General features: G+C 59.1%; 102 protein-coding genes, 2 tRNA genes and 2 riboswitches (2 of these 106 only partly in view). Of the genes, 49 read left to right on the top strand and 55 right to left on the bottom strand.

From position 1 onward, the window contains the following. Both mutY and J4721_RS09945 read left to right on the top strand, forming a co-directional pair. Positions 1 to 1,053: the 3' portion of an A/G-specific adenine glycosylase gene (gene mutY, locus J4721_RS09950; RefSeq protein ID WP_211002533.1), read on the top strand. Its footprint begins 21 nt before the window's first position; 1,053 of the gene's 1,074 nt are visible here — the last part of the coding sequence; the start codon falls outside the window, past its left edge; its stop codon occupies positions 1,051 to 1,053. A gap of 71 nt (positions 1,054 to 1,124) precedes the next feature. Beyond that, positions 1,125 to 2,288: an alkane 1-monooxygenase gene (locus tag J4721_RS09945; RefSeq protein ID WP_211002636.1), complete on the top strand. Its 1,164-nt coding sequence runs from the start codon at positions 1,125 to 1,127 to the stop codon at positions 2,286 to 2,288. Here J4721_RS09945 and J4721_RS09940 read toward each other — a convergent pair. From J4721_RS09940 to J4721_RS09925, 4 genes are all read right to left on the bottom strand, one after another. Further along, a complete protein-coding gene (locus tag J4721_RS09940) occupies positions 2,249 to 3,661 on the bottom strand; it encodes an adenylate/guanylate cyclase domain-containing protein (RefSeq protein WP_211002534.1) in 1,413 nt (470 codons plus the stop codon). The two genes, J4721_RS09945 and J4721_RS09940, sit on opposite strands and share 40 nt — an antisense overlap. Before the next feature lie 179 nt (positions 3,662 to 3,840). Next, positions 3,841 to 4,944 carry a site-specific DNA-methyltransferase gene (locus J4721_RS09935; RefSeq protein ID WP_211002535.1) on the bottom strand — a complete coding sequence of 368 codons (1,104 nt, stop codon included), beginning with the start codon at positions 4,942 to 4,944 and terminating at the stop codon, positions 3,841 to 3,843. Between the two features lie 110 nt (positions 4,945 to 5,054). Next, on the bottom strand, positions 5,055 to 5,672 hold the full coding sequence (locus J4721_RS09930; RefSeq protein ID WP_014876250.1) for a ribonuclease HII: 618 nt from the start codon (positions 5,670 to 5,672) through the stop codon (positions 5,055 to 5,057). 108 nt (positions 5,673 to 5,780) lie between these two features. Further along, positions 5,781 to 6,278 carry a hypothetical protein gene (locus J4721_RS09925; protein ID WP_014876251.1) on the bottom strand — a complete coding sequence of 166 codons (498 nt, stop codon included), beginning with the start codon at positions 6,276 to 6,278 and terminating at the stop codon, positions 5,781 to 5,783. 167 nt (positions 6,279 to 6,445) lie between these two features. Here J4721_RS09925 and J4721_RS09920 point away from each other — a divergent pair, with 167 nt between their 5' ends. The 3 genes from J4721_RS09920 (at position 6,446) to J4721_RS09910 (ending at position 9,179) form a co-directional block, all read left to right on the top strand. Next, on the top strand, positions 6,446 to 6,751 hold the full coding sequence (locus J4721_RS09920; protein ID WP_102884379.1) for a hypothetical protein: 306 nt from the start codon (positions 6,446 to 6,448) through the stop codon (positions 6,749 to 6,751). Further along, the gene (locus J4721_RS09915; RefSeq protein WP_014876253.1) at positions 6,723 to 7,424 is read left to right on the top strand and encodes a hypothetical protein; all 702 of its coding nucleotides are present in this window, start codon (positions 6,723 to 6,725) and stop codon (positions 7,422 to 7,424) included. Before J4721_RS09920 ends, J4721_RS09915 begins: the two co-directional genes overlap by 29 nt. Before the next feature lie 138 nt (positions 7,425 to 7,562). Then, positions 7,563 to 9,179, top strand: coding sequence for a DUF427 domain-containing protein (locus tag J4721_RS09910; protein WP_211002536.1), 1,617 nt, complete (start codon positions 7,563 to 7,565; stop codon positions 9,177 to 9,179). Here J4721_RS09910 and J4721_RS09905 read toward each other — a convergent pair. The 8 genes from J4721_RS09905 to urtA all read right to left on the bottom strand — a co-directional run bounded on the left by J4721_RS09905 (position 9,169) and on the right by urtA (position 20,854). Next, the gene (locus J4721_RS09905) at positions 9,169 to 10,203 is read right to left on the bottom strand and encodes an ACP S-malonyltransferase (RefSeq protein ID WP_211002537.1); all 1,035 of its coding nucleotides are present in this window, start codon (positions 10,201 to 10,203) and stop codon (positions 9,169 to 9,171) included. The genes J4721_RS09910 and J4721_RS09905 overlap by 11 nt on opposite strands. Continuing rightward, positions 10,200 to 12,389 (bottom strand): thiamine pyrophosphate-dependent enzyme, encoded by a 2,190-nt coding sequence (locus J4721_RS09900; protein ID WP_211002538.1) that lies wholly within the window; start codon positions 12,387 to 12,389, stop codon positions 10,200 to 10,202. The genes J4721_RS09905 and J4721_RS09900 overlap by 4 nt, the downstream gene beginning before the upstream one ends. 177 nt (positions 12,390 to 12,566) lie before the next feature. Next, positions 12,567 to 14,381, bottom strand: a complete 1,815-nt coding sequence (locus tag J4721_RS09895) for a BCCT family transporter (RefSeq protein WP_014876257.1) — start codon at positions 14,379 to 14,381, stop codon at positions 12,567 to 12,569. Positions 14,382 to 14,899: 518 nt separating this feature from the next. After that, entirely contained in the window at positions 14,900 to 15,595 is a 696-nt protein-coding gene (gene urtE / locus J4721_RS09890) for an urea ABC transporter ATP-binding subunit UrtE (protein WP_014876258.1), read from the bottom strand. 3 nt (positions 15,596 to 15,598) lie between these two features. Next, a complete protein-coding gene (urtD, locus tag J4721_RS09885; RefSeq protein ID WP_014876259.1) occupies positions 15,599 to 16,339 on the bottom strand; it encodes an urea ABC transporter ATP-binding protein UrtD in 741 nt (246 codons plus the stop codon). Beyond that, positions 16,336 to 17,538: an urea ABC transporter permease subunit UrtC gene (locus J4721_RS09880; RefSeq protein WP_102875125.1), complete on the bottom strand. Its 1,203-nt coding sequence runs from the start codon at positions 17,536 to 17,538 to the stop codon at positions 16,336 to 16,338. Before J4721_RS09880 ends, urtD begins: the two co-directional genes overlap by 4 nt. A gap of 3 nt (positions 17,539 to 17,541) precedes the next feature. Further along, entirely contained in the window at positions 17,542 to 19,542 is a 2,001-nt protein-coding gene (gene urtB, locus J4721_RS09875) for an urea ABC transporter permease subunit UrtB (RefSeq protein ID WP_247656030.1), read from the bottom strand. Between the two features lie 70 nt (positions 19,543 to 19,612). Continuing rightward, on the bottom strand, positions 19,613 to 20,854 hold the full coding sequence (gene urtA, locus J4721_RS09870) for an urea ABC transporter substrate-binding protein (RefSeq protein WP_102870874.1): 1,242 nt from the start codon (positions 20,852 to 20,854) through the stop codon (positions 19,613 to 19,615). Between the two features lie 213 nt (positions 20,855 to 21,067). Here urtA and J4721_RS09865 point away from each other — a divergent pair, with 213 nt between their 5' ends. The 9 genes from J4721_RS09865 to J4721_RS09825 all read left to right on the top strand — a co-directional run bounded on the left by J4721_RS09865 (position 21,068) and on the right by J4721_RS09825 (position 32,323). Continuing rightward, positions 21,068 to 22,180, top strand: coding sequence for an urease accessory protein UreD (locus tag J4721_RS09865; protein WP_371816067.1), 1,113 nt, complete (start codon positions 21,068 to 21,070; stop codon positions 22,178 to 22,180). Between the two features lies 1 nt (position 22,181). Continuing rightward, positions 22,182 to 22,484 (top strand): urease subunit gamma, encoded by a 303-nt coding sequence (locus J4721_RS09860; protein WP_102875127.1) that lies wholly within the window; start codon positions 22,182 to 22,184, stop codon positions 22,482 to 22,484. 188 nt (positions 22,485 to 22,672) lie between these two features. After that, on the top strand, positions 22,673 to 22,978 hold the full coding sequence (locus J4721_RS09855) for an urease subunit beta (RefSeq protein WP_102870686.1): 306 nt from the start codon (positions 22,673 to 22,675) through the stop codon (positions 22,976 to 22,978). Beyond that, positions 22,978 to 24,717 (top strand): urease subunit alpha, encoded by a 1,740-nt coding sequence (ureC, locus tag J4721_RS09850; RefSeq protein WP_211002540.1) that lies wholly within the window; start codon positions 22,978 to 22,980, stop codon positions 24,715 to 24,717. The genes J4721_RS09855 and ureC overlap by 1 nt, the downstream gene beginning before the upstream one ends. A gap of 12 nt (positions 24,718 to 24,729) precedes the next feature. After that, entirely contained in the window at positions 24,730 to 25,212 is a 483-nt protein-coding gene (locus J4721_RS09845) for an urease accessory protein UreE (protein ID WP_102875130.1), read from the top strand. After that, positions 25,202 to 25,864 carry an urease accessory protein UreF gene (locus tag J4721_RS09840; protein WP_102875131.1) on the top strand — a complete coding sequence of 221 codons (663 nt, stop codon included), beginning with the start codon at positions 25,202 to 25,204 and terminating at the stop codon, positions 25,862 to 25,864. Before J4721_RS09845 ends, J4721_RS09840 begins: the two co-directional genes overlap by 11 nt. Next, on the top strand, positions 25,861 to 26,475 hold the full coding sequence (gene ureG, locus J4721_RS09835) for an urease accessory protein UreG (protein WP_027248405.1): 615 nt from the start codon (positions 25,861 to 25,863) through the stop codon (positions 26,473 to 26,475). Before J4721_RS09840 ends, ureG begins: the two co-directional genes overlap by 4 nt. A 456-nt stretch (positions 26,476 to 26,931) precedes the next feature. Beyond that, complete coding sequence (locus J4721_RS09830) at positions 26,932 to 31,743, top strand: hypothetical protein (RefSeq protein WP_211002541.1); 4,812 nt, start codon at positions 26,932 to 26,934, stop codon at positions 31,741 to 31,743. Between the two features lie 40 nt (positions 31,744 to 31,783). Then, positions 31,784 to 32,323 carry a toxin-activating lysine-acyltransferase gene (locus J4721_RS09825; RefSeq protein ID WP_076617977.1) on the top strand — a complete coding sequence of 180 codons (540 nt, stop codon included), beginning with the start codon at positions 31,784 to 31,786 and terminating at the stop codon, positions 32,321 to 32,323. A gap of 148 nt (positions 32,324 to 32,471) precedes the next feature. On the opposite strand, the gene J4721_RS09820 is transcribed toward J4721_RS09825, so the two are convergent. Then, positions 32,472 to 33,107 carry an SGNH/GDSL hydrolase family protein gene (locus J4721_RS09820; RefSeq protein ID WP_371816066.1) on the bottom strand — a complete coding sequence of 212 codons (636 nt, stop codon included), beginning with the start codon at positions 33,105 to 33,107 and terminating at the stop codon, positions 32,472 to 32,474. A gap of 289 nt (positions 33,108 to 33,396) precedes the next feature. On the opposite strand from J4721_RS09820, the gene J4721_RS09815 reads away from it, so the two are divergent. Then, positions 33,397 to 33,591 carry a hypothetical protein gene (locus tag J4721_RS09815; protein ID WP_211002542.1) on the top strand — a complete coding sequence of 65 codons (195 nt, stop codon included), beginning with the start codon at positions 33,397 to 33,399 and terminating at the stop codon, positions 33,589 to 33,591. A 592-nt stretch (positions 33,592 to 34,183) separates the two neighbouring features. On the opposite strand, the gene J4721_RS09810 is transcribed toward J4721_RS09815, so the two are convergent. Then, a tRNA-Arg gene (locus J4721_RS09810) sits at positions 34,184 to 34,260 on the bottom strand. 145 nt (positions 34,261 to 34,405) lie between these two features. Between J4721_RS09810 and J4721_RS09805 the strand changes: the two genes are divergently transcribed. Beyond that, entirely contained in the window at positions 34,406 to 35,431 is a 1,026-nt protein-coding gene (locus J4721_RS09805; protein ID WP_014876273.1) for a LacI family DNA-binding transcriptional regulator, read from the top strand. Next, the gene (locus tag J4721_RS09800; RefSeq protein WP_211002543.1) at positions 35,431 to 36,657 is read left to right on the top strand and encodes a winged helix-turn-helix domain-containing protein; all 1,227 of its coding nucleotides are present in this window, start codon (positions 35,431 to 35,433) and stop codon (positions 36,655 to 36,657) included. Before J4721_RS09805 ends, J4721_RS09800 begins: the two co-directional genes overlap by 1 nt. 30 nt (positions 36,658 to 36,687) lie before the next feature. On the opposite strand, the gene J4721_RS09795 is transcribed toward J4721_RS09800, so the two are convergent. From J4721_RS09795 to J4721_RS09770, 6 genes are all read right to left on the bottom strand, one after another. After that, the gene (locus J4721_RS09795) at positions 36,688 to 37,128 is read right to left on the bottom strand and encodes a thioesterase family protein (RefSeq protein ID WP_102855639.1); all 441 of its coding nucleotides are present in this window, start codon (positions 37,126 to 37,128) and stop codon (positions 36,688 to 36,690) included. Positions 37,129 to 37,225: 97 nt separating this feature from the next. After that, positions 37,226 to 38,731 carry a TRAP transporter large permease gene (locus J4721_RS09790; protein WP_211002544.1) on the bottom strand — a complete coding sequence of 502 codons (1,506 nt, stop codon included), beginning with the start codon at positions 38,729 to 38,731 and terminating at the stop codon, positions 37,226 to 37,228. After that, on the bottom strand, positions 38,728 to 39,312 hold the full coding sequence (locus tag J4721_RS09785; protein ID WP_014876277.1) for a TRAP transporter small permease: 585 nt from the start codon (positions 39,310 to 39,312) through the stop codon (positions 38,728 to 38,730). Before J4721_RS09785 ends, J4721_RS09790 begins: the two co-directional genes overlap by 4 nt. 69 nt (positions 39,313 to 39,381) lie before the next feature. Further along, positions 39,382 to 40,428, bottom strand: a complete 1,047-nt coding sequence (locus tag J4721_RS09780; RefSeq protein ID WP_014881445.1) for a TRAP transporter substrate-binding protein — start codon at positions 40,426 to 40,428, stop codon at positions 39,382 to 39,384. A gap of 349 nt (positions 40,429 to 40,777) precedes the next feature. Continuing rightward, complete coding sequence (locus J4721_RS09775) at positions 40,778 to 41,467, bottom strand: fumarylacetoacetate hydrolase family protein (protein ID WP_102915722.1); 690 nt, start codon at positions 41,465 to 41,467, stop codon at positions 40,778 to 40,780. A gap of 274 nt (positions 41,468 to 41,741) precedes the next feature. After that, positions 41,742 to 41,817, bottom strand: a tRNA-Lys gene (locus J4721_RS09770). Positions 41,818 to 42,028: 211 nt separating this feature from the next. Between J4721_RS09770 and dapF the strand changes: the two genes are divergently transcribed. Genes dapF through J4721_RS09755 form a run of 3 tightly spaced genes read left to right on the top strand, consistent with a single transcriptional unit; the run spans position 42,029 to position 44,701 of the window. Beyond that, positions 42,029 to 42,874: a diaminopimelate epimerase gene (gene dapF, locus J4721_RS09765; protein ID WP_211002545.1), complete on the top strand. Its 846-nt coding sequence runs from the start codon at positions 42,029 to 42,031 to the stop codon at positions 42,872 to 42,874. Next, positions 42,871 to 44,136, top strand: coding sequence for a tRNA (N(6)-L-threonylcarbamoyladenosine(37)-C(2))-methylthiotransferase MtaB (gene mtaB / locus J4721_RS09760; RefSeq protein ID WP_211002546.1), 1,266 nt, complete (start codon positions 42,871 to 42,873; stop codon positions 44,134 to 44,136). The genes dapF and mtaB overlap by 4 nt, the downstream gene beginning before the upstream one ends. Positions 44,137 to 44,179: 43 nt before the next feature. Then, the gene (locus J4721_RS09755; RefSeq protein WP_211002547.1) at positions 44,180 to 44,701 is read left to right on the top strand and encodes a chloramphenicol phosphotransferase CPT family protein; all 522 of its coding nucleotides are present in this window, start codon (positions 44,180 to 44,182) and stop codon (positions 44,699 to 44,701) included. 159 nt (positions 44,702 to 44,860) lie between these two features. Here the strand turns inward: J4721_RS09755 and J4721_RS09750 are convergent, their stop codons facing one another. From J4721_RS09750 to J4721_RS09735, 4 genes are all read right to left on the bottom strand, one after another. Then, positions 44,861 to 45,652 carry a cytochrome c1 gene (locus J4721_RS09750; protein WP_014876283.1) on the bottom strand — a complete coding sequence of 264 codons (792 nt, stop codon included), beginning with the start codon at positions 45,650 to 45,652 and terminating at the stop codon, positions 44,861 to 44,863. Between the two features lie 18 nt (positions 45,653 to 45,670). After that, the gene (gene petB / locus J4721_RS09745; RefSeq protein WP_211002548.1) at positions 45,671 to 47,005 is read right to left on the bottom strand and encodes a cytochrome b; all 1,335 of its coding nucleotides are present in this window, start codon (positions 47,003 to 47,005) and stop codon (positions 45,671 to 45,673) included. 11 nt (positions 47,006 to 47,016) lie between these two features. Next, complete coding sequence (gene petA, locus J4721_RS09740) at positions 47,017 to 47,577, bottom strand: ubiquinol-cytochrome c reductase iron-sulfur subunit (RefSeq protein WP_014876285.1); 561 nt, start codon at positions 47,575 to 47,577, stop codon at positions 47,017 to 47,019. 224 nt (positions 47,578 to 47,801) lie between these two features. Next, positions 47,802 to 48,404 (bottom strand): glutathione S-transferase, encoded by a 603-nt coding sequence (locus J4721_RS09735; protein ID WP_211002549.1) that lies wholly within the window; start codon positions 48,402 to 48,404, stop codon positions 47,802 to 47,804. Positions 48,405 to 48,539: 135 nt separating this feature from the next. Continuing rightward, positions 48,540 to 48,746: riboswitch (FMN riboswitch) on the top strand. Positions 48,747 to 48,825: 79 nt separating this feature from the next. On the opposite strand from J4721_RS09735, the gene J4721_RS09730 reads away from it, so the two are divergent. After that, positions 48,826 to 49,263, top strand: a complete 438-nt coding sequence (locus tag J4721_RS09730; protein ID WP_014881452.1) for a 6,7-dimethyl-8-ribityllumazine synthase — start codon at positions 48,826 to 48,828, stop codon at positions 49,261 to 49,263. An 18-nt stretch (positions 49,264 to 49,281) separates the two neighbouring features. On the opposite strand, the gene J4721_RS09725 is transcribed toward J4721_RS09730, so the two are convergent. Genes J4721_RS09725 through thiB form a run of 3 tightly spaced genes read right to left on the bottom strand, consistent with a single transcriptional unit; the run spans position 49,282 to position 52,470 of the window. Beyond that, positions 49,282 to 49,974 carry an ATP-binding cassette domain-containing protein gene (locus tag J4721_RS09725; RefSeq protein WP_211002550.1) on the bottom strand — a complete coding sequence of 231 codons (693 nt, stop codon included), beginning with the start codon at positions 49,972 to 49,974 and terminating at the stop codon, positions 49,282 to 49,284. Continuing rightward, positions 49,961 to 51,517 (bottom strand): thiamine/thiamine pyrophosphate ABC transporter permease ThiP, encoded by a 1,557-nt coding sequence (locus tag J4721_RS09720; protein ID WP_211002551.1) that lies wholly within the window; start codon positions 51,515 to 51,517, stop codon positions 49,961 to 49,963. The genes J4721_RS09725 and J4721_RS09720 overlap by 14 nt, the downstream gene beginning before the upstream one ends. Beyond that, positions 51,493 to 52,470, bottom strand: coding sequence for a thiamine ABC transporter substrate binding subunit (gene thiB / locus J4721_RS09715; protein WP_102875829.1), 978 nt, complete (start codon positions 52,468 to 52,470; stop codon positions 51,493 to 51,495). Before thiB ends, J4721_RS09720 begins: the two co-directional genes overlap by 25 nt. Before the next feature lie 31 nt (positions 52,471 to 52,501). Next, positions 52,502 to 52,594, bottom strand: a riboswitch (TPP riboswitch). Between the two features lie 280 nt (positions 52,595 to 52,874). Here thiB and aroC point away from each other — a divergent pair. Further along, positions 52,875 to 53,981 carry a chorismate synthase gene (gene aroC / locus J4721_RS09710; protein WP_102884199.1) on the top strand — a complete coding sequence of 369 codons (1,107 nt, stop codon included), beginning with the start codon at positions 52,875 to 52,877 and terminating at the stop codon, positions 53,979 to 53,981. Between the two features lie 59 nt (positions 53,982 to 54,040). Here aroC and J4721_RS09705 read toward each other — a convergent pair whose 3' ends face one another. After that, complete coding sequence (locus J4721_RS09705; protein ID WP_211002552.1) at positions 54,041 to 55,543, bottom strand: malonyl-CoA synthase; 1,503 nt, start codon at positions 55,541 to 55,543, stop codon at positions 54,041 to 54,043. 116 nt (positions 55,544 to 55,659) lie between these two features. On the opposite strand from J4721_RS09705, the gene J4721_RS09700 reads away from it, so the two are divergent. Continuing rightward, positions 55,660 to 56,595: a DMT family transporter gene (locus J4721_RS09700; protein ID WP_102884381.1), complete on the top strand. Its 936-nt coding sequence runs from the start codon at positions 55,660 to 55,662 to the stop codon at positions 56,593 to 56,595. A 20-nt stretch (positions 56,596 to 56,615) separates the two neighbouring features. Here the strand turns inward: J4721_RS09700 and J4721_RS09695 are convergent, their stop codons facing one another. Continuing rightward, on the bottom strand, positions 56,616 to 57,062 hold the full coding sequence (locus tag J4721_RS09695) for a MarR family winged helix-turn-helix transcriptional regulator (protein WP_102859479.1): 447 nt from the start codon (positions 57,060 to 57,062) through the stop codon (positions 56,616 to 56,618). 119 nt (positions 57,063 to 57,181) lie between these two features. Between J4721_RS09695 and J4721_RS09690 the strand changes: the two genes are divergently transcribed. Further along, complete coding sequence (locus J4721_RS09690) at positions 57,182 to 57,610, top strand: organic hydroperoxide resistance protein (protein WP_014876295.1); 429 nt, start codon at positions 57,182 to 57,184, stop codon at positions 57,608 to 57,610. 114 nt (positions 57,611 to 57,724) lie between these two features. Here the strand turns inward: J4721_RS09690 and J4721_RS09685 are convergent, their stop codons facing one another. Further along, positions 57,725 to 58,591 (bottom strand): branched-chain amino acid aminotransferase, encoded by an 867-nt coding sequence (locus J4721_RS09685; protein ID WP_211002553.1) that lies wholly within the window; start codon positions 58,589 to 58,591, stop codon positions 57,725 to 57,727. Positions 58,592 to 58,749: 158 nt separating this feature from the next. Between J4721_RS09685 and J4721_RS09680 the strand changes: the two genes are divergently transcribed. The 6 genes from J4721_RS09680 (at position 58,750) to dxs (ending at position 64,099) form a co-directional block, all read left to right on the top strand. Next, positions 58,750 to 59,262: a MarR family winged helix-turn-helix transcriptional regulator gene (locus J4721_RS09680; protein WP_014876297.1), complete on the top strand. Its 513-nt coding sequence runs from the start codon at positions 58,750 to 58,752 to the stop codon at positions 59,260 to 59,262. Beyond that, positions 59,259 to 59,960, top strand: coding sequence for a response regulator (locus tag J4721_RS09675; protein ID WP_211002554.1), 702 nt, complete (start codon positions 59,259 to 59,261; stop codon positions 59,958 to 59,960). Before J4721_RS09680 ends, J4721_RS09675 begins: the two co-directional genes overlap by 4 nt. 79 nt (positions 59,961 to 60,039) lie before the next feature. Further along, positions 60,040 to 60,966, top strand: a complete 927-nt coding sequence (locus J4721_RS09670; RefSeq protein ID WP_211002555.1) for a histone deacetylase family protein — start codon at positions 60,040 to 60,042, stop codon at positions 60,964 to 60,966. Then, positions 60,963 to 61,220, top strand: coding sequence for an exodeoxyribonuclease VII small subunit (locus J4721_RS09665; protein ID WP_014876300.1), 258 nt, complete (start codon positions 60,963 to 60,965; stop codon positions 61,218 to 61,220). The genes J4721_RS09670 and J4721_RS09665 overlap by 4 nt, the downstream gene beginning before the upstream one ends. A 3-nt stretch (positions 61,221 to 61,223) precedes the next feature. Next, positions 61,224 to 62,123 (top strand): polyprenyl synthetase family protein, encoded by a 900-nt coding sequence (locus J4721_RS09660; RefSeq protein ID WP_102855652.1) that lies wholly within the window; start codon positions 61,224 to 61,226, stop codon positions 62,121 to 62,123. Positions 62,124 to 62,170: 47 nt separating this feature from the next. Further along, positions 62,171 to 64,099, top strand: a complete 1,929-nt coding sequence (dxs, locus tag J4721_RS09655) for a 1-deoxy-D-xylulose-5-phosphate synthase (protein WP_211002556.1) — start codon at positions 62,171 to 62,173, stop codon at positions 64,097 to 64,099. Here the strand turns inward: dxs and J4721_RS09650 are convergent, their stop codons facing one another. After that, entirely contained in the window at positions 64,100 to 64,720 is a 621-nt protein-coding gene (locus tag J4721_RS09650) for an NYN domain-containing protein (protein WP_211002557.1), read from the bottom strand. It abuts the gene before it with no gap. Between the two features lie 176 nt (positions 64,721 to 64,896). Continuing rightward, positions 64,897 to 65,784 (bottom strand): SDR family oxidoreductase, encoded by an 888-nt coding sequence (locus J4721_RS09645; RefSeq protein ID WP_211002558.1) that lies wholly within the window; start codon positions 65,782 to 65,784, stop codon positions 64,897 to 64,899. A 73-nt stretch (positions 65,785 to 65,857) separates the two neighbouring features. Between J4721_RS09645 and J4721_RS09640 the strand changes: the two genes are divergently transcribed. Further along, the gene (locus J4721_RS09640; protein WP_076618033.1) at positions 65,858 to 66,493 is read left to right on the top strand and encodes a class I SAM-dependent methyltransferase; all 636 of its coding nucleotides are present in this window, start codon (positions 65,858 to 65,860) and stop codon (positions 66,491 to 66,493) included. Between the two features lie 194 nt (positions 66,494 to 66,687). Here the strand turns inward: J4721_RS09640 and J4721_RS09635 are convergent, their stop codons facing one another. From J4721_RS09635 to J4721_RS09625, 3 genes are all read right to left on the bottom strand, one after another. Then, entirely contained in the window at positions 66,688 to 67,473 is a 786-nt protein-coding gene (locus J4721_RS09635; RefSeq protein WP_211002559.1) for a carnitinyl-CoA dehydratase, read from the bottom strand. Beyond that, positions 67,466 to 69,532, bottom strand: a complete 2,067-nt coding sequence (locus J4721_RS09630) for an acetate--CoA ligase family protein (protein ID WP_211002560.1) — start codon at positions 69,530 to 69,532, stop codon at positions 67,466 to 67,468. Before J4721_RS09630 ends, J4721_RS09635 begins: the two co-directional genes overlap by 8 nt. A gap of 284 nt (positions 69,533 to 69,816) precedes the next feature. Beyond that, positions 69,817 to 70,980 carry an acyl-CoA dehydrogenase family protein gene (locus tag J4721_RS09625; RefSeq protein WP_211002561.1) on the bottom strand — a complete coding sequence of 388 codons (1,164 nt, stop codon included), beginning with the start codon at positions 70,978 to 70,980 and terminating at the stop codon, positions 69,817 to 69,819. An 88-nt stretch (positions 70,981 to 71,068) separates the two neighbouring features. Between J4721_RS09625 and J4721_RS09620 the strand changes: the two genes are divergently transcribed. From J4721_RS09620 to msrA, 7 genes are all read left to right on the top strand, one after another. Beyond that, positions 71,069 to 72,013: a GlxA family transcriptional regulator gene (locus tag J4721_RS09620; protein ID WP_211002562.1), complete on the top strand. Its 945-nt coding sequence runs from the start codon at positions 71,069 to 71,071 to the stop codon at positions 72,011 to 72,013. A 108-nt stretch (positions 72,014 to 72,121) separates the two neighbouring features. Beyond that, positions 72,122 to 73,942, top strand: coding sequence for an adenine deaminase (ade, locus tag J4721_RS09615; RefSeq protein WP_211002563.1), 1,821 nt, complete (start codon positions 72,122 to 72,124; stop codon positions 73,940 to 73,942). Positions 73,943 to 74,012: 70 nt separating this feature from the next. Then, positions 74,013 to 75,494, top strand: coding sequence for an AMP nucleosidase (locus J4721_RS09610; RefSeq protein WP_211002564.1), 1,482 nt, complete (start codon positions 74,013 to 74,015; stop codon positions 75,492 to 75,494). 141 nt (positions 75,495 to 75,635) lie between these two features. After that, positions 75,636 to 75,923 carry an HU family DNA-binding protein gene (locus tag J4721_RS09605; protein WP_014876311.1) on the top strand — a complete coding sequence of 96 codons (288 nt, stop codon included), beginning with the start codon at positions 75,636 to 75,638 and terminating at the stop codon, positions 75,921 to 75,923. Between the two features lie 209 nt (positions 75,924 to 76,132). Beyond that, positions 76,133 to 77,017, top strand: a complete 885-nt coding sequence (locus tag J4721_RS09600) for a DMT family transporter (RefSeq protein WP_014881471.1) — start codon at positions 76,133 to 76,135, stop codon at positions 77,015 to 77,017. Positions 77,018 to 77,129: 112 nt separating this feature from the next. Continuing rightward, a complete protein-coding gene (gene msrB, locus J4721_RS09595; protein WP_014876313.1) occupies positions 77,130 to 77,579 on the top strand; it encodes a peptide-methionine (R)-S-oxide reductase MsrB in 450 nt (149 codons plus the stop codon). Next, entirely contained in the window at positions 77,576 to 78,097 is a 522-nt protein-coding gene (gene msrA / locus J4721_RS09590) for a peptide-methionine (S)-S-oxide reductase MsrA (RefSeq protein ID WP_211002565.1), read from the top strand. The genes msrB and msrA overlap by 4 nt, the downstream gene beginning before the upstream one ends. Before the next feature lie 93 nt (positions 78,098 to 78,190). Here msrA and J4721_RS09585 read toward each other — a convergent pair whose 3' ends face one another. The 5 genes from J4721_RS09585 to J4721_RS09565 all read right to left on the bottom strand — a co-directional run bounded on the left by J4721_RS09585 (position 78,191) and on the right by J4721_RS09565 (position 84,398). Continuing rightward, complete coding sequence (locus J4721_RS09585) at positions 78,191 to 80,197, bottom strand: hydantoinase/oxoprolinase N-terminal domain-containing protein (protein ID WP_211002566.1); 2,007 nt, start codon at positions 80,195 to 80,197, stop codon at positions 78,191 to 78,193. Between the two features lie 78 nt (positions 80,198 to 80,275). Next, positions 80,276 to 81,328, bottom strand: a complete 1,053-nt coding sequence (gene queG / locus J4721_RS09580; RefSeq protein ID WP_211002567.1) for a tRNA epoxyqueuosine(34) reductase QueG — start codon at positions 81,326 to 81,328, stop codon at positions 80,276 to 80,278. Positions 81,329 to 81,479: 151 nt separating this feature from the next. Continuing rightward, positions 81,480 to 82,508 carry an L-threonine 3-dehydrogenase gene (gene tdh / locus J4721_RS09575; protein ID WP_211002638.1) on the bottom strand — a complete coding sequence of 343 codons (1,029 nt, stop codon included), beginning with the start codon at positions 82,506 to 82,508 and terminating at the stop codon, positions 81,480 to 81,482. 14 nt (positions 82,509 to 82,522) lie between these two features. Next, positions 82,523 to 83,710, bottom strand: a complete 1,188-nt coding sequence (locus tag J4721_RS09570) for a glycine C-acetyltransferase (protein WP_211002568.1) — start codon at positions 83,708 to 83,710, stop codon at positions 82,523 to 82,525. Between the two features lie 121 nt (positions 83,711 to 83,831). Further along, positions 83,832 to 84,398, bottom strand: coding sequence for a helix-turn-helix domain-containing protein (locus tag J4721_RS09565; protein WP_102855666.1), 567 nt, complete (start codon positions 84,396 to 84,398; stop codon positions 83,832 to 83,834). Positions 84,399 to 84,534: 136 nt separating this feature from the next. Here J4721_RS09565 and J4721_RS09560 point away from each other — a divergent pair, with 136 nt between their 5' ends. After that, positions 84,535 to 85,710 carry an acetyl-CoA C-acyltransferase family protein gene (locus J4721_RS09560; protein WP_211002569.1) on the top strand — a complete coding sequence of 392 codons (1,176 nt, stop codon included), beginning with the start codon at positions 84,535 to 84,537 and terminating at the stop codon, positions 85,708 to 85,710. Between the two features lie 67 nt (positions 85,711 to 85,777). On the opposite strand, the gene J4721_RS09555 is transcribed toward J4721_RS09560, so the two are convergent. The 6 genes from J4721_RS09555 to J4721_RS09530 form a co-directional block, all read right to left on the bottom strand. After that, the gene (locus tag J4721_RS09555) at positions 85,778 to 86,953 is read right to left on the bottom strand and encodes an ABC transporter permease (protein ID WP_014876321.1); all 1,176 of its coding nucleotides are present in this window, start codon (positions 86,951 to 86,953) and stop codon (positions 85,778 to 85,780) included. A gap of 5 nt (positions 86,954 to 86,958) precedes the next feature. Further along, positions 86,959 to 88,230, bottom strand: coding sequence for an ABC transporter permease (locus tag J4721_RS09550; RefSeq protein WP_211002570.1), 1,272 nt, complete (start codon positions 88,228 to 88,230; stop codon positions 86,959 to 86,961). Between the two features lie 100 nt (positions 88,231 to 88,330). After that, complete coding sequence (locus tag J4721_RS09545) at positions 88,331 to 89,437, bottom strand: extracellular solute-binding protein (RefSeq protein WP_027248365.1); 1,107 nt, start codon at positions 89,435 to 89,437, stop codon at positions 88,331 to 88,333. An 89-nt stretch (positions 89,438 to 89,526) separates the two neighbouring features. Next, positions 89,527 to 90,627, bottom strand: a complete 1,101-nt coding sequence (locus tag J4721_RS09540) for an ABC transporter ATP-binding protein (protein WP_014881480.1) — start codon at positions 90,625 to 90,627, stop codon at positions 89,527 to 89,529. A 354-nt stretch (positions 90,628 to 90,981) separates the two neighbouring features. After that, positions 90,982 to 92,376 carry an aspartate aminotransferase family protein gene (locus J4721_RS09535; RefSeq protein ID WP_102855667.1) on the bottom strand — a complete coding sequence of 465 codons (1,395 nt, stop codon included), beginning with the start codon at positions 92,374 to 92,376 and terminating at the stop codon, positions 90,982 to 90,984. 65 nt (positions 92,377 to 92,441) lie between these two features. Beyond that, positions 92,442 to 93,128, bottom strand: a complete 687-nt coding sequence (locus tag J4721_RS09530; RefSeq protein ID WP_198040717.1) for a GntR family transcriptional regulator — start codon at positions 93,126 to 93,128, stop codon at positions 92,442 to 92,444. A gap of 141 nt (positions 93,129 to 93,269) precedes the next feature. Here J4721_RS09530 and J4721_RS09525 point away from each other — a divergent pair, with 141 nt between their 5' ends. The 4 genes from J4721_RS09525 to J4721_RS09510 all read left to right on the top strand — a co-directional run bounded on the left by J4721_RS09525 (position 93,270) and on the right by J4721_RS09510 (position 97,290). After that, a complete protein-coding gene (locus J4721_RS09525) occupies positions 93,270 to 94,355 on the top strand; it encodes a polyamine ABC transporter substrate-binding protein (protein WP_211002571.1) in 1,086 nt (361 codons plus the stop codon). Between the two features lie 114 nt (positions 94,356 to 94,469). Further along, positions 94,470 to 95,597 (top strand): ABC transporter ATP-binding protein, encoded by a 1,128-nt coding sequence (locus tag J4721_RS09520; RefSeq protein ID WP_014881483.1) that lies wholly within the window; start codon positions 94,470 to 94,472, stop codon positions 95,595 to 95,597. After that, positions 95,597 to 96,478: an ABC transporter permease subunit gene (locus tag J4721_RS09515; protein WP_027248362.1), complete on the top strand. Its 882-nt coding sequence runs from the start codon at positions 95,597 to 95,599 to the stop codon at positions 96,476 to 96,478. Before J4721_RS09520 ends, J4721_RS09515 begins: the two co-directional genes overlap by 1 nt. Continuing rightward, positions 96,475 to 97,290 (top strand): ABC transporter permease, encoded by an 816-nt coding sequence (locus J4721_RS09510; RefSeq protein WP_014876330.1) that lies wholly within the window; start codon positions 96,475 to 96,477, stop codon positions 97,288 to 97,290. The genes J4721_RS09515 and J4721_RS09510 overlap by 4 nt, the downstream gene beginning before the upstream one ends. 3 nt (positions 97,291 to 97,293) lie before the next feature. Here the strand turns inward: J4721_RS09510 and J4721_RS09505 are convergent, their stop codons facing one another. From J4721_RS09505 to cysQ, 5 genes are all read right to left on the bottom strand, one after another. Continuing rightward, entirely contained in the window at positions 97,294 to 98,355 is a 1,062-nt protein-coding gene (locus J4721_RS09505) for a glycosyltransferase family 2 protein (RefSeq protein WP_211002572.1), read from the bottom strand. Between the two features lies 1 nt (position 98,356). Continuing rightward, positions 98,357 to 99,340 (bottom strand): UDP-glucose 4-epimerase GalE, encoded by a 984-nt coding sequence (gene galE, locus J4721_RS09500; protein ID WP_014876332.1) that lies wholly within the window; start codon positions 99,338 to 99,340, stop codon positions 98,357 to 98,359. Between the two features lie 97 nt (positions 99,341 to 99,437). Then, a complete protein-coding gene (gene galU, locus J4721_RS09495) occupies positions 99,438 to 100,331 on the bottom strand; it encodes a UTP--glucose-1-phosphate uridylyltransferase GalU (RefSeq protein WP_014876333.1) in 894 nt (297 codons plus the stop codon). 186 nt (positions 100,332 to 100,517) lie between these two features. Next, positions 100,518 to 101,318 (bottom strand): 3-deoxy-manno-octulosonate cytidylyltransferase, encoded by an 801-nt coding sequence (locus J4721_RS09490; RefSeq protein ID WP_211002573.1) that lies wholly within the window; start codon positions 101,316 to 101,318, stop codon positions 100,518 to 100,520. Continuing rightward, positions 101,318 to 102,115: a 3'(2'),5'-bisphosphate nucleotidase CysQ gene (gene cysQ / locus J4721_RS09485; RefSeq protein ID WP_211002574.1), complete on the bottom strand. Its 798-nt coding sequence runs from the start codon at positions 102,113 to 102,115 to the stop codon at positions 101,318 to 101,320. The genes J4721_RS09490 and cysQ overlap by 1 nt, the downstream gene beginning before the upstream one ends. A gap of 135 nt (positions 102,116 to 102,250) precedes the next feature. Between cysQ and J4721_RS09480 the strand changes: the two genes are divergently transcribed. Continuing rightward, positions 102,251 to 103,072 (top strand): ABC transporter permease, encoded by an 822-nt coding sequence (locus tag J4721_RS09480; RefSeq protein WP_014876336.1) that lies wholly within the window; start codon positions 102,251 to 102,253, stop codon positions 103,070 to 103,072. Positions 103,073 to 103,092: 20 nt separating this feature from the next. Here J4721_RS09480 and J4721_RS09475 read toward each other — a convergent pair whose 3' ends face one another. After that, positions 103,093 to 103,695: an alpha-ketoglutarate-dependent dioxygenase AlkB gene (locus J4721_RS09475; RefSeq protein ID WP_044040854.1), complete on the bottom strand. Its 603-nt coding sequence runs from the start codon at positions 103,693 to 103,695 to the stop codon at positions 103,093 to 103,095. A gap of 213 nt (positions 103,696 to 103,908) precedes the next feature. On the opposite strand from J4721_RS09475, the gene dnaK reads away from it, so the two are divergent. From dnaK to radC, 3 genes are all read left to right on the top strand, one after another. Then, positions 103,909 to 105,828, top strand: a complete 1,920-nt coding sequence (dnaK, locus tag J4721_RS09470) for a molecular chaperone DnaK (protein ID WP_014876338.1) — start codon at positions 103,909 to 103,911, stop codon at positions 105,826 to 105,828. A 76-nt stretch (positions 105,829 to 105,904) separates the two neighbouring features. Next, a complete protein-coding gene (gene dnaJ, locus J4721_RS09465) occupies positions 105,905 to 107,068 on the top strand; it encodes a molecular chaperone DnaJ (RefSeq protein ID WP_014876339.1) in 1,164 nt (387 codons plus the stop codon). Between the two features lie 136 nt (positions 107,069 to 107,204). Beyond that, entirely contained in the window at positions 107,205 to 107,969 is a 765-nt protein-coding gene (radC, locus tag J4721_RS09460; protein ID WP_211002575.1) for a DNA repair protein RadC, read from the top strand. 4 nt (positions 107,970 to 107,973) lie between these two features. Here radC and J4721_RS09455 read toward each other — a convergent pair whose 3' ends face one another. The 3 genes from J4721_RS09455 to secA all read right to left on the bottom strand — a co-directional run bounded on the left by J4721_RS09455 (position 107,974) and on the right by secA (position 113,325). Beyond that, positions 107,974 to 109,530, bottom strand: coding sequence for a substrate-binding domain-containing protein (locus J4721_RS09455; RefSeq protein WP_211002576.1), 1,557 nt, complete (start codon positions 109,528 to 109,530; stop codon positions 107,974 to 107,976). 24 nt (positions 109,531 to 109,554) lie between these two features. Further along, positions 109,555 to 110,478 (bottom strand): hypothetical protein, encoded by a 924-nt coding sequence (locus J4721_RS09450; RefSeq protein WP_102875178.1) that lies wholly within the window; start codon positions 110,476 to 110,478, stop codon positions 109,555 to 109,557. Between the two features lie 147 nt (positions 110,479 to 110,625). After that, the gene (gene secA / locus J4721_RS09445; RefSeq protein WP_014881494.1) at positions 110,626 to 113,325 is read right to left on the bottom strand and encodes a preprotein translocase subunit SecA; all 2,700 of its coding nucleotides are present in this window, start codon (positions 113,323 to 113,325) and stop codon (positions 110,626 to 110,628) included. Between the two features lie 177 nt (positions 113,326 to 113,502). On the opposite strand from secA, the gene J4721_RS09440 reads away from it, so the two are divergent. Next, positions 113,503 to 114,354, top strand: a complete 852-nt coding sequence (locus tag J4721_RS09440; protein WP_102849903.1) for a peptidylprolyl isomerase — start codon at positions 113,503 to 113,505, stop codon at positions 114,352 to 114,354. Positions 114,355 to 114,356: 2 nt separating this feature from the next. Further along, a protein-coding gene (gene argJ, locus J4721_RS09435; RefSeq protein WP_211002577.1) for a bifunctional glutamate N-acetyltransferase/amino-acid acetyltransferase ArgJ crosses the window boundary here: on the top strand, positions 114,357 to 115,343 show its 5' portion. It continues 243 nt past the right edge of the window; the window shows 987 of its 1,230 coding nt (coding positions 1-987); the start codon lies at positions 114,357 to 114,359; the stop codon falls past the right edge of the window.

Genomic DNA, 115,343 nt, shown 5'->3' with positions numbered 1-115,343 from the left:
AGCCAACCGCAAAGCAGCATATTGCTGGAATGGTACGACCAGCACGCCCGCAGCCTGCCATGGCGGATCAGCCCGGCGGACCGCGCAGCTGGCGTCTGGCCGGATCCCTATCGCATCTGGTTAAGTGAGGTGATGCTGCAACAAACAACCGTGGCCGCTGTGAAGGATTATTTTCATCGGTTCACCAGCCGCTGGCCAACCGTTGCAGATCTGGCTGCCGCGCCGGATGCGGATGTGATGGCCGAATGGGCTGGGCTTGGATACTACGCGCGGGCACGCAATCTGCTTAAATGTGCCCGAGTGGTCGCGCAGGACTATGGCGGCATCTTTCCCAACACCTACGACGGGCTGATCGCCCTACCGGGCATCGGCCCTTATACAGCGGCGGCGATCTCTGCCATTGCCTTTGACCGGCAGGCAACCGTCTTGGACGGCAATGTCGAGCGGGTGATGGCGCGGCTCTACGATATCCATGTTCCCCTGCCGACCTCCAAACCGCAGCTCAAGGAGAAAGCAGCCGCCCTCACCCCGGCAGAGCGACCCGGCGATCATGCTCAGGCCGTGATGGACCTGGGCGCCACCATCTGCACGCCGCGCAATCCGGCTTGCGGCATCTGCCCATGGCGGACGCCCTGCGCAGCCCGCGCGGCGGGGACTGCAACAGAGCTGCCCAAGAAAACCCCGAAGAAACCCAAGCCCACTCGGATCGGCATTGTCTATCTGGCCCGCAGCGCTGCGGGTGACTGGCTGCTGGAACAACGCCCGGACAAGGGGCTCTTGGGCGGCATGTTGGGCTGGCCCGGCAGCGACTGGACGGACAGCCCCGATAGTCCGGCCCCCGCACCGCCGTTTGAGGCCGACTGGCAGCTTCTCAATGCCGAGGTGCGTCATACCTTCACGCATTTTCATCTTATCCTGCGCGTCATGCTGGCAGGTTTGCCTGCAGATTTCGCAGCTGAGGAAAATCAGCGCGTAATCGCGCGACATGATTTCAAACCAACGGATCTGCCAACGGTCATGCGCAAGGCCTTTGATTTATGGAAGGAGCGCTGATCCCTTCTCTTTTTTCGGGACCACAGGCATAGTCGGCAAAATGTCTCAGACGTCAGTGGATTTGCGCCATGATGACCACCCCCGAAACACTGCGCAGCTGGCAGGCCGCTCTGCCGTTCTGGCTGTCTTTCCTGCTGGTTCCCTTGGTAGTGCTGGCAGCAGTTTATGGCGGTTGGGCCATTTTGCTGCCACCCTTGGCCACATGGTATCTCTTTGCCGCGCTTGACGGGGTGTTCGGTCTCAACCTGGAGAACGCCGACCCTCTCACACCGGAGGATGACCTGCGCTGGTACTCCGCCCTAACCATGGCCTGGGTCCCTGTGCAGGCTCTGCTGCTCGTAGCCGCGCTCATCTATGTCCCGGCGGCGGAACATCTGTCAGGTCTTGAAAAATTTGGCGTGTTCTTCGGCGTCGGCGTCCTAAGCGGCACTGTCGGGATCAACTATAGCCACGAGTTGATGCACCAGAAGAACAAGCTGGAACGATGGCTTGCGGATATCCTCCTGGCTATGGTGCTGTACTCTCATTTCAGATCTGAGCACCTCCTTGTTCATCATCGCCATGTCGGCACCCCCCGCGACCCGGTGACGGCACGCTACAACGAAGGGTTCCACCGGTTCTATCCGAGAGTGCTACGACAATGCTGGCACTCCGCCTTTCATGCCGAGAGGGCCCAGCTGGCGCGCCGCGATCTACCCTGGACTGATCGGCGCAATCCGTTCTTTCGCTACTGGATGCTACAAGGCCTCATGCTGCTGGTTGCGTTTCTGCTGGGCGGGTTCACAGGGCTGTTGCTGTTTCTGGTGCAAGCAGGTGTTGCGATCTGGCAGCTGGAGCTGGTGAACTATGTCGAACACTACGGGCTGACCCGCAAATATCTGGGCAATGGCAAATTCGAACACGTGATGCCACGCCACTCCTGGAATGCCGCACATAAGGCATCGAACTGGTTGCTGATCAACCTGCAGCGCCATTCCGACCATCACTACAAGCCTGACCGACGGTTTCCACTGCTACAGAACCATACCACAGCCGACGCACCACAGCTGCCCTTTGGCTACCCGGTAATGACGATTGCGGCGATGATCCCGCCGCTGTGGCGTCGAATAATGAACCCGCGGGTGCGGCGTTGGCGACAGATGTACTACCCTGAGATCACCGATTGGAGCGCCTACAACAAGGCCCTTCCGACGGATCAGCGCCCAGAACCGGACCCCGCCAGAGCATCCGCCTGACGAGGCAGCACCCAGAGTGTCATCGGCAGCGTCAGCCCGCGCAACTCGCATCCGCGATGCTCGACAAAACCGGTTTGTAAATCTAGCTGGCCACCCTCGTTCTGCACGCGCTTCCGCAGCGCCTCACTGATCACAATCAGAGCATCCAGCTCGCGGGTCCGTTCCTCAAGCCGCGCTGCGATATTCACCGCATTGCCGATCACCGCATATTCCAATCGGTTGGCACCTATGTTCCCCAACACCGTCTCACCAAAGTGGACCCCGATACCAACGTGGATTTCAGCCTCACCATACCGGCGGCGCTCTGCGTTCCAATCGGCCAGTGACGCCAGCATGGCCCGCGCACAAGCCAGCGCATTTGTCGCATCGTGTGGACCGGCCAAGGGCGTGCCAAATGTCGCCATCAAACCGTCGCCCAGATATTTGTCCAGCGTGCCTTGATGGCGAAAGACTTCCAGCTCCATGCGGCCGTGAAAATCCCTCAAGAGATCAATCACCTGATAGGCGTCACGCTCAGCCGCGAGGCGGGTAAACCCGATGATATCAATAAACAGGATCGCCACATCCTGGCGCCGGGTTTGCTTCAACGGTTCATCATTCTGCGACAGCTGCTGCACCACATTGGGCGAAAAATACCGGGAAAGATTCGCGCGCTCCCGCTCAAGACCGGCATTGTTCTGAATCAGCTGGTAAAACCGTCGCGAAGACACCCCCAATGTGACAGCGACCAGAAAGAACACGATCGCTTCCTGAAGCCGCTGGTGCAGAGCAAAGTCGTTTGGATCAACGAGAGAAACCAGAGACTGGTTCCCTTCAACCGCCTCCAAGAGCGCCGCACTCAACCCCGCCTGGGGCGACGCGAACCACCAAGCGGTGAAGGCCGCTGACAGCCAGATCAGCACCGTCCAGCTGCCGATTGCAATCACCGTGCGCCAGGAGTACGCCAGCGTTCCGGCCGCCAGAATGATGAAGAAGTAGATGAAATTGCCGTAGCGATACTGGATCGCCAGTGGCAGATCCTCACTGCTGAACGGGTTCGGTATGACCATGCCAGCCGTCATGATGGCCAGATCGGCAAAGATCAGGAGCATCTCTAACCGCGATTGCCCGACCCGACCCACTCGGCGGATGAGCCAGCCGTTCAGGCACAGCAACGCCAGAATGAAATGGTAGTACAGAACATCCCATTCGGGATTGACGTAGACCAGAAACGCCGCCGTGACCGCCATCGCAACCCAACGCGCCCGCACCGCCAGCTCCAGCCCATTGCGCTTGTGTTCGGTCAGCGCGTCCAGCGCATAAGGGCTCTCTTGCGTGAAAATCGCTTCATCGCTGTCCAATGCTGGAGCGGGGGCGGAGGCAGTTACAGCCATGACGTTTGTCCATCTATCGGCGCCGGTCTTACGCCAAATTAGCGGTAGCTGCCGCCGGATGCACCCCATGAAGCGCCATGCCAAAACGAAAAGACCCCGCCGGGTTGGCGGGGCAAGGTAGGCGCCGTCGGCAAAGCGACAGCGCCTGCGGTTTCACACAGGTTGTGAAAAAGGTGGGATCAGTTTTGCAACTCTGCCCGAATCTGTTGCCGCAACACATCGATGGGCACAGTTTTTCCATCGCGTTTGAAGCACCAATAGGTCCAGCCGTTACAGGACGGTGCATTCTCCAGATGTGCACCGACCTGATGAATCGATCCCTTGATATTGTCGCCAATCAGCGTGCCATCAGCGCGCACCTTGGCTTTGTGACGACGATTCATCGAATAAAGCTCATCGCCCGGACGCAGCATGCCGCGCTCAACCAACTGCCCGAAAGGCACGCGCGGCTCGGCGCGTTTGCTGGCGGAAACCTGCAGCGCTTCACGGTCGAATTTGCGTACGGATTTAATACGTTTCTCCGCGACCTCACGATAGGCGGCCTCACGCTCGATCCCGATGAACTCACGGCCAAGCATCTTGGCAACAGCACCTGTCGTGCCCGTACCGAAGAAGGGATCCAGTACCACATCACCGGGATTGGTCGAACCCACCAGGATACGGTGCAGCAGCGCTTCGGGCTTTTGCGTCGGATGCGCCTTATTGCCGACGTCATCCTTTAACCGCTCATGGCCTGTGCAGATCGGCATCACCCAATCGGACCGCATCTGCAAACCTTCATTCAACGCCTTCAGCGCCTCATAGTTGAAGGTATATTTCGCCCCTTCCGACTTTGACGCCCAGATCATCGTCTCATGCGCGTTGGTGTAACGCTTGCCGCGGAAATTCGGCATCGGGTTCGACTTGCGCCAGATCACATCATTAAGGATCCAGAACCCTTCGTCCTGCACGGCTGTGCCGACCCTGAAGATGTTGTGGTAGGATCCGATCACCCAGATGGAGCCGTTAGGCTTCAGTATGCGGCGGGCCTGTTTCAGCCAGTCGCGGGTGAATTTGTCGTAGACGCCAAAGCTGGAAAATTGGTCCCAGTGATCGTCAACGGCATCCACCTTACTGTTGTCAGGGCGGTGCAATTGCCCCTTCAGCTGAAGGTTGTACGGGGGATCTGCAAAAATCAGATCAACCGAATTTGACGGCAGACCGGACATCACTTCGATGCAGTCACCGTCAAGGATCGCGTTTAGCGGGAGCGCCTCGGCGCCCCGTGTCAGTGTTTTGTTCATTTGCTCTGCCTCGATAACCACGGCGCATTTTTGCGCTCATTTTGGTTGTCCACAGGATGAGTCATCGTGGATTCGAGGTCAATTTGTTTTTTAGAACAACGCGATGTGGTTCACTCTTGATACAACATCTTGTGTACTGGCTTGAATGAACGCCGATGATGTGGGGTCACCCCTAGGCTGACCAACGCCTCGCGATGCTGTTTGGAGGGATAGCCTGCGTTTTTCTCCCAGCCATAGCCGGGAAACTGTTGCGCCAAATCCACCATGATCCGGTCGCGCGCCTGTTTCGCCACTATGGAAGCCGCCGCGATGGAGACTGATTTGGCGTCACCCTTGATCACGAACTCCGCAGGCTGCAGCAGCCCTTTGGGGATCAGATTGCCGTCGATCAGCAGGTAGTCCGGTGCCGGGTCCAGCGCCGCAACCGCGCGCTCCATCGCCAGATGCGACGCACGTAAAATGTTCAAAGAATCAATCTCTTCAACAGAGGCATGGGCAATCGCCACCTCAGCCTGCGCAAAGATAGACGCCTCCACCGCCTCGCGCCGTTTGGCGCTCAGTTTCTTGGAGTCGTTCAGCCCCTCGGGGATATTTTCAGGGTCCAGGATCACCGCCGCAGCCGTCACCGGACCTGCCAGCGGGCCGCGCCCCACCTCATCCACGCCTGCAATGCGTATCTGGCCACGCCCATGGGCGGCCGCCTCTAATGTATAATCGGGATAGTCCATCCCTTGGTCTGACCGGGTTTTACGCTGAGTTTCAAGCCCGGCCACCCGACAAGCATAAAAAAGAGGGGGCCGAAGCCCCCTAAGTCTGCTCGAACCTGTGATCCCGCTTCAGCGACGGGTGATGCGATAGCCCCGGTTCTTCAGGCAATCGGGACGGTAACCAACGCGGTTGCGTTTGCCGTTCCAGAAAGTCACCTGGCAGGCACGGGGCAGCTTGTGTTCAAAACCGTACTGCTTGCGCAGGCATCCCCGCCCCATCAGGGTCCGGCTCTGGCTGTAGCGCGGGAAATACCGCACGCATTGCGCCGGAAGGTCATAACGCGCCACCCGCGGCGGCAGTGGCTTGGGACGATGAGGGCGGTTGGGGCGACCGTGGGTCGGGCGGTGCGGACGGGTCACCTGCGGATGATCGTCATCGCGGTTGTTTTTCACAATGGCCCCGATAATGCCAAGAACGGCCAGACCCGCCAGGACCTTGGCCACATCTTCATCCGCCCGTGCCGGCGCTGCTGAGAAGCCCGTCACTGCTACGGCAGCGGCAACAATCAGTGTGATGAACTTGCGATGCGGTTTGATATCAGCGCTGGAGCGGGTGCTGCGAAACATGGGATGTCCTTCCTTGAGATCTGAAAACATGAGGTCAGATGACCGATGCGTTCAGCTTGGGGTCAGTCCCCTCGGACAGGCAATAACGCGGCCCTGTTATCGAATATCAGCGCGCGCAATCACCTGCGGTTATTGAATATCCCGCGACAAATGCGCAGGGTGAGGGCATGAAACAGATCGTTATCTCCACGGCCCTGATTGCCGGTCTTGCAGCAGGTATACTCAGCGATGCACGTCCGGCCACAGCCGCCGAATGCTACGCCGACTACAAGGCAAAACAGGACGCGCCGCTGCGGCTGCACTACGGTGTCATCCAGATCGGCGGTGCCTGTAGCAAACCCGCAGCCAGGGCGGAAATCTCCGGAAGGTTATCGGCGGCAGGCTGGACCTTGCTGAATGTTCTGTCCATTTTTGGTCCCGACGGGCTGGAACAAAGGAAAGCGGATGCCGGACCCTATTTTCTCCGTTTCTGAGGTGCGCGCGGCAGGCAGCCGCGTCATCGCATTGGGGATTGCTGCCATTGTTGCCCTCCTGGTCATTGCAGGCACCGTGCTCCTGCTGACGCTGCCGGATGCCAATGCGTTCAACGCCAGGGTGGAGCGGGTCTTTGTCGAAAATGACCTCACCACTCAGGCCGAGATCAAGCTGCTGGAGATCCTCGCCCAATCCGGCACCGCCTTTGCCGATACGCTGACCAGCTATCGGATGGTGATTTTTGTCCTACTGGTTTTTGCCACCATGATGATGGTCGCCGCACTGGTGGTTCTGGCTATGCTGGTCATGCTGAACCGGCGCATGGTGCAGATCGAACGCGCAGGCATTCAGGTGACGGAACTGCTGATCAGCCGCGAGGAAAACACCGTCTATCTCAACACCATGGGCTTCAAACTGACCGCAGCCGCGATGGAGACCCTCGCGGTTCTGGCTGAAGCACGTCTGGATGACGATGTGCTCTCCGGTGCTGAGATTGAGGCGATGATCTCCGGCCGCCCTTCCGTCGATTGCGAAGAGGCCGCGGGCGCCACCCGGATCAAGCGCCTGCGCGATACATTGGGCAATCAGATGGTGAGTGAGCTTCTGGTCAAGAATATCGCTAAACGTGGCTATGTTCTGTCGATCAGTAAGGATGTGATCCGCATGGTCTGAACGACTGCACATGGCGCCGATGCAGTCGGTGACCAATTGGCAGCCAGTGTGGAAACAACCCTGAGGTCAAGCCGATCAATTCCCCGTGCCGCTCTGGCATTTCTATCATCAGTCACCACATAATAGAGGGCAGGTCGCATGGCCCCCATGCTGGCCAATCAGCAGGAAACGACGCTTATGAACATGCGCGCCAATACCGCCCAACCCGCCTATGGCATCCTGATAGAGGAGCTGCGCGGGCCGGTTACCGCTCGCCTTGGTGGGAAGATCATCGCGCAAAGCCGCCGCGCAAAGGTGATGTATGAAACCCGCCAGCCTGCCGCGATCTATTTCCCCCGGGATGATATCCACTCCTGCCTGTCTGCAGCCAACGGTCATCAGACCTTCTGCCCCTTCAAGGGCACAGCCGGTTATCAAGATCTCCAACTTGGTAAAGACTGCATCGGCAACGCCGCTTGGTCCTACGACGATGCCCTGCCCGAGGCATCCGGAATTGCAGGTCATGTCAGCTTCATGCCGGATGCCAAAGTTGAGATTGACCTGGGCAGCAATCAGCTGGACGTTCCCGAATATGGTAGCATTTCCGGCCCCCTGATCGACTGGCTACTGCGTGAGGCGGCCTATCTGCCCACACCGGAGGAGTTTACACAGCGCCTTTCCGCAAAACTGGTGGAGCAAGGCGTTCATCTATCCCGCCTTTCGGTGATGGCCTGGTCTTTGCATCCAATGATCGCAGGCAAGAACTTCATCTGGAGCCGCGCATCAGGCAAGGTGACCACCTATGCGCCAAGCTATGAGATCCACGACCACCCGGCCTTCCAGAACAGCCCCCTGCGCCACGTTTCCAACGGGCTGGGCGGTATTCGTCAACGTCTGGATCTGGAACAGCCCAGCGACGCGTTTCCTATCCTGAACGATCTACGGGAGGAGGGCGCGACGGACTATGTGGCTATGCCGCTTCCCTTTTCTGATGGGCGCATCAACGTGCTGACAGTCGCCAGCCACCACCCCAAAGGTTTCACAACTGAGAACCTGGGGCTGATATTCGAATGCTCTGCAGTGATCGCGCGCTACTACGAAGTGTTCATGCAACGCGAAAATGCCCAGTCATTGCTGGAGACCTATGTCGGCAAACGCACCGGCGCGCGGGTTCTGGGCGGAGAAATCCGGCGCGGCGATGGCGACGATATTGATGCGGCCATCATGTTCTGCGACCTACGCGGTTCCACCCGTCTGGAAGAGGAACTGGGCCGCACCGCCTATATAGAACTGCTCAACAATTTCTTTGAAACCGCATCCACCATCGTACACGATCACGAAGGTGAGGTGCTGAAATTCATCGGAGACGCTGTTTTGGCCGTGTTCCCAGCTGGCGAAAGCCCGACAGAGGCCCGCGCTCAGGCGCTGCAGTCTGCGCGCGCTATTGTCGCTGCGCTGGACGCTATGGGCGATGATCCCGGCCAGAGGCGCAGCGAATGTTCCATTGGTCTTGCCTATGGTGGCGTCACCTATGGCAACGTCGGATCGCGTGAGCGGCTGGACTTCACCGTCATCGGACAAGCCGCGAATATCGCGGCACGGCTCGGCGACTATGGCAAATCCTGTGGCCATACCATTGTGGTCAGCCGCGACCTGTTAGAAGCACCGGAACAGGCCACCCCGCTGGGATCTGTGTCACTGCACAACGTCTCACGCCCGGTAGAAGCCTTCGCCGTCTCCATGGCCATCGACCCAGACCAGCGTTCTAGCGACTGACCAGCGCCCGCTGCACCGGATCGCCCATGGCGACAACCAGTGGCACCTGTTCCTGTCGGGCCTTGAACGCCGCCTTATTAGATAGCCCTTGCCAGTTGATCTGTACCAGAGACTGCGCCACCGCTCCGCCCAGTGTTGTACCCGGTCCCGCAACGATAAACAGATCCGGCGCAAACTCCTGCGCTGCCACCTGCACGGCGCGCGTAAAATCATAGGGTTCGACTACCTGCGTGTTCAGAGTGTAGCCCCAAAGCCTTTCCACCGTATCCGCACCCGGCCACCAAATCTGTCCGCGCCCGTCGACCAGCGGCTTCGTGGCGGGACCAAACAACGATTGTGACAACCGTGCCCGACCGGCGGCAGCTACCGGAGCCTGCAGCTCCGTGTGGAATGCCGCATGATTGGCCAGACGCATGGGAAAGCGGTCTTGACCCGGGGGCACGGCCCGTTCGAACGCGTCAAGCCCCTCGGCATTCCCAGCCAGAACCAACATACCGCCCAGATCGATTGACAGCGACAGCTGGTGACCGGGACGGTTGGCGATGTCACTGACCAGCTGCAACAGCTCCACCTTGCGGCGACGATCCAGCTGCCAATCTTCACTCTGACAGGGATAGACCAGCTGTCCGCCAATCAGGTGCTGCTGCATCAGCTGGCCCATGGTGTTCACCACCTCAAACCCCGCCTGCGGGCTGAGCACGCCCGCCGCCGCCAGCGCGATATACCACCCCATAGAGTTACCGGTGACCGCGACAACGTCGATGTCCTCCGCAAGGGATTGCGCATCTGCGATGGCGCTGGCGTAGATCAGCGGTGAGGCCACGTCACCGCGCGTGTATTTCGACACCGAATAGCGCCCAGCCGCATCCAGCGCTGAAACGCGTTCCTGTCCCACTGTCTCTCGCAAAGCATCAAACGCACTAATTAGAGCCTGTTTCTCACTGTGATAGCGAGACAGGTAGCCCAGTTCCGTCTTGTTATAGGTGCCTCGTCCGGGGCAGATCAAAACAGCGGTCCGGGTCATGCCGTAACTCCCGTCAGGCGAAGGGCAGCAGCGACAATACTCTCCTTCGAGGGTAGGGTCGCCGCATAGGCGGGCCCCGTCGGGATGAAACAGTCCTCTGCCACGACACGCGCCATCGGGCAGCCCTCCGCCTCATAGAAGAGCGCCATCAGTGCCTCGGACTGGCTGCCAGTGGTGCGGCATTCATCCACGATCAGGATCTTGTCGCAGGCCGCCGCCGCTGCCAGCAGGGCCTCCTTTGGCAGGGGCGCAAGCCAGCGCAGATCGACAACACGGGCAGCCACCCCCTTGGCTGCGAGATCCGCCTGTGCCTGCGTCGCCAGATAGCGACCATTGCCATAAGTGACGATGGCCAGATCGGTCCCATCCCCATGCACACCGACCTCTCCCAGTGCGATCCGCTGATCCGGTGCCGGGTAGTGACGCATCCAGCCGCCGTCCTTCGGCTCATGCAGATCCCGCATCGGATAAAGCGCGATAGGTTCAACGAAGACCACAACCCGCTGCTCCTTCCGCGCAAGCCGCACTGCCTCGCGCAACATCATGGCGGCCTCTGCCCCATCTGAGGGGCAGGCAATCACAATGCCCGGAATATCGCGCAGAACCGCGAGTGAGTTGTCATTGTGGAAATGGCCGCCAAAACCTTTCTGATACCCAAGCCCTGCAATACGCAGCACCATCGGATTGCTGAACTGGCCGGTGGAGAAAAACGGCAATGTCGCGGCCTCTCCCCGGATCTGATCTTCCGCATTGTGCAGATACGCCAAGAACTGGATCTCTGGGATCGGCACGAATCCGTTGTGCCCCATGCCGATAGCAAGACCAAGGATCGACTGCTCATCCAGCAGCGTATCGATCACCCGATCTTGGCCAAACCGTTGCTGCAGTTTTTGGGTGACACCATAGACACCTCCCTTGCGGCCCACATCCTCGCCCATGGCGACCAGCTCACCATGCTCCAGCATCAGGTCTGTGAGCGCCCAGTTGATCAAGCGGCTCATCGGTTGCGGATCTGCCTGAGCGCGCAGGTCACTGCCCAGCACCTCTGCCCGGGCCTCAGCACTTGGTCCGTTCGTCGATCGGCACGCCCGGGCTGGCGGAACCAGGCTCGCGTTCACCTCATCCGCCGTTTTCAGATGGGGACGGGTGACAGCCTCCGTTCGGATCCGCTCCACCCGTGCACAAGTCTCAGTATAAATTTCCAACGCGGCCTCGCAGGACAACGCGCCAACTTCTGACAACAGGCGCACCGAATGCAGCAGCGGATCATTGGCCTCATCCGCTTCTACCTCAGCCTTGCTCAGATAGGTTGTCGGCACATCGGCCCCTGCGTGACCATAGAGCCGGACAGTACGCAGATGCAGGAAAGCAGGCTTACGCCGCAGTCGCACATATTCTGCCGCCGCCTGCGCGGTTGCGTAGGCATCATGCATATTCAGCCCATCGGCCTGAAAATAGCGCATGCCCGGACGATGGGACATCGACGCCTCAATCCAGCCCTTCGGTGTCTTGACCGAAATGCCGATCCCGTTGTCCTCGCAGACGAACAGAAGCGGCAGGGGTGTCGACTGCACAGACGTCCAGCACGCCGTATTGATAGCCCCCTGCGCTGTGGAATGATTGGCAGAGGCGTCACCAAAGGAACACATCACCAGCCCGTCCTCGGCCAGAACCCGATGTTCCGGATCATGACGCCGCGCCGCACCGATGGAGTAGGCCGCGCCGACCGCTTTTGGCAGGTGGCTGGCGATGGTGGAGGTCTGCGGCGGGATCATCAACGCCTTGGACCCCAGCACCTTATGCCGCCCGCCTGATATGGGATCTTCAGCGGAGCAAGCAAAGGACAGCAGCATATCCCAGGCAATACTCTGCCCCGGCACTTGGCCTGCACGGGCAATCTGAAACGCCGCATCGCGATAATGCAAAAAGGCCATGTCATCGGGCCGCAGCGCCCGCGCCACTGCCGCCATGCCCTCATGACCGGACGACCCGATGGTATAGAACCCCTGCCCCGCCTTCTGCATCGCCCGACTTGTGCGATCCAGTGCCCGGCTCAGTACTTGCGCACGAAAGATCGCCACCGCTTCACTGGGCGTCAAGCCGCCGTCGGGCGAGGCTCCCGGTGGCAGAGAACCTCTCCGCACTCGCTCAAGGAAATTTTGATGTACGATCTCGGCGCGATCCATGGCCTTACCTCTGACAGTTCAATGGCTTTATCACCCAAATACGCCAATCTTACCAATGAGATTACCGCCACCACCTATGAGCATCACTCATAGGTTTCTGACCTTATCACCATCCTATAACGACAAAGGCCGCGCCGGGGCGCGACCTTTGCTCTCAATTCAGAAACTGAACCGTGGTTAGTCTGCTTTGGCCCGCAGACTGTCGCGGTACAGCGCTTTCGCCAGCGAGATCATCATGAAGACCATGACGATGGTGAACGGCAGCGCCCCGATAATCATCGCGTTCTGCAAAGCCCCAAAAGGATTGGAAGCCGTCCCGCTGTTGCCTGCGATGATCAGCGCGCCGATCACAGAGGTCAGGATCAGACCCCAGATGATGCGGTGCTTGATGCCGGTTTCCTGCTCACCGCCGGACATAATGGTGTTCATCACCAAAATACCTGAGTCCGCCGACGTGACCAGAAAGGTCATGATCAGCACAACACACATCACGGTGATGGCGGACAGGAAACCACCCGAAATCATCTGCTCTAGCGTTGCAAACAGTTTGGCCGTGTTGGTGGCCCCGATGATTGATCCCGCAGCGCCGCCATTCAACTCCAGATCAATCGCGGTGCCGCCCAGAATGGTCATCCACAGGAAGCAAACGATGGCAGGCGCGATCACACAGCCCAGAATGAACTCACGCACTGTGCGGCCCTTGGAAATGCGGGCCAGAAACAGACCAACAAAAGGCGAGAAAGCAATCCACCAAGCCCAGTAGAATGTCGTCCAACCGGCCTGCCAGCCAAACTGGCGACCGGGTTCACCAGCAGCGTAGACAGCGTTTGCATCCAGCGCTGCTGCTGAGGCCGGCAACCCTTCAGTGAAGCCGCCCAACGATCCCCACGGCGATGTTGCCGAACCGTAAACCGTGCTCAGATCTTCCGCAGGCAAAGCCTGCGCCGCATCAGGCAGCGCCGCAGCAAAGGCCTCTGCTGATTGCGGGCCATAAGCGCCAAACGACATCTGGGTAAAGTGAAGGATATAGTCCACCAACCCGCTGCCAAATTTGGTCATCGCAAAGAAGAACGAGCCGAAGAACACAAAGGTCAGCAGCAGAATGACCGAAAGCACGAGGTTAAGGTTAGAGAGGTATTTGATCCCACGACCCACGCCTGATACCGCCGACAGGATCGACAGACCCATGATCACAAACAAAGCCGACAACAGGCCCACCGTGCTGGGCTTCGGGGCTTCGGTATCGCCGTTCATCAGCCATTCCATGCCCGAGACCGCATAGACGCCGTCGACAAACTGGCTAACGCCAAAACCGATGGTGACCGAAACGCCCAGGATCGTGGCAACCACGCCCAGCACATCAACCAGATGACCGACAAACCCGTTTGCAGCCTTACCCAGCAACGGCGTCAGCGCCGAGCGGATGGTCAGCGGCATATCGCGCGTGTAGGCGTAATAGGCAAGCGACAGACCGGTCAGCACATAGATCGCCCAGGCATGGAACCCATAATGCAGGAAGGTATAGCGATAGGCCGATTGCACCGCTTCTTCGCTGTTGGCCGCCACGGCACCTGACAGAACAACCGGGTTTGACCCCCAAAGGCCCAGCGGCTCAGCCGTTGCGAAAACCATCAGACCAACGCCCAGACCAGCGCCGAACATCATCGAGAACCAAGAAAAATTGGAGAACTCAGGCGCGGCATCCGCAGGACCCAGTTTTTTGCTTCCTGTGGCAGGCAGGATTGCCAGCACAAACAGGAAAAAGGCAAACGCCCCCACTGAAACGATGTAAAAGGCGTTGAATCCATTCAACAGTTCGCTGTTAACCCAAGACAGAATGCCGCTGGCCTTGCTTGGCCAGACCAAGGCCCATAGGACCAGCGTCGTCATGATGATCTTACTGATCAATGCGATAGGAAGGCTGTGGCCTTCGTAGAACCCGGATGGAGCCGTTTCGATCTCCAACTCGGTAAATGGTGGCTTGATTGACATGATCGTTCCCTGATGAGTGTAGCACGTCTTTTTTTTCGATCCCGTCTCACCCTGACGCTCAGATGGCGGGCTGGTCTCCGCCTGCACAGAGGAACTGCGCAGGTTTCAATTAAATGATGATGGACTGCAGGCAACTTCGGAAAATGCGCGCGCCCCCTTGGCTGCGATGCATCCCATCGGTGTTGCCAGAACGGCAGTTCCGGTTGATCTCCCTTTCCTCTGCCGTCCCCGGCGCGGCGTCACCATGCATTTGGCCAATACTAGCCAAATACGGCGCGCCAGGCACTTCGAATAAAATGTAGTGAATTTCAGATTATCTAAATCCACCGCGACACGCGGTGAATGATCAGCCAGTCAAAGGCGTGATGAATGCGGTTTTCGACCATGACAGCAGTCGAAAGCGACAGATTGGCGTTTCAGGGCGAGGGATCATACCAATATATGCATCACAGCCTACCAACCCCGGTTTGCCGCAGCACGCTAGGCAGTTCCGCCGCAACAATAACGCGTCGCGAAAATCAGACGGATACACCCGCCAACAGATCAGCGCGGCTGACGTCGTCGCGACCACCAGCTAATGTGACACAGCCCTGACGAAGAACCACAAACCGATCTGCAAGTTCGTAGGCAAAATCAAAATACTGCTCTACCAGCACAATCGCCATCTCACCTTCGGACCGCAGATGCCGGATCACCTCACCGATTTGCTGGATAATATTCGGCTGGATGCCTTCTGTTGGCTCATCAAGCAATAGCAGTTTTGGTCGCGTAATCAGCGCTCTGGCGATGGCAAGCTGCTGTTGTTGACCGCCCGACAGATCTCCGCCGCGTCGATGCCGCATATCATGAAGCACGGGGAACAGATCATAGATCCGATCCGGGACATGGCGCTCGGCTTGTGGCAAGCACCCAAACCCGGTTTCGAGATTTTCCAGAACTGTCAGAAGCGGGAAAATCTCCCGCCCTTGCGGCACATAGGCAATCCCATTCTTGGCCAACTGATGTGCCGAGGCGGTGCCCAAAGATCGGCCATCCAACTCAATGACACCCCCGGACCGGGCATGGCGACCTGCAATAGCCTTCATCAGGCTGGTTTTACCAACACCATTTGTTCCCATAACACAGGTCACCTCCCCGCGTAGCACCTCCATCGAGATCCCATGCAGAACCTGAGAATGACCGTAGTGCAGAGTTACATCGTCGAGTTTCAACATCTCTCAGCGCCCCAGATAAACATCAATGACAGCTCGGTCCGCAGTCACATGGTCCAACGATCCCTCAGCGAGAACCGCGCCCTCGTGCAGCACGGTGACCCGGCAATTCAGTCTCCGGACAAAATCCATATCGTGCTCCACGACCACCACCGCGCGCGTTTTAGCCGCCGCAACCAAGATTGCTGTGGTTTGTTCCCGTTCTTCCAGCGTCATGCCCGCTGCAGGCTCATCCACCAACAACAAGCGCGGTTCTTGTGCCAGCAACATGCCGATCTCCAGCCACTGCTTCTGACCGTGGCTCAGCTCTCCGGCCCGGCGCTGCAATGCATTGCTCAATCCAACCTCGCCTGCCAGTTCTTCGATCCGGGCAAGGTGCTGCCGGAATGGGCGATACCGCAATACGGCAAGTGGGCGGCGATCCGCTTTTAGCGCAAGCAGCAGATTTTCCTGAACCGTCTGCTCTTCAAATACAGTTGGTTTCTGAAATTTTCGACCAATGCCTTCACGGGCTATACGCGCTTCTGAACGGGCAAATACTGAACGTCGGCTCCCATCCCAGGTGATGCTACCGCTGTCAGGCGCTGTTTTTCCTGTGACGATATCCATAAACGTCGTTTTGCCCGCGCCGTTAGGACCAATGATCGCGCGAAGCTCGGCCCTACCGATCCGAAACGACAAGTTATTGATTGCACGAAAACCATCAAAGCTGACAGAAACACCCGATACTTCCAAGAGAGGATTCATGATTTTGTCTTCCCTGTGCTGGATGGCAGATCAGCAGTGCGGCGCTGCTGAGCCAGATCGACCAAGCCGCCAATCCCCTTCGGTGCAAATAGGGTAACCAGAACAAACCCCAGCCCCAGAACAACCTGCCACCAGTCGACCCAGCGAATAGTGAACAGCCCGAGGTCAACATCCGGCGCCTGCCCGCCTGTGAACCAGCTGGACAACAGCGATACGAAAACCGCACCAATCACCGCGCCGTAGAGCCGCCCCCGCCCCCCGATCGCCACCCAGACCGCCAGATAGATAGAGGCAATCGGCGCCATTTCAGCCGGGTTGATGATCCCTGCCTGCGGATAATAGAGCGCACCAGCGATGCCCGCGACGCAGGCCGTCCCGGTAAACATCACAAGTTTGTATCCCTCAACGGAATATCCAAGAAATCTCACCCGGGTTTCATTGTCGCGAATGGCACGCAGAACGGAGCCAAATTTCCCACTGACCGCCCAGGCAGCGATTACATAGCCCAGCCCCAGCGCCAGAGCCGAACCCCAGAAGAACCATATCGAGATCAACGACTGCGGCACATCGGCTAAGCCTGGCAAATTCTGCAACCCGCTCAACCCGTTGTTGCCGCGCAAACCGCTGTCATTCTGAAACAGATAAAGCGCCAGCGCCAAGGTCATCGCTTGGGTGAGAATCGACAGGTATACACCGGTCACCCGGCTCCGAAAGGCGAGCCAGCCGAAGGTCAGCGCCAGCACACCGGGGACAGCAACAATCAGGAAGAGTTGCAGAAGCAAACTGTCGGCAAAGGCCCAGACCAGCGGGAAACTGTCGCCGCCGACTACGCCAAAAATCTGATGCGCAACCGCATCTCGTATTTCAGTATCAGTTGGTGGCAGCACCGCGTCAGACAACGACGCCAACACCGTGTCCCGGGTCCGCTCGTACATCAGCCACATGCCGATCATATATCCACCCAACCCGAAGAAGGCGAAATGACCCAGACTAAGGATCCCCACATAGCCCCAGATCAAATCCATCGCGATGGCGACCAGACAGAGGCAAAGTGTTTTTCCCAATGTCTTGATCAGCGAGGTTGAGACAATCCCGACCCCCAATCCTTCGGATAACAGGGTGACGGCCAGTGTAAACAGCGCAAGGATCGAGACGAAGATCAGGACAGACGGGTTTCGGGCAATGAAGCTACGTTGCATGGATCAATCCCCCGCCGCACGACCCCGTAGGGCAACAATCCCACGCGGCCTAAATTGAATGAAGATAATGATCAGCACGATCATGTAGGTCTGTGCAGCAAGGGTATTGGAGGGATTGAACCATTCGATCCCCTTCTGAGAGAAGCCGATCATCACAGCGCCTGCCAGGGTCCCCCAGATGCTACCGACACCGCCGACAACAACTGTCATGAAACTCTGCACGATGTAGTCGTTGCCCAGCTCCGAGGTGACCTTCGCAAACAATCCGATCGCCACGCCCGCAATCCCCGCAATGCCAGACCCCAAACCAAAGGTCAGCATATTCACGCGGTCTGGATTGATCCCCATTGATGCTGCCATATTGCGGTTCTGGGTCACGGCCCGGGTTTCCAATCCCAGACGTGTGCGACGTATGATGAACAAAAGCAGCGCGAGAAAGCCCAGCGCCAGAACAAAGATCGCAATACGAATATAGCTGATCGATACCACATCGTTGACGATCCACGCGCCATCCAGCCAGCCCGGTGCAGTCAGCGGACGCGCTTGTGTGCCGAAGATGTTCTTGGCCAGCTGTTGCAGCGCTATCGAAATGCCGAAAGTAGCGAGCAGCGTCTCCAGAGGACGGTTGTAAAGCCATCGGATCACCAACCGCTCCATCGCAATCCCCGCGCCAAAGGTTACGGCAAACGCAGCGGGGATCGCCACAAGAATGGAAAGCGTGTGATCCGGGATCACCAGCTGGATCACATAGCCAGTGTAGGCGCCCATCATAATGAACTCACCATGAGCCATATTGATGACTCCCATCACGCCGAAGGTGATCGCCAAGCCGATCGCTGCGAGGAAATAAATGGAAGCCAGCGATATTGCATCAAGAGCGAGATCCGCCGCTTTATGGAAGGCAACCTTGCGGTTGCTCTGTGCCAGCGCCATCTCCGCTGCATCTGTCACGGCAGAAGAGGCCTCATTGTAGGTATCGACGAACTGATAACGGGCAACTGTGTCAGTCATGTTCGACAATGTTGGACCAGGGCGTGCTAACCCTGAGGCGGCCAGCGCGCCGTAAGCTCTCCGCCGCGTGGACATATCCGAGAGCTGCGCCAGAGGAATGCCTGCCACACGTCCGTCAACAATATGCGCCTCAAGCGCCAGTCTGATCTCATCGTTTTGCAACCGCGGCTCGGCGAACCCTCTGGCAACCAACGCCGCATAGGCGTCGGCTTGGCTGAAGTCTTCACCTATACGACGTTCGGCTGCGACATTTCCAGTCGCTGGCTCTCCCTCTGGATAGATCTGCAGCGAGGTGTCCAGCAGCGGGTTCAGGGCCGCGCGCACATCAACACCCAGATCGCCCGACATCTCTTCTATTGCGGCAACCCGAGCCTTGAAGTCGTTATCAAAACGAATGGTCAGCAAGCGCTCCTGACGCTGCTTCAGCACGCGCAGGTCGTCGTCGGTTTCGCTTCGGATAGAGGCCCGCAGAGGCTCCAACGCTTCCGCCGACGGATCACGCCCAATTGAGGAAACCGCAGCCCTACGGATTGCCGCCACCGGATCGTTCAATTGGAACCGCACCAGAGCAGTGCCAATCAGGGCCCGCACGCCAGAATTGGGTTTGATCTGTTTGAGCTCCGCCCTGCCAACAGCCCCGACCACAGCTCCACTGTCCAGATCCGTCAGCTCATAGCGGCTATCGCCTATCGTATCACCACGAAAGAAAAGCCCATCCGACTTGCGCACGACCAGTTTTTTGCCCTGCCACAGCTGCAAAAGCGTCTGCACGTCTCCCAGACCACTCTGCGCAACCGCGTCAATGGCGGGTTGAATCGTCCGTCGCGAACTGGCGATGATTAGGTCAGACTGCGACTGCAGAAGTTGCTGAAGGGGCGCATCCGGCGTCGATGATATCTCGGTTTGAGGCAAATCCGATGGCGGCATCGTCTGCGCCATGGCAGCCAGACAGCCCCACAGAACAAGCAGACCAGCGGCGAAAAACCGTGTCATGATAGGGATCATTTCCATTCAAGGAGAGCGAGGGTGGAAGGGGTCTCCCCCTTCCTTTTGTCCTGCGAAATCAGTAGTTAGACAGTGTCTGAACGCAGCTCTTGGTCTCGGTATTGTACATGCCGCAGCCAAGATCTTTCCAGTCCGAGGTCAAAACCGCAGATTCAGGCAGATAGTCCGTCCAGGCATCACCGGGCATCTCTTCGGTCTGGCTGATGATATCGAATTGGCCGTTATCCAAAATTTCGCCAATCAGAACCGGCTTGGCGAGGTGATGGTTAGGCAGCATGACAGCTGTACCGCCCGTCAGGTTCGGAAATTCCTGCCCATACATCGCAGTTCGCACCGCGTCGACATCAGTGCTGCCTGCTTCTGTGGCAGCATTCACCCACATGTTGAAGCCGATGTAATGGGCTTCCATGGGGTCATTCGTGACGCGCTCATCGCCCATGCGCGCCTTCCATTTCTCAACAAAGGCGCTGTTGGCCTCTCCCTCAGCGGACTGGAAGTAATTCCAGGCAGCCAGATGCCCAACAAGATTGGAGGTATCCAGGCCCGACAGCTCTTCCTCTCCCACGGAGAAAGCCACCACAGGGATATCATCCGCGCTGATACCAGCCGCTGCCAGTTCCTTATAAAAACCAATGTTCGCATCGCCATTGATAGTGGAGATTACACCAACTTTCTTACCGTCCGCCCCCAAGGCCACGACATCCGCGACAATCTTCGACCAATCAGAATGACCAAACGGCGTGTAGTTCACAAAGATATCACTCTCCGCGACCCCCTTCTGATCCAGGTAACTGGCTAGAATATTATTGGTCGTCCGCGGATAGACGTAATCTGTGCCGAGCAACGCAAACTTCTCAACGCCAAGCTCTTCCAGGAAATAATCCGTAGCCGGGATCGCCTGCTGGTTTGGCGCCGCGCCGGTATAGAACACATTGCGCGAGCTTTCCTCGCCCTCATATTGCACTGGGTAAAACAGCAGGCCGTTCAGCTCCTCAATCACTGGTAACACCGACTTCCGGCTTACCGAGGTCCAGTTACCAAAAATCACATCCACCTCGTGCACGCTTAGCAGTTCGCGGGCTTTTTCCGCAAACAGCGGCCAGTTCGACGCGGGATCAACCACAACCGGCTCCAGCTCACATCCCAGAACGCCACCCTTGGCGTTCTGCTCGTCGACCAGCATTAGCATGGTATCCTTCAGCGTCGTCTCAGAGATTGCCATCGTACCGGACAACGAGTGCAGGACGCCTACCTTAATCGGGCAATCTGCAGCCAAGGCCCCGGTTCCAATGGTCGTCATCGCCAAGGCTACTATGGTGGCCGTCGTTGCCGGAACGAATTTTCGGGTGATCATATAGTCTCTCCTCGCCGGAACGGCGGCGGATCCCTTGCGCCGGAGCGCCGGATTTCCTACCTGTACCGGGCAGCTTCGTGTTGCATCCGTGTGGCGGCTGGCGAGATCGCAAATTCCTCCGGTCGTCACACATCCACGATCTCCGCGCATTGCGCTTTCGTGGATGAGCTGAGCATTCTGCATCGCAGCGATTTTCGCAAACGCGTCGCGAAAGTGATCTGGCGCGAACCATGTGCGCGCCTTTTTTTTCAGCAACAATCCTACAATTGGCCTCTATTTTGCGCAGGGCTTGACGCAAGATGCCGAATAATCCGCTTTGCTCTGGCGATGGGTCTGCACTGTGATGAAATCAGCAGCATGACGCCCATACCTTCATCTCAATGCCAGCAATCGTACTGGCCGGACCGTGCGTGTGAACTGCCTGTAATCCGGGACCAGCACGCCGAAACGGCACCTACCGCAGCAGTACAACCAGCGCCCCCGCGCGCAGTTGGAGATATCTCAGTCTCAACCAAGCGGCGTGGCAGCGCATCGGTCCTGGCCGGGCTCAGGCAGGTCGGCTCGCTGAAGCTCTTGTTTCCGCGCACCAATGGCGCTGAGCTGCAGGGGGTGATCGTCAATACTGCGGGCGGTGTGACTGGCGGTGACCAACTTGATCTGAATGCGACTGCTTGCACCGGGACATCGCTGACCCTCACCACCCAAGCCGCCGAACGTGCCTATCGTGCACAGCCTGAAGAGACGGGTATGATCCGCAACGTGCTCAGCGTTGAATCCCAGGCCAGCCTCGCTTGGCTTCCCCAGGAAACGATCCTGTTTCAAGACTGCAACCTAGACCGAACCCTCACCGTCGATCTACACGCACAGTCCCGCCTTTTGTTGTGTGAAACGCTGGTTTTTGGGCGGGCCGCCATGGGCGAGAAACTGACCAGAGCCAGCCTGAATGATCGCATCGATATTCGTCGCAGCGGACGCCCCCTGTTTCTGGATACGATACGTCTGCAGGGCGATGTCGCCGCACATCTGGCCAAACCGGCAATAGCCGGTGGAGCCGGAGCCGTTGCAACTCTGGTATACATCGCGCCCGATGCCCAAGGCAGGCTTGATCCATTGCGCGCACAACTGGGTCCTACCGCCGGTGCCAGTTTAATCGGCGACGACCTTTTGATCCTGCGTGCCCTCGCTCCCGACAGTTTCGCCTTACGCCAGATGCTGCTGCCTCTTCTCCGAGACCTGTACGGCGCTTCCCTTCCCCGACCTTGGATGATCTGACATGAATCTGACCCCGCGTGAAAAAGACAAACTTCTGATTTCCATGGCGGCAGAGGTGGCCCGACGCCGCCTCTCGCGCGGCGTGAAGCTGAACCATCCCGAAGCCATCGCTCTGATAACAGATGCGGTAGTCGAAGGCGCGCGCGACGGTAGATCAGTCGCCGACATGATGGAAGCGGGTGCGCAGGTCATCGCCCGCGACGACTGCATGAACGGAGTCGCCGAGATGATCCACGACATCCAGGTCGAAGCAACCTTCCGCGATGGCACCAAGCTTGTCACCGTCCACAACCCCATTCGCTGATCCACATCCAGGAGACCTAAACCCATGACACCGCACCCTGCATTATTCTCTCTCTTGATACTGATCGGCAGCCCTGCCCTTGCCCATAGCGGGGCACATGTTCATCCCCACGGCGCCGAAACTTGGCTTCTGGCGGCCTTGGTCGCGACTGTCGTCATCGGCTGCGCTAGCCTTCTGTGGCGGCGCAAATGATCCCCGGCGAGCTTTTCCCCGCTATCGGCCATCTGGAGCTGAACCCGGATCGCCCTGTTACCCATTTGATGGTGGCAAACACCGGCGATCGGCCGATTCAAGTCGGGTCGCACTACCATTTTGCCGAAGCAAACCCGGCGCTTGACTTTGACCGGAATGCCGCACGCGGCCGGCGTCTTGATATCGCCGCAGGAACAGCCGTGCGGTTTGAACCAGGCCAACGCCGCGAGGTGCCACTGATCCCGATATCCGGTGCGCGGCGCATCTTCGGTTTCAACGCTGCCATCATGGGGGATCTCTGATGCCATCCCAGATTTCACGCACCGATTACGCGGCCATGTTCGGCCCAACAGTGGGCGACCGTCTGCGCCTGGCAGACACCGATCTGATAATCGAGGTGGAGCGCGATCTGATCGCTGAAGCCAGCGGCACCAATAACGCTCCCACCTATGGGGAAGAGGTGAAATTCGGTGGTGGCAAGGTGATCCGCGACGGCATGGGCCAATCTCAGACCAGCCGCGCCGAGGGGGCCGTCGACACGGTCATCACCAATGTACTGATCGTGGACCATAGCGGCATTTACAAGGCCGATGTGGGCCTGAAAGATGGGCGCATCGCTGCAATTGGCAAGGCGGGCAACCCGGACACACAACCCGGTGTTACGATCATCGTCGGACCGGGAACCGAAATCATCGCGGGAGAGGGACGGATCCTGACCGCAGGCGGGTTTGACAGCCACATCCACTTTATCTGCCCCCAACAGATTGAGGAGGCGCTGCATTCCGGACTAACGACCATGTTGGGCGGCGGCACCGGCCCCGCACATGGTACCCTCGCCACCACCTGCACGCCGGGACCGTGGCACATCGGGCGTATGCTGCAGGCGGCTGACGCCTTTCCCATGAACATGGCCTTTGCAGGCAAAGGCAACGCATCACAGCCCCGCGCACTGGAAGAGCAGATCACCGCAGGTGCCTGCGCAATGAAGCTACACGAGGACTGGGGCACCACCCCGGCTGCCATTGACTGCTGTCTTTCGGTCGCAGATGCGATGGACGTGCAGGTGATGATCCACACCGACACGCTGAATGAATCTGGTTTTGTCGAACATACCGTCGCTGCACTGAAGGGGCGCACCATTCATGCCTTCCACACCGAAGGCGCGGGTGGCGGACATGCCCCGGACATCATCAAGATCTGCGGCGAGGCGCATGTTCTGCCCTCCTCCACCAACCCCACACGTCCGTTTACCGTCAACACCATCGAAGAGCATCTTGATATGCTGATGGTCTGTCATCACCTCGACAAGTCCATCCCCGAAGACGTCGCATTTGCCGAAAGCCGGATCCGCCGCGAAACCATCGCAGCCGAGGATATCCTGCACGACATGGGCGCATTTTCGATTATTGCCTCAGATAGCCAAGCCATGGGCCGGGTGGGAGAAGTTCTGATCCGCACCTGGCAAACCGCCGACAAGATGAAAAAGCAACGGGGGCGCCTGCCGGAAGAGACCGGCGAAAACGACAACTTTCGCGTCCGCCGCTATATTGCCAAATACACCATCAACCCTGCCATTGCCCATGGCATTGCCCATGAAATCGGCAGTATAGAAGTGGGCAAGCGGGCTGATCTGGTTCTTTGGAACCCTGCATTTTTTGGCGTAAAGCCGGAAATGGTTCTGCTTGGTGGGTCTATCGCCATGGCGCAAATGGGCGATCCCAATGCCTCGATCCCGACGCCGCAGCCAGTCTATTCACGCCAAATGTTCGCAGCCTTTGGCCGTTCGGTGGAAAACTCATCCGTCACCTTTGTTTCAGAGGCGGCCGAGGCAGGCGGAATTGGTCAAAACCTTGGTCTCGCCAAACAGACCTGCGCAGTCAGGAACACGCGCAACATCGGTAAATCTGACCTGAAACTCAACACCGCCCTGCCAGAGATCAAGGTCGATCCCGAAACCTATGAGGTCCGTGCAGATGGCGAGCTTCTGACCTGCGCCCCGGCCGACGACCTGCCGATGGCCCAGCGCTATTTCCTTTTCTGACGGAGCCTTCCCATGTCCCTCCCCCTAAGCCAACACAAGATCCACGCGCATGATGCCGATGACCGGATCACCCTTAACTATGAGGATCGGTTTCTACGGCGCAAAGTGCTGACCAGCGATAGCGGCCTGCGGTTTCTGGCGGATTTTCCATCCACGCAATCGCTTGATGCCGGAGACGCCTTTGTGCTGGACGACGGGCGCAAAATCGGCGTCCGTCCGGCAAAGGAGGAGCTGCTGGAAGTCACGGGAGACCACATCCTCCGTCTGGCCTGGCATATAGGCAACCGTCACATGCCCTGCCAGATAGAGACCAATCGCCTGCTGATCCAGCGCGACCATGTAATCCGCGACATGCTACAGAAACTCGGTGCAGCATTGTGCGATGTGGTCGAACCCTTCACCCCAGAGGGCGGGGCATATGGCCATGGCCGCACCCACAGCCATTCACACTCCCATGCACATGGCGAAGGGCACACGCACTCCCATGCCCACTGATGCACAATTGCTGACCCTGGCGCAGTGGTTTTCGCCCGGATATCCGGTGGGGGCATTCAGCTACTCGCACGGGTTGGAATGGGCGATGACCGCCGATGCGGTCAGTACAGCACCAGAATTGCAGGACTGGATTGCAACAGTTCTAAGGGACGGCAGTGGCTGGTCTGATGCACTGTTTCTTGCTGCGGCCTATCACGCCCCGAATACTGATGCCGTGACGCAGATCGACGCTCAGTGCCGGGCCTATGCACCATCCCTGGAACGCCTTCGCGAAACTGACCTGCAGGGCGCGGCCTTTTGCCAAATCACCCACAGCGTGTGGCTAGAGACGGACCAGAACGGCATCCCCGCCAAATTCACCTATCCCGTCGCTGTCGGCTTTGCGGCAATCTGCTGTTCAATGCCCTTGCAGGCGACCATCGCGCTGTACCTGCAGGCCTTTGCTGCAAACCTTATCGCGGCAGGTCAGCGCCTTGCCCCAATCGGACAAAGCGAGGCGCAGGCGTGCCTTCACGCCCTTGCGCCGCTTTGTCAGGACATTGCCGAGCAAACCAACGAAGGCGACCTCGGGCAGCTGTCTTCTACCAGCTTCCTCGCCGACATTGCCGCAATGAAACATGAATCCCAGCATTCAAGGATCTTTCGCACATGACCACTCTCAACGGCCCCCTGCGTATTGGAATTGGTGGACCGGTCGGCGCAGGCAAAACCACCCTGACTGCTGCGCTGAGCGAGGTCTTTCGCGACAGCCACTCAATCGCGGTGATCACCAATGACATCTACACCCAAGAAGACGCCGAAGCGCTGATGCGCCAGCAGATCCTGCCACAAGACCGGATTCTGGGAGTGGAAACCGGCGGCTGTCCCCATACCGCTATTCGCGAAGATGCATCCATCAACCTTGGCGCTATCGCAGAAATGCGCGAGCGTCATCCTGATCTTGAGGTCATCCTGATCGAAAGCGGCGGTGATAATCTATCGGCCACATTCAGCCCGGAGCTCGCCGATCTGACAATCTACGTTATTGATGTCGCCGCAGGAGAAGAAATCCCGCGCAAAGGCGGTCCTGCAATCACCCGCTCGGACGTTCTGATCATCAATAAAACCGATCTGGCCCCCCATGTCGGCGCGGATCTATCAGTGATGGAGCGCGATGCGAAACGCATGCGAAACGAACGCCCCTTTGTCTTCGCCAACCTCAAGGCTCGCGACGGTGTCGACGCCATCCGCGCGCTGATCTGCGACTTGGGCGGTATGAAATAAGGCGGCACGCAGGTCCCTTCCAAAACGCAAGCGCCCAGTCAGGGTTCAACCTGAGCGTGCTCTTTAGCGGCTCGTCGGCATGCCTGGCGAAAACACAGCATCCACACCTGTGAGAGAACCGATACATCCCCATCCCGGGGTGATTCGCCGGTTTTGTGAACATGTGATGTAATAATAGAAATGCGTCACTACGGCTGAGACCTGCGACAACTGCCTTTGTAGATCAACAAGTTGATACGCCCGGCCATCGTCCTTGAACGCACTTAGTTTCAGTTTGGAGGTTTCTGATAACCCCTTGAGCACGCGCGCGTTATTCGCACTTAGCGCGGACTGGATCTATCCAACCCTGCGATCTGGACATACGGTCGTGGCGGCATTTTTTTCAGCGTTTGCGTGCACGGCACAACCGTAGCGCAACTGGATCACACTCTGCTTCCGTCAGAAAGGTCGCATTCTATGCTGAACGAAGAACAAGCCGCCATCCTGGAAACCTCTGTCATTGCATATGACGCGATCTTTGCGGATCTGGGACCGGAGGCGCGGGACTCGTTTCGCGATACGGTTCAGACATATCTTGAATCCGGGGTCGCCATTCCAGAAGTCAAATCGATCAGCAAGGCGACCAATTATTCGAACTGGAACTACAATCTGGTCAAAAGCCTGAAAGGGAAAATCGCCGGCAAGGATCTGACCGGTGAGGATGAAGACAACAATGTCGAAGCCCAATGGGCGGAGTTTGTCGCAAAAGACCTGAAGATCGTTGGTAAGATCGTCGCGGCTGTCGAACAGCAGTATGCTGCTGGCGAACTGGCAAACACCAATGAGCAGTTCATCAATTCGATCAAGGGCAATGTCACTGACGATATTTCGAAACTGAAGGTTGAACTGGATGTGCTGCGCGCACAGCATGACCGGCTGAGTGATCCGAACCACCCCGACTTCGATGCGCCGGCGGCCGAAAAAATCAGCAAGGAAATCGATCGCACAGATGCTGTGGTGGATGCTGCTGAGAGCCTTCAGACAAAGCTCGCAACCTTCGAAAAAGGCGGCGATATTGCCGAACACACCGCTGGCCACGCGGAGTATCTTCAAGCCCGCATTGATGCGCTGGAGATCTCCCGTCAGGAAAAGCTTGAGGAGTACAAGACCTATGCTGCCGAGACCTACACCGGCAGTGATATCCTTGCAGCCGACAAGAAGGCCGAGCTGGAGGCGGTTTCGGCAGAGTCACTTGATCTCATCAATCTGAAAGAAAAGACCGAGGGGTTTGAGGAATACAGCAGCACCGTGCGCACGGCTTCGCTGAAGGCGGGTGTTAATGTGCTGAGCACAGCACAGGCGATCTCGGCATTTGCGGTCAAGCCGGACAATACGCCAGAGGGCCATGCCGCCAATGCCGGTTTCCTGGGTGAGGCCGCGCTGGGGGCCGGTGGCGATATTCTTGAGGCCGCAGGGCATCTCAAATTTGCCAAGGGAGCCAAGGGTTTTGCAGCGCTGTCATTGGTTGCCGGAGCCGCCGGAAGCTTCGTGCCGACCGCCAAGCTGCTGGCGGATCCCAATTTGCCAGATGAAACCCGCAGGATGGTACAGGCTGAGGTCGGTCTTCAGGGTACGGCGCTGGCCTTTGCGACGGTTGAAAACGTGCTTGGTATTGCGGAACTGGCCGTGAAGGCAGGCAGCAAGGCTGCCAATGTGCTTGGCAAGGCGGTGCCAGTGATTGGCGCCATCGGCTCGGTTGTCGGGGCCATCAACCCGGCAAAATGGGCCGAGTTCGAGCAGAAACAGGACCGGATCGACGCGATCCAAAAATCTGATACCTACAGTTCGGGTCTGCTTGGCGATCTGTTGCAGGAATCCAAGGACGCAGAAGCCGCTTTTTATGGTGTGACCACCGGGCTTGATGTTGTCACGGGGGTGACCTCTGGCGTACTGGCCGCGACCGGCGTGGGCGCGCCCATCGCGGCTGCGGTCGGGCTGATCGGTGGCGCGATTTCCGCAATTGTCGGGGCGTTTGAACAGGTCGCGCTTGAAGCGATTGCCGACAAATACGCCGATAAGATCAGGACCGATGAGAACGGCAATCCCCAGACTGTCGAGGAGTTCTTTGACGGCAGTTTCGATCAGAAACAGGAAAAGACCAAAGCCCACTACACCGACTTCTTCAGTGATCTGGTCGCCGATGAAGACATTGATCAGGTGATTGCACTGGGGGGACAGGGGCTTGACGTCACCGATGTCGAGCTGGCTGCGATCAGCAAGACCAGCGGCGAGCTGAACCAGACCGCCAAGAACTATGTCGAGACCTTCACCAACAACGGCTGGCTGAAGGGCGACCGTTCGCTCACGCCGACTGAAGGCAGTGATATCAACGTCATTCAGCTGGCCAACGCCAATGGCGCCAAATCCTATCTGACCTTCACAACGCCGCTGTTCTCCGCCGGAAATGAGGAAACAAGCCGCACAGAGACCGGTAAAAACGAATATCAGACAACGCTCAAGATCACTGATCTGTCGGGCTGGAATATCCGCGACTACGGCAATAACCAGACGACCTTCAACATGAGCAAAGTCGTGTCGAGCGCCGAGGATCGCATGGGCAACAAGATGGAGATCGGGATCGAGATCGATGCGGGCGGCGGCGATGACACCCTGTTCTCTTACGAAAGCCAGGTCACCTTCGATGGTGGCAGCGGGCGGGATACTGCCTCCTATGCGCGGCTGTCAGAAAGCGAACTGTCCCGGGGGCTGTCGATCTCCGAGTCCGGCGGCAGCACCTATGTGACTAAGAACCTCAAAGCCGGTTCAAAATATTACCAGGAATCCATCGACTCCCAGACAACCAATCACGGCAAGCGCACCGAAGTTGTGCAGTTCCGCAAGGTTGGGCTGGATGAGCGCAGTGAGGCGCATTCCGTCAGAGACACCCTTAGCAATGTCGAGATTCTGCATGGCTCGTCTCTGGGCGATTACATGTATCTCGACACCTCGACCCAGCTTGAACAGGTATTCGGCTTTGGCGGTGATGACCGGATCGACGTCGGCGCAGCCATTCAGGTTGTTGGCGGCGGTGAGGGTGACGATCTGATCAACCTCGACCACGCGCTACTGGAGAGCTACTGGAGCGGTCAGAAGGAGGAGCTCTATCTTGATGGTGGCGCAGGTGACGGAGACACCTTGGGCCTGAGCTCCGAGACATTCAAACGTTTCGTAGACGAGTTGGAAACTGACCAGATCCGCGAACAGACCGCATCTGAGATGGCCGAAGCCCTGATCCCGCTGGTGACCGACAACCGGGATGAAGAAGTTGCCAAAACCACGGCTTCCCTCACCAATATCCTGCGCAGCACTGATGACACTGCGCTGAAACGACTCAACGTCTGGAACACCGAAGCCGCGCATATCACGCTGGAACAGGAAGGCGCCGAAGGGGACACTATTGTTCATTCTCTGTCGGATTACCGCGAGGCGATCAACAACGGCATTACCAATGTGAATGCCGACGGGACCACAACTGAGCTGGATATCAGCGTTGATGTTATGTGGAATTCACGGTCTGTCGCAATCTTTGGAACGGAGCACAACGATACGATCAGGGGCTCGGGGGAGGACGATTATCTCTATGGCGGCGCCGGAGATGATCACTTCACTTATAACCAGATTGGTGGCGGCAACGATATCCTGGTCGGAGGCGAAGGCCGGGATGTCTACAATATCACCTATTTCCCGGCCAGCTATGGAGGCGGTAGCCAGGGTCACCACCTGATCACCGGTCCAGAAGCAGAAGACATCAAAGGTGACGTCCTCAACATCCATATGCGCGAAGACGGGGATATCTGGTTCAACTCCTACGGTGACGATCTGGTCATCTCACTTGGTGCGCATTCCTCTTTTACCGTTCAGGACTACTTCATCAATCTTCAGGGCCTGAGCACCAGCACCCAAGTTTCCAGCAGCAGCTGGCAAGGGTGGACCACCCAAGACGGGCTGTCGCAGGCGGACCTTGATACCATCCTGCAGAACGGCAACAGCGCCAGCACCTTCCGGGTCAATGTGGTCACCTCCGATGGTACGGAGGTGAATTTCCGCCACGGTGCGCTTGGGGCTTTCGACAGCACCTCAGCCGCGGCACCCAACAACGACTTCAGCACCCTGCGCGCAAATTATCACGCGTTCCGGAATTCGGATGACGTTTGGGCAACGCACCGTGACAACGACGACAGCCAATACAGCAGCACCTTCGCCGATGCGTTGGGACAGGCAAGGGATGCCCAGACCGGCGGCGCAGTTCTGACCGCCGAGGGGCTTGCGACATTAGAAGACATGCTTGCCAACCGAGACGGCAGTTACAATGTCCTGCTCGGAGACGCGGGCCAGAACAAACTGGTCGGCGATATGGACGCGAACCTCATTAGGGGCAGTGGGGGAGCCGACACGATTTCAGGTGGCGCTGGGAATGACCTGATCGACGGGGGTGCCGGTGCCGACAATCTGGATGGCGGAGCGGGATTTGATGTCCTCAGCTATGAGGGCGCCACCAATGGCATTGTTCTGTATTTTGACAACCCGGCTAAGGGCTGGACTTCGTTGGTCGCTGACATTGTGAACGACAACGTAACACCATCCAGTGAGAGCATTGAAAACTTTGAAGGGGCCGTCGGAACCAGCTTTACCGATATTTTCGTTGGTAATGACGGTGCGAACTTTTTCAAAAGCGGCGATGGCAATGACGTTATTTCCGCGTACGGCGGAGATGACACAATCCATGGCGGCGAGGGTACCGATACGCTGCACGGCGGCGATGGCTTTGATGTGCTGAGCTACGAGGGCCATTCAACCGCGGTGCGGATCAAACTGACTGAGCAGACCTCGGAGTTCATCCCCTCGCCGACCAACTATGTTGCCGGTGATCATATTTCCGGGTTCGAAGGCGTCATTGGCTCTGATTTCGATGATGACCTGAACGGCACCGCAGGGCGCAACCTTCTCGAAGGCGGGGCGGGTAACGACCGGCTTTCCGGGGGAGACGGGTTTGATACCTTCGTCTTCCGCGCGGGCCATGGCATGGACCGGATCACTGACTTCACTGTCGGTGAAGACAAGCTGATGTTTGATTTCGGCGGATCGGTGGATGGCTTTGACATCTCGGTCATCGAAAGCGCAAATGGTGAAGAGACCCACACCCGTATCCAAACCGTAGACGGCGGCCTGATCGATTTGTTTGGCGTGGAAATTGATGAGCTGGGGGCGACTTCCTTTGTCTTCGTCTAACGTCACGACCGCAAGACCGTCACAGCAGGAAAGCAGGACTATGGACCAACAACAGAACTTTCAGACCTATGGCAAGATTGCCTGGCTGTGGTCCAATTCCGTCCTGCACCGGGATTGGACGGTCAGCCAGCAGGCAGGGTTCATCCTGCCTGCCATCGCCAGTCAGCAATATTACATCGTTGAAAAGGACGGCTTTCCGGTTGCCTATTGCAGCTGGGCGCTTCTTGATGAGGACACCGAGGCCGCCTACATCCTCAATCCCAACAACCTCGATCCTGATCACTGGAACAGCGGCGACCGCCTGTGGTTCATTGACTGGATTTCTCCATTCTCCCCGAAATACTCTTGGACCCTGCGCAGCGCACTGGTGAAACGCTACCCGGACAAGGTCGCCCGCGCGCTGCGGGTCAAGAAAGACAATGAAACCGCACGCATCGCCTCCTTCACCGGGCATGGACTTGAGAAAGCTCAAAGCCGTACAATCAAACGGCAATACTACGAGGACATGGTCGAAGGGCTGGCCAACAACCCCAAGCTCGGCAAGGATTTCTTCCTCTCCGGTCTGAACGCTGGCGATTGATGACGAACGCCGGTCCGTTCTGAACGGTCCGGCGCGACAGTGCTGAATGATCCGGTACTTGGCTTTCCTACCCCACTCTCCCGGTTGTGGCCGCGAAGTTTGGAATTCACATATGAGCAGAGGCAGGCATCGAAAAAGATAGCTGCAGTCAACGAATAAGAACAGGTGCAACAAGATCGGCAATGCGACCTGACCCTTGCCGGGACGGGTGGACGCGATCCCTGGAAAAGAGGGACAGATCGTCGGATTGGAACACCGAATCCAAATCCAAAACGATCACCCCCTGATCTGCTGCCGCCATGCGATCCAGACGCTCCTTCAATATCCGGTATGGCACAACGCAGCTTGTTCCGGCGTATCGCGGAGCGGTGTAGTAGTCCAACCAGACCACGCGGGATCCACGGCGGCGTAGCTCCGCAACCAGCTCAGGGATTGCCCCCCGCATTCCGCTCTCAGAGATCAGCCGGTCAAGCACGCTGTCGCAAACCCTACAGCCACACCCGCTGCCGCTCAGGTCATTGGCTCCGCCATTCAGCACCACCCAATCCGCCACAACGCCGTTCAGCTGAGAGGGGATGTTCAAAGCTCCTCCCCCCCCGATAAGCCGTGCAAATGACAGCGAGACATCTCCCACAGGCTCCCTGAGACGCCTTTCCAACCCATCTGCGACCGAGTCACCGCCGCTGCGGTTCCAGGCCATGATAGAGTCTCCGGCCACAACGATACGTGCTTCATCTGGCACGCTCCGACCACACGCACAAAGAAGCAGAATACCCAAAATCATCAAATGTTTCATATGGCTGACGTAATACGGGTGGCCTCAGGATCAAACAGGCGTCACAAGACGACACCAATAGGCATACCGATTTCGAGCTTTCTGGGACAAAACCTGGCTGGTCTGCAAGGTGATCTGTGCGATGCCAATGACGTCAGTTCAGCTGTCGCCCGAGCGCGTGTAGGCGGGCACCCTGCCGTTTTGTGAAACTATTTTCCTTTGATTCTGACCGTGTAGGAAGGCCTGACACCCTTGGGTGGGGGTGTATGCATGGCGGTGCAGGTCAAAGGATCTTAAAATGGCCAGGCCCAGAAGCCCTGCCTACCCCAACTTCCCGCTTGAGAAGGCACTTGTGATGATTTCAGATATTTTTGAGGCTGACCGCAGAAACATCATTGATCGTGAAACGGCAGCGAAGCATGTCGGTTATAGCAGCCTCAGCGGTGCATCCGACAAGGTCTTGGCCACTTTAAAGCATTATAATTTATTGTAAAATCGGGGGCGAGCAAATAGGATTCACTCAAGTCGCCATGGATATCATTCAACCAGACTCCGATGAAGGCAGAGAGTCTGCCCTCCTCATAGCAGGCATGGGTCCGGATATTTTTAACGAGATCTAGGATCGTTTTCCTGGCTCCCCTCCTTCTGAACCTGCTCTGACTTCGTGGCTTGTGCGCGAAAATTTCCAGAATCGCGCAATCAAGCCCATCGTGAAAAGCTACACCGAAACCTACCGATATCTGGAACGGGAAGGCGCATTCGACGCGATACGGTCTACGTCTCCGCCCTGCTCGACAAAGATGGCCTCAAAATACTGGCTAAGAAAATTGCTGCCTTGAGTGATTTCCTGGCTGATGATTGAGGCCTCTTTATTGGGGAGGACGAAGGCCCGCCGTCAGGCCGCCCGCGCCCTCCCCAATCAAAGCTAATTGGCTCTTTGGCAAGGAGCGCGCGCATTTCGTGATTACTCCCAAGCTCTATCGGCCTGGCCGCTCCGCGGTGCGAAATCACAGGGTTTCGTTCCGATTCTCGTTCCAGGACAAGCATCTTGGGCTCGTTCGATTTCAATAAGCGATTGATTTTATTGGCGACCCCGGCAGGATTCGAACCTGCAACCTGCCCCTTAGGAGGGGGCTGCTCTATCCAGTTGAGCCACGGGGCCTAATCCGGGCCAGCCTGTTTACGCGATAGCAAACCCGTCATGGCAAGACAATCCTGAGGAATTGGATTTCGCGGCGGCTGTCCCCATTGTGCAGCCTGCGCTGTCTGCGCTAACCTAACGGGAACAACAATGTGAGGCCATCGACGTGACAACGGACAACAAGCGCCCGCTCACCCTTCGTGACGTATCCGAAGCCACCGGGGTGTCAGAAATGACCGTCAGTCGCGTATTGCGCAACAGGGGCGATGTGTCGGAAAAGACCCGCCAGAAGGTGCTGAGCGCGGCAAAGGAACTGGGCTATGTCCCCAACAAGATTGCCGGCGCGCTGGCGTCGAACCGGGTGAACCTGGTGGCGGTCATCATCCCGTCGCTCTCCAACATGGTGTTTCCCGAGGTGCTGACCGGCATCAACTCCGTGCTTGAAAACACCGATCTGCAGCCGGTCGTGGGCGTCACCGACTATCAGCCGGAAAAAGAGGAGAAAGTCCTCTACGAGATGCTCTCCTGGCGGCCCTCTGGCGTCATCATCGCGGGTCTCGAACACACTGAAGCTGCACGCGCCATGCTCAACGCGTCGGGTATTCCTGTGGTTGAGGTAATGGACACCGACGGCAAGCCGGTGGATGCGATGGTCGGCATTTCACACCGTCGCGCAGGCCGAGAAATGGCCAAGGCGATCCTGAAGGCGGGTTACCGCAATATCGGCTTCATGGGCACCAAAATGCCGCTGGACCACCGTGCGCGCAAACGTTTTGAAGGGTTCACCGAGGCCCTCGCCAAGGAAGGTGTGGAGATCATGGATCGCGCCTTCTACTCTGGCGGATCTGCCCTCGCCAAGGGCCGTGAGATGACACAGGAAATGCTCGAACGCTCCCCCGAGTTGGATTTCCTTTACTATTCCAACGACATGATCGGCGCCGGTGGCATGCTCTACCTGATGGATCAGAAGATCGACATTCCCGGTCAGATCGGACTTGCCGGCTTCAACGGGGTCGAACTGTTGCAGGGGCTGCCACGGCAGCTGGCCACGATGGATGCCTGCCGTCTGGAAATCGGGCGCAAAGCGGCAGAGATCATTGCTGCACAGCTCGACAATCCGGATGCCGAGATTGAAAAACACGTGACCCTGACGCCCACGATCACCTTTGGTGACACGCTCAAGCGGCGCTGATGGCGGTCGCGCGGCTGGACAATCGGGCCGCGCGGCGCCTGTTCATGGATCGGCATGCCCTGTTGGAGCAACCCAGCGGGCCAGCCAAAGGCGCCGCACTTCTGGAGCTGATCACCCGATTGGGCTTTGTACAGCTGGACAGCATCAATACCGTCGCCCGCGCCCATGACATGATCCTGTTTTCGCGCAGGCCCAGCTATCGGCCTGTGGCGATGAAACGGCTTTATGAACAGGATCGCAGCCTGTTCGAACATTGGACCCATGACGCCGCGATCCTGCCAATGGAATTCTATCCGCACTGGCACCTGCGGTTCCGACGCGACGCCGAGGTGCTGCGCCAGAGGTACCGCAACTGGCACCGCGACGGTTACGAGGCCAAGTTTCAGCATGTTCTGGACCATATTCGCGACCATGGCGCGGTCAGCTCCTCTGACGTGGGAAAGGACGAGAAAAAGGGCACCGGCGGCTGGTGGGACTGGCACCCGTCAAAAACCGCGTTGGAATACCTCTGGCGGTCCGGCGCGCTGGCGGTTGTGGGGCGCAGCGGCTTTCAGAAACGCTATGATCTGAGCGAACGGGTCATCGACGCTCGTCACCTCCCCGTGCAAGGCTCCCCCAAACCAGAAGAAACACTGGACTGGCTGTGCAACGCAGCGCTGGACCGGCTCGGCTTTGCCACCTCCGGGGAGCTGGCAGCCTTCTGGGCGACAGCTTCACCGGCTGAATGCGCCGCGTGGTGCAAACGGGCGCTGGCGGATGGGCAGATTGAACCGGTCGATGTCACGCTGGCGGACGGGCGCAGTCGCCGTGTCTTTGCCCGCCCCGGTGCTGTCGAACAGGCCGCCGCGATGCCGCCACCACCCGGCCGCATGCGTCTCCTCAGCCCGTTTGATCCGGCCTTGCGGGATCGCAAGCGCGCCGAAGGGCTGTTTGGGTTTCACTACCGGATTGAGGTTTTCACCCCAGCCGCCAAACGCCGCTACGGCTATTATGTCTTCCCGCTGATGGAAGGCGACCGTCTGGTGGGGCGTATCGACATGAAGGCGCACCGTCAGGCGGGTGACCTCGCAGGCGATCTACATGTCACCGCGCTTTGGCCAGAGCGGGGCGTCAAATGGTCTCCGGCACGGCAGAACCGGCTGGAGGCCGAGCTGGAACGGACCCGCCGGTTCACCGACATGGAGCGGGTGTCATTTGCAGATGGTTGGCAGCGTGAACCGTTCTGACATCGGCTCCAACACGGGGCAAACCGCGCCCTAGGCGAGGTCGGCGCGCAGCAACGGCTCAATCACCGCGCGGTAATCAGCAGGCGCAGGCTTGGCGCTGAAATCGCTCGGCTCAATAAAGACACAGACGAATTTGCCCTCAAAACAAAGCGTGCCGTCCTGCCGCGCCTCCACCCGGAAGGTCACGGATTTCTGCCCCAATGCAACCGGCCAGACCGAACAGGCCAGCCGATGGCGTGGCGTAACGGGGGAGCGGAAATCGATGCTCATATGCACAAAGGGCGTGCCGGTTCCACGATCCAGTTCCATTTGATACCAGCCGTCGCCATCCAGCTGATGTTCCCACCAGGCATCAATGGCCTGCAGCGCGAAACCCGGCAAATGACCGGTATAGGCGATACGCGCCGGGTCGCAGTCACCCCAGCCCACACGGATCTCATGGATAAAATCGGGCGTCTGACTGTCGGTCATTCTGGGCCTCGGACTTGGGAAAGCAGGATTGGAAATGGCAACGGCCACCCGTCAGAAACGATGGTCAAACGGATGGCCGCAAGAGTGAACCGCGCCGTCAGCGCATCAACATCAGCGGCAGCAGTGTGATGATCGGAAAAGCCACAAGGATCACAACGCGGATCAGGTCGGAGGCGACAAAGAACATCACCGCCTTGTAGGTGTCCACCATCTGTGTGGTGCGATCCATCGCGTTGATGACGAACAGGTTCATGCCCACCGGCGGGGTGATCAGGCCGACCTCCACGACGATCAGAACCAGAATGCCAAACCAGATGGCGACGTATTCCGTCTCCAAACGGTTCGCCATGCCCTTGCTCACGCGAATGCCCAGTTCTTTCATCTGCTCGCGGGTCAGTTCGGTGCCGGTGGCAATCGCCTCCTGGATCGAGGCGAGCATGTCCGCCCCCATCCCCTGTGGCACACCTGCCTTCAACACCTCCATCGCCGCCTCGGCCTGCATCGCGGGCAGGTTCACCAGGCCAAAATCCATCGCCGAGATGACTGGGTAGAAGATCGGGATGGTCAGCAGGATCATCGACAGGCTGTCCATAAGGCAGCCGAACACCAGATAGAAGGCAAGGATCAGCATCAACACCATCCAGGGACTCAGCCCCTGGCTCACCACGAAATCAGCCAGCTCCTGTGGCACTTTGGTAAGGGCAAGGAACCCGTTGTAGAACCCGGCCCCCAGCACGATGAAAAAGATCATCGCGGTCGAGCGTGCCGTCACCATGAAGCTGTCGGTCAGGGTCTCACGGTTGAGCCCACCGTTCAGCCAGGCAATCAGCCCGGTCCCCAACGCGCCAACAGCGGCGCCTTCGGTCGGGGTGAACCAGCCCAGATAAATCCCGCCAACCACCAATCCAAAGACCAGAAGAACCGGCCAAACGTGAAACAGCGCAGCAAACCGTTCACCCCATGGGACAGGCGGGCGGGTGCCGGCACTTCCGGGAAAGACGCGGACATAGATGGAGATCGCAATAACATAGCCGATTGCGGCCAGAATACCGGGGATGAAGGCGGCAAGGAACAGTTTGGCAATGTTCTGCTCTGTCAGGATGGCATAGATCACCAGCACCACAGAGGGCGGGATCAGAATGCCAAGGGTGCCGCCCGCCGCCAGCGTCGCGGTAGAGAAGCCACCGGCATAGCCGTAGTTGCGCAGCTCCGGCAGCGCCACCCGCCCCATTGTCGCCGCCGTCGCGAGGGACGAGCCGCAAATCGCGCCAAAGCCCGCACAGGCGCCGATAGCCGCCATGGCAACACCGCCCTTCTTATGGCCAAGGAAGCCCTCGGCCGCCTTGAACAAGGCAGTCGACATGCCCCCCAGTGTCGCAAAATGCCCCATCAACAGGAACATCGGCACGATGGTCAGTGAATAGGAGGAGAAGGTCGAATAGGTCTCGCTCTTCATCCGGCCAAAGGCAACCTGGGTGCCATCGGTCACGATGATCAGCCCGACCAGACCAACCAGAAACATCGACAGGCCAATCGGAACCCGCAGGAAAATCAGCATCATCAGGACGGGAAAAGAGGCAATCCCGATTTCAAGCGCAGTCACTGTTCGCCCTCCACGCCGTCCCAGACAAGGATGCGGCCAGTCATGAATTCAATCGTGCGTATGGTGGCCATATAGATGCCCACCACTGCGGCCACGCTGGCCGCGACAAGGCTGGCGGCATAGGCCCACCAGACAGGAAACTCGAGCAGGAAGGACGTCTCGCCGTTCTGAAGCTTGCTCAGCGCACCGGCCCCGAGCCGAACCGCAATCAGCACCAATACTGCGGCGAAAATAATCTCCGTCACCATCCGCAGGAACCGCTTGGCCCCCCTCGGAAAGCTGTTGGTCACAATATCAACCGACGCATGGCCTGCGGTAATCTGACAGAGCGGCAGAAAGGCAAAGATCGCAAAGGCGACACCGGCCTCAACCACCTCAAAATCGCCATTGATCGGCCCGACGCCGATCGCGATCAGCCACTCGGCCAGATCCGGCGCGATGCTCTGCATCAGAGCGCCGTGCAACCCCCCGTTCAACAGACGTCCGGCAATCGACAGACATGTCAGCAGGATCAGTAGTGACAGCACAACGCCGCCCGCCATGGCCATGGATCTGGCCAGTCCCATCATCAGCTTGTGCATGGAAAGCCTACCCTTTCAGGTGGGGGTGGACCTGCGGATAAACGCAGCCGCAGGTCCACCGGTCTTGGCTCAGTTGTCGTACTGAGCAGTGTATTTGTCGATCAGATAGGTCGCCTGCTCCAGCAGCGCGTCACCATCGACCCCTTTGGCCTTCATATCATCCAGCCACTGCTTGTAGATCGGCTGGGACGCCTCACGCCAGATCGCGGTCTGCTCCTCGTCCAGAGTGATGACATTGTTGCCTTCATCCAGCGCAAATTCCCGCGCGGGAGTGTCGGCATCCGCCATAGTACCACCGGCAAAAACCGAGAATTCCAGACCAGAGTTCTCATCGACAGCCTTCTTCAGATCGTCAGGCAGGCTCTCATATTTCTCTTTGTTCATCGCAAGAACAAAGGTCAGCGTATAGAGCGCACGGCCGGTGAATTCGGTGTGATTTTCAACCAGTTCCGGTACTTTCAGCGCGGTGGTGACTTCCCACGGGATGGTAGTCCCGTCGATCACGCCTTTGGACAGCGCCTCGGGGATGGCAGGCACCGGCATACCAACCGGGGTTGCGCCCAGCTCGGTCAGCAGACCATTCACCGAACGGCCGCCGCCACGGATCTTCATACCGCGCAGGTCGTCGGGGGATTCCACTGGATCAGTGGTGTGGATGATACCCGGACCATGGACCCATGTGCCCAGGATTTTCACGTCCTTGAACTCGGTGTCCTTCATATGTTCGTCGAACATCTCCCAATAGGCGTGCGAGGCTGCGCGCGCATTGGTCATCATGAACGGCAGCTCAAACACTTCGGTCGACGGATAGCGGCCGGGCGTATAGCCGACCACGGTCCAGACAATGTCCGCAACGCCATCAATGGCCTGATCCATCAGCTCTGGCGGCTTGCCCCCCAGCTGCATCGACGGATAGCGGTCAATCTTGATGCGGCCATCGGAAGAGGCCTCAACCTTGTCGGCCCAGACATCCAGAATCAGCTTGGGCACATTCGCCTGCGCCGGCAGAAACTGGTGCAGCTTCAGCGTCACCTCCTGCGCCATGGCAGACGTCGCCCCCATCGCCATGAGTGCAACGGCCCCCGCCGCGCCAAGTAGCTTTCTCCGAGTGGTCATGTGTTTCCTCCCTCTGACCTTTGTTTATTCCATTTATCGCCATCGGACCCCGCCGATGCAACAAACGCCCATGCCCTGCGACACTGTGCAAACGAGGCCATTTCGCCCCAGACCGTCACGATAGCGCCCCCTTGCCTCACCAGCTATTAGGTGCATTTGTAACCATCAACCGATGATTATGCATTTCTGCCACATGATTTCGCGATCCTGCGCAGGCCGCGCAGCGTGTTGAAAGAAAAATACGTTACAGGATAATCTAAACAAGCGGTAATTCGGTTACTTAATTCACGTTATAGGTGTATAGCGATGTGAAACTCACCATAACGCCTGTATATCGCGCGTAGATCCCTCAGCGCAGCGCCAGCCGCACTGGCATCAACCCGTCAATCCCGCCTTCGATATCATCTCCCGCCACAACAGGTCCGACGCCAGCCGGGGTTCCTGTCATCACCAGATCCCCGGGCCGCAGGTGATAATACCGTGACAGATGGCAAAGTATGTCCTCAACCGACCAGATCAGCTCCGCAAGCGAGGCGTCCTGGCGAATCTCATCGTTGACCCTCAGCCAGATCCGCTGATCCCCCGGTGCGCCCCATTCCTCCGCCGCGCGCAGCGGCGCAAAGACACTGCCATTCTCCAGATCCTTTCCCAGGCTCCACGGGCGTTGCTTCTGCCGCTCGCGCAGTTGCAGATCCCGTCGCGTCATATCCAGCGCGCAGCCGTAGCCCCAAATCGCCGCCCGCGCCTGCGCCACTGTCGCATCCTGCAAAGGCGCAGAAATCGCCACCACAAGCTCCATCTCGTGGTGAAAATTTTCCGTCCCCTGCGGATAGGGCACCTCGGCACCACTCAGCACGGCATGACAGGCTGACTTTGTGAAATAAAACGGCTGTTCGCGATCGACCTCGACCCCCATCTCCGCCGCGTGGGCTGCATAGTTCCGGCCCACACAGAAGATACGACCAATCGGCCAGCTCTCATCCCGCCCCTCAACAGGAATCGCCGGCACCGGCGGCAGATCAAACAGCACTTTCGACATGGTGAATCCTTCGGATAAAGAGGCGATCAAATCGGCCCATCAACAGCCCCGCAAAACCGCCGCAAGCCGTCAGAGATAAGATACCGCACCCTAGCAATGCGCCCCATCCGGCGCGAGTCCCCACCGCAAGAGTTTCAGTGTGCACTCCACGTCAGAAATCCCACGCAACCAATCACGGCGACGGAAGCTTATCGCAAAAACAGGTCGTCCAGCGCCACTCAGGACCGGAATCATGCGCTAGCTTGTGCTGTATTTTCAGTGGAAAGAGAGGAAGTGGTGAGCCGTGCAGGATTCGAACCTGCGACCCACTGATTAAAAGTCAGTTGCTCTACCAACTGAGCTAACGGCCCACTTCTTCATCGGAACAATCTGTCGTTCCTTGGTCGCTCTTTAAGGACATAATCCAGAAGGATCAAGCACTTAATTTGCTTCGGAGCGGCGCGACCGTGTCAGTCATGCTGTCCCGATAGGCGGCGTATCTAGGGGTAAGGGCTGAGACGGTCAACCCCTTTTTTCAAGTTTCTTGCCACAAGGGTGGATTCATCTTCGGCGGAGGTCTATATGCCCGAAATGACCATCGGATCAGACACCCGCTTGCCCTTTATGAAAATGCATGGCCTCGGCAACGATTTCGTTGTGGTGGACGCGCGCGATGGAACTTGGGACATCACCCCGGCCATGGCTGAGGGAATCGCCCATCGTCAGATGGGGATCGGTTTTGATCAGTTGACGGTCATCACGAAGGGCGACGAGGATGCGCATCTGACGTTCTACAACGCCGATGGATCAACCTCCGCCGCCTGTGGCAATGCCACCCGCTGTATTGCGCGCCATCTGCTGGATGAAAGCGGCAAGACCCATCTGCGCCTGACCACCGATCGTGGTCTCCTCCTGGCTGAGGACGCGGGGAACGGGCTCACATCCGTCAACATGGGCGAGCCGCAGCTCGACTGGCAGGATATTCCTCTGGCCGAAGATGTCGATACGCTGGAACTGCCGATCGAGGGCGCACCCACCGCCACCGGCATGGGCAATCCACACTGCACTTTCTTTGTCGACAATGCAGAGGTGATTCCTCTCGCGGAGTTTGGCGCGCGCTACGAACATCACCCTCTGTACCCCGAACGCACCAATGTGCAGGTGGCCCATGTGGTCGCACCGGATCATCTGCGGATGCGGGTCTGGGAACGCGGTGTCGGCATTACGCTGGCCTCCGGCTCCTCCTCCTGCGCCACAGCCGTGGCCGCAGCGCGCCGCGGGTTGACGGGCCGCAAGGTGCAGATTGATCTGGACGGCGGCACGCTCTGGATCGACTGGCGCGAGGATGGCGTCTGGATGACCGGACCCACCATGCATGTGGCCGACGGCCACTTCACCCGCCAATTCCGCGAAAGCCTCTCCAAGTGACCAACGCCCCCAAGTTCACAACACTCGGCTGTCGGCTGAACGCCTATGAGACCGAGGCCATGAAGGAGCTCAGCCAGCAGGCCGGGCTTCAGAATGCGGTCGTGGTGAACACCTGCGCTGTCACGGCGGAGGCGGTGCGCAAAGCCCGGCAGGAGATTCGCAAGCTGCGCCGGGAAAACCCCGAGGCGCCAATCATCGTCACCGGATGCGCCGCCCAGACCGAGCCCGAGACCTTTGCCGCCATGGATGAGGTCACGCAGGTCATCGGCAACACCGAGAAAATGCAGGCCCAAACCTGGCAGCAGATCGCCAAGGGACCTGACTTCATCGGCGCCACTGAAAAGGTGCAGGTCGACGACATCATGTCGGTGACGGAAACCGCTGGCCATCTGATTGATGGCTTCGGCACCCGCTCGCGCGCCTATGTGCAGGTACAGAATGGCTGTGACCACCGCTGCACTTTCTGCATCATCCCCTATGGTCGCGGCAACTCACGCTCTGTTCCGGCGGGCGTGGTGGTGGACCAGATCAAGCGGCTGGTGGACCGGGGCTATAATGAGGTGGTGTTGACCGGCGTCGACCTCACCTCCTGGGGCGCAGACCTGCCCGCCACGCCAAAGCTTGGCGATCTGGTGATGCGCATCCTGAAGCTGGTGCCGGATCTGCCACGCCTGCGGATTTCCTCGATCGATTCGATTGAGGTAGATGACAACCTGATGCAGGCGATCGCAACAGAACCCCGTCTGATGCCACATCTGCACCTGTCTCTGCAGCACGGCGATGATCTCATACTGAAACGCATGGCCCGGCGCCACCTCCGCGATGACGCGATCCGCTTCTGCGAGGAGGCCCGCAAACTTCGCCCGGAGATGACCTTCGGCGCCGATATCATCGCAGGCTTTCCGACCGAAACCGATGCCCATTTCGAGAATTCGCTGAAGCTGGTCACCGACTGCGATCTTACCTGGCTGCATGTCTTCCCCTACTCAAAGCGTGAGGGCACGCCCGCAGCCCGGATCCCCAGCCAGGTCAACGGCCCTCTGATCAAGGAACGCGCCGCCCGCCTGCGCGCCGCGGGTGACGCCCAGGTTCAGACGCATCTGACCGCGGCACTGGGTAAAGCTCATCAGATTCTGATGGAAAATCCGCACATGGGCCGAACCGAACAATTCACCGAAGTCACCTTTGCCGCCCCTCAGATCGAAGGGCAGATCGTGACCGCCACACCAACCGGGATCACGGGCACACAGCTCTCAGCCTGACTTCGCCCAGAGAACGCCTATTAGTTGGGAGACAGACTCATCAATGGCTCTCATCCTCTTCCTCCATGGCGCCTCCAGCAGCGGCAAATCCACGCTTGCAACCGCATTGCGGGATCAGGCTTCGCGGCCTTTCCTGCATCTTTCCATTGATCACCTGCGCGACAGTGGCGCCTGGCGGCCTGCGGATTATCCCGATTGGCGCACAGCGCGTCCGGCGTTCTTCGCCGGCTTCCACCGCATGATTGCCGGCTTTGCCGAGGCCGGGAACGACCTGATCATCGAACATATCCTCGACACCCCCGGCTGGCACGCTGAGCTACAGGCCCTGCTGAGCCACCATGACATTGTCTTCATCGGGTTGCGCCCGCCGCTCGCGACGCTCAATCAGCGCGAGAGGGTCCGAGGCAACAGACCAGCAGGCAGCGCCGCACGAGATGCGGCGCATGTCCATGATGGGCTCCGATATGACCAGGAATTTGACGGCAGCACCCCAGCCGCAGACATGGCCCGAACCCTCTTCAGGCATCTAGAAACCCCAAGACCCCGCTCCCGCTTCTTCGCCTGACAGCAGCCTCAGCGCGCCCTGCCCCGTCATCTTTCCCAAAATACTCCGGGGTGAATGCCCGCAGGGCAGAGGGGCAGCGCCCCATCTTGAGGATCAAAAAGGAAACCCCCGCAGGGCAGGACCATGCGGGGGTTTATTGTTCTTGAAGACATAACCGGCTTAGCTGGTTTTCTTGCCTTTATGCGGCGCCCAGAGGCGCTTGTTGGTCAGATACAGCAGCACCGACAGCAGCGTCAGGAACAGCACGCCGACAAAACCAGCCTGCTTGCGTGCCATCATCTTCGGCTCTGCGGTCCACATCAGGAAAGCCGCGACGTCCTGAGACAGGCTTTCCACATCTGTCGGCGCGCCATCGATGAACTCGACCTGCTCATCCGAAATCGGCGGCGCCATGGAGATCCAGCCACCCGGGAAGGCGGTGTTCTCATAGAAAGTGGTGCCCGCTTCTTCCTTGGTTTCACCAGTGTAGCCCGCCAGCAGAGAGGCGATATATTCGGCGCCACCCATGCCTTTGAACATCTGGTTCAGACCCAGACCATAGGGCCCGTGGAAGCCTGCGCGCGCCTTCGCCATCAGCGACAGGTCAGGAGCACCAGCGTTGTTGTTCTCCGGGAAGTGATCCGTCGGCTTCGCCGGGCGGTCCTCATCCAGTTCCGGATCATAAACACTGAAGTTATCAGCCGCATACGCACGGACCTGATCCGCAGGCAGGTTCGGTCCGCCCTCGTCTGCCAGCGTGCGCAGCGGCACCTGTTTCAGACCGTGGCAGGCCGCGCAGACCTCGGTGTAGATCTGCAAGCCGCGCTGCAGCTGGTTGGTGTCATAGGTGCCGAACGGGCCTTCAAAAGAGAAGTCGTAGTCTTCGACATGGCCTGCTCCGCCTGCCGCAAAAGATGCGGCAGGAACGAGCGCCAGAGCGAAGGCGGCACCGGTTGCAAGTTTTTTCAACATGGTTGCTGTCCTTCTCAATTACTCAGCCGGCGTGGCGTCAGCGCCAGATTTCTTGCCATAATGGGCATCAAAATCGGCTTCGATGGTCTCCGGAATGGCCAGCGGCTTCTCGATCACGCCCAGCAGGGGCAGAATGACCAGGAAGTAGCCGAACCAATAAGCCGAAGCGACCAGGGAGATCGACGCAAAGGGTTCTTCCGCAGGCATCGCACCCAGCCACATCAGGGCGAAGAAGTCGATGACCAGCAAGAGGAACCACCATTTGAACTGCGGGCGGAAACGACCGGAGCGCACGCGGCTGGTGTCCAGCCAAGGCGCCAGCGCCATCACTGCAATCGCACCAAACATCGCCAGAACACCAAAGAACTTCGCATCCACGATACCACCGGTGACGAAGGACGCGATCTGCACAACCCAGACTTCAGAGGTGAAGGCCCGCAGGATCGCGTAGAACGGCAGGAAGTACCACTCCGGAACGATATGCGCAGGGGTCTGCAGCGGGTTGGCCTCGATGTAGTTGTCCGGATGCCCGAGGTAGTTCGGCATAAAGCCAACGATGGCCCAGAAGATCACCAGCACGACCGCCAGACCAAGGAAATCCTTGATCACGAAATAAGGCCAGAACGGCAGCGTGTCTTTATTAGCTTCTTCCTTGGAGCCACGACGCACCTCAACACCGGTCGGGTTGTTGTTGCCCGTGGTGTGGAACGCCCAGATGTGGACGATCACGAGACCGGCAATCACAAACGGCAGCAGGTAGTGCAGCGAGAAGAAGCGGTTCAGCGTGGCATTGTCCACGGCCGGACCACCCAGAAGCAGGGTCTGGATCGGCTCGCCGATAAACGGGATCGCGCCAAACAGGCCGGTGATCACGGTCGCGCCCCAGAAGGACATCTGACCCCAGGGCAGAACATAGCCCATGAATGCGGTGCCCATCATCATCAGATAGATCAGCATACCGATGATCCACGTGATCTCGCGCGGCGCCTTGTAGGAGCCGTAGTAGAGGCCACGGAAGATGTGGATATAGACCGCGATAAAGAACAGCGACGCGCCATTGGCGTGCAGGTAGCGGATCATAAAGCCGCCGTTCACGTTGCGCATGATGTGCTCAACGGAGGAAAACGCCAGATCCACATGCGGGGTGTAATGCATCACCAGAATGATACCGGTGACAATTTGCAGGGCCAGACAGAAGGCCAGGACGATGCCCCAAATCCACAACCAGTTCAGGTTCTTGGGCGTGGGGATCATGATGGTGTCGTAGATCAGGCCGACGATGGGCAGACGGCTGTGAAGCCACTTCTCGCCACCGGTTTTCGGCTCGTAATGATCGTGCGGAATGCCGGACATATGTGCCTCCCTTATCCCAGTTGGATGGTGGTTTCGTCGATGAACTCCGCGGCCGGAACCGGCAGGTTCTCGGGTGCGGGGCCTTTGCGGATACGACCGGCAGTGTCGTAGTGCGAACCATGGCAGGGGCAGAACCAGCCGTTGAAATCGCCTGCACCGTCACCCAGCGGCACGCAACCGAGGTGGGTACACACACCCATCATCACCAGCCATTCGCCAGCGTCATCCAGGGTGCGGTTTTCGTCGGATGCGTCCAGACCAGGTTTGTTCGCATTGCGGTCCTGCTGATCAGGCAGTTCCGCCAGATCGACAGCACGGGCTTCTTCGATTTCTTCCTCGGTACGGCGGCGAATGAACACCGGCTTGCCAAGGAACATAACCGAGAGCTGAGTCCCGACTTCAACGCCGCTCACATCCACGATGATCGAGGACAGAGCCTGAACGTCAGCCGAGGGGTTCATCTGGTTGACCAGGGGCCAAATTGCGGCACCCGCAGTCACTGCCCCGGCGCCGGCAGTGGCGTAGTAGAGGAAATCTCTCCGGGTTCCTTCGTTGTCTTCTGCGTGGGACACGAGGTTTTCTCCAATTCCAGCGCCCGTTTAGGGCAAACATGCGCATTCACTGCGCAAAGAACGCAGTGACTCATCGCGGGTATCTAGCGGGGAGAAGGGCTTTCGTCCAGCGGTCATAGGCGCGCAGATGGACGCATCCGCAAGTAATTATGCACAACTGTTGCAAACAGCCTTACATATTTGCGCAGGCACCCCCGAATTCAAGGGGCCACCTGCGCCAGATCTCAGCTTTCCGGCGGGCGTGTCGCCTGCATCGACGGGCGCGAATCGAATGCGGCAAACCACTCTGCCAGCGCCTCATTGCCGTTGCGCCACCCCATATCCGGGTGGCGGAAATCCACATAGGCCAGCGCACAGGCGACCGCGATCTGGCCAATCCGCAAGGGGCCTTGCAAATGTGACATCCAGCGGGTGTTCAGCGCAGCACAGCCCCCCAGCACCTTGCTGCTCTGCCCTTCGATCCACTCGGGCCACTGCTTGTCTGCGGGACGTAGACGCTTTTCATAGGACAGCAATACAGCCGCCTCCATAATACCATCCGCCGTCGCCTCCAGCACCCGCGTGTCCCAACCGCCAGCATAAAGCGCATTGCCAGCGCGGTCTGCCAGATAGGCGCAGATCACCCGGCTGTCATAAAGCGTAGCACCATCGGCCCGCTCCAGCGCCGGGATCTTCGCCAGCGGATTGGCCGCCCTCAGATCACTGGCCGGAGAGATCGGCGTCGTGGCAACCGGGCGCAGCTCCACATCTGCCAACTGATCGGTCTCGTGCAGCAGCACCATGACCTTGCGTACATAGGGAGAGGTCGGCGCGTGATAGAGTTTCATGTCGAATGTCCTTTTAATGATAATCTGGCCAGTCGCGTTCCACTCTAGCTGCGCAGGCCGGTAGGAAAACCCCCCTTTGCCGCGCGGCACCGGCGCTCTTTCTCTTGCCTTTGACCTGTCTTGCCGCCATGGTCGCGCTGTTCTCAGGGCGGGGTGAAATTCCCCACCGGCGGTAAGCGGGCCAGCCCCGTAAGCCCGCGAGCGGTCATTTTGAGTGACGTCACAGCTTGAACCGAAAACCGGTTCCCATTCTGCAGGCTGTGAACACGCTGGAAATGATGTCTAGCAGATCTGGTGCAACTCCAGAGCCGACGGTCATAGTCCGGATGGAAGAGAACGTGTGACAGGGCCACGGGGGACGTGTGCCCTCATCACTCGTGATCGCCTTGGGTGACGTGTCAAACCTATAGGAGATACCACAATGACACACACCCGATTTGCCTTCATCAAGGCGCACTGGCATTCCGATATCGTTGATCGCGCGCTGGAGGGCTTTCAGGAGCTGATCCCCGCCGAGCAGATCGACGTGTTTGATGTTCCCGGCGCCTTTGAAATGCCGCTTCTGGCCAAAGAACTGGCCAAGACCGGCAAATACGATGCCATCGCCTGCGCTGCCTTTGTGGTGGATGGCGGCATCTATCGCCACGATTTTGTGGCACAGGCTGTGGTGGATGGCCTGATGCAGGCAGGCATGGAGACTGGCGTGCCCGTCCTGTCCGTCTCGCTGACGCCACACCACTATCAGGAAACCGATCATCACAACGCCATCTACCGCGCTCATTTCGTCGACAAGGGACGCGAGGCGGCCAATGCGGCGCTGATGATTACCAAGACCCGCAAAGAGGCGTTTGGCGCCTGACCCTTCAGGCGAGAGGGCCTATCCCAGATAGGCCTTCAGCGCAGGCGGCGGATTGTCCAGCAACTCCGCCGTCGCCATTGGCGGGTGGGCTTCACCCTCCGCCACCAACACCACCTGACCGGCAATCCGGCGCGCATCCGCAGGATCATGGCTGACCATCAGCACCGTGGCCCCGGTCTCTGCCGCCAGTTCTGCCACCAGATCCAGCATTTCCGCCTTCAGCGCAGGTCCAAGTGCCGCGAAAGGCTCATCCAGCAGCAACAGATCGCGCCCCTGCACCAATACGCGTCCCAGCGCCACGCGGCTCTGCTGTCCCCCCGAAAGCGCGGCGGGTTTGCGATCTTCCATACCCGCCAATCCCACCCGCGCAATCGCTGCGCGCACCTTGTCCTGCTCCTCAGCACTCAGGCGCAGATTCGGGCGGATCCCAATACCCACGTTTTGCGCCACGCTCAGATGCGGAAACAGATTGCCGTCCTGAAACAGCATCGCGATCGGCCGCTCCCCCGGCAATACATCGGTCAGCGCGCGCCCCTGCCAGGACAGCGTTCCGGCCGTGATCGGAACAAACCCCGCGATGGCCTCGATCAGCGTGGTCTTGCCCGCACCAGAGGGGCCAATCACCGCCACCCGCTGACCCGCCGCAACCGACAGATCCGCGCGCACGATAAAGCCGCCGTTATCCAATCGGCAGTTCTCAAGTCTCAGCATGGCGACGACCTCCCCGGTCGAGAATGTAAAACGCTCCCATGGACAGGCACAAAAGCAAGAGCGCCCCACCCGAGGCTGCCTCCATCCGGTAAGCCCCCATCAGACGATAGACCTGCAAGGGCAAGGTTGCTGTTTCAGAATCGGCAAACAGCGCAATGACGCCGAGATCGCCCATCGACAGCGCGGCCGCCAACCCGGCGGCAAAGCCAATCTGCGGGCGCAGCCGGGGCAGCAGCACACGCCAGACAAACACCCACCCCCGCATGTCGAGTGACATCGCCAGACGGCCGTAACGCGCCAGGATCTCGCGCACGCGCGGCACCAGAATGCGCAGGGCAAAGGGCAGCGACATCAGCGCATTGACCATTGCCGTCACCGGCAAAGCCAGTGCAAAGGGATCCGCCACAGGATAGATCAGAATAAACAGGCCGGTGCCGATCACCAGTGGCGACACTGCCAGCCCCAACAGGCCCGACAGCTCCACCAGCCCACCCCGGCCCAGCGCCACGGCAACCGCCATCGGCAAAGCCATCGCCAGCAACACCAGCGTGCTGACCCCGGCAATCAGCGCCGAATACACCGCCGCCAACCAGACCGACGTTCCCATCGACACCAGTCCCGGCAGGCCAGCGATCACAATTGCGCTCAGCGGAAGCAACAAAAACACCGCAGCACCGATGATGCATATTGCGTCCGCGAGGCGTACAAAGCTCCCCCGCCCGTCCCAGCGCCGTACCGGGCGGTCCAGTCCCGCGCCAAAGCCTTCCCCCGTGGCCACCCGCAGGGCCACCAGCGCCGCGCCACCGGTCAACAACAGTTGAACCCCGGACAACATCGCCGCGCGGCCCAGATCAAAATCAAATCGAAACGCCTGATAGATTGCCAGTTCAATGGTGGTGGCCCGCGGCCCGCCCCCCAGCGTCAGCGCCACAGCAAAGCTTGACAGGCAGATCGCAAACACCACCGCCAGCGCGCCGGGCACCACCTGCCGCAGCATCGGCGCCTCCAGCAGCTGCCACATCGCTCGACTGTCTGCATTGATCTGCGCCGCCAGCCGAAACCTCTCTGCCGGGATCTCTTGCCAGCCCTGCAGGATCAGTCGCGTCGCCAGTGGCAGATTGAAAAACACATGCGCCAGCACAACTCCGTGCAACCCATAGATCTGCACCGGCTCAAACCCGAACAGGCCCAGAAAACCGCTCAGCCAGCCGGAGCGGCCAAATACCGCAAGAATGCCAAGGATTGCCACGATCACCGGCAGGATAAACGGTGCCCCCATGAGGGCGATCAGCAGGCGCCGTCCCGGGAATCGCCGCCGCGCCAGCGCCCGGGCAACCGGCACCGCCAGCACCACGCTGACAACAGCCGAGAGCACCGCCTGCATTACAGTGAACCGAATAGCAGCCCAATCAGCAAACCCAAGCCCGCGCCCAACCTCGGCGCGCCAGACCACTGCGGCCAGTGCCCCAAGGATCAGCGCCGCCACACAGGCAGCGACGCCCAGACCCCAACGGGATCTTAACGGCTGAGCGCGGTCAGCCATTCGTCCAGCGCCACATCGCGCAGCGCCGCAGCCTCATCTTCGCTCAGCAGCAGCGATTTTTCCGGTGCCACCAGAGTCTCAAACCCTTTGGGCAACCCATCAACCGGGGTCACTGCCGGATACATCCAGTTGGTGGTCGGGATGACCGACTGGAATGCGTCCGACACCATGAAGGCAAGGAACTGATCCGCAAGCTCCGGCTGGTCACTGTTCGCGAGCTTGCCGGCAACTTCGACCTGCATGTAGTGACCTTCGTCAAACACCGCTGCCGCCTTGCTGTCATCTTCCTCAGCAATCAGATGATAGGCGGGCGAGGTGGTATAGGACAGCACCATATCGGCCTCCCCCTCCAGGAACAGACCATAGGCTTCGGACCAACCTTTGGTCACGGTCAGCACATTGTCCGCCAGCCCGTCCCAGATCTCAGGCGCCTTGTCGCCATGGGCCGCTTTCACCCACATCAACAACCCCAGACCCGGCGTAGACGAGCGCGGATCCTGAATGACGATCTTCAGATCACTTTCGGCCAGCTCGGCAAAATTCGCAGGCGCGTCCATTCCCGCCTTGTGAACGAAGGCAAAATAGCCCCAGTCATAAGGGGCGAAAGTGGCGTCCTCCCAGGCGAAGGGCAGCGCATAATCGGCACTGACCGCATGATCCGCAAACAGACCTGTCGCCTTGGCCGCTGCGGTCAGATTGGTATCGAGCCCCAGCACCACATCAGCGTCAGAGCGTGCGCCCTCCAGCTTCACCCGCGCCAGCAGCGCCGCGCCGTCGCCTGCGCCGACCAGTTTCAGATCACAGCCACAGGTCGCCTCAAAGGCTTTCTCGACGGCCGGACCCGGTCCCCAGTCAGAGACGAAGCTGTCGTATGTATAGACAATCAATTCAGGCGTATCGGCATAGGCTGCCGTAGCGCCCAGCAGTCCCGCTGCAAGTACAAGATGTTTCATGGCATCCTCCATCGCGACGAGGGGCAAGGGAGGAGCCAGTCCATACCTTCCCTCCGCCGGTTCTAGCCGGTTCAGGTTCTACGGGTGTGATCTCAGCACCGAAGGCGCACCCCGAGGTGGCGCGGACCCTAAGCGGCAGGCCCGCGAAAGACAAGCGATAGCCGCCTTGCATATGCTCAAAGAACGACAGTAGGGCTGACCAATTGTTTCGCACGCGAAACATTGGGGGAGTCTGCCTGTCCTTTCTGCAAGGTAAACACGCCCCATCTTCTGGCCGGAAATATCCCGGGGGAGCCGCCCAAGGGGTGGCGGGGGCAGCGCCCCCAACGAGCTGAGCAACACAGGAAAGCCCTTGAGAGAGCCGCCTTCCCCCGCTAAGCAATCCCGCAAAGGAGACCGCGCCCATGTCGATCAACAGCTTTGGCCATTTGTTCCGCGTCACCACCTGGGGCGAAAGCCACGGACCCGCTCTGGGTGCGACGGTTGATGGCTGCCCGCCCAATGTCCCGGTCGATGCCGAGATGCTGCAGCAGTGGCTCGACAAACGCCGCCCCGGTCAGAACAAGAACATGACCCAGCGCAACGAACCTGACGCGGTCAAAATCCTCTCTGGTGTGTTCGAGGGCAAATCGACCGGCACACCGATTCAGTTGATGATCGAAAACACCGATCAGCGCTCCAAGGATTACGGCGATATCGCCCAGACCTTCCGCCCCGGCCATGCCGACATCACCTATTTCCAGAAATACGGCAACCGCGACTATCGTGGCGGCGGGCGTTCCTCCGCCCGCGAAACGGCGGCCCGCGTGGCCGCTGGCGGTGTTGCTCGGGAGGTGATCAAATCGCTGGTGCCAGGGCTGGAGATCAAAGGCTACATGACCCGGATGGGCGAGATGGAAATCGACCGCAGCCGCTTTGACTGGGACGCCATCGACCAGAATGATTTCTGGATCCCGGATGCCGGCGCCGTTCAGGACTGGGAAAATTACCTACAAGGGCTGCGCAAGGAACACGATTCAGTTGGCGCTGTGATTGAGGTTGTCGCCCGAGGCGTGCCCGCAGGCATCGGCGCACCGATCTATGGCAAGCTGGACACCGATCTGGCCGCAGCGATGATGTCGATCAACGCGGTGAAAGCCGTCGAGATCGGCGAAGGCATGAACGCCGCACTTCTGAAAGGCTCTGAAAACGCCGATGAGATTTTCCTCGGCGAGGATGGCCAGCCGGTCTATTCGTCGAACCATGCGGGCGGCATTCTGGGCGGGATTTCCACCGGGCAGGATGTCGTGGTGCGCTTTGCGGTCAAACCCACGTCATCAATCCTGACACCGCGCCAATCAATCCGCAAAGATGGCAGCGCCGCCGAAGTCATCACCAAGGGCCGCCATGACCCCTGTGTAGGCATCCGTGCAGTGCCGGTGGCAGAGGCAATGATGGCCTGCGTGATCCTGGATCACTTGTTGCTGCATCGCGGGCAAGTGGGCGAGAATCAGGGCCACATCGGCGGCTAATCCTGTCTCCGTTCACCGCCAAGGTCAGACGCGAGACGGCGGCGCCCCCCCCCCTGTAATCAGGTAAACAGCTGGGCGAATGTCTCGCGCAGCGCTTTTTTCTGCACCTTACCCATGGTGTTGCGCGGCAGCTCATCCATCAGTGCGATATGCTTGGGCCGTTTGAACTTTGCCAGATGTTCCGACAGCGCCGCTTGGATGGATGCAGCATCGGTGCCTTCCTCTGTCGGGACCACCACGGCCACAACGGCCTCGCCGAAATCGGGATGCGGCACGCCGATCACCGCACTTTCCAATACGCCGGGCAAATCGTCGATCAGCGTCTCGACCTCCTTCGGGTAGACGTTGAAGCCACCGGATATCACCAGATCCTTTTCCCGTCCCACGATGGTGACGTAGCCGTTGCTGTCGATCTTGGCGAGATCGCCGGTGATGAACCAGCCATCCGGGCGCAGTTCCTCGGCGGTTTTCTCCGGCATCTGCCAGTAACCCTGAAACACATTCGGGCCGCGCACTTCCAGCACGCCAATTTCGCCCAGCGGGATCTCCGCATTGTCCAGCGTCACCCGCGCCTCAACCCCTGGCAGCGGCGGGCCAACAGTGCCCGCAACCCGCGCTCCATCATAGGGGTTTGAGGTGCTCATATTGGTTTCGGTCATCCCGTAGCGCTCCAGAATACGGTGACCGGTACGGGCCTCCCATTGCTCATGTGTCTCCACCAAAAGCGGAGCGGACCCCGAGATGAACAGCCGCATATTGGCCGCCAGATCCGGGGTCAGCCGCGCGTCCGCCAAAAGCCGCGTGTAGAAGGTCGGAACCCCCATCAGCGCCGTTGCATTTGGCATCGCGGCAAGGATCGCCTCCGCATCAAATGTCGGCAACAGCACCACCTGTGCCCCCGCCAGAAGGGCCACATTGGTGGCAACGAACAGACCGTGCGTGTGAAAGATCGGCAGTGCATGGATTAGCACATCTTCGGCGGTGAACTGCCAGTAGTCGCGTAGGGTCAGTGAGTTGGAATAGAGGTTTTCATGGCTGAGCATCGCCCCTTTGGACCGGCCCGTGGTGCCCGAGGTATAAAGGATTGCCGCCAGATCCGATGGTTTCCGCTCAATCGGTTCGAACCCCGCGTGCCCAGCCGCCAGATCCGCAAGGCTGCCCTGCCCTTCCCCATCCAGCGTCAATACTGTGGCCTCGCCCGCCACGGCGCGCAAACTCTCACGCCGCACAGGGTCACAAACAAACACGCGCGGCGTGGCATCCCCGATGAAATAGGCAAGCTCAGCTTCGGTGTAGGCCGGATTGAGCGGCAGAAAGATTGCCCCGGCCATCACCGTACCCAGATAGAGCTGAATCGCGGCGAGGGATTTGTCCACCTGCGCAGCCACACGATCGCCCGGCGCAACTCCACGTGAAACAAGTGCGGCTGCCATACGTTCCGCACCCGCAAACAGTTCGCCATAGCCAACCGGATCCGCTCCGGGACGAGTGGCAAACAGGGCGTCCTCGCGATCTAGGGACGCAGCACGCAGGTGGCGGATCAGAGGATTGGCGTCATACATTGAAGGACTCCTTGCAGCGGGGCGACGGATGGTTGCAGCGTTGCGTGACCTTGGACAAAGCCGGGTGGGAAAATCAACCCGTTGCACTTTCCGACGCTTGGGCGCAGGGTCTGCGCATGGTGAAATCCTTAACATCGCATCAACCGGGCCGGGCCATCGCGCTGAAACTGGCGGCGATTGCCCTGTTCACAGGGCTGGCCGCGATCATCAAGGCAACATCCGATGTGGTCCCTGCCGGTGAGGCCGTGTTTTTCCGGTCGTTTTTTGCGATTCCGGTGATACTGGTCTGGCTGACCCTGCGCGGGGAGCTGCCCCGCGGACTAAAGACAACCCGTCCCGGTGGCCATTTCCTGCGCGGAATACTCGGGACGACGGCGATGGGCATGACCTTCATGGGGCTGGGGATGTTACCCCTGCCCGAGGTCACGGCGATTGGCTATGCGACTCCGATCTTCACACTCATTCTGGCGGCCCTATTGCTGGGCGAGCGGATCAGGCTGATCCGCATCAGTGCCGTGACCATTGGATTGATCGGGGTTCTGGTGATGCTCTGGCCCCGATTGGGCAGCGGCAACCTTGGCGATACAGCCACACTGGGGGCGATCCTGATCCTGATCGCAACCGTGGCGCGGGGGCTGGTGCAGATCCACATCCGCCGCATGGTGATGACAGAGCATACCGCAGCCATCGTGTTCTATTTCTCGCTCACCGCGTCGATTCTGTCGCTCTGCACGCTGCCTTTTGGCTGGGTCTGGCCTGACCCCGTCACGCTGGCGCTGCTGATCGGCGCCGGGCTGGTTGGCGGGGTGGCGCAGATTCTGGTCACCTCCTCTTATCGGTTTGCCCCCGCCTCCATGCTGGCGCCGTACGACTATTCCTCAATGCTGTTTGCAATCCTGCTGGGCTACATCTGGTTCAATGAACTGCCAACGTTGGTGATGCTGATCGGGGCCGGGCTGGTGATCGCGGGCAATGTGCTGGTGATCTGGCGCGAAAGCCGGTTGGGGCTGGAACGCGGCAAGGCGCGGTCTGTCACCGATCCGAAAGGGTAAACCACGGCCTGCGCCGTGCTCTACTTGGCCGCCATTCGTGCCCGCAGCGCATTGACCCTGTCGCGCAGGTCCAGAATATCCTGAAGATCGCCGCCCATCTCCTCAACCGCGCAGGCGGTGATCTCGCCCGCCCGCACCGCAAGGTCCCGGCCTTTTGCGCTCAGCTGCACCAATCGGCTGCGGTCATCTTCAGGGTTGGGGACCCGTGACAGGAAACCCGCAACCTCCATCCGTTTCAGCAAGGGCGTCAGCGTATTGGTCTCCAGATCCAGCCGCTGGCCCAACGCCCCGACTGTCTGCCCGTCAGCATGATAGAGCGAGATCAACACCAGATATTGCGGGTAGGTCAGCCCTAAAGGCGCCAGCAAAGGACGATAAAGCCGGGTCAACGCGTGATTTGCCGAATAGATCGCAAAACACAGCAGATCCGGCGTATCCGGGATGTCAGGAAGAGGCGCATCTGTCATGGAGGTAATTTAAATCGCGCACGATCCATCTGCAAGGACTTGACGTTGGCACAAGGAGGCCCACTTATATCGCACACGATATAAACAACTCCGACAGTGACACAGGAAAGGATCCCGCCATGAGCGTCTCCCCCGTCTATACCGCATCAGCCACTGCAACCGGTGGCCGCGATGGCAAGGCCAGCATTCACGACAGCGACCTCAGCTTTGATCTGGATCCACCCAAGGAGATGGGTGGTGGCGGCAACGGCAGCAACCCCGAGCAGCTGTTCGCAGCAGGCTATGCGGCCTGCTACATCGGCGCGATGAAATTCGCGACCACGCAGGACGACAGCCTGGCCAAGGTCCCGAATGATGTGTCGGTCCACGCTGAGGTTGGCATTGGCCCGCGTGACGAGGGCGGTTTTGGTCTGACCGTAGCACTGAAGGTGGCGCTGCCCGGCCTCTCCCCCGAGGAGGCAAAGGCCGTGACCGAGGCGGGCCACAAGATCTGCCCCTATTCCAACGCCGTGCGCGGCAATGTGACCGTCACAACTGAACTGGTCTGATACCTGTTCTGATTCGCGCCCGGCCCTTGCACGCAGGGACCGGGCTCATACGGAAAAAGCGCGGAGGTTACTCCCCGCTTTTGCATTTTAACTGGATCTGAAACGGCTGGATGATCAGCTGCGCACCAGCTCTTCATAAGCCTTGGCGATATCTTGGGTCAGTTCCCCCACTTCAAAGCTATGCGGGCCGATCTGGCCAACGGGAGTAACCTCTGCTGCGGTGCCGGTCAGCCAACACTGTTCGAACCCATCCAACTCTTCCGGCATGATGTGGCGTTCATGCACGGTGATGCCGCGATCCTTCAGCATGCCGATCACGGTCTGGCGGGTGATACCATTCAGGAAACAGTCGGGTTTCGGCGTGTGGACCTCACCATCCTTCACGAAGAAGATATTGGCGCCAGTCGCCTCGGCCACGTAGCCGCGATAGTCCATGAACAGCGCATCCGAGCAGCCCTTGGCCTCGGCTTTGTGCTTCGAGATGGTGCAGATCATGTAGAGGCCCGCGGCCTTGGCGTGCACCGGGATCGTTTCCGGGCTTGGGCGTTTCCACTCTGCGATGTCCAGCTTGGCGCCCTGCATCTTGGCATCGCCGTAATAGGCGCCCCAGCCCCAGACCGCGATGGCCATGCGCACCGGGTTTTTCGCCGACGCGACACCCATATCCTCGCCCGAGCCACGCCATACAACCGCCCGCACATAGGCATCCTGCAGACCGGAGGCTTTCAGGGTTTCCTCCTTCGCCGCTTCGATCTGATCGACGGTGTAGTGCATCGGCATATCCAGCGCTTCTGCCGAGGCGATCAACCGCTCGGAATGTTCGCGGCTTTTGAAGATTTTGCCGTTATAGGCCCGCTCTCCCTCGAAGACGGAGGAGGCGTAATGCATCGCATGGCTGAGGATGTGGACCTTGGCATCGCGCCAGTTGACCATCTCACCATCCATCCAGATCAAACCGTCCCGATCATCATAACCTGCCATGGCGCACCTCCTAATGTCTCGCCAAATTTCCATAAGTTGCGCCGTATATGACCGGTTCGGACATAATATTGCGCTAAACCTGCGATTCGATACATCTTCGGACTTGGAATGTCAACAACGCTGACTTAAAATGACCTCAGCACAACAGGGAGAGACCCATGGCAGAAGGGCGACCGGGGCAGGGATTTGGCGGCGAAAGCCTGCTGTTTCTGACGGATGAGCAGTTGCGGCAGGGCATCGAAGCGATGTTCTTTGCCTATCGCGGGTTTACCGCAGACCCGGATCGGATCCTGGCGGAGATGGCCTATGGCCGGGCGCACCATCGGGCCATTCACTTCATCAATCGGGCACCAGGAACGACGGTGAACAATTTGCTGTCCATTCTCGGGGTGACCAAACAGTCGTTGAACCGAGTGCTCCGGGCGCTGATCGGCGACGGCCTGGTCGAGAGCCGGGTTGGGGTCACCGATAAACGGGAACGGCATCTGTTCCTGACCGATAAGGGGCGCGCATTGGAGGCCACCCTGTCGGATGCCCAGCGTGCCCGGATGCGCACCGCGTATAAGGATGCCGGACCAGAGGCGGTTCAGGGTTTCAAACGGGTGCTGGAGGCGATGATGGATTCCGATATGCGCCGTGCTTATGCCAAGCTGCGGGAGAGTGGCACATGACCCAGTTCGATTCCCACCTTCTGATTGTCGATGATGATGAACGCATCCGTGGCCTGTTGAAGAAATTCCTGATGCGGGCCGGGTTTCTGGTCACCGCCGCGCGCGATGCGGCCCATGCCCGGCGGGTTCTGTCGGGGCTGGATTTCGATCTGATCGTGCTGGATGTGATGATGCCGGGCGAGGATGGGATCTCTCTCACCCGGTCGCTGCGCGAAACCATCGCCACACCGATTCTGCTTTTGACGGCGAAGGGCGAGACCGAAGACCGCATCGAAGGGCTGGAAGCCGGCGCGGATGACTATCTGTCCAAACCGTTCGAACCCAAGGAGCTGCTGTTACGGATCAATGCGATCCTGCGACGGATGCCAGAGCCAGCCGCCAGCGAAGCCGCCCCCAAGGTGCTGCATCTGGGATCAATCCGCTATGATATTGAGCGCGGCGAGATGTGGCAGGGCGAGGAGCTGATCCGCCTGACCGGCACGGAAAACCAGCTGATGAAGATCTTCTCCGCCTGTCCGGGCGAGCCGGTCAGCCGCACCAAGCTGGTGGAAGATCTGGGCCGCGACCGGGGGCAGGCGCAGGAACGTGCCGTGGATGTTCAGATCACCCGGCTGCGGCGCAAGATCGAGCCCAACCCAAAACAGCCGCAATATCTGCAGACGGTGCGCGGTGCAGGATATATGCTGGCGCCGGATTAGGCCCAGAGTTCCGGAGCCGCTGCGCGGCGATTTCATGCCTCCGGCGGGGATATTTCCGGCCAGAAGAAAAGGACGCGCCATGGCGACCGCTTTGTTAACCCACGCAGATTGCCTGCTGCATGTGACGCCCGAGGGCCATCCCGAGCGGGTGGGCCGTTTGGAGCATGTTCTGCATGCGCTTGAGGGGCTGAGGCTGACCCGTGTCACCGCGCCGATGGCGGCAGAGGATGATATCCTGCGCATTCACCCGGCCAGCTATCTCGCGGATCTGCGCAAGGCGCTACCGAAGGAGGGGTTTGGCCGGATTGATGGGGATACCTTCCTGTCGCCAGGCTCGCTGGATGCGGCGTTTCGCGCAGCAGGGGCAGCAGTGCGCGCGGTGGATATGGTACTGGGCGGTGAGGCACAGAACGCATTTGCTGCGGTACGCCCGCCCGGCCATCACGCGGAAACCGACACCGCCATGGGGTTCTGTTTTTTCGGCAATGCAGCACTGGCAGCGAAACACGCGCTGGATCACCACGGGTTGGCCCGTGTGGCCGTGGTGGATTTCGATGTGCATCACGGCAACGGCACACAGGATTTGTTGTGGGATGAGCCGCGTGCGCTGTTCATTTCCAGCCAGCAGATGCCGCTTTGGCCCGGATCGGGCCGCCCGGAGGAAGATGGCGTCCACGGCCAGATCCTGAACCTGCCCCTGCCGCCCGGATCGGGTGGCGTGCAGATGAAAGCAGCCTATGTTGATCAGGCTTTTCCGCGGCTGCGGGCCTTTAAGCCGGAGCTGATCATTGTTTCGGCTGGATTTGACGCCCATCAGGACGATCCGCTTGCCGAACTCAATTGGAGCACCGAGGATTTTCGCTGGCTCAGCCGCGAACTCTGCGCGCTGGCGGCGGAGCTTTGCGGCGGTCGTATCGTCTCGACTTTGGAAGGGGGATATGATCTGAACGCGCTGGCCGCAGCGGCCAAAGCCCATGTGGAAGAATTGATAGAGGCAGGCACATGACCGACACATCCACCCCTGAAACTCCCGTTGAAGAGCTGAGCTTTGAGCAGGCCATGCGCGCGCTTGAAACCGTGGTGGACCAGCTGGAACGTGGCGATGTGGCACTGGATGCGTCCATCGCGCTATATGACCGCGGCGCCAAGCTGAAGAAACGTTGCGAGGATGAGCTGAAGCGGGCCGAGGAAAAAGTCGCGGCGATCACGCTGGATGCCAAGGGCACGCCGACCGGCACCCAGCCTCTGGATGCTGGCTGATCCATGGTTACCGCCGCAGATACCACCGTGCAACCTGCTCCTGTGCGCCCCTTTGCGCAGGCGCTCAAGGACGCCCAGACCCGTATCACGACGCATATGGATGCGCGGCTCGGCGGGGATGACGCGCTGCACGCCGCAATGCGCTATGCCGTCACCGGCGGCAAGATGCTGCGCGGGTTTCTGGTTCTGGAGAGCGCCCGCCTGCATGGCGTTGCCGAGGCGGCGGCGCTAGAGGCGGCGCTGGCGATCGAATGTATTCACGCCTACTCGCTGGTGCATGATGATCTGCCCTGCATGGATGATGACGATCTGCGGCGGGGCCAGCCCACGGTTCACAGGAAATGGGATGAGTCGATGGCCGTGCTGGCGGGCGACAGTCTGCAGACCTTTGCGTTTGAACTGCTCGCCGACCCCAGGATTGGCCCCCATGGGCTGACGCTGATCCGTGGTCTGGCGCAGGCTTCGGGCAAGGACGGCATGGTATCCGGACAGATGCTGGATATCGCCGCAGAAACCGCCACCAGACCGCTGGATCTGGAACAAATCACCCACCTGCAGAACCGCAAAACTGGCTGTCTTATTTCCTGGTCCGCCACCGCAGGCGCGGTCATGGCTGGCGCGGATGAGGCCCCGCTGCGACGCTATGCCGATGCGCTTGGCCTTGCCTTTCAGATCGCAGATGACATCTTGGATGTGGAAGGCGATGCCGCAAAGGTTGGCAAAGCCGTCCGCAAGGACGCCGATGCGGGCAAGGCCACCTTTGTGTCGCTGTTGGGGCTGGACGCCGCGAAAAAGCGCGCCAAAACCCTGATGGAACAGGCTTGTGATGCGCTGACACCCTATGGCGATGCCGCCGAAACCTTGAAGGACACCGCGCGCTTCGTTATCTCGCGCGATAGCTGAGCCGCACAATGCGTGCACCGCCAAAGCAACACGCCCAAGGAGCTGCCATGTCAGACCGGCCCCAGACCCCTCTTCTGGATCAGATCACCCGCCCGGCAGATCTGAAATCCTTGAGTGACGCGCAGCTGACGCAGGTGGCGCAAGAGCTGCGGCAGGAAACGATTTCCGCCGTCTCGGTCACTGGTGGCCATCTGGGTGCAGGTCTGGGTGTTGTCGAACTGACCACGGCGCTGCATGCGGTGTTTGACACCCCGCGCGACAAGATCATCTGGGATGTGTCCCATCAGTGCTATCCACACAAGATCCTGACCGGTCGACGCGACCGCATTCGCACATTGCGGATGAAGGACGGGCTGAGCGGCTTCACCAAACGCTCGGAATCGCCCTTTGACCCGTTTGGCGCGGCGCATAGTTCCACTTCGATCAGTGCCGCGCTTGGCTTTGCCGTGGCGCGGGATCTGGGTGGTGTGGTGCCCGAGGGGCTGGGCGACGCCATTGCGGTGATCGGCGATGGATCGATGTCGGCCGGCATGGCGTTTGAGGCGATGAACAACGCAGGCCATCTGGGCAAGCGGTTGATTGTCATCCTGAACGATAATGAAATGTCGATTGCACCGCCGGTTGGGGCGCTGTCATCCTATCTGTCCCGCCTTTATGCTGAGGAACCCTTTCAGGAGTTGAAAGCCGTGGCCAAGGGCGCCGCATCCCTGCTGCCTGAACCCTTCCGCGAAGGTGCCAAGCGCGCCAAAGATATGCTGAAGGGCATGGCCGTCGGCGGTACCTTGTTTGAAAGCTTGGGCTTTTCTTACCTTGGGCCGATTGATGGCCACGATATGGACCAGCTGCTGCCGGTTCTGCGCACAGTGAAGGCCCGCGCCACCGGTCCGATCCTGATCCATGTGCTGACGAAGAAGGGCAAGGGTTATGCCCCGGCGGAACGCGCCCGCGACAAGGGCCACGCCACTGCCAAATTCGACATGGTGACCGGCGAGCAGAAGAAAGCGCCCTCCAACGCGCCCTCCTATACCTCGGTCTTTGGCAAGGAGCTGGTGCGGCTGGCGGTTGAGGATGACAAGATCTGCGCCGTCACGGCGGCGATGCCCGATGGCACCGGTCTGAGCCTGATGGCTGAGCGCTACCCTTCGCGCTGTTTTGACGTGGGCATTGCCGAGCAGCATGGCGTGACCTTTGCCGCCGCGTTGGCCGCTGGTGGGATGAAACCGTTCTGTGCGATGTATTCCACCTTCCTGCAGCGCGGCTATGATCAGGTGGTGCATGACGTGGCGATCCAGCGCCTGCCAGTCCGCTTTGCCATCGACCGGGCCGGTCTGGTCGGCGCGGATGGGGCGACCCATGCGGGCAGCTTTGACATTGCCTATATGGCCAACCTGCCGGGCATGGTGGTGATGGCCGCTGCGGATGAGTCTGAACTGGCGCATATGGTGGCCACTGCCGCCGCCTATGACGACGGCCCCATTGCCTTCCGCTATCCGCGCGGTGAAGGCGAAGGCGTCGATATGCCGGAGGTTCCGGAAGTGCTTGAGATCGGCAAGGGCCGGATGATCCAGAACGGTAAACGTGTGGCCCTGCTGTCATTTGGCACTCGCCTGGGTGAGGTGCGAAAGGCGGCTGAGGCGCTGACGGCGAAGGGGATCACACCCACGATCGCAGATGCCCGCTTTGCCAAACCGCTGGACCGTGACATGATCCTAAATCTCGCCGCAAGCCATGATGCGCTGATCACCATCGAAGAAGGCGCAGTGGGCGGTTTCGGCTCCCATGTGGCGCAGCTTCTGGCAGAAGAGGGCGTCTTTGACAGCGGATTGAAATTCCGCTCCATGGTGTTGCCCGACACCTTCATCGATCAGGCCAGCCCGGCGGATATGTACACCGTCGCCGCCATGAATGCGCCGCAGATCGAAGCCAAGGTTCTGGAGGTTCTGGGCGTGGCGACGATTGGGGAAAAGCGGGCCTGACTATTCGATAAACCCGTCCGTATGAGCTTTTAGCTCCCGTTTGACACCATGCCCCATGTGAGCAAGTAGAACTCGTACACCTTCACGGCGCGCAAACTTGAATGCAAGGATAAAGTCACTGTCGCCAGTGACAACCACAATCGTTCGAACAAGCTGGCGTAAAGATAACCTCGCGATATCGAGGCCAATTCTTAAATCCACACCCTTTTGCTCAATGTCGAAAACGAAGTCGTCCTTAGTCAGGGGACGTTCAGGTAGTGTCTCATCGTTCAACACCCAGTGTCCGAGCTTGAAACCTCTTGGAGACAATTCACCAGCTCGGAGCGAAATTTCAGGCTGCAACTCTAGACGTTGAAGGAATGATTTGTTCTTTGAGAATACAGGAGTATCAACGAGATTGATCACTTCTTTTGATATTGGATTAGTCACTTTCCCAGTGGCTGGGTAGGCATCGTAATAATAGGTTCTCAGAAGCTCATAATCAGCCAGAAGGGGCGAAAACCGAATTCTCTCGATTTCTGCAACCACATCCTTCACATCAGGACGTTTGTTACCCAACTTCTTGTACAGTTTTCGAGTGAAGAACCCACCATCGACCAAAATTGCGTAACGATGATCCATAAAAAAAGTCGACTCCGTACATTCGCGGTATAGCTGCCTATACACTTTGATAAACGGCGAATGATACGGAGTCTATTTTTGTATGCAGCCACCTCCCGGTGCCTGTGACTAACAATATATAGAATGTCCTAAGAATTGGTAGAGTCATTTTTGCAACAACAGCTACAAGCTGAAACTTAGACCCCTGTCGTTTCCTGCGGCGGGACGAAGGTCTCGAGGTCCTCGGCAGCGCGGACCGCGCGCAGGCCTTCGCGGTAGGTGGGGTAGAGCAATTCCACCCCCAAATCCTCCTTGATGCGCTGGTTCGCGACGCGTTTGTTTTCACCATAAAAGCTGCGCGCCATGGGGGTCATTCCGGCCTCATCGAAGGGGACTTCGGCAGGGATCGGCAGGCCCAACAGCTCGGCGGCAAAGCCCAGCACATCCTGTGGCGGGGCCGGGTCATCATCACAAAGGTTGTAGATCGCGCCGGGGGCGGGCTGCGCAATCGAGGCGGCTAGCGCTTGCGCAATGTCATCCACATGGATCCGCGAGAACACCTGACCGGGTTTCACGATACGGCGTGCCTTTCCGGCCATCAGCTTGGCAAAGGGACCGCGACCGGGGCCGTAGATCCCAGCGAGGCGAAAGATATGAAGCGGCAAGTCGGGAATAGCCTGCCAATCAGCCTCTGCCGCAGCGCGCCAGCGACCGCGCTGGCTGGAGGGGGTGACGGCTGTGCCCTCATCCACCCAGGCGCCATCATGATCACCGTAGACAGCCGTGGTGGAAAGGTAGCCGACCCACTCCAAAGTGTCGCCACGGGCGGCGGCTGCCAGAGCATCCGCCAGTTCCGCCAGCACCGGGTCTCCTGCCTCGGTCGGTCCCACCGACGACAGGATATGCGTCACCCCATCAAGCGACAGAGGTGCACCGGGCCAGGTGATCAGGTCGACACCCGGCACCGGCACAGCATCCTCGGCTGACCGGGTGGTGCCAATGACCCGCCAACCGGCCTGAAGCAACCGGGGAACCAATGCGCGGGCGGTGTAGCCAAATCCAAGACAAAGCAGCGTTTTCATCATGGCTCATAGATGCGCGTGGCTCTCTGCGGGTGCAAGGGTTGATTCAGAGACCAAAACCGCATTTCCTGTATCCATGGCGCAAAAACCGATCACCCTGACCACCGCCTACGGGCTGGAGACGCCGGACCATTCCCGGCAGCTCTATGCCGACTGGGCCGAAAGTTACGACCAGAGCTTTGCGGAGGAGACCGGCTATATCCTGCCGGATCAGGTTGCCGGGCTGTTTGCCGCAGCGGAGGGGTGTGGCCCGGTGCTGGATGTCGGGGCGGGTACCGGTCTGTGTGGCGTGGCGCTGAACCGGCGCGGGATCGCACCGATTGATGCCACGGATATCAGTCCGGAGATGCTGGCACAGGCGCTGCGCAAGGATGTCTACCGCGATGTGATCGAGGCGGATCTGACAGTGGGCGTGCCGGTGCCGCGTGCCGCCTATGCCGGGGTGGTTTCCTCTGGCACCTTCACCCATGGTCATGTGGGCCCTGAGGTATTGCCGGGTCTGCTGCGCCTCGCACGGCCCGGCGCGGTGTTTGCGCTGGCTGTGAATGCGCGGTTCTCGGCCCGGTCCGGCTTTGCCTCAGCACTGGAGCGGTTGCAGGACGGTGGCTGGATCCGCAACCTGACCCTGCCCGAGGTGGCCATCTACGGTACGAAGGCGACGGGTCCCCATAGCGCAGACACGGCATTGATTGCGGTGTTTTCAAAGGTCTAGCGACAGCGCGTCAAGCCCTCTGATCCGGCCATTCGGGCTGATCTGTGGCGCCGACCGCTGCGCCGTTTGGCGCAGCGCCACGCCCAACGGCGACGGGAGACCATCTGGTCACCCGGAGCGGGCGGGAGTGCCGACCGTCCAAGTCCCCGCCAGTCATCTTCGAATTGGAACCGGAAACCGGACGACGCCTCCCCTTAACGGCCCTTCCACACCGGGTCGCGTTTCTCAGCAAAGGCCCGCGCGCCTTCCATCTGATCCTCGCTGTCATACAGCACATCGACACTGCGCAGCTGGCGTTTGGTGATCCGGTTCATCGCGTCTTGAAACTTGCTATCCTCAGCGTCACGGACGATCTCTTTGATCGCCGCGTAGACCAATGGCGGGCCGGAGGCGAGCAGGCGCGCCAGTTCCCAGACACGGTCCAACAGCTGATCCGCTGTGACAATTTCATTCACCAGGCCCCAACGATGGGCCTCTTCAGCATCAAACCAGCGCCCCGTCAGCAACAGTTCCATGGCGATATGATAGGGGATGCGTTTGGGCAATTTGATCGAGGCGGCATCCGCCACCGTGCCGGAGCGGATCTCCGGCAGCGCAAAAGTGGCGTGATCGGCAGCCACGATCATATCCGCCGACAGCGCCAGCTCCAACCCGCCACCGCAGGCGATGCCGTTCACGGCGGCGATCACCGGCTTGTTCATATCGCGCAGCTCCTGCAACCCGCCGAACCCGCCGACACCGTAGTTACCGTCGACCGCGTCTCCGTCGGCAGCCGCTTTCAGATCCCAACCCGGGCAGAAGAATTTCTCACCGCCGCCGGTCAGAATCGCGACACGCAGCTCAGGGTCATCGCGAAAATCCAGAAACACCTCCCCCATGGCAACGCTGGTTTTCAGATCAATGGCGTTGGCCTTTGGTCGATCCAGTGTGATTTCCAGAATGGGACCATCGCGGCGCGTTCGAATAGGGGTATTAGTCATGGGTCAGTTCCTTCTCTCGCAGCAGCGCGTCCACCGCTATGGCGTCGCTGGGCGTACAAATCAGCGGGTTAATTTCAATTTCTTCAACTGTATCCGAATGGGCAAGCACATAGCGTTCCACCGCCCGCACCGCCCGCAGAACGGCTGGACGATCCGCTGCCGGGGCACCGCGATAGCCATCAAGCAACCGGGTGATCCGCAGCTGATCCAGCGCCGCCTCCAGCATTGTGTCGCTGACGGGCAGCAATAGCGAGACGCTGTCCTCCAGCAGCTCGGTCCACACACCACCGGCACCCAGTGTCAGCACAAACCCATGCGCCGGATCACGCGTCACCCCAATCAACAGCTCCGCAACCGTCCCGCTGATCATTTCCTCCAGCAGCAGCTGGTCGCTTGGCATCACCCGCGCGGCATCGGCGACGGCCTCCTGCGATCCAAGGGCAAGCCGCACCGCGCCAGCTTCGCTTTTGTGGGCAAGGCCTTCGGCTTTCAACACGAGGGGGAAGCCAACTTGGGATGTTACCTCAGCCAGTGTTTCATCCAGCGTTTTGCGGGACAGGCGACAGCTACGTGGAATTCGCAGACCGGTTGCGGCAAGGCGTTGTTTGGCGATGCCTTCCGGCACAAGTGCTATGTCAGAGCCCACCCCATCAAGGTCCGGCCGGGGCAGGAGCGCGGGCAAATCCGATGGCCTCTCAATCTGGCTGGCGGCCACCGTGGCGCTCATTGCCTCCCGCAGACCGCAGAGCGGCACCACGCCTGCTGCAAGCAAACGGTCCGCGATCTCCTCAGGCATGAGTTCAGGCAGCGTCGCAACCATGGCCAAAGGGGCGCCTGTGCGCATCCGCGTGGCCATGGCCGCCTCAATTGCGCACTCCCAATCTGCGGCACTGCACCGATCCTTGCGTGGGAAATCCACAATCAGCATCAATAGATCCAGATCGGGATGCACCATCGCACTGAACGCCTGTGTCATCGCAGGTACATCGCGCCAGATATAGGTGTGGTAGTCCAGCGGATTGGCCAGCGCCACCATGGGTCCAAGTGCTGCGCGCAGCGCCTGATGCTGCCCGTCGGACAGCGGCGGAAAGGTGACGCCCTGCGCCTGTCCCAGATCCGCAGCGAGACTGGCCTCCCCACCGGAACAACTGATCGTGGCAACCTGACACCCGCGTCGGGGACCAAGCACATGCAGGATTTTCAGCGTTTCCAAAAACACTGACAAATCATCGACCCGCGCGATGCCACAGCGCCGCAGGAAGGCAGCCGCCCCCGCCTCCTGCCCCGCCAGCGATGCAGTATGCGACAGAGTCGCGGCCTGTGCCTGATCCGAGCGCCCCACCTTCAGCGCCACAATCGGCTTGCCACGGACGGCCGCCTCCTCCGCCAGCGCCTCAAAGGCACGCAGATCACGGATCCCTTCAATATGAAGGCCAATGGCAGTGACGCGAGGATCATCCAACAGGCCCCGCGCGATCTCCGCCATATCGCTTTGCGCCTGATTTCCGACGGTGATCATATAGGCTATCGGCAGCCCACGCGCCTGCATGGTCAGATTGATGGCGATATTGGAACTCTGGGTGAGAATGGCGACACCCTGCGCGACCTGTGTGCCACCGTGCTGATCCGGCCAGAGCAGGGCGCCGTCCAGATAGTTGATGAACCCATAGCAATTGGGGCCAAGGATCGGCATCTCTCCCGCCGCTTGCAAAAGATGGTTCTGCAGGTCGGCCCCATCACCGGCCTCCCTCTGGGCCTCGCGAAAACCGGAGGCAAAACAGACCGCCCCCCCAGCCCCCCGGCGAGAGAGCGCCGCGACCTCTTCGACGGTGGCATGTCTGTTGACGCCGATAAAGCTGGCATCGGGCGCGGCGGGCAAATCATCCACCGATGCAAACGCCGTCAAGCCGCAGACCTCCGCAGCCTTCGGATGCACCGGCCAGATCTGACCGGAAAACCCGATCTTCTGCAATTGTTCGATCACCTGACGACACCAGGCACCGCCACCGATCACCGCGATGGAAGAGGGCCGAAACAAAGTGCTGAAGTCACGTATCATTGCCACGGCTCCCGCCTGAACAGAGACCTGATGCCTTCGGCGAGGATATTTGGAGCCAGAAGATGGGTAGGGTTTCATTAACCAGAATCGACGAGCCTCGACCAGCGGTACAGGCGGGAACGCCGATGACCGCGCCAGGAGATGGCCCCCGGTTGCGGCAACGCCCTTCCGGGGGCTTGACCCTTTCCGCATCTTCTGGCTCCAAATATCCTCGCCGAAGGCGAAATCTGACCCGCCTGCCCGACGCGTCCGGGTAGAGCCTGAGACCGTTCGCCGCCATGCTCTCATCCACCCTGCGCGCGCAGCAACTCGCGGCTGATGATATGGCGCTGGATTTCGCTGGTCCCTTCCCAGATTCGCTCCACTCGCGCGTCGCGCCAGATGCGTTCCAGTGGCAACTCATCCATCAGGCCCATACCTCCGTGAATCTGGATCGCCTCATCCGCCACCATGGCGAGCATCTCGGTCGCCTTGAGTTTGGCCATCGACATATCGGCTTCGGTCACGCTGCCCTGATCAAATTTCCAAGCGGCCTCCCAGGTCAGGAGGTTCGCCGCTTTCAGTTCCGTTGCCATATCGGCCAACTTGAAGGAAACCCCCTGAAATTTCCCAATCTGCTGGCCAAACTGGCGGCGTTCAGCGGCGTAGGAGATCGCATGATCCAGCGCGCGTTCCGCCCGTCCGAGACAGGTCGCAGCCACCTGCAGCCGGGTGGCACCCAACCAGGTGTTGGCCACATCAAAGCCTTTGTCGACCTCACCCAGAACGGCAGATTTGGGCAGGCGGCATTCGTCGAATTCCAGCACCGCATTGGTGTAGCCCCGATGGCTCACATTGCGGTAGCCATCGCGGATGGTGAAACCTGGCGTCCCCTTATCGACGAAGAAAGCGGTGATTTTCTTCTTTGGTCCGCGCGGGGTGTCCTCCTCGCCGGTGGCCATGAACACAATGGCGAAATCGGCGATATCCGCGTGGCTGATGAAATGCTTGGTGCCGTTCAGAATGAAGTCATCGCCGTCCTGACGCGCAGTTGCTGTCATGCCGCGCAGATCGGATCCAGCGCCCGGTTCGGTCATCGCGAGACAGTCCCATTTCTCGCCCCGAATACAGGGGTACAGGTATTTCTCTTTCTGCTCCTCGGTGCCCGCCAGAAGGATGTTCGACGGGCGCGCGACGCAGGTCCAATGCAGGGCGTAGTTGGCGCGGCCCAGCTCTTTTTCATAGAGCAGCCATGTCAGCGTATCGAGTCCGGCCCCGCCGACCTCCTCTGGCATATTGGCGGCGTATAACCCGGCCTCGATTGCCTTGGCCTGGATCTCGCGTACCAGCTCCATCGGTAAGTGACCACTGCGCTCCACCTCCAGTTCGTGCGGATAGAGCTCCTTGGTGACAAAGGCGCGCGTGGTGTCCACGATCATCGACTGTTCTTCGGACAGGCCAAACTGCATTTCAGCTCCCCCTTGGTGGTTCCTGCATTGATCTTGACCTGAGCCTAGGGCTGGGAGAGGCTGCCATCGTGCAGAAACGGACCTTTTCATGCCAAGTTGGAAGAAACCTCACGCCGCGCCGCAGCAGATCGACCTGCTGCTGTTTGATCAGTTCTCAGGTCACTGCCTCGCCAATACGGTCGAGCCGCTGCGCGCGGCGAATACCCTTGCCGGGCGGCAGGTGTATTCCTGGCGGTTTGTTACGGTAGACGGCGGCACCGCGATGTCTTCTGCCAGGATGGAGGTCACCGCACAGATGCCGCTGCACAAGGCAGAGGGCGACATGCTGATCGCAATGCCCAGCTATGGATACCTGCGCCACACCACGGAGGCCACCGCACGGGGATTGCGGGCGGCACAGCAACGCTATGGTGTTCTGGCAGGGTTTGACACCGGCGCCTGGCTGCTGGCTGCGGCCGGGCTGCTGGATGGCTATCGCGCGACCATTCATAGCTCGGAAATGGAGGCTTTTGCAGACATGTTCCCGGCGGTTCAGGCGGAGACACATCGGTTTCTCTGGGATCGCGACCGGCTGACCTCTTCCGGTGCGATGGCGGCCTTTGACGGGATTCTCGACATGATTGCCCAGCAGCACGGGCAAGCGTTGCGACTGGATGTTGCGGCCCTGTTTCTGAGCGAAAGCCAGTCCGGGAGCGACCGGTCATCCCCTGTGCGCAGCGCCTCTGTGGCCCGTGCCATCCGCGCGATGGAGGCCAATCTGGAAACGCCACTGCCGCTGGAGGAGGTGGCAAGACATGCAGGACGCAGCCTACGGGATCTGGCGCGCCGCACGCGGGGCGAGTTGGGCACCACGCCGCAGGCGCTCTATCGGCATTTACGACTAAAGCAGGCGAAACGCCTTGTCTTAGAAACTGATTTCAGTGTCGCCGAGATTGCGTTACGCAGCGGATATGAGGACCCCAGCGCCCTAACCCGTGCCTTTCGCAGCGCCTTTGCGACAACACCGCGCGCCCTGCGCGCCACCCGACGATAGCACGCGCGGATCCCTACAGCGGTCTTCTTGTATCGCAAAAAACAGCTATTGTTTGCGCTAGCGTTCAAGGGGCCTTGCGCTTGCCCGGGTTATCAGAACAATTGGGCCATGACAGATATCGCATTCCCAAGCTGGCCCGACGTTGCCCCCCAATTGATCGAAGTCGCGGCAGGTCGCCGCCCTGCGGATACGGTGATCCGCAAAGGGATCTGGGTCAATGTTCACACCCGCGAACAACTGCCCGATCATGACATCGCCATCGTTGCAGGGCGCATCGCCTATGTCGGCCCCGATGCCAGCTATTGCACCGGTCCCGACACCAAGGTGATTGAGGCCAACGGGCGCTATATGATCCCCGGTCTCTGTGATGCTCATATGCATATTGAGTCCGGGATGCTGACCCCCGCAGAATTCGCCCGTGCGGTGATCCCACATGGCACGACGTCCATGTTCACCGACCCGCATGAAATCGCCAATGTACTGGGGCTGGAGGGTGTGCGCCTGATGCATGACGAGGCGCTGTTGCAGCCGGTCAATATCTTTACCCAGATGCCATCCTGCGCGCCCTCAGCGCCGGGGCTGGAAACCACCGGGTATGAGATTACCGCCGAGGATGTTGCGGAGGCCATGAGTTGGCCGGGGATTATTGGTCTGGGTGAAATGATGAATTTCCCCGGTGTGGCAGCGGGTGACCCCAAAATGCTGGCCGAGATCGCGGCGACACAGCGCGCGGGCAAAACCGTTGGCGGGCATTATGCCTCTCCTGATCTGGGGCCGGATTTCGCGGCCTATGTTGCGGGCGGTCCAGCCGACGACCACGAGGGCACCTGCGAGGCGGATGCCATTGCCCGGATGCGGCAGGGAATGCGCGCGATGGTGCGGCTGGGGTCGGCCTGGTATGACGTTGAGGCGCAGATCACCGCGATCACCGAGAAAGGGCTGGATCCGCGTAATTTCATCCTCTGCACCGATGACTGCCACTCCGGTACGCTGGTCAATGACGGTCATATGAACCGGGTGGTGCGCCACGCCATCGACTGTGGTTGTGATCCGGTCATCGCCTTGCAGATGGCGACGATCAATACCGCCACGCATTTCGGGCTGGAGCGGGATATCGGCTCCCTCACACCGGGGCGCCGCGCCGATGTGATCCTGACCTCTGACCTCAAAACCCTGCCGATTGAACTGGTGATTGCCCGTGGTCAAATTGCTGCCAAAGACGGTGAGATCACCGTGGAGTGTCCGCATCTGGACTGGCCGGAGAGCGCACGTGGCACCGTGCATCTGGGACATCAGCTGAGCGCTGAGGATTTCGAGATTGTCGCCCCCGAAGGCGCGAATGCGGTCACCGTCAATGTGATCGGCGTGGTGGAGAACCAGGCCCCGACCAAGGCGCTGCAGGCAGAACTGCCGGTGCAGAATGGGCTGGTCGAGGCCATTATGGCGGAGGGGGGCGACACCTGCCAGATCGCGCTGGTGGAACGCCACCGGGCAACGGGCGGTGTGACCAATGCCTTTGTCTCTGGCTTTGGGTACAAGGGCCCGATGGCGATGGCCTCCACCGTGGCGCATGACAGCCATCATATGATTGTCGTTGGCACCGACCGCGACCAGATGGCGCTGGCCGCCAATCGTCTGGCCGAGGTCGGCGGCGGTATCACCATTTTCCGCGATGGTGCCGAACTGGCGCTGGTAGAACTGCCCATCGCTGGACTGATGTCCGACAGCCCCGCCACCGAGGTTGCCGCAAAGGCACAGAAAATGGTCGAGGCGATGGAGGCCTGCGGCTGCAAGCTCAACAACGCCTATATGCAGCATTCTCTGCTGGCGCTGGTGGTGATCCCCGAGTTGCGGATTTCCGATCTGGGGTTGGTGGACGTGCGCAGTTTCGAACAGATCCCCGTGATCGTGAGTGCCCCATCCTCCTGACCGCCCACCCGTTTCAATCGCCCTTCTGAACCGCACAGCGGCCCCCGTTTTCCAGTGATCGAGCACCGTCATGACAACAGTTAAAACCCCTCAACTCCCGGCTGCCGAAGAGTTCACGGATGCTGCGGCAGCCGTCGCCCGGCTGGAGCTTCTGTACCGCGAGGCGACGCAGTTTCTCTGCGCTGAGTTCTCACGGATTTTGAGCGATGGCCCAGCGGTCGGCAGTACCGGCACCACTCATCGTATTCGCGCATTCTACCCTGAAATCCGCTTTACCACGTCGTCCTTTGCGCAGGTGGATAGCCGGTTGAGCTATGGGCATGTCTCGGCGCCGGGCACCTATGCCACCACGGTGACCCGCCCGGACCTGTTCCGCCATTATCTGACCCAACAAATCGGCCTGTTGATCCGCAATCACGGCCAGCCTGTGACCATCGCGGTCTCTGACACACCGATACCGGTGCATTTTGCGGTGGCGGCTGATCCCAGCCTGACCGTTCCGCAGGAAGGCGCGGCAGGATTCACGTTGCGGGATGTCTTTGATGTGCCGGATCTGTCGACAACCAATGATGACATTGTGAACGGCACCTACAAAGCATCAGATGACACCGGACCGCTGGCGTTGTTCACGGCCCAGCGCGTGGATTATTCTCTGGCCCGCCTCGCCCATTATACCGCGACCGATGCGAGCCATTTCCAGAACCACGTTCTGTTCACCAACTACCAGTTTTATGTAGCCGAATTCGAAGCCTACGCCCGTGCGCAACTGGCGGATCCCGCGTCAGGCTACAGCAGCTTTGTCAGCACCGGCGATCATGAGATCACCGAGGTCGAAGCTGAGATCCCCACGATTGCCAAGCTGCCGCAAATGCCAACCTATCACCTGAAACGGGAAGACGGCAGCGGTATCACGCTGGTCAATATCGGTGTTGGCCCCTCCAACGCCAAGACTGCAACCGACCATATCGCGGTTCTACGTCCACACGCCTGGCTGATGGTCGGCCACTGTGCCGGGCTGCGCAACACCCAGACACTGGGCGATTTTGTGCTGGGCCATGGGTACCTGCGCGAAGATCACGTGTTGGACGACGACCTGCCAATCTGGACGCCGATTCCGGCGTTGGCGGAGATTCAGGTCGCGCTAGAGGATGCGGTGGCAGAGGTGACCGAGCTAGAGGGCTACGACCTGAAGCGGATCATGCGGACCGGCACCGTCGCGACCATCGACAACCGCAACTGGGAACTACGTGACCAATCCGGCCCGGTGCAGAGATTGTCACAATCCCGCGCCATCGCGCTGGATATGGAGAGCGCCACCATCGCGGCCAATGGCTACCGCTTCCGGGTGCCTTATGGGACGCTGCTTTGTGTGTCTGACAAACCGTTGCATGGCGAGCTGAAGCTGCCGGGTATGGCGTCAGAGTTCTATCACACTCAGGTTGCACGCCATTTGCAGATCGGGATAAAGGCGATGGAGCAGTTGCGCGGCATGCCTCTGGAACGTTTGCACAGCCGAAAACTGCGTTCCTTTGACGAAACCGCCTTTCTTTGAGAGCTATTTTGCCTCTAATTCTTCGAAAACCCCTATTTTGTGGGGTTTTTGACGACACTACTCGTTGTGTTCGTACACTACATAACGCTAGAGTTACGCGATGAGGCCCCATAACTCGGGCAGTGACAAGGAGACCTAAGAATGTCCAAACCGATGACCAAGACCCAGCTTGTTGCCGCACTGGCTGAAGAGATGGACAGCGACAAGAAGGCCGCAGGCGCAGCACTTGACGCTGTTTGCGCGCTGATCACTCGCGAAGTATCCGGCGGTGGCGCTGTGACTCTGCCCGGCGTTGGCAAGATCTACTGCCGTGAGCGCCCCGAGCGCGAAGTGCGCAACCCGGCCACCGGTGAGAAATTCACCAAAGAGGCCGACAAGGTGGTCAAGATGACCATCGCCAAAGCGCTGAAAGACAGCGTGAACGGCTAAGGGTTCAGGCACGGTTGACCGTGTTTCGGGTCGCCTTCTCAGGCGGCCCTTTTTTGTGCTCATCTCGTAGGCTGCGCGGCTGATGTGGCCCGCCGGATGCGGAGGGCGAATTCGGTTTCCTGCGAATGCTTGCCTTGCTAAACATATCGCGACTGCGCCTGACCGGGCGACGGCAGGGACCGGTAGCTGACCGGCAGGGAGACATATCCATGGATCTGCGCGCTTTGGCGATGGGGCTGGCCTTTGCCTTCATGTGGTCATCTGCCTTCACCTCGGCGCGGATCATCGTTGCCGATGCCTCGCCGCTGTATTCGCTGGCGTTCCGGTTTCTGATTTCCGGTCTAATCGGTGTCGCGGTTGCACGCTACATGGGACAGAGCTGGCGTCTGACACGCGGCCAGCTGAAGGCGACAGTCATCTTTGGCATCTGCCAGAACGCGCTCTATCTCGGCCTGAACTTCGTCGCGATGGAAACCATTGAGGCCTCGCTTGCGGCGATCATCGCCTCAACCATGCCGATGCTGGTCGCGATCGCGCTGTGGCTGGTATACGGCGAACGGCTGCCCAGACTGGGAGTTGTGGGACTGCTGGCGGGAGTGCTGGGCGTCGCCTTGATCATGGGCACCCGCATCAGCGCCGGGGTCGATCTGTTTGGTGTTCTGCTCTGCGGGATCGGTGTTCTGGCCCTAACGCTGGCGACGCTGGCCCTGCGCGGCGCGACCTCCGGCGGCAACTACATGATGGTGGTAGGGTTGCAGATGCTGATCGGTTCAGCGGTTCTGTTTGTAGTGGCCCCGATGGTGGAGACGTTTCGCCTGACGCCAAGCTGGCCGCTGGCGCTGGCCTTTGTCTACACCACACTTGTCCCTGGTCTGACCGCCACTTTCATCTGGGTGCTGCTGTTGAACCGGATTGGCGCCGTGCGTGCCGCGACCTTCCATTTTCTCAACCCGGTCTTTGGCGTCGCGGTGGCCAGTGTGCTGCTGGGAGAGCAATTGGGGCTGCTGGATATCGTCGGTGTCGGGATAGTCACCTTTGGCATTCTGGCGGTGCAATTGGCGCGGCAGTCTGCGCAGCGCACACCGAAGCCATGACGCCGCCCTGCGCTCTGACACCACACACGCAAACGCGAGCCGCTGAAATACAGCTTTGCTTTTGCCCCGAACGACCCCATTTACAGCAACACAAGCAAGATCGGAGGACATGATGCGCAGCTATTCCAAAGACCCGGACGCCATTGCGGCCCTCTCGGAAGAAGAATTCTACGTTACCCAGAACGCAGGCACGGAACGCCCCGGCACCGGCAAGCTGCTCGGTAACAAGGAACCAGGTATCTACGTCGATATCGTTTCTGGCGAGCCGCTGTTTGCCTCTGCCGATAAATATGAATCTGGCTGCGGCTGGCCAAGCTTTACCAAGCCCATTGAGCCTGCCCATGTGCAGGAGCTGGAGGACCGGACCCTGGGCATGATCCGCACCGAGGTCCGCTCGACCCATGGCGACAGCCATCTGGGCCATGTGTTTCCGGACGGTCCCGCAGATCGTGGCGGCCTGCGTTACTGCATCAATTCAGCCTCCCTGCGGTTCGTGCATCTGGACGACATGCGGGCAGAAGGCTACGGCGATTATATAGATCAAGTGGAGGATAGAAGATGAGCAGCACGACAGAACGTGCCGTCCTGGCCGGTGGATGTTTCTGGGGTATGCAGGATTTGATCCGAAAGCGTCCGGGCATCGTCAGTACCCGCGTCGGCTATTCCGGTGGCGATGTGCCCAATGCGACCTACAAGAACCACGGCACCCATGCTGAGGCGATTGAGATCATGTTCGATCCAAGCCAGACCAGTTACCGCGCGTTGCTGGAGTTCTTCTTTCAGATCCATGATCCATCCACCGTCAATCAGCAGGGAAATGATCTGGGAATGAGCTATCGCTCCGCGATCTACTATGTAGATGCCAACCAGAAGGCGATTGCCGAAGACACGATCGCTGATGTCGATGCCTCGGGGCTGTGGCCCGGCAAGGTGGTCACAGAAGTCGAACCGGTTGGTGATTTCTGGGAAGCGGAGCCTGAGCATCAGGACTACCTGGAGCGGCAGCCCAACGGCTATACCTGCCATTTTGCCCGTCCCGATTGGGTTCTGCCCAGGCGCAGTGAGACCGCAGCCGAATAAGTCGCCCGTATGGGGCAGCCCTGAATCCTTTACCACAAAGGCCCCGTCATCTGGCGGGGCCTTCTGCGTTAAGTCTGTGGTCAGCAGCGGCAGTCAACCCTGTGCAATACGCGGGCGACCGCTGGCCTCCACGGTCAGGAAAGCCTCAACAAACACCTGCCGTGCCTCCACCTCGGCAACGCGAATATCGCGGTCCACCTGAACGGAGATATCCTGTGCACCGGCAGCCTCCGCCGCGGCACGGGCCTCAGCACGCAGTTCGGTTTCCAGACAGATCAGGGCCTCTTCCGAGGCCGCGAAATCCTGCGGACCGTTCTCCAGATGCACCCGGTACCGGCCTTCCTCCGGCGCGGTTACGGTGCCGCTTCGGCGCATGGTGATGCGGCCCACCACCGCCCCGATGGCATTGGCGACCCCAGCATGATCCGGCAAGATCATCCGGCAGTGAAGGCGGGACCCAACAGCAGGGTAATAGCTGGGTGCTGAGGCGCCAAGGCCCACGACATCCACATTCAGCCCTGCCTTGATGGCGACAAGCCCCTGATGTCCGGTCAACCCGCGCTGCATCAACACATGGCGCGCGAGCTGATCCGGCGGCGGCCCGAAGGGGTTGCTCTCTTCAGAAAATGCAGTCTCTAACAAGGTCAAAGAGGTCTGCTCGGTCATCTGATCAACGATCATCTGCGCCAATGTCTCCGCATCCGGTGCCAGACGATCCCCGGATCCAACCCGGCGGCGGGCAAAAAGCGTCAGCGCCTTCTCAGCCGCCGCACTGTCCCAGCTGGCCAGTCGGCCAAGAACATGGCTGGCATCCGACGGCGTGACCCCGGCCACCTGCACCAACCCCCGATCCACCAACCGCATCAACGCGCCCTGCTCAATGCGGGTCTGTAGTACAGCACCCAAAGGGTGTGTCTGTTCTCCGATCCGGTCCAACACCCGGGCTTCCCTGTCGCTGAGACCCAGGGATTGCTGGCCGGGAATTGCCCGGACAAAGCGGCCGTCGTATTCACCGACAGTTGCAGCGCGCAACTGCGTATCCAGCGCGGCATGCACCACGTCCGGCGCCATCGTCGCGATCAAAGATACCGGCAGCACCCGGCGCGGCCCAAGGCTGACACCGCCGTTCAGACCCGCCGCAACCGGATGCACCTGACTGTCGCCGCCCAGACCGCTGGTCCGCATTGCGACGGCTTCCACCATGGTGCGAAAACCGCCCACCTGCGCGCCTGCCGGGTCAATCTTGGGCTTCCCATTTTCGATCAGCGCCACATCGGTGGTGGTGCCGCCAATATCACTGACCAGCGCACTATCGACACCGGTCAACCAACGCGCGCCCACCAGGGACGCCGCCGGGCCGCTGAGGATTGTCTCGATCGGACGCGCCCGGGCCTGCTCTGAGGACATCAATGCACCATCTCCCCGCACCACCATCATCTGCGCTGTGATCCCAAGATCGGCCAGACGCGTCTCAGCGCGCCCTATCAACCGGTCGATCATCCCGATCAGCCGCGCATTCAGAACCGCGGTCAATGCGCGTTTCGGCCCGTTCAGCCGCGCGGACAGTTGATGCGAACATGTGACGGGAACGCCGGTTTCTTCAGCAATAATGCGGGCGACCTCCAGCTCATGGGCGGGGTTGCGGGTCGCAAACTGACCGGCGATGGCAAACCCGCTGACTGAGGCCGCCTCCTGTTGCAGAAACACGCGGAGCGCCTCTGTGTCCAGTGGCGCAGCCTCACCACCGGAATGGCTGTGGCCACCGGCGAGGACCAGCGCAGGGTCGCCCTTCAGCGCCTCGCGCAGACCGTGACGATCCAGATCCGCCTCACCAAAGCCGATGTATATCAGCGCGACGCGACCTCCCTGCCCCTCCACCAGCGCATTGGTTGCCAGCGTTGTGGACAACGCCGCCAGCGCAATCTCTCCCGGTTCCACCGCAGCCTCTGCCAGAACTGCGGCAACCGCCTCCCCCACACCGATGGCCAGATCCTGCCGGGTGGTCAGCGCCTTGGCCTTGGCCAGCACATCACGATCATCGCGGATCAACACCGCATCGGTATAGGTGCCGCCTGTATCGACCCCAAGCAAGAGCGCCATGGCCGTTCTCCCTTCACCATATCTTTGGTCTTGGTCACCGGTTTAGCGCAGCCCTGCCGCCAATCCATTCTGTTTGCGTCACATCAGTCGCTGAACAGCCCAACGGGCGGCATCCGCCACGGTGGAATCAGGATCTTCGGTCAGGGATTCTGCTGTCGGGCGCAGCTGGGGCAGGCCGGAATTCCCGATCGCATAAAGCACGTTGCGGACAAACCGGTCCCGACCGATCCGCTTGATCGGGGAGCCGGAAAACAGCGCCCGAAAGCTCGGATCATCCAGAGCGGCCAAATCCGCCAGCTTAGGCGCGTTGAATTCCGGGCGTGCCTCATAGCGGATATCACTGGCGGCCACGGCAAACTTGTTCCAGGGGCACGCCGCGAGACAATCGTCGCAGCCATAGATCCGGTTGCCCAATTTGGCGCGCAGCTCCTCATCGACTGGCCCCTTATGCTCAATCGTCAGATAGGAAATGCAACGCCGCGCATCCAGCTGATAGGGCGCCGGAAAGGCATCGGTTGGACAGGCCGTCAGGCAGGAACGGCACGACCCGCAATGATCCGGTTCAGCAGCATCCGCAGGAAGGTCGAGTGTCGTAAAAACAGAGCCTATAAAGGCCCAATTGCCCCAGTCACGGCTGACCAGATTGGTGTGCTTCCCTTGCCAGCCAAGACCCGCCGCCTGTCCGAGTGGTTTCTCGGGCACCGGCGCGGTGTCAACAAAGACCTTGACCTCGGCAGCCTCCTCCACGCGCGCGGCCTCCGCAATCAACCAACGGGCCAGACGCTTAAGGCGCTTTTTCACCAGGTCATGATAATCCTTGTTCCGCGCATAGACCGAGATCGCCGCGCGATCTGCTTGTCCGACAATGTCCATGGGATCCACATCAGGCGTATAGCTTTCGGCGAGCATGATCACCGAACGCGCCTCGGGCCAAAGCTGGGCCGGGTCGCCACGCCAATGGCTGCGCTCCTCCATCCAGCCCATCTGACCATGATAGCCCGCGTCCAGAAACGCCTGAAGCCGGTCCGGCACCTCAGGCACGTCCGACGGGCGGCAGATCCGGCAGGCCACGAACCCCTCCGCCAGAGCCTGTGCGACCAAGCGGTCTTTTATGTCGGCTGTCTTTATCATCTGGCTAGACATATATACCGTGTTGCTTCGGTCAACATCTGGAAACAGCAAAGCTATGGATGTGACCGGATAGATCACCCCTCGCCATGCCCGCTTGAGACATCAGAGGAACCGAAGCACACGCAGACTTGAACTCCGTCACTGCTGCCTGTCAGGGCCAGCGCAATACGACTTTGCCGCTGCGGCCGGACTTCATCGCAGCGAAGCCTTCCGCGAAATCCTCGACATCAAACCGATGGGTAATGACCCGGCTGACATCCAGACCATTCTGCAGCATTGCGATCATCTTATACCAGGTCTCGAACATCTCGCGCCCGTAAACGCCTTTGATGGTGATCGCCTTGAACACGATTCGGCTCCAATCGACGGGAGATTTGCCGGGAGGAATGCCGAGCAAGGCAATTTTGCCACCCATTACCAGCGCCTCCACCATCTGATCCAGCGCGGCCTGACTGCCGGACATCTCCAGCCCGACGTCAAAACCCTGCTTCAGACCCAGTTCGCGCACCACGTCCTGCAGGTCTTCCTTTGCGACATTCACCGCACGCACCGCCGGGACAACGTGTTCTGCCAACGCCAAGCGGTCCGGGTTGATGTCGGTGATTACCACATGCCGCGCGCCGGCATGTCGTGCCACTGCAGCCGCCATGACACCGATAGGGCCGGCACCGGTGATCAGTACATCTTCCCCCAGCAGGTCAAAGCTGAGCGCGGTATGGACGGCGTTGCCCAGCGGGTCGAGGATGGCGCCGATCTCATCCGGGATTTCCTCCGGCAGCGGCACCACGTTAAAGGCGGGGAGTTTCAGATATTGGGCAAAGGCGCCCTGCTCATTCACCCCGATACCACGGGTGCCGGGGTCCAGGTGGAACTTACCCGCCCGGGACTGGCGCGAATCCGTCTGTATCAGATGTCCCTCTCCGGAACAGCGCTGCCCTATGGTCAGGTCCGTTACATTCCGCCCGACCTCAACGATCTCGCCCGCGAATTCATGACCGGTGATCATCGGCACTGGCACCGTATGCGACGCCCATTCATCCCAGTTCCAGATGTGGATATCGGTGCCGCAGATGCCGGTGGTTCTGATCTTGATCAGCACTTCATCTGGACCGATCTCCGGCACCGGCGCCTGCACCATCCACAGGCCTTCTTGCGGATGGCTTTTCTCCAGCGCCTTCATCGTGTTGGGACGGATCATGACAGAATTCCCAGTTCATTGCCCACTTTGCCAAAAGCGGCCAATGCGCGGTCCAGCTCATCTCGCGTCAGCGCCGCATTCATCTGAGTGCGAATGCGGGCCTGACCACGCGGCACCACCGGGAAAAAGAAACCGGAGACATAGACACCTTCATCGAATAGCCGGGATGCCATGTCCTGCGCCAGCTGTGCCTCGCCCAGCATCACCGGAATGATCGGGTGCTCACCCGGCAAGAGATCGAAGCCAAGTTTTTCCAGCCCAGCGCGCCAATATTTCGCATTCTCGAACAGCTGGGCGCGTAAGCCGTTGCCTTCCTCCACCAGCCGGATTGCCTCCAGCCCGGCGGCCACAATTGATGGCGGCAGCGAATTGGAGAACAGATAGGGCCGCGCCCGCTGCCGCAGGAGGTCGATCACTGGCTGCGGCCCGGCGATGTAACCGCCGATAGCCCCCCCAAGTGCTTTGCCCAATGTTCCGGTGACGATATCCACGTCCACCCCGAAATGCTCCGGCGTGCCTGCGCCAGTGGCGCCCATGAAGCCGGTTGCGTGGCAGTCATCCACCATCACGATGGCATCGTATTTGTCCGCCAGCGCCCGGATCTCCGGCAGCTTCGCCAGATAGCCATCCATCGAGAACACGCCGTCGGTGGCGATCATGATATGCCGCGCCCCGTCCTCGCGTGCCTGTTTCAGCCAGGCCTCAAGGTCGTTCATATCGCTGTTCAGGTAACGGTAGCGCTTGGCCTTGCACAGCCGGATGCCGTCGATGATCGACGCATGGTTCAGGCTGTCAGAGATGATCGCATCCTCCGGCCCCAACAGCGGCTCAAACAACCCGCCATTCGCATCGAAACAGGCAGCAAACAGAATCGCGTCATCCTTACCGAGAAACTTCGCCAGACGTTGCTCCAGCTCACGGTGGATATCCTGCGTGCCACAGATGAAGCGGACAGAGGCCATGCCAAAACCCTTATCATCCATCACACCACGCGCGGCAGCAATCAGATCGGGATGATCTGCCAAGCCGAGGTAATTGTTGGCACAAAGGTTGATGACCGCTGCATCCCCAACCCTGATCTCGCCCCCCTGAGGGGAGGTGATCATTCGTTCCCGCTTGTAGAGACCATCGGCTTTGATCTCTTCCAGGGTCTTGGAGATGTCGGTCAGAAAATCAGTGGACATGCGGGAACTCCTTCTCTTTCGAGTCGGAGTTCTACCATAACGGATTAATTTCCGAAATAGGGGATTTCAGGATAACGGAGATATATCCGTCAAAATGGACAAACCGGGCGACAGACCTCCGTCACGCGTTTTTCACGATCAGGAAAACGCGGGCCGCGCCTCCCAATGCTGCAATGGCATGGGTCACATCTGCGGCATATCGTGCGGTATCTCCTGCATGCAGCCGATCTGTGGCGCTGCCAGAGGTGAGCGCCACGGCCCCTTCCAGCACGGTTACATGTTCAACTGTACCCCGCCCGTGCGGCTGACTGTTCAGCGCGCCACCATCCTTGAGGCGGATATCGTAGACCTCGTGCCCACCGGCGTCTTCCGGCGGTGATAGAATGCGGATGAGGCATCCCTCGCCCATATTCTCAATCGAAGGGACATCGCCATCGCGCAGGATTTCAATACTGTCCTGCGCCTCATTGCTGTCCAGGAGCCCGGCAAAATCAACCTGTAGTGCGCGTGTCAAATTCCAAAGGGTTGCAATTGTAGGCGAGCTTTCTCCGCGTTCGATCTGGCTTACCATAGAGCGGCTGACACCAGAGAGATTGGCCACCGCCTCAAGGCTGAGGCCCTGGGCCCGGCGCGCCTCTTTCAGGCGGGCAGGCAACAGGGTCAGGATATCGTCTACATGTTCCGTCATGACGGAATCACTGCGCCTTTACGACCTATTTGTCAAACAGACGCCATGACACGGAAGTCATGTTTTGACGGCACGTTCTGCGGGACAGGCCATGCTGCATCCGCATACTCTGCGCCAAACCTATGAGGAGAGAGAGATGACCGATATCGTGATCCTGGATGGCGCCCGTACCGCCATTGGCACCTTTGGCGGGTCGCTTGCCGGCACCACGCCGATTGATCTGGCAACCGTGGCCTCCAAGGCCGCAATGGAACGCTCCGGCGTTGCGCCGGAACAGATCGGCAATGTGGTATTTGGCCATGTGATCAACACCGAACCCCGCGACATGTACCTGAGCCGGGTGGCGGCGATGCAGGCGGGCATCCCCAATGGTACGCCGGCGATGAACGTGAACCGGCTTTGTGGGTCTGGCGCACAGGCGATTGTCTCCGGCATCCAGTCACTGATGCTGGGGGATGCGGAATTTGCCCTTACCGGTGGCGCCGAAAACATGTCGCGCAGCCCCTTCATCGTGCCAAGCGCACGCTGGGGTCAGAAAATGGGTGATGCGCGGGCACTGGACATGATGCTAGGCGCGCTGAACTGCCCGTTCGGAACCGGCCACATGGGGGTGACCGCCGAAAACGTCGCGGATGAACATGACATTACCCGCGCCCAGATGGATGAATTTGCCCTCGCCAGCCAGACCCGCGCTGCCGCAGCGATCGAGGCCGGATATTTCGCCAGCCAGATCACCCCGGTTGTGGTGAAGGTAAAGCGGGACATGGTGCCGTTTGACGTAGACGAACATCCCAAAGCCAGCACGCTAGAGACACTGGGCGGGCTGAAAGCTGTGTTCAAGAAAGACGGCCGTGTCACGGCCGGCAATGCCAGCGGTATCAACGACGGCGCGGCTGCCATCGTTATGGCCACGGCCGACGCAGCGCGGCAGGCCGGGCTGAAACCCAAAGCGCGCATTTTGGGCTACGCGCACGCCGGTGTCCGCCCCGAGGTCATGGGCATTGGTCCGGTTCCCGCAGTACAGAACCTTCTGAAGAAAACCGGGCTGTCGGCCTCCGATTTTGACGTCGTCGAATCAAACGAAGCCTTTGCGGCGCAGGCACTTGCGGTGAACAAGGAACTGGGGCTCGATCCTGCGAAAGTGAATCCGAACGGCGGCGCAATCGCGCTTGGCCATCCTGTAGGCGCGACTGGTGCAATCATCACGCTGAAGACACTTTATGAATTGGAGCGCATCGGTGGCTCCAAAGGGCTGATCACCATGTGCATCGGTGGCGGTCAGGGCATTGCCCTTGCAATCGAACGTCTCTGATCCCACCTCCTGAAACACAAAAGGCCCCGGTTTTCACCGGGGCCTTTTTCATTGGGTAACATATGTCTTAGCTCGGGCTCATCCCGCGCAAACGTTCGGAACGACGGCGCAGCATCTCAACCACGGTCAAGAGACAGATCGAGACCACAACAAGAATGGTCGCCACCGCCAGAATGGTGGGGGAAATCTGTTCGCGCAGGCCGATAAACATCTGCCAAGGCAGAGTCTTCTGACCGGCCGAGCCGACAAACAGCACAACCACAACCTCATCAAACGAGGTGATGAAGGCAAACAGGCCGCCGGAAATCACACCGGGCAGGATCAGGGGCATCTGCACACGGAAGAAGGTGGTCACAGGACCAGCCCCCATATTCGCCGCAGCCCGCGTGAGCGAGCGATCAAAGCCAACCAGCGTCGCAGTCACTGTGATGATCACGAAGGGGATCCCCAGTGCCGCATGGGCCAGAACCACGCCAAAATATGTCCCCTGCAGGCCGATCCGGCTGTAGAAGAAATACATACCCGCAGCCGAAATGATCAGTGGTACGATCATGGGCGAAATCAGAATTGCCATGATGGCGCGACGGAACGGCACATGCGGCTGGCTGAGGCCAATCGCAGCGAGGGTGCCAAAGCCAACCGACAGGATTGTCGCCATCGGTGCGATCTTGATGGAGTTCCACATAGCCTGCTGCCAATCCGCGTTGGTGAAGAAATCGCGGTAATGTTTCAGCGAATATCCTTCAGGATCGAAGCGGATCATTTCCGGCGTGAAGGTGAAGAAGTCCTGTGCATTGAACGACAGCGGCATCACCACCAGAATCGGCGTAATCAAGAAGATGAAGATCGCCCCACAAATCACCCGGAACGTATAGTGCCACAGCACCTGCCCCGGAGTGAGATATGGCGCCAGATGCACGCGGTAGCGCGAGGTCGAGAGCCAGAAAATGAACCAGCCGACAAAAGCGCCGAACAGCAGCCCCATCACGGCTGCCGGCAGACCGCCCATTACGAAACCCGCAACAGCAAAGGCTGCGATCAGGATCCAGCGGATCAACCGCTCCTGATCACGCATCCCCGCAAGGGCAAATCCGAGTCCACCGACAAGAGCTGCGCCAATCAGAACTCCGAGAAGCCCGGAGCCTTGGGCGGTCCCCACGAAGAGGCCGAAGAAGGCCCCGGCAGCAGCCGCAACAAGCGCGACAAAACCGGGCGTTTGGTTTTCAACAGGTGTCAAAGCCATGTGTCTTATCCCAGTTTCACGTTGTCGATGCCGACAATCTTGTCATAGGCCCAGTAGAGCGCGAGGACGACGACCAGCAGAATACTGCCAAGTGCCGCAGCAAGACCCCAGTTGAGCGATTGCGAGATGTGGAAGGCAATCCGGTTGGAGATGAAGACACCTTTGGTGCCGCCAACCAGTTCCGGCGTAATGTAGTAGCCAATCGCCAAAATGAAGACGAGGATCGACCCCGCACCGATACCCGGCACTGACTGCGGGAAATAGACCCGCCAGAAGGCTGTCCAATTGGTCGCGCCAAGGGATTTGGCCGCGCGCAGATAGGAAGGGTTAATCGTCTGCATCACAGAGTACATCGGCAGGATCATGAACGGCAGCAGGATGTGGGTCATCGCCACAATCGTACCGAACTGGTTGTTGATCATGACCAGGCGCGCATCATCTGCGACCAGCCCCAACCAAACCAGCGTATCATTGATAACACCTTGTTGCTGCAACATGACTTTCCAGGCGGAGGTCCGCACCAGCAACGATGTCCAGAACGGCAACAGCACCAGGATCATCAACAAGTTTGCAGTGCGCGACGGCAAGTTGGCCAGAATCCAAGCCACAGGATAGCCCAGAACAATACAGCTCACAGTGATCGCCAGCGACATGATCAGGGTGCGCAGGAAAAGCGTACCATAGATGCGTTCGTTTTCCGGTCGCAGCTCAGCCCCTTCAGCACCTTTCTGGAAGTCGGCAGCATTCAGGAAGTAACCGTTGGTATAGGCCCCGGAATAGGTCTGAATGGTGCGCCAGACCTCCGGGTCAGCCCAATCTTCATCGATTTTGATGAACTGCTCCCTGAAGGGACCATCCTCAGCCAGATCCCAACGTTTGACCTTGCGCCCAGCCTTGCGGAAGAGCGAGGAAATGCCCGGATTTTCGTAGTTCAGACGCGAGCCTACACGGGTATGAGTCTTTTCCTGCGCGGCAATCTGAAGATCAGCAGCCAGCGCCGCGAATATGGCCTCATCCGGCGTCTCGCCCGAATTTGCATCCCAGTCTTTGAGCGCAACCACGGTCTTGGGTAGGGTATCAGAGACGATCTTATTCTCAACCGAGCGGAACAACATGTCGGCAATCGGGAGAATGAAGGTCAGAAGAACAAACAGCAGAAGCGGCGCGATCAACATCAGGGCGCGAATTTTCTGCATCCGGAGAGCTCGGGCCAGGCTACGCTTCAGCGGCGTGCCATCGGCGGCCAGGACCGGTCCGGTGTGGGTGGTATCGCTCATGGGTAGGAGCCCCCGTCGGAATTTTTTGTTGGTGGAGAAAGGGCCGTGCGCCAGGCACACAGCCCTTTCCCGATGATGTCAGTCTCTGTTCAGGAACAGATTACTTGGCCAGCCATGCCTGGAATTTTGCATCCAGATCATCACGGTTATCGGCCCACCATTCGTAGTCATAGACATGCACGTTGCCAGCATTTGCCGGATCGGTTGGCATGTGCGGCGCCATATCGATACCCAGAATGGCGTGCTTACCAACCAGCGGTGCAGACGACGCACGCGCCGGACCATAGGAGATGAATTTCGCCTGATCAGCCAGACGCTGCGTGTCGGTGGCGAACTTCAGGAAGTCCATCACGCGAGCCTTGCGATCTTCGGGCAGGTCAGCAGGAACAATCCAGCCGTCGAGGTCAAAGGACTGCATATCCCACAGCATGTCGATTGGCTGGTTCTGCTCAGCGATAGCCGAGAACAGGCGGCCGTTGAAGGTCGAGCCCATGACGACCTCACCGTCGGCCAGCAGCTGAGGCGTTTCTGCACCAGCGGTCCACCAGACAACCTGATCCTTGATGCTGTCCAGCTTGGCCAGCGCGCGCTCCACACCTTCATCGGTGCTCAGCACGTCATAGATCTCATCCTTGGCGACGCCATCGCAGTACAGAGCCCATTCAACGTTGTCGATCGGACGCTTCTGCAGGGCGCGCTTGCCGGGATATTTTGCAGTGTCAAAGATATCGCAGATGGAGGATGGCGGGGTGTCACCCACTTTGTCCATGCGATAGCCGAAAGTGGTCGAATACACGATCTGCGGTACAAAGCAGTCGCTCACGATCAGCTCGCCGAAGTCTTCGCTTGCGGGGGTGCCGTCGGGCGCCGCGGCAAGCACTTCGTCGTGATCCAGCTCAGCGGCCAGACCTTCGTCACACATGCGCATGGCGTCGGAGGCAACCACATCGACCAGATCCCAGGTCACATTGCCAGCTTCGGTCATAGCGCGCATTTTTGCGGTCGCTTCGGCCGAGCTTTCGTCCCAGATCACTTTCAGATCAGGGTGCATTTCCTGATAGGGAACGACATATGCCTTCAGCTGGCTTTCCTGATAGGCGCCGCCCCAGGACACGATGGTCATTTCGTTGGCCATATCGGCGGCCATCGCCATCGGCGCACACAACGCCGTGGTGGCCGCCAGGGCAGTCAGTTTGGTGAGTTTCATAGACACTCTACTCCTTGTTGAAATTATTATTTGTCTGGATCGTCGCCCCCCGGTCGTTCATTGCCGGGGGTTCGGGCACGCGTGGAGGCTTAGGCGTCCAACGCGCGGCAATCTTCAGGCAACCAGCCGATTTCGATCTGCTGGCCGGGCTTCAGCCGTTCCTGATCGGGGGCGTTGCGGGTTTTGATGATGAACTCATCATTGCCGGCAACCCGCAAGCGAGTGCGGAAAATATCGCCCATGTAGATGAATTCCAGCACTTCCGCCTTCAGCGTATGAGCGCCTTCCTGCATCCGGTCCTTGTTGTATTCGACACGTTCAGGACGGATCGAAACGCGGGTCCGTTCACCTGGCTTGGACACGTTGATTGGTTTGCAGTCGATCAGCTCGCCATCGTCCAGCTGCACCAGTGCGATGCCGTTGTTGACCTCTTTGACAGTGCCTTCCAGCGTGTTGTTCTCGCCAATGAACTGCGCAACGAAACTGTTGGACGGCTCTTCATACAACTGATCCGGCGGCGCCAGCTGCTGGATGCGGCCGTCGTTGAATACAGCGACGCGATCCGACATGGTCAGCGCTTCGGTCTGGTCGTGCGTCACGTAAACCGTAGTGATGCCCAATTGATGTGCCAGATGGGTGATTTCGAACTGCATCTTTTCCCGCAGCTGCTTATCCAGTGCACCAAGCGGTTCGTCCATCAGAACCAGTTCAGGCTCAAACACCAGCGCCCGTGCCAGGGCAACCCGCTGTTGCTGACCACCGGACAATTGGGCCGGTCGACGCCCTCCGAAGGCCCCCATTTCCACCATATCAAGCGCGCGCTTCACCTTCTGCTCACGCTCGGATTTACCCATGCTACGAACCTCCAGCGGAAAGCTGAGGTTTTCGGCAATAGTCATATGGGGGAACAGCGCGTAATTCTGAAACACCATCCCGATGCCGCGCTTGTGGGGTGGGATATTATTGATCGAGATACCGCCCAGCCGGATATCACCATGGGTTGCTGTCTCAAACCCCGCCAGCATCATCAGACAGGTTGTCTTACCCGAACCGGACGGGCCCAACATTGTCAAAAATTCACCTTTCGGCATGGTGAGGTTCAGGTCTTTGACAACGAGGTTCTCGCCGTCATAACTCTTCTGGACGCGTTCGAATTCAACGAACGCGCTCGTGTTTGACGCATCAGCCAAGTGAGGCTCCCTGGTTTGGTTCGGCAGATTGGCTCTGCACTTCTGTCGCGATGTAAGCACACCCAAGCGTTGGTGCGCAACCGGATCATCCGGATCATCTCTGCAATTTACCTTAGGGCCGATAGTTCGGTTAACGGTACGTATTACGACGAACGAGTGCTGAAAAGCGACAATTTTCCAGACCCGGATCAAATAGAAAATCCATTCGCACACGCGATGATTGAACGCAGCAAACCGTTACCGGAAACACTTCAAGAGGCGAATTTGACCACCCGAAACGGATTCGCAAACGCAAGAAAGACGCCAGTACCGAGCTGGAACTGGCGCCTTCTTTGGTCAGCGGAAAGCCTGATGTCAGGCGCTGCGCAGCATGTCCTGATCCTGCAAGGCCGCATAGCATTCATCAAGGGACTGACGCGCCCGCGCAATAAGGGTATCGATCTCCTCCGGTGTGATGACCAGCGGCGGCGAAATAATCATCCGGTCGCCGACATGGCGCATCACCAGATTGTTGGCGAAACAACGCTCGCGACAGATATAGCCGACGGTGCCACCCTCGGCGGCGAAGGTCGCACGTGACGCCTTATTTGGGGTCAGGGCAATGGACCCCATCATGCCGACAATCTTGGCCTCCCCCACCAGCGGATGATCTGCCAGCGCCTCCCATTTTTCCTTGAGATAGGGCGCGGCCACATCGCGCACGTGGCCGATGATGTTCTCCTCTTCCAGGATACGCAGGTTTTCAAGCGCGACAGCAGCCGCCACCGGATGGCCCGAATAGGTGTATCCGTGATTGAATTCGCCGGAACCGATCACCGACGCGATCTCATCACTGACAATCGAGCCGCCAATCGGCGCATAGCCGGAGGACAGCCCCTTGGCGATTGTCATGATGTCAGGACGAATGCCCACAGTCTGGCTACCAAACCAATTTCCAGTCCGCCCAAACCCGCAGATCACCTCATCTGCAATCAGCAGGATCTCGTATTTGTCACAGATACGCTGGATTTCTGGCCAATAGGTTGCGGGTGGTACAATAACACCGCCAGCACCTTGCACAGGTTCAGCAATAAAGGCCGCAACGCGATCTTCGCCCAGCTCAAGAATCGCCTGTTCCAGCTCTTGCGCCCGTGCAAGACCGAAATCTTCTGCCGACATATCGCCGCCTTCGGCCCACCAGTTCGGTTGATTGATATGATGGATATCCGGAATCGGCAGACCACCCTGCTCATGCATCGCAGTCATGCCGCCGAGGCTACCACTGCCGACAGAGGACCCATGATAGCCATTTTTACGGCTGATGATCACCGATTTTGTCGGCTTGCCCTTCATCGCCCAATAGTGGCGCACCATCCGGATGTTGGTGTCATTAGCTTCAGATCCTGACCCGGCAAAAAACACATGGTTGAGCCCGTCCGGCGCCAGCTCAGCAATCTTCGCCGCCAGCGCGATAGCCGGCGCATGGGTGGTCTGAAAGAAGGTGTTGTAATAAGGCAGCTCACGCATCTGGCGCGCCGCGACATCCGCAAGTTCGTCACGGCCGTAGCCAATATTCACACACCAGAGGCCGGCCATGGCATCCAGGATCTCATTGCCCTCACTGTCTGTCAGTGTAACCCCGCGGGCGCGGGTGATGATCCGCGCGCCTTTTTCAGCCAACTCGCCATTGGCGGTAAAAGGATGCATGTGATGGGCCGCGTCCAGCGCCTGAAGCTCGGCTGTGGGCAGGTGATTTGTAATCGCAGTCATAAGGCAGACTCCTGAAAGAAGAGATTGCCCCCAGAATATGATCAAATTCCATCATGTCAATCGAATCAGCTGGCTTGTGTGAGACCCTGTCGCACCTGATCCATACCCTGGGCCACATCCCTTTCCATCGCCAACACCGCCAGATCTGCGTCCTTGCGATGAAGTGCCTCCAAGATATCCTTATGGCGATCAGGAAAGCTCTGGGTACCAAGCCGCCCGCAGACCACCCGCAGCGACGGGCCAAAGCGCAGCCAGAGCCGATCCGCAAGATCTGTGAGGATTGGCGCGTCAGCATGCGCATAGAGCCGCGTATGGAATTGGTAATTCTGCACCAGATAGCCCGCCACATCTCCCGCAGAGATCGCCTGATCCAAGGCTGTATCTATCGCCTCCAAGGCCGCGATATCCGCTGGGGAGACCCGTTCTGTAGCCAATCTCGCAAGCTGACATTCAATTGTTTTTCTTGCATAAATTAGCTCACTCAGATCACTCTCGCGCAGCATTGGGACAGACACGCGGCGATTGCCCTGGAACACCAGCGCCCCATCAGAAATCAACCGCCTGATCGCCTCTCGAACAGGCGTCATGCCGGCACCCAGCGACTCGACCAGGCCCTGGATGGTCACCGCCTGGCCGGGCGCCAGATCGCCGAACAGGATCTGCCCGCGCAAGGTCTGATAGACGGTTTCATGCGCCGGCAGTTTCGCGGTCGGCTGACTGACGGATGATGCGTCTGGTTGGCTCAGGTTCACCTTCGGAATCCCTCCTAAATTTTGGGCAGCTTGCACCAAGTTTTCCCAGGTGAAAACATAAACAGTATTGCCGAATGAGGCAAAACTTGATCAAATCCTTACCAGCCGGGCACGGAAACCGGCACGCACAGGGAGATACTCATGACACTCAAGACGATGACATTGACCGCCATCGTGGCGCTGAGCAGTGCGGCCGCCGTCGCCGAAGAAGTTCGCGTTTACAACTGGTCCGACTATATCGATGAAGATCTGCTGGAGAAATTCGAAACCGAAACCGGCATTGATCTGATCTACGACGTTTTCGACAGCAATGAGTTGCTCGAAACCAAAATGCTGGCCGGCGGGTCCGGTTATGACGTTGTGGTTCCAACCGGGTCCTTCCTGGCGCGGCAGATCCAGGCCGGCGCGTTCCAGAAACTGGATACAAGCAAACTGTCGAACGCCGGCAACATGTGGGACGTGATCGAGGATCGCACCGCCCGTTATGATCCCGACAATCTCTATTCAGTGAATTACATGTGGGGCACCACCGGTATTGGCGCCAATACGGCCAAGGTGGAGGAAGCGCTGGGGGCCGATGCACCGATCGACTCGCTTGAACTGGTATTCAACCCGGACAACATGGAGAAACTGGCCAATTGTGGCGTCTACTTCCTGGATGCTCCTGATGAGATGATTCCAGCGGCTTTGAAATATATTGGCGAAGATCCCAACAGCATGGACCCCGATGTGGTGGCCAAGGCTGAGCCAGTGCTGATGGCCATCCGCCCTTATGTGAAGAAATTCCACAGCTCCGAATATATCAACGCGTTGGCAAACGGTGATATCTGCGTGGCGTTTGGCTGGTCTGGTGACATCCTGCAGGCGCGTGACCGTGCTGACGAGGCCGACAACGGTGTGGAAATCGTCTTCAACGCCCCCAAGGAAGGCGCTCTGATGTGGTTCGACCAGATGGCGATTCCGGTTGATGCACCAAACTCGGAAGGCGCGCATAAGTTCCTGAACTTCATCATGGAAGCCGAGAATATGGCGGCGGCCTCCAACTACGTTTATTATGCCAATGGCAACAAGGCGAGCCAGGAGTTCCTTGAGGAAGATGTGATCGGCGATCCCGCGATCTACCCAAGCAAGGAAACCCTGAAAAACCTCTACATCAAAGAAGCCTATCCGCCCAAGGTACAGCGTAAGGCCACCCGCATGTGGACCAAGATCAAGTCCGGGACCTGATCCGACACTGTTGATCACGCGGGGCATGATATCTGCCCCGCGTTTTACCTTTTGGGGACGTCGGCAGCTGTTCCACGCCCGTCCCACAACCTGCGTCTACTACTGGGGGCTCACGTGACCATTCCTGTTTTTGAACCCTGGAACGATCCAGAGGCCAAGCCCCTGATCCAATTCCAGAATGTCACCAAACGTTTTGGTGAGTTCACCGCCATCGACGATCTTACGCTCGGGATTTATGAGAAAGAGTTCTTTGCTCTGCTTGGCCCGTCAGGCTGTGGCAAAACGACAATGATGCGGATGCTTGCTGGGTTTGAGACCCCAACCGAAGGTAAGATTTTCCTGTCAGGTCAGGACATTGCCCCGGTGCCGCCGAACAAGCGACTGGTGAATATGATGTTCCAGTCCTACGCGCTGTTTCCGCATCTGAGCGTCTGGGACAATATCGCCTTTGGGCTGAAGCGCGAAAACAAGCCCAAGCATGACATCGCCGAACGGGTGCAGGAAATGCTGCGACTGACCCGACTTGAGAAATTCGCCCGCCGCAAACCACACCAGATCTCTGGCGGCCAACGCCAGCGGGTTGCCTTGGCCCGGTCGCTGGCCAAAGCTCCGAAACTGCTTCTGCTGGATGAACCACTCGGCGCGCTCGACAAGAAGCTGCGCCAGGATACTCAGTTTGAACTGATGGATATTCAGGAAAAAACCGGCACCACTTTTGTGATTGTCACCCATGATCAGGAAGAAGCAATGACTGTCGCCTCCCGCGTGGCGGTAATGGACAATGGCCGGATCGTGCAAGTGGCCACACCAGACCGGATCTATGAGACCCCAAATTCACTATATGTTGCGGATTTCATTGGCGATGTGAACATCATCGGCGGCACCGCCACCCCCACCGGCCCCGAACAATATGCAGTCAACTGGAAAGACGGCGCCGCCCCGCTCACAGTCAAAAGCCAGGCATCCTTCTCCGACGGGCAGGAGTGTCATCTGGCGATCCGCCCGGAGAAGGTCACGATCAGCGCCGAGCGCCCGGCGGAGGCTGACAACACGGTGCAGGGGCGCATTCTGGATATCGCCTACCTCGGCAATATCTCCACCTATCACGTTGAGCTGCCCTCCGGCGCAGTGATCAAGGCGCAAGCCGCTAATACCCGCCGCATTGCGCGTCGCGCCTTTACCTGGGAAGACCCGGTCTGGCTGTCTTGGACAGCCACGGCCGGTGTTCTGCTGGCGAACTGATGCGCCGCTTTTTCCTGATCGCTATCCCCTATGCCTGGCTATTGGCGCTGTTTCTTGTGCCTTTCGCCATCGTCTTCAAAATCTCGCTGTCGGATGCCGCCGTTGCGCGCCCACCCTATATGCCACAGTTCGACTGGGTCACTGGTATCGGCGCCTTCCTTTCGGATCTGGATTTTGAGAATTTCACTTGGTTGACCGAAGATGATCTCTACTGGAAAGCCTATCTCAGCTCGTTGCGCATTGCGGTGGTATCGACAGTTCTGACGTTGCTGGTCGGCTATCCGATGGCCTACGGCATGGCGCGCGCGCCTTCGGAATGGCGCCCAACGCTAATGATGCTCGTGATCCTACCGTTCTGGACCAGCTTTCTGATCCGGGTCTATGCGTGGATGGGAATCCTGTCGAACGAAGGCCTTTTGAATCAGTTCCTGATATGGGCCGGGCTGATTGATACACCGCTGACGATCCTGAACACCAATACAGCTGTCTATATCGGTATCGTCTACACCTATCTGCCCTTCATGATTCTGCCGATCTACTCCGCTTTGGAACGGCTGGATGGCTCGCTCATTGAGGCCGCAGAAGATCTGGGTTGCTCGCGTATGGAGGCCTTCTGGCTGGTCACCATTCCACTTTCACGCGCAGGTATTATCGCAGGCTGTTTCCTCGTCTTCATTCCGACGCTGGGCGAATTCGTGATCCCATCACTGCTGGGTGGATCTGATACGCTGATGATCGGCAAGGTGCTGTGGGAAGAGTTCTTCTCAAACCGTGACTGGCCAGTGGCCTCAGCGGTGGCGGTTGTGCTGCTTCTGATCCTGATCGTGCCTATCGTGCTGTTCCAGCGCAACCAGCAGAAACAACAGGAGGCGGACCAATGACACGATTGAGCTGGTTCAACACGGTTTCGCTGACACTGGGGTTTGCGTTTCTTTATATCCCGATGGTGATCCTGATCATCTTCAGCTTCAATGAGAGCAAACTGGTCACCGTCTGGGCGGGGTTCTCCGTCAAATGGTACGGTGAACTGCTGCAGAATGAAGCGTTTCTGAATGCGGCCTGGGTGACGCTGAAGGTGGCGGTAATGTCCTCAACCATCGCAACGGTTCTGGGCACCATGGCCGCCTATGTCCTGGTGCGCGGGGGGCGTTTCCTAGGCCGCACGCTATTTTCCGGGATGATCTATGCGCCGCTGGTTATGCCAGAGGTGATCACCGGCCTGTCGCTACTGCTTCTGTTCATCGGCATCGGTCTGGATCGCGGAGTTATGACCATCGTGCTGGCGCATACGACCTTTTCGATGTGCTATGTTTCAGTTGTCGTTTCCTCGCGGCTGGTGACCTTTGACCGCTCGCTGGAGGAGGCCGCGCTTGATCTTGGCTGCTCGGCGGCTGAGGCATTCCGCCTCGTGACGCTACCGATCATCGCACCTGCAGTCATCTCCGGCTGGCTCTTGGCCTTTACCCTATCGCTGGACGATCTGGTGATCGCGTCATTCACGTCCGGTCCGGCCGCAACGACTCTGCCGATCAAGATTTTTTCAGCCGTGCGTCTGGGGGTCAGCCCAGAGATCAACGCACTTTCCACGATTATGATCGCCATTGTAACGGTCGGCGTGGTCACCGCCTCGCTGGTCACAAAACGCCAACTGGTACGCCAGCGCCGCGACGAGCAAAACGCCGAACGTAGCTAAACATTAGCCCGCGTCCCAATCCGGGGCGCGGGCCAGCCCCAGCGCCTCAAGCTGATCTGGCCCCACGTAACGCAGTGCCTTATCGTGCCATAGGTCCGGCCCCGCCGCCAACTGATCGTAGTAGTTTTCGAATTGATGCGGCTGACTGAAGTGCTGACCGCGTTGTTTTTCTATCCTCGCTTTTTCCGCGATCTCAGGCAGGAATTTGCTGTGCAGAAGCACCCCGGATGGCATCCCCCCACCCGGTCCATCGTACAGCGCATTCAGCCATCGCGGCAGCGCCGCATGGGTAGAGTTGGTATAGGCGTAGCGGCGATCCCATTTGATCAAAGGGATTTTGTTCAACGTCGGTGCTCGCTGCGGTTCAGCAGCAAAAAATACCCGCTCCCGCGTGCCGCCCTGCACCCACAGATTGCCGCGCGGTGCCTGACGCGTACTGCGATATGGATCTGGATCGAACCACGGCAACACAGTGCGGGGATCATCGCCGGGGGAATAGCTCACCTTTCCCAGCGGCCCCCTGGGGAAAAGATCCAGCATCAGTGCGCCAAAGCCCACCCTGCCCTGACGGTCCAGCCAATGGGTCAGGCCACGCAAACCATGTTGCGCATCGCCGCCGAACACCAGCAATTCGTCTGTATCAACACTTAGGCACCAGCGGCGGTGACCATGGCGAATCTGCAGCCAGGTCGCCCAATCCAGACCGAACCGCGCATCGCGGTAGCTGGTGCCAGTCTGCCAGAGCGAAACATCCGGCTGCGTGGCAAGATATTCCGCGCACCCATCATCACTGCCATTGTCGACGATCAAAAAGTGATCAACACCCAACTCACGATAGAACTGCAGGAAAAAAGGGATCCGGGTCGCCTCATTTCGCAGAACGGTGATGGCGATCAAAGCATCCTTTGCCAGGATGGCGGTATGATCCGTCACCCTGCGCAGTTGATGACGCGCCCGAAACGCCCGCCAGAGCAGCTGGCGGCGCTGCCATCTCAACCGATAGGCCACCGCCAGCGAAATCTCTGGCAGCGGCACAGAACCCGGAGCCAAAACAGGCCCCGTCACCCTAACGCTCGTATGCGCCGGCTTTGTGCCAGCCCCAGGCATCCGCAATCATCGTCTCAAGGTCGGACCGCGTTGGTTCCCAGCCCAGCAGTGTCGCCGCACGCACAGAGCCCGAGACCAATTTGGTACAATCCCCGGCGCGCCGTGGCCCGATAGAATGCGGCACCGATTTGCCGGTGGTCGCTTCGGCCTTGTCCATAACTTCGCGCACCGAGAACCCGGTGCCTGTCCCCAGATTGAAGACCTGACTGCCTTTGCCATCCTTCAGCCAGTTGAGGCCCAGAACATGGGCATCAACCAGGTCGCAGACATGCACGTAGTCGCGTACACAGGTACCATCCGGCGTGTCATAATCGGTTCCGAAAATGGTCAGCGCATCGCGTTTGCCGTCAATCGCATCCAGAACCAGCGGCACCAGATGGGTCTCGGGACGATGGAATTCACCCACCTCAGCCTCGGGATCCGCACCCGCCACGTTGAAATAGCGAAAAATCACCGATCGCAGCCCATGCGACGCACCAAAGTCGCGCAAAATATCCTCGACCGCACGTTTGGAGGCGCCATAGGCATTCAAAGGCACCTGCGGCGTGCTTTCGTCCAGCACCACATTGTCATGCTCCCCGTAGGTGGCGCAGGTGGAAGAAAACACGAAATCAAGACAATCGGCCGCAACCGCAGCCTCAATAAGCGTTAGGGAGCCACCTACATTGTTGGTCCAGTAACGGCCAGGTTCGCTCATGGCTTCGCCGACCTGGCTCAGCGCGGCAAAATGCATAACCGCCGCCGGCTGATATTTGGCAAAAACTTCGTCCAGTCGCGCGCGATCACTCAGATCCCCCTTCTCGAAGGGGCCGAATTTCACCGCGTCCTGCCAGCCCGTTACCAGATTGTCGTAGGTCACGGGCGTGAACCCAGCCGCGCGCAGCGCCTTGCAAGCGTGGGAGCCGATATAACCAGCCCCACCGGTCACCAGAATATGTGTCAAAGCAGCGTTTTCCTGATCAAAAGGCCGGACGTTGCTGCCCGGCCACCCAAAATTCACATGTCACCAATCTTCGCCAATCGCAGCAAAGTGGCAGGTATTATTGCGCCGCCTTATCGACCTGCGCAATCTGATTGATATAGCACATCAGATCATCACGCAGTTCCTCACGCGCCAGCGCGAAGGCAACCGTCGCCTGCAGGAAACCCGCCTTGGACCCGCAGTCAAATCGCTGACCACGGAACCGGTAGCCATAAACCGGCACATCAGCGGCAATGTCTTCCGCAATGGCATCCGTCAGTTGGATTTCACCGCCAGCGCCCTGTTTCTTCTTGTTCAGATTCCGCAGCACAGAAGGGGCCAGAATATAGCGGCCAATCACCGCCAGATTAGATGGCGCCTCTTCAGCTTTGGGCTTCTCAACCATGCCATTCACAGACACCACCGATCCCATATCATCGCGCACATCCAGCACCCCGTAGGATGATGTCTGCTCCGGGGGAACCTCCATGGCCGCAACCATATTGCCGCCGGTTTCTTCATAGGCTTCCACCATCTGCTTGAGACAGGGCGTTTCCGCCGCGATGACGTCATCGGGCAGGATCACCGCAAAGGGTTCATTGGCGATCAGACGGCGCGCGCACCAAACCGCGTGGCCAAGGCCTAGCGCCTGATGCTGACGAATATAGGCGATCGCGCCCGAATCCATATTGGTCGCCTTCAGGATATCCAGAAGGTCGTCCTTGCCCTTCTTCCGCAGCTCCTGTTCGAGCATGGGCGAGTGGTCAAAATAGTCCTCAAGCGCGCCTTTGCCGCGCGAGGTTACAAAGATGAATTCCTTGATCCCGGCCTCACGCGCCTCATCAATGGCGTATTGGACCAGCGGACGGTCCACCAGCGTCATGATTTCTTTGGGAACAGATTTGGTCGCTGGCAGGAACCGCGTTCCAAGACCGGCCACCGGAAAAATTGCCTTCGTTACTTTTCTACGCATTTCGCACTCTCATTGTCTATTTCTCAAACCGTTCTGATGCGGTTTGTCAGTGGTGGCCGATTTGGTGACAAAACCTGCCTTGAAAGGCCGGCTTAAGTATTCCGCAGGCAATTCAGAAAATATACCCCCAGTCACGTTTCGCTCACGACCTTCCCTAAGATGTTTCATTTTATCGACAATTCGGGCCTATTTGTGACCCATCTTTTTCATCATCGCCTCAATCAGCGGTACGTCTTCGGGGTTGTTCAGCTCCCAGAATTCACGTCCGCGCGCCTCGACCTCAACGCAGAGGATCTTGCGACCATTTTCAAGGAAGCGCAGCTGCTCCAGCCCCTCCAGCGTCTCAAGGGGACCGACAGGCCACCCTGGATAAGCATTGAGCGCGTCTGGCCGGTAGGCATAGACTCCGACGTGATGGAACACCGGGGTGTCTTGATCCGCCTCATAGGCCGTTGAAGTGAACGGCACCACTTCCTTTGAGAAGTAGAGCGCGTTGTTATCCCGCCCGAACACGGCGGTGGTGCCGCCGACGCGACCGGCCTTACGGTCTGCCAGCAGACTGTTCAGCGTCGCTCCGTCGCAACGCAACACCGGTGTTGCCAGCCCCTTGTCAGGGGCATCGCGCAGACCCGAGATCAGATCTTCAACAAACCAATGTGGCGTCAGCGGCGCGTCACCTTGCAGGTTCACGACTATATCGTAGCCGCCCTCAAGCGTCGCCAGCGCTTCTGCACAACGCTCGGTCCCGTTGCCGCAGCTTTCGGAGGTCATAACCACCTCAGCGCCAAAGCTTGTGGCAGCGTCCCGAATCCGCTCATCATCGGTGGCCACCACAACACGATCGACACCATTGACGGCCATGGCAGCGCGCCAGGACCGTTCGATCAAGGTCTGGCTTTCTCCGCTGGCACCGGTCAGCGCAACAAGCGGTTTGCCGGGATAGCGTGTGGAGGCATAGCGGGCAGGGATGACAATCAGGACAGACATCAGGCTTTTTTCAACTCCACACCCGGCGCGTAGGCGATAAAGAAGGGGTTGGCATACCCCTCCTTGCCATAAGTGAGTGGGGTGTGGTCATCAAAACGCACCACTTGGCCACCCGCTCCACCCAGAACAGCATGACCAGCCGCTGTGTCCCATTCCATGGTGCGGCCAACCCGTGGATAAAGATCGGCTTCCCCGGTGGCGACCAGACAGAACTTCAACGAGGATCCCGCACTTTTACTGTCTTTCACAGCATATCTATTGATGTAGTCATCAGTCGCCTGATCGCGATGCGATTTGGAGGCAACCACCATCAGCGCATCATTATTGCTGTCTGCAACACGAATGGGCTTGATCTCTCCCATGGCTGCGGGATCAAAAGCGCCGGTTTCCTCAACCGCTGATCCGTCCGCCAAGGTGAAGAACATCCGCGACCGCGCCGGCGCATAGACCACACCACGGGTCGGCACACCTTTTTCAACCAGCGCGATATTGACGGTGAAGTCACCGCGGCGATGAATAAACTCCTTGGTTCCATCCAAGGGGTCAACGATCAGAAAAGTGTCGCCGCTCTTGCTATGCGAATCGGCCTGCTCTTCGGTCACCAGCATCACATCCGGAAATGCCGCCCGCAGCCCGGCAGAGATCAGCGCATCTGCGGCCTCATCGGCGGCAGTGACCGGGCTTTCGTCCGACTTCACCTTCACCTCGAATTCATCCGAGTTGTAGATCTCCATGATCTTCTCTCCGGCCTCGATCGCCAATCGGCGAATTACCGGAATAAGGTCATCATATGTCACAAACGCTCTCCCTGACCGGGTTTGGTTGATTACAGCAGTTGTCCCCCTTATGGTCGCGAGGAAAGGGAACAGCAAGATTTCCGTGGTAACGATAAGCAGAGTTTCACCTAAAGCAGGTCCGGACTAAGCGACATCATGTTCGAGCAACGCCACAAACGGTCTCGTCTCAGCAGCCTCATCGCCATGGGTGAGGTTGTCTTTCATTCCGTGGCGCGCAGTGTGCGCTCCAAACATAATAATGCTTTCATGGCTCTTGCGACCAATCTCATGCAGGCCGTGATGTTTGTCGTCGTGTTTTACGTGATGTTTTCCCTGCTCGGCCTGCGTGGTTCGGCCATTCGCGGCGATTTTCTGCTCTATGTGATGTCGGGCGTATTTTTGTTCCTGACCCACACCAAGGCCGTTTCCGCCGTCGCCGGAGCAGAGGGGCCAAGCAGCCCGATGATGCAGCACGCCCCGATGAACACGATCGTCGCCATTCTGTCGGCGGCACTGGGATCACTGTATATTCAGGTGCTGTCGATGCTGATCATCCTGTTCGTCTATCACGTGGCGTTCACCCCGATTGAAATTGAGGAACCGATTGCCGCCTTTGGCATGGTGCTGCTCTCTTGGATAACCGGCGCTGCGGTAGGTTTGATCCTGCTGGTCATGAAGCCTTGGTCGCCGGGGACTGTTGGCATCATCTCCACGATCTACCAAAGGGCCAATATGATCGCCTCGGGAAAGATGTTTCTGGCGAACACTCTGCCCAGCTTCATGCTGTCGATGTTCGACTGGAACCCGCTGTTTCACTGCATTGATCAGGCACGGGGGTTTGTGTTCATCAACTACAACCCCCATTTCAGCAACTGGCAATACGCCGGTTGGGTGGCACTCGTCCTGATCATGATTGGCTTGATGGGGGAGTTTTACACGCGCCGCCGTGCCTCGATCAGCTGGGGCGCAAAGCGCTGATCCGCCAGGCAAACAGATATTCAGGTCACCACACGCAGCGTCAGATTGATCCGCCCGCCCTTCGGCAGCAGGCGTGAGGATTTGAACCGAATGCGATCAACCCCGTGATAGGTCAGCCGGGCATCCCCACCCATCACGACCACATCGCCCGAGTTCAACCAGACAGTATCGGTCTTGCCCCCGCGCGATTGATTGCCAATCCGCAACAGACCGTCATCGCCTAGAGAGACTGACACCACCGGGTAGGAAAAATCCGCCTCATCCTTGTCCTGATGCAGCCCCATCCGGGCCCCTTCACCATAGTAGTTGATCAGACAGCAATCCGGTTGCCGCTCCAACCCAGTGGTGACCCGCCAGATGTCCAGAATCTCTGATGGTATCTCAGGCCAGCGGCGCCCGGTCGGGTGGCGCTCTTCATAGCGGTATCCATCCCGATCACTGACCCAACCATAGGCCCCGGCTGATGTCATCCGCACTGACATCTTACCACCACCGGGCACCTCAGGCGAAAACAGTGGTGCTGCGCGCAGAACGGGGCGCAGACACTCAATCAGCCGCTGCTGCCCATCCATATCCAGAAGGGGTTTTGTCAGCTCAAACCCCCGCAATCGCAACTTCATCATCACTGTTAGCCCGTTCTTAACCGCTCCCCTGTCAAAAACCGCTGTAATTCGCGAAACAGGACGCGATCTGGCGGTTGCAGGGGGCATTTGCGCTCCCTATATACGCCGGGAAGCGGTGAGGTGCAGACCAAACCGCAACTGAATCGGGGCCGGAATGCCAAAATGGGTTCAGACCTCGGGTAATCGCCTTAGAAAGTAAAAAAGGGATCGAACATGAGCAAAGTTATCGGAATCGACCTCGGGACCACCAACTCCTGTGTGGCCATCATGGACGGCTCGCAGCCTCGCGTTATCGAAAACGCTGAGGGCGCCCGTACCACGCCGTCGATCGTAGCCTTCACCGACGATGAACGTCTGGTGGGCCAGCCGGCCAAACGTCAGGCCGTCACCAACCCGGACAATACCGTTTTTGGCGTCAAGCGCTTGATCGGTCGCCGGTTTGATGACAGCGATCTGGCCAAAGACAAGAAAAATCTGCCCTTCGCCGTGATCAACGGCGGCAACGGAGACGCATGGGTCGAAGCCAAGGGTGAGAAATACTCCCCTTCGCAGATCTCCGCCTTCATCCTGGGCAAGATGAAAGAGACCGCCGAATCCTATCTCGGCGAAGAAGTGACCCAGGCCGTCATCACCGTGCCTGCCTATTTCAACGACGCTCAGCGTCAAGCGACCAAGGACGCGGGCAAGATTGCCGGCCTTGAAGTGCTGCGCATCATCAACGAACCGACAGCTGCGGCCTTGGCCTACGGTCTGGACAAGGAAGAAACCCAAACCATCGCGGTCTATGACCTCGGCGGCGGTACTTTCGACGTGACCATTCTGGAAATCGATGACGGCCTGTTCGAGGTTAAGTCCACCAACGGTGACACGTTCCTTGGTGGTGAAGACTTCGACATGCGGATCGTCAACTACCTGGCAGACCAGTTCAAGAAAGAGCACGGCGTCGACCTGACCAAGGACAAAATGGCCCTGCAGCGTCTGAAAGAAGCCGCTGAAAAAGCCAAGATTGAGCTGTCCTCCTCCAGCCAGACCGAAATCAACCAGCCGTTCATCTCGATGGATCCGTCCTCGGGCCAACCGCTGCACATGGTTATGAAGCTGACCCGCGCCAAGCTGGAAAGCCTGGTCGGCGACCTGATCAAAGCTTCCATGAAGCCTTGTGCCGCTGCCCTGAAAGATGCGGGTCTCTCGGCATCTGACGTCGACGAGGTTGTTCTGGTCGGTGGTATGACCCGTATGCCCAAGGTTATCGAAGAGGTCAGCAAATTCTTCGGTAAGGAACCGCACAAGGGTGTGAACCCGGATGAAGTTGTTGCCATGGGTGCCGCCATTCAGGCCGGCGTTCTGCAGGGCGACGTGAAAGACGTTGTTCTGCTCGATGTGACGCCGCTGTCGCTGGGTATCGAAACCCTGGGTGGCGTGTTCACGCGTCTGATCGACCGTAACACCACCATCCCGACCAAGAAGAGCCAGGTCTTCTCAACTGCGGAAGACAACCAGAACGCGGTGACCATTCGCGTGTTCCAGGGTGAGCGTGAGATGGCGGCCGACAACAAGATGCTCGGCCAGTTCAACCTCGAAGACATCCCGCCCGCACCACGTGGCATGCCGCAGATCGAAGTCACTTTTGACATCGACGCCAACGGCATCGTCTCGGTCGGCGCAAAGGACAAGGCGACCGGCAAAGAGCAGAATATCACCATCCAGGCCTCCGGTGGTCTGTCCGATGACGATATCGAAAAGATGGTCAAGGATGCTGAAGACAATGCCGAGGCGGACAAGGAACGCCGCGAGCTGATCGAAGCCAAGAACCAGGCCGAAAGCCTGATTCACTCCACCGAGAAATCGATGGAAGAGCATGGCGACAAGGTCGACCCGACCACCATCGAAGCCATCGAACTGGCGATTGCCGCACTGAAGGACGATCTCGAGAATGAGAAGTCCACCGCCGAGAAGATCAAATCCGGCGTTCAGAATGTCACTGAGGCTGCGATGAAGCTGGGTGAGGCGATCTACAAGTCGAGCCAGGAAGAGGCTGCGGATGAGCCGACCGCCGCAGATGACGCGGCAGGCCCCGGTGATGATGACATTGTCGATGCCGAATTCGAAGATCTGGACGACAACAAGCGTTAAGGTCTGATTTTGGCCAGAGCGGGCCGGTCCGAACTCCGGGCCGGCCCGCTTTCGTTGCGGCAAGAAGGGTATTCCGATGTCCAAACGAGATTACTATGACGTTCTCGGGGTGTCCAAAGGGGCCACCGCCGATGAAATCAAGAAAGGCTTTCGCAAGAAGGCAAAAGAGCTGCACCCCGATCGGAACAAGGACAATCCCGAATCCGAGGGGCAATTCAAAGAGGCCAATGAGGCCTATGATGTTCTGAAAGACCCGGAGAAAAAGGCCGCATACGACCGCTACGGCCACGCGGCCTTTGAAAACGGTATGGGTGGCGGTCAGCGCGGTGGCCAGGGTGGCCAGGGCTTTGGCGGCGGTGACTTCTCCTCTGCCTTCTCTGATGTATTCGACGATCTGTTCGGCGACTTCATGGGGGGACGCGGCGGCCAAGGTGGCGGACGGCAACGAGCCGCGCGCGGCTCCGACCTGCGCTACAACCTGCGCATCTCGCTTGAAGATGCCTTTGCGGGGATGCACAAAACCATCAACGTGCCGACCGCTGTGGCCTGTGGATCCTGCGAGGGCACCGGCGCCGAGGGCGGTGTGGAGCCGACCACATGCCCGACCTGCTCAGGCATGGGCAAGGTGCGCGCGCAACAGGGCTTCTTCACGGTGGAACGCACCTGCCCCACCTGCTCCGGCCTTGGACAGATCATCAAGAACCCCTGCAAATCCTGCCAGGGCCACGGTCGTGTCGAGAAAGATCGCTCCCTGTCGGTGAACATCCCTGCTGGCGTAGAAACCGGCACCCGCATTCGCCTTGCTGGCGAAGGTGAGGCGGGTATGCGGGGAGGGCCTCCCGGTGATCTCTACATCTTCGTAGAAGTTGCCGCGCATGATCTGTTCGAGCGGGACGGCAATAACCTGTACTGCCGCGTCCCCGTGTCCCTGGCCAAGGCTGCCCTTGGCGGGGCGATTGAAGTGCCCACCATCGACGGTGGTCGCGGGCGGGTTCAGATCCCTGAAGGCAGTCAATCTGGTCGCCAGATGCGCCTGCGTGGTAAGGGGATGCCTGCCCTGCGCGGTGGTGCCACCGGCGACATGTTTATCGAGCTGGCGGTGGAAACCCCGGTGAACCTCACCTCCCGGCAGAAAGAGCTGCTGCGGGAATTCGAGGATCTATCCGAGGACAACACCAACCCGGAATCGCGGAGTTTCTTCTCCTCGGTCAAGAGTTTCTGGGACGGGATGAAGGGCTAAGACCAGCCTGTTCGACCAAAATAAAAAGATAAAGCGCCCCCGAACGGGGCGCTTTTTTTGATGGGTTTGCGGCATGTGGCGGCTTTGATCTGACCGATTAACCTTTTCGCAACCCTGATGGCGCGAGCATTGCACCATGCCCAAGGATCCCGCATTCGAGGACGTCTCCCTGCCGCTGTTTCCAGACAGCGCAGAGATCATTGCACGCACCCGAAAACCACCATCGCCACCCTCCTATATCAAGGACCATCGCGCCCGGCTGCGGGACCGGTTCATGACAGGGGGCGCTACTGCGATGCCGGATTACGAACTGCTGGAACTGGTGCTGTTCCGCTCCATCCCGCGCCGGGATGTGAAACCGCTGGCGCGCCAGTTGCTCGACAATTTTGGCGATTTCAATCGCGTGATTACTGCGCCTCCTGAACGGCTCGCACGGATTGCGGGAGTTGGCGATGCGGTGATCACCGACCTAAAGGTGTTGGAAGCCGCCGCCCATCGCATGGCCCGCGCGAAGGTACTGCAACGCCACATCCTGTCCTCTTGGGACGCATTGCTGGATTATTGCCATACGGTCATGGCCCACCGCGAAACTGAGCAATTCCGGGTGCTATATCTTGATCGTAAGAACACATTGATTGCGGATGAGGAGCAGGCCAAAGGCACCGTTGACCATGTACCTGTCTATCCACGGGAAATCGCAAAGCGTGCCTTGGAGATCGGCGCCAGCGCACTGATATTGGTGCATAATCATCCATCAGGCGATCCGACGCCCTCGCCCAGCGACATCGAAATGACCGACCGGGTTGCCCGTGCTCTCGCCGCGCTGGATATTGTGCTACACGATCACCTGATCATCGGAAAATCCAGCGAACTCAGCTTTCGGTCGGCCGGGTACCTATAGCTGGCTAACGGACCCAAACTTCCACCCGGCGATTCACCTGACGCCCCCACCGCTGGTCTTCACAGGCCATTGGCAGCGCTTCACCGAATGCCGCAATCTCAATTTCCGTGCGCTCCAAATTCGCGGTTTCAGCAGCTGCAATCACCGCATCGCGCACCGCCTCGGCACGTTTCTTAGCGATGGTTCTATTGCCGCTCGCCGGTCCATCCCCGTCTGAGAAGCCGACGAAAACCAGTTCCCGCGCATCATAGGCACCCGCCTCAAGCGAGCGCGCCAGTTGTGTGATATTGCTTCGCGATTGCGCATCTGGGCGGGTCGAGCCCGGCTCAAACCGGAAAGACGTGGTCAAACGCTGTAGGCCATCCAACCGACTGACAAGCCGCTGCAATTCCTCCAGCGGGACTTCCGACCCCGCCGCCGTGATCGCATTGGCCAACCGGTCACCCTGTACGTTCATGGAAATACGCTCGGGCGCCTGATCGACGAAGCCAGCCCTGCGAATCACGATTTGCGCACCAGGTCCACGCACATAGCTCAGGAAATCCCGCGCCAGTTTGGGCAGCCGCCGGGACGGCAGATAGAGAAACATGGGCGCGGTCAGCGGATAGTCTTCGGTCTTGATCGAACGGCGGTTGGCTCGTAGCGAAAACCCGCAGGCACCGCGCAATGTCAGGACCCGTGCGGTCGAAGTCTCGGCAAAACTTGCTAAGCCAAGCGCAAAGGGGTCCGTTGCAACCACGCGCACCAAGGTACTGCCACGATCATGGCGCCGCAAACGGGTCCCAAGTGCCGCAATATTTGGTGTCTCCAAACGATCCGATATCGCCTGTGCCAGGCCGGAACCGGCCACCGGAAGATGGAGCGAAATCGGCGCATTCGGTCCACCCAGCTCCGACCAGTTGCTAAGGTCACCAGACAGCACCCGCGCCAGATCTGCGACTGAGATTGAGCGGACGGGATTGCCTGGGGCCACAACGGGCACCATCGCATCCAGCGCCAGAACGCGGCTGCGCTGTGCGCCAGTCATGTCGCCCATCCCCGCCTCACGGGCCCGCTCACGCTCGGCGCTTCGAATTTCACGCAAGGCCATAACGATATCGGCCTCATTCGCGAGAAGATCGGCAAATCCTTCGTCCGTGTTGCTGACAAAAAAACTGAACCTCGCCGCAACGCGGCCAGTGTCGCGCAGCAGGACATAGTCGAAATTATTGTCGGGCATAGGATCGCGTCGTGTCTGAAACCCGTTTCGCAGCGCAAACCCCTCGATCAGAGCCGGTAACAGGACCTCTGCCATGGTCGACGATCCCGACAGGCTGATCTCCGCAACGAAATCAGACAGGCTAGGGCACCCCGGTCCCTCACAGCTGACACCAGAGCCGTCGACCGTCAGTTCGCCGAACTTGGTGTCAACGCGATAGAATTCGCCGTCGAATCCCAGAATATTCCCGGTGATCTCAACAGCTCCATCCGGCGACGAAAGTGTCACGTCCTGCGCCTTCAGCGGCAGGATCCCGGTGACAAGAAAGAGTGCGGCGCATATCACCGCACGAAACAAAGCCATGAGAAATCCTGAATAAACCGCGAGTTAATTTGCGGCGATTTTCAGGGTTTCCAGAAGATTATTCAACACAAGAAAGTCACCTGTTGCAGCACAATCCGGCATTGCCAGCGTCAGGTCACGGGTCCGCAATCTGCCATCACGCAATTCCAGCGTCTGCGCCGAGACATCACGACCACAATTGATTGCTGTCACCTCGGCCTCCACGGTCAGATCAATCGCACCGCTTTGATCACCGCCAAGGCGCGGGACGCTATAGACCTCCGCCAGCCGCGGGGCCAACTGCGTGGCGTCGCCAAGCTGTACGACAGAGCCACGGCCTGCCGTCAGATCGGCGCCACGCCAAACGTGACCCGCGCTGCCATAGCCCGCGCCAAATTCCCGCGCATGCAATTCAAACCCACTGTTGCCTGCCCATTGCAACACGACCCGACTAACAAGATCCAGATCCGGTACCGATGTTGTCGCAACCGCCCCGCGACCGCTTTTGGGTTCCACGATAAACACAGCCGAAGAGGACAGAGCCGGTATCTGCACCGTTAACGCGCCGGTCTCATCCAGTCGGCTGGAAAACATCATGCCGTTGTGGTGAATGGTCAAACGTTCACCCGGTCGGCACAGGGACAATACGGTCAGCCGGACCTCAGCCATCGGGCCGGGAACCGCCTCAGCGGTCATCTCGCAGGAGGTCTCGGGATTCTGACGCAGGACTTGCTGAGCGTCGCTGTCACCTGCCTCGGGTGTTGCTGCCGTCAGGCTAATGGCGTCAATCTGAAGCGGGACATCCGCAGACAGATCGGGCGGTGCTGCTTCCGCAACGACGGCCAACTCCGCAACAGGGGCGGCTACACTGGTCTGTGGACTGCCAGCGGTATGCTGCATGACAAGACCAATCGCCAGGGCGCTACAAAGGGTCGCCGCGCTCATCAGGGCTGTGCGTTTGCTGATCATTACCGACTCCTTACCCAAAAAGGTTAAGGAACCGTGACGTAGAAAGGCGGCCAATTGATGGCCGCCTCTTGCAGAGAATCTGGCGAAATCGTGCAATTATCACTGATTTCTCCGGGTATTGTCGCGAAATAATTCCGCCTCGGAACCTCAGCTGAGGCTGCCGTGACAGTGTTTGAACTTCTTGCCAGAGCCACAGGGGCATTTGTCATTGCGCGATGGATTGCCCCAAGTGGAGGGATCGTCCTCGACAAAACCATCCGCTGGCGCCTCCTGCAACGCGGTTGATGTATTGGCACCCGCCGCAGCCTTCTGCAGCTCGGCCTGTTGCGCGGCCATCTGCATCATCATCTGGCGCTGCTCGTCTTCGCTGATCGGGCGCACATGGGCCAACTGCTGGGTGACGGTTTCCCGCAGCGTATCAAGCATATTCTCGAACAGCTGGAAGCTCTCGTTCTTATACTCGTTGAGCGGGTCGCGCTGCGCGTAGCCACGGAAACCCACGACGGAGCGCAGATGCTCCAGCGTCAGCAGATGCTCGCGCCATTTCGCATCAATTGTCTGCAGCAGAACCTGTTTTTCGATGTTGCGCATGGTTTCCGGACCAAAGGCCTCGGTTTTCTCAACCATTTTCGCGTCACTGACTTCCACCAGACGTTCGCGAATTTGCTCGTCGTCGACACCTTCCTCAGCGGCCCAGTCGACAACCGGAACATCCAGACCCAGCTTCTCACGGACCTGCTCCTGCAGCCCCTCGCTGTCCCACTGATCCGCGTAGGTCTTGGCTGGCATGTGTACATCCAGCAGGTCGTCGATCACCTCGTGGCGCATATCAGCGACAATTTCCGAGAGATCCTCAGCCGCCATGATTTCACGACGCTGATTGAAGATCACCTTGCGCTGATCATTCATGACATCGTCAAATTTCAGTACGTTTTTGCGCATGTCAAAGTTGCGGCCTTCGACCTTCGCCTGTGCGCGTTCCAGCGATTTGTTCACCCATGGGTGAATGATCGCCTCGCCTTCCTTCATGCCCAGCGTCGACAACAGCTTATCCAACCGCTCGGAGCCGAAGATCCGCATCAGGTCATCTTCAAGGCTGAGATAGAACACTGTGCGGCCCGGGTCACCCTGACGGCCGGAACGGCCGCGCAGCTGGTTGTCGATGCGGCGGCTTTCGTGACGCTCAGAGGCCATCACAAACAGGCCACCCGCTTGTTTGACGGCTTCCTCATCAGCGACATGCGCCTCTTCGATGCGCGCGCGAATAGCCTCATGATCTCCATCAGGGGTCTCTGCGATCGCCTCAAGCACCTTAAACTCGACGTTGCCGCCCAGTTTGATATCGGTTCCCCGGCCCGCCATATTGGTGGCGATGGTCACCGCACCCAGACGACCGGCATCGGCAACAATCTGCGCTTCCTGCTCGTGGTGGCGGGCGTTCAGCACGTTGTGCTTGATGCCCTCCTTCTGAAGAAGCTGGCTCAGCAGTTCAGATTTCTCAATTGAGGTGGTGCCCAGAAGAACCGGTTGCCCATTTTCATGGGCTTTCTTGGTCTCATTGATCATCGCCTGATATTTTTCCATGGCAGTGCGATAGACCTGATCGTCCTCATCCTTACGCGCAATCGGGCGGTTGGTTGGCACTTCGACAACGCCAAGGCCGTAAATTTCGGCAAATTCTTCGGCTTCTGTCATTGCGGTACCGGTCATGCCCGACAGCTTGCCATATAGCCGGAAGTAGTTCTGGAAGGTCACAGAGGCCAGCGTTGTGTTTTCTGGCTGGATCTTCACCTCTTCCTTGGCTTCGATGGCCTGATGCAAACCTTCGGAGAGACGGCGACCTGCCATCATCCGTCCGGTGAATTCATCGATCAGTACCACTTCACCGTCACGCACGATGTAGTCCTTGTCGCGCTGGAACAGCTTATGCGCGCGCAGGGCCTGGTTGACGTGATGCACGACTGTTGTGCTCTCGGGATCATAAAGCGATGCGCCCTCCTCAAGCAGCTCATGGGCGATCAGCTGCTGCTCGAGGTATTCGTTGCCATCCTCGGTGAAGGTAACGCCGCGAGTTTTCTCATCCAGCTCGTAGTGATCATCGCTCAGCAGCGGGATCAGCTTATCGATGGTGGAATAGAGTTCGGACCGATCTTCCGCCGGGCCGGAGATGATCAACGGCGTGCGGGCCTCGTCGATCAGGATGGAGTCGACCTCATCCACGATCGCAAAGTTATGATGCTTCTGGAACACCTGATCCAGCGAAGGCTTCATGTTATCGCGCAGATAATCAAAGCCCAGCTCGTTGTTGGTCGCATAGGTGACGTCGCTCTGGTAGGCAGCCATCTTCTCAGCGTCTGGCTGACCCGACCAGATCACACCGGTGGTCATGCCTAGCTGCGCAAATACCTTGCCCATCCATTCGCTGTCGCGCTTGGCCAAATATTCGTTGACGGTGACAATATGCACGCCCTTGCCCGTCAGCGCATTGAGGTACGCCGGGAAGGTCGCAACGAGGGTCTTACCCTCGCCGGTCTTCATCTCGGAAATATTGCCCTGATGCAGGAAAATGCCACCCATAAGCTGGGTGTCAAAGGCCCGTAGACCCAGCGCCCGGCGCGCCGCTTCGCGCACATTGGCAAAGGCCTCGGGCAGCAGGTCATCCAGGCTTTCCCCGTCCAGCGCGCGTTTGCGCAGCTCGGCAGTCTTGTCCTGCAAATCCTGATCGCTGAGTTTCTCGAACTCGGGCTCCAGCGCGTTGATCTTGGCAATCAGCGGCCGTGTCGCCTTGATTTTGCGGTCATTCGGCGTGCCGAAAACCTTTTTGGCGAGTGTTCCGATACCCAGCATGTGTTCTCCAACCGTCCTGTCATTGGCCCCTGGCGTTGGCAGGCTTGCCCGCCCCGCTCGCAACCCATAAACAAAGATGGAACAGCGGTCCTGCCAAAGGCCTCATGGCGATGTAAGGTCCCGCAAATACAGTGTCAACGCTACGCCCCTTCGTGGCCAGATAATAGGAAGAATTCAATGCGCAAAGGTCTCACTTATTTATCAGGGCTCGCCCTGACAGTCGCTTTGACACTGCCCATATCCGCAGCTGCAGAACCCCATGCCAATACGGTGGTGGCTACGGTAAACGGCGAAGAGATCACAATCGGTCACATGATCATTGCCCGCGCTACATTGCCCCAGCAGTACCAACAGCTACCCGATGATGTTCTCTATGACGCGATCCTGGATCAGCTGATCCAGCAGACCAGCCTGAAGCAGGAGCTGAATGGCGAGGTGCCGAAATACGTGGCCCTGTCGCTGGAAAACGAGGCCCGCTCCCTGCTGGCAGCAGACGTCATCGAAAAGGTCATGGAAAATGCGGCCTCGGACGAGGATCTGCGCACAGCCTATGATGAGAAATATACGGACGGCACGGGCGGCGATGAATTCAACGCCTCGCATATTCTGGTCGAAACCGAAGAAGATGCCGCCGACATTCGCGCAGAACTGGATGCCGGCGCAGATTTCGCCACTCTGGCGCGCGAACGCTCCACCGGCCCGTCCGGTCCCAACGGCGGTGAGCTGGGCTGGTTCAGCAAGGGCCGCATGGTCCCGGAATTCGAAGAAGCGGTTCTGGTGATGGGCGCAGGTGATGTCTCCGATCCGGTCCAGACCCAATTTGGCTGGCACGTGATCAAGCTCAACGATCGGCGGACCTCCGCTGCGCCAACCTTTGATGAGGTCCGCGAAGAGCTGGCTACGCAGATGCGTCAGGAGGCAGTAGAAGACCGTGTGCTCTCCCTGACCACCGCCGCCACCATCGAACGCCCTGAGATCGAAGATCTGGATCCCGCAATCCTGAAAAATCTCGATCTGGTGAGGAACTGACAATGGCATTACCCCGTTCTCCGCTTGCGCCGGATCACTTCCCAAAGCTGCCGCAGATCGCAGGTGTTCGATTTGCCTCCGCTGCGGCTGGTGTGAAATACAAGAATCGCACCGACGTGATGCTCGCCGTGATGGATCCGGGCAGTACTGTGGCTGGCGTGTTCACTCGATCCGCGACACGCTCTGCACCGGTTCTGGACTGTCAGGCAAAACTGGCCTCAAGCGACAATCACACCGCACACGGCGCTGCCATTCTGGTCAACTCAGGCAATTCAAATGCCTTTACCGGACACTATGGCCAAACCTCCGTCGCCGAGATCACCCGCACAGTTGCGGATATCACGGGCATTCCAGCAGCTCGGGTGTTCACCGCCTCCACCGGCGTCATCGGTGAACCGTTGCCCCATGAGCGGATCGTGTCGCAAATTGCGACCCTGAACGACGGGCTGGTCGCGACAGCGATTGAAGACGCTGCCGAAGCCATCATGACAACGGACACCTTCGCCAAGGGGGCAGGTGCCACGATTGAAGTGGGTGGAAAAACAGTCTCTATTGCGGGGATTGCCAAAGGCTCCGGCATGATTGCGCCCGATATGGCCACCATGCTTGTCTATATTTTCACTGATGCCCAGATCGCACAGAACGACCTGCAAGCTCTCCTATCACAGATCTGTGATCGCACGTTCAACTGCATCACTGTGGACAGCGATACTTCGACATCCGACAGTTTGATGCTCTGCGCCTCCGGCGCCTCTGGCATCGATGTCACCGGCAACACAGATTTTGCACTGGCTCTGGAAAACGTAATGCTGGATTTGTCACATCAGGTGGTTCGTGATGGCGAAGGCGCGACCAAATTTGTCGAAATCCAAGTCACAGGCGCGATGAATGACCATGACGCCAAGGTTCATGGACTCTCGATTGCCAACTCACCGCTGGTGAAGACCGCCATCGCGGGAGAGGATCCCAACTGGGGTCGTGTGGTGATG

Origin of the sequence: Phaeobacter sp. HS011 (assembly GCF_018101215.1) — a bacterium.
Classification (GTDB): Bacteria; Pseudomonadota; Alphaproteobacteria; order Rhodobacterales; family Rhodobacteraceae; genus Phaeobacter; species Phaeobacter inhibens.
This window is presented reverse-complemented; position numbering and strand designations above follow the sequence as displayed.

Excerpts from the sequence above, each read along its gene's own strand:
- radC (WP_211002575.1), top strand. The coding sequence starts at position 107,205 with ATGCCCAAGGATCCCGCATTCGAGGACGTCTCCCTGCCGCTGTTTCCA.
- J4721_RS09730 (WP_014881452.1), top strand. The coding sequence starts at position 48,826 with ATGACACACACCCGATTTGCCTTCATCAAGGCGCACTGGCATTCCGAT.
- J4721_RS09930 (WP_014876250.1), bottom strand. The coding sequence starts at position 5,672 with ATGGACTATCCCGATTATACATTAGAGGCGGCCGCCCATGGGCGTGGC.
- J4721_RS09900 (WP_211002538.1), bottom strand. The coding sequence starts at position 12,389 with ATGGATCGCGCCGAGATCGTACATCAAAATTTCCTTGAGCGAGTGCGG.
- J4721_RS09670 (WP_211002555.1), top strand. The coding sequence starts at position 60,040 with ATGGCGACCGCTTTGTTAACCCACGCAGATTGCCTGCTGCATGTGACG.
- J4721_RS09705 (WP_211002552.1), bottom strand. The coding sequence starts at position 55,543 with ATGTATGACGCCAATCCTCTGATCCGCCACCTGCGTGCTGCGTCCCTA.
- thiB (WP_102875829.1), bottom strand. The coding sequence starts at position 52,470 with ATGAAACATCTTGTACTTGCAGCGGGACTGCTGGGCGCTACGGCAGCC.
- J4721_RS09820 (WP_371816066.1), bottom strand. The coding sequence starts at position 33,107 with ATGATTTTGGGTATTCTGCTTCTTTGTGCGTGTGGTCGGAGCGTGCCA.
- J4721_RS09640 (WP_076618033.1), top strand. The coding sequence starts at position 65,858 with ATGGCGCAAAAACCGATCACCCTGACCACCGCCTACGGGCTGGAGACG.
- J4721_RS09515 (WP_027248362.1), top strand. The coding sequence starts at position 95,597 with ATGCGCCGCTTTTTCCTGATCGCTATCCCCTATGCCTGGCTATTGGCG.
- urtD (WP_014876259.1), bottom strand. The coding sequence starts at position 16,339 with ATGAATCCTCTCTTGGAAGTATCGGGTGTTTCTGTCAGCTTTGATGGT.
- petB (WP_211002548.1), bottom strand. The coding sequence starts at position 47,005 with ATGTCCGGCATTCCGCACGATCATTACGAGCCGAAAACCGGTGGCGAG.
- dnaK (WP_014876338.1), top strand. The coding sequence starts at position 103,909 with ATGAGCAAAGTTATCGGAATCGACCTCGGGACCACCAACTCCTGTGTG.
- J4721_RS09565 (WP_102855666.1), bottom strand. The coding sequence starts at position 84,398 with ATGACGGAACATGTAGACGATATCCTGACCCTGTTGCCTGCCCGCCTG.
- J4721_RS09845 (WP_102875130.1), top strand. The coding sequence starts at position 24,730 with ATGTCCCTCCCCCTAAGCCAACACAAGATCCACGCGCATGATGCCGAT.
- J4721_RS09700 (WP_102884381.1), top strand. The coding sequence starts at position 55,660 with ATGGTGAAATCCTTAACATCGCATCAACCGGGCCGGGCCATCGCGCTG.
- J4721_RS09555 (WP_014876321.1), bottom strand. The coding sequence starts at position 86,953 with ATGGCTTTGACACCTGTTGAAAACCAAACGCCCGGTTTTGTCGCGCTT.
- queG (WP_211002567.1), bottom strand. The coding sequence starts at position 81,328 with ATGATAAAGACAGCCGACATAAAAGACCGCTTGGTCGCACAGGCTCTG.
- J4721_RS09535 (WP_102855667.1), bottom strand. The coding sequence starts at position 92,376 with ATGACTGCGATTACAAATCACCTGCCCACAGCCGAGCTTCAGGCGCTG.
- secA (WP_014881494.1), bottom strand. The coding sequence starts at position 113,325 with ATGCTGGGTATCGGAACACTCGCCAAAAAGGTTTTCGGCACGCCGAAT.
- J4721_RS09915 (WP_014876253.1), top strand. The coding sequence starts at position 6,723 with ATGCCGGACCCTATTTTCTCCGTTTCTGAGGTGCGCGCGGCAGGCAGC.
- J4721_RS09795 (WP_102855639.1), bottom strand. The coding sequence starts at position 37,128 with ATGACCGACAGTCAGACGCCCGATTTTATCCATGAGATCCGTGTGGGC.
- J4721_RS09475 (WP_044040854.1), bottom strand. The coding sequence starts at position 103,695 with ATGATGAAGTTGCGATTGCGGGGGTTTGAGCTGACAAAACCCCTTCTG.
- J4721_RS09665 (WP_014876300.1), top strand. The coding sequence starts at position 60,963 with ATGACCGACACATCCACCCCTGAAACTCCCGTTGAAGAGCTGAGCTTT.
- J4721_RS09725 (WP_211002550.1), bottom strand. The coding sequence starts at position 49,974 with ATGCTGAGACTTGAGAACTGCCGATTGGATAACGGCGGCTTTATCGTG.
- J4721_RS09660 (WP_102855652.1), top strand. The coding sequence starts at position 61,224 with ATGGTTACCGCCGCAGATACCACCGTGCAACCTGCTCCTGTGCGCCCC.
- J4721_RS09910 (WP_211002536.1), top strand. The coding sequence starts at position 7,563 with ATGGCCCCCATGCTGGCCAATCAGCAGGAAACGACGCTTATGAACATG.
- J4721_RS09635 (WP_211002559.1), bottom strand. The coding sequence starts at position 67,473 with ATGACTAATACCCCTATTCGAACGCGCCGCGATGGTCCCATTCTGGAA.
- J4721_RS09455 (WP_211002576.1), bottom strand. The coding sequence starts at position 109,530 with ATGGCTTTGTTTCGTGCGGTGATATGCGCCGCACTCTTTCTTGTCACC.
- ureC (WP_211002540.1), top strand. The coding sequence starts at position 22,978 with ATGCCATCCCAGATTTCACGCACCGATTACGCGGCCATGTTCGGCCCA.
- dnaJ (WP_014876339.1), top strand. The coding sequence starts at position 105,905 with ATGTCCAAACGAGATTACTATGACGTTCTCGGGGTGTCCAAAGGGGCC.
- aroC (WP_102884199.1), top strand. The coding sequence starts at position 52,875 with ATGTCGATCAACAGCTTTGGCCATTTGTTCCGCGTCACCACCTGGGGC.
- J4721_RS09675 (WP_211002554.1), top strand. The coding sequence starts at position 59,259 with ATGACCCAGTTCGATTCCCACCTTCTGATTGTCGATGATGATGAACGC.
- galU (WP_014876333.1), bottom strand. The coding sequence starts at position 100,331 with ATGCGTAGAAAAGTAACGAAGGCAATTTTTCCGGTGGCCGGTCTTGGA.
- J4721_RS09780 (WP_014881445.1), bottom strand. The coding sequence starts at position 40,428 with ATGACCACTCGGAGAAAGCTACTTGGCGCGGCGGGGGCCGTTGCACTC.
- ade (WP_211002563.1), top strand. The coding sequence starts at position 72,122 with ATGACAGATATCGCATTCCCAAGCTGGCCCGACGTTGCCCCCCAATTG.
- J4721_RS09775 (WP_102915722.1), bottom strand. The coding sequence starts at position 41,467 with ATGTCGAAAGTGCTGTTTGATCTGCCGCCGGTGCCGGCGATTCCTGTT.
- J4721_RS09860 (WP_102875127.1), top strand. The coding sequence starts at position 22,182 with ATGAATCTGACCCCGCGTGAAAAAGACAAACTTCTGATTTCCATGGCG.
- J4721_RS09880 (WP_102875125.1), bottom strand. The coding sequence starts at position 17,538 with ATGCAACGTAGCTTCATTGCCCGAAACCCGTCTGTCCTGATCTTCGTC.
- J4721_RS09550 (WP_211002570.1), bottom strand. The coding sequence starts at position 88,230 with ATGAGCGATACCACCCACACCGGACCGGTCCTGGCCGCCGATGGCACG.
- J4721_RS09940 (WP_211002534.1), bottom strand. The coding sequence starts at position 3,661 with ATGGCTGTAACTGCCTCCGCCCCCGCTCCAGCATTGGACAGCGATGAA.
- J4721_RS09610 (WP_211002564.1), top strand. The coding sequence starts at position 74,013 with ATGACAACAGTTAAAACCCCTCAACTCCCGGCTGCCGAAGAGTTCACG.
- J4721_RS09735 (WP_211002549.1), bottom strand. The coding sequence starts at position 48,404 with ATGAAACTCTATCACGCGCCGACCTCTCCCTATGTACGCAAGGTCATG.
- J4721_RS09645 (WP_211002558.1), bottom strand. The coding sequence starts at position 65,784 with ATGATGAAAACGCTGCTTTGTCTTGGATTTGGCTACACCGCCCGCGCA.
- J4721_RS09755 (WP_211002547.1), top strand. The coding sequence starts at position 44,180 with ATGGCTCTCATCCTCTTCCTCCATGGCGCCTCCAGCAGCGGCAAATCC.
- J4721_RS09490 (WP_211002573.1), bottom strand. The coding sequence starts at position 101,318 with ATGTCTGTCCTGATTGTCATCCCTGCCCGCTATGCCTCCACACGCTAT.
- urtE (WP_014876258.1), bottom strand. The coding sequence starts at position 15,595 with ATGTTGAAACTCGACGATGTAACTCTGCACTACGGTCATTCTCAGGTT.
- J4721_RS09480 (WP_014876336.1), top strand. The coding sequence starts at position 102,251 with ATGTTCGAGCAACGCCACAAACGGTCTCGTCTCAGCAGCCTCATCGCC.
- J4721_RS09650 (WP_211002557.1), bottom strand. The coding sequence starts at position 64,720 with ATGGATCATCGTTACGCAATTTTGGTCGATGGTGGGTTCTTCACTCGA.
- urtB (WP_247656030.1), bottom strand. The coding sequence starts at position 19,542 with ATGACACGGTTTTTCGCCGCTGGTCTGCTTGTTCTGTGGGGCTGTCTG.
- J4721_RS09935 (WP_211002535.1), bottom strand. The coding sequence starts at position 4,944 with ATGAACAAAACACTGACACGGGGCGCCGAGGCGCTCCCGCTAAACGCG.
- J4721_RS09510 (WP_014876330.1), top strand. The coding sequence starts at position 96,475 with ATGACACGATTGAGCTGGTTCAACACGGTTTCGCTGACACTGGGGTTT.
- J4721_RS09525 (WP_211002571.1), top strand. The coding sequence starts at position 93,270 with ATGACACTCAAGACGATGACATTGACCGCCATCGTGGCGCTGAGCAGT.
- J4721_RS09825 (WP_076617977.1), top strand. The coding sequence starts at position 31,784 with ATGGACCAACAACAGAACTTTCAGACCTATGGCAAGATTGCCTGGCTG.
- J4721_RS09690 (WP_014876295.1), top strand. The coding sequence starts at position 57,182 with ATGAGCGTCTCCCCCGTCTATACCGCATCAGCCACTGCAACCGGTGGC.
- J4721_RS09840 (WP_102875131.1), top strand. The coding sequence starts at position 25,202 with ATGCCCACTGATGCACAATTGCTGACCCTGGCGCAGTGGTTTTCGCCC.
- J4721_RS09830 (WP_211002541.1), top strand. The coding sequence starts at position 26,932 with ATGCTGAACGAAGAACAAGCCGCCATCCTGGAAACCTCTGTCATTGCA.
- urtA (WP_102870874.1), bottom strand. The coding sequence starts at position 20,854 with ATGACGACCATTGGAACCGGGGCCTTGGCTGCAGATTGCCCGATTAAG.
- J4721_RS09905 (WP_211002537.1), bottom strand. The coding sequence starts at position 10,203 with ATGACCCGGACCGCTGTTTTGATCTGCCCCGGACGAGGCACCTATAAC.
- J4721_RS09545 (WP_027248365.1), bottom strand. The coding sequence starts at position 89,437 with ATGAAACTCACCAAACTGACTGCCCTGGCGGCCACCACGGCGTTGTGT.
- J4721_RS09750 (WP_014876283.1), bottom strand. The coding sequence starts at position 45,652 with ATGTTGAAAAAACTTGCAACCGGTGCCGCCTTCGCTCTGGCGCTCGTT.
- ureG (WP_027248405.1), top strand. The coding sequence starts at position 25,861 with ATGACCACTCTCAACGGCCCCCTGCGTATTGGAATTGGTGGACCGGTC.
- J4721_RS09620 (WP_211002562.1), top strand. The coding sequence starts at position 71,069 with ATGCCAAGTTGGAAGAAACCTCACGCCGCGCCGCAGCAGATCGACCTG.
- J4721_RS09625 (WP_211002561.1), bottom strand. The coding sequence starts at position 70,980 with ATGCAGTTTGGCCTGTCCGAAGAACAGTCGATGATCGTGGACACCACG.
- J4721_RS09720 (WP_211002551.1), bottom strand. The coding sequence starts at position 51,517 with ATGGCTGACCGCGCTCAGCCGTTAAGATCCCGTTGGGGTCTGGGCGTC.
- J4721_RS09920 (WP_102884379.1), top strand. The coding sequence starts at position 6,446 with ATGAAACAGATCGTTATCTCCACGGCCCTGATTGCCGGTCTTGCAGCA.
- J4721_RS09815 (WP_211002542.1), top strand. The coding sequence starts at position 33,397 with ATGGCCAGGCCCAGAAGCCCTGCCTACCCCAACTTCCCGCTTGAGAAG.
- msrB (WP_014876313.1), top strand. The coding sequence starts at position 77,130 with ATGCGCAGCTATTCCAAAGACCCGGACGCCATTGCGGCCCTCTCGGAA.
- J4721_RS09685 (WP_211002553.1), bottom strand. The coding sequence starts at position 58,591 with ATGGCAGGTTATGATGATCGGGACGGTTTGATCTGGATGGATGGTGAG.
- J4721_RS09855 (WP_102870686.1), top strand. The coding sequence starts at position 22,673 with ATGATCCCCGGCGAGCTTTTCCCCGCTATCGGCCATCTGGAGCTGAAC.
- J4721_RS09680 (WP_014876297.1), top strand. The coding sequence starts at position 58,750 with ATGGCAGAAGGGCGACCGGGGCAGGGATTTGGCGGCGAAAGCCTGCTG.
- tdh (WP_211002638.1), bottom strand. The coding sequence starts at position 82,508 with ATGAAGGCGCTGGAGAAAAGCCATCCGCAAGAAGGCCTGTGGATGGTG.
- J4721_RS09785 (WP_014876277.1), bottom strand. The coding sequence starts at position 39,312 with ATGCACAAGCTGATGATGGGACTGGCCAGATCCATGGCCATGGCGGGC.
- J4721_RS09450 (WP_102875178.1), bottom strand. The coding sequence starts at position 110,478 with ATGATCAGCAAACGCACAGCCCTGATGAGCGCGGCGACCCTTTGTAGC.
- J4721_RS09605 (WP_014876311.1), top strand. The coding sequence starts at position 75,636 with ATGTCCAAACCGATGACCAAGACCCAGCTTGTTGCCGCACTGGCTGAA.
- J4721_RS09695 (WP_102859479.1), bottom strand. The coding sequence starts at position 57,062 with ATGACAGATGCGCCTCTTCCTGACATCCCGGATACGCCGGATCTGCTG.
- dxs (WP_211002556.1), top strand. The coding sequence starts at position 62,171 with ATGTCAGACCGGCCCCAGACCCCTCTTCTGGATCAGATCACCCGCCCG.
- J4721_RS09800 (WP_211002543.1), top strand. The coding sequence starts at position 35,431 with ATGGCGGTCGCGCGGCTGGACAATCGGGCCGCGCGGCGCCTGTTCATG.
- J4721_RS09945 (WP_211002636.1), top strand. The coding sequence starts at position 1,125 with ATGACCACCCCCGAAACACTGCGCAGCTGGCAGGCCGCTCTGCCGTTC.
- J4721_RS09585 (WP_211002566.1), bottom strand. The coding sequence starts at position 80,197 with ATGGCGCTCTTGCTTGGGGTCGATACAGGCGGCACCTATACCGATGCG.
- J4721_RS09925 (WP_014876251.1), bottom strand. The coding sequence starts at position 6,278 with ATGTTTCGCAGCACCCGCTCCAGCGCTGATATCAAACCGCATCGCAAG.
- J4721_RS09560 (WP_211002569.1), top strand. The coding sequence starts at position 84,535 with ATGACCGATATCGTGATCCTGGATGGCGCCCGTACCGCCATTGGCACC.
- J4721_RS09440 (WP_102849903.1), top strand. The coding sequence starts at position 113,503 with ATGCGCAAAGGTCTCACTTATTTATCAGGGCTCGCCCTGACAGTCGCT.
- dapF (WP_211002545.1), top strand. The coding sequence starts at position 42,029 with ATGCCCGAAATGACCATCGGATCAGACACCCGCTTGCCCTTTATGAAA.
- J4721_RS09600 (WP_014881471.1), top strand. The coding sequence starts at position 76,133 with ATGGATCTGCGCGCTTTGGCGATGGGGCTGGCCTTTGCCTTCATGTGG.
- J4721_RS09570 (WP_211002568.1), bottom strand. The coding sequence starts at position 83,710 with ATGTCCACTGATTTTCTGACCGACATCTCCAAGACCCTGGAAGAGATC.
- J4721_RS09630 (WP_211002560.1), bottom strand. The coding sequence starts at position 69,532 with ATGATACGTGACTTCAGCACTTTGTTTCGGCCCTCTTCCATCGCGGTG.
- J4721_RS09895 (WP_014876257.1), bottom strand. The coding sequence starts at position 14,381 with ATGTCAATCAAGCCACCATTTACCGAGTTGGAGATCGAAACGGCTCCA.
- msrA (WP_211002565.1), top strand. The coding sequence starts at position 77,576 with ATGAGCAGCACGACAGAACGTGCCGTCCTGGCCGGTGGATGTTTCTGG.